Origin of the sequence: Bradyrhizobium ganzhouense (assembly GCF_049949285.1) — a bacterium.
GTDB classification, from domain to species: domain Bacteria; phylum Pseudomonadota; class Alphaproteobacteria; order Rhizobiales; family Xanthobacteraceae; genus Bradyrhizobium; species Bradyrhizobium ganzhouense.
The window spans coordinates 8362245-8477587 of the sequence record NZ_CP181318.1; the positions used below are offsets into that span (position 1 = coordinate 8362245).

Here is a 115343-nt window from a genome sequence, read left to right on the forward strand (position 1 = left end):
GAGGATCTGGCCGCCGGGAATGTCCTTGAAGGTCGAGGACACCCGCCGCTGCACCCGCATGGCGCCGGTGTCGACCGGCTCGCTGACGCCGAAGCGCGGCAAGGTGGCGCGGAAGGCGCGAACCAGGAAGATCGCCTCGATCAGATCGCCGCGGGCCTGCTTGATCGCGAGCGCAGCAAGCTCGCGGTCATAGAGCGAACCTTCGCTCATGACGCGGTCGACGGCGAGCCCGAGCTGTTCCGAGATCTGGTCAAGCGAGACTTCCGCAACGCTCTGGTCGCCGCGCCGCGCATTGGCGAGCAGGCGATGGGCGTTCTCGATGGCGCGTTCGCCGCCTTTGACTGCGACATACATGCGTCAGCCTCCCTTGCTCATGACACGCGTGGTGCGCGGAATCGCCACCACGGCATCATCAGCGACCAGAACCACGTCGATGCCACGCGGAAACAGCGTCTCGTTGAAACGCAGGCGTTCAAACAGGTCGAACGGTTTGATCGACGCCTGGAGCGTTGCGACACCGTCGATGCCGGGGCCGCGCAGCTCGAAGCTGCGGCCGGCGTCCAGGCTGTCGACCTGAATGATCACCGTGGTCGAACGATCCGGATATTCGTTGGTGCCGAGCGCAAACCGCTCGAGCGAGGGCAGCGCCCCGCCGTCGCTGATCAGCGCGAAGGCCGCGATCGACGAATCCTGGATCACCGGCGCGCCGGTATGGAACTTGAGCCATTTCAGGACGTCGGAGCTTTCCGACATCCGCGCATCGAGCCAGAGCGGCGTGTCGTGGTCGAACAGCGTCAGCGCGATCGCGGCGGTGCCGCGCATCATCGGGCCGGCCGCTCCCGCCATCGGCACGATGCGCTGGACCGCGCCCGGCCGCGCCATCGCGTCCATCACCGAACGAAAGGTCGATTGCGCCGACAACACCTTGTCGACGAAACCGGGCGGCAGTTCCGCAATCGTGGTCATGGCATCAACCCTCACCGCGCACCATGGTGTAGAAATCAACCTTCGTCGCAGCGGCCTCTTCCGCCGCCTGCTTGCGCCGAATCATAAGCTGCTCGCGCAACGGCGCGATAACGTCGCGCTCCACCAGTCCGCCAAAATCGCGCGACTGCACCAGCGCGTCGCACAGCGCGATCAGCCGCGCCTTCTCGCCGTCGCGCCCGAGCGTGTAGCCGAAGCCGACCTCGCCGCTCGCAAGCCGTACCGCGGCGCGCGACACCGTGGCCTCGCCGAGATTGAACGGCGCGCCGTCGCCGCCGACCCGGCCACGCAGCATCACCAGACCGCTTTCTGGCTCGCGCAGATCCTGATGGCCGGGCAAGGAGATCGCGCGGAGGCGGGCGGCGATCTCGCCCGCCTCCGCGTGCGCCAGCACGGCCATGGCGGCCTGGCGCTGGGCTTGCTGGGTGTTGTGCTGGGTCACCGACTCCACCGAACTTTTGACAGAACTTGCCGAATTGAAGTTGTCTATGATAATAGACAACTTGATACGGAAGCGCCATGACTGTTTCGTGACAAACGTGTGATTTTCGGGCTAGGCTGGTCGGCGACATGAGCATGCAGGACACCGCCTCCTCAGGCGTCGCGCTGTGGCGCCTCGTTGCCGATGGCATCGAGCGCGGCATCGCCGACGGCCGCTTTGCCGCAGGCGACAAGTTGCCGGGCGAGATGGAGATCGCCGAAACCTATCGCGTCAATCGCCACACCGTGCGGCGCGCGCTGGCGGCGCTTGCCGAGCGCGGCATCGTGCGCGCCGAGCGCGGCAGCGGAACCTATGTCGAAGCGCAGAAGCTTGCCTATCCGCTGCGCTCGCGGACGCGGTTCTCCGAGATCGTCGGCGCAGACGGCCGCGAGCCGCATGGCCGAATGATCGAGGCGTCAGACGATGTCGCGACCCGCGAGCTCGCGCGGGAACTCGGATTGAAGACCGGCGCACCGCTGGTGCGGATCGAGGCGATTCGGCTGGCCGACCGCACGCCGATCTGCGTCTCCACCACCTGGTTGTCGGCGGACCTGTTTCCGGGCGCGGGCATGGTGTTTGCCGCGACGCGCTCGATGACGAAGATGCTCGAGCACTACGGGATCGGCGATTATCGGCGCGGCGCCACCCGGATTACCGCCGGCATTGTCGACGCCACCGACGCCGCGCGGCTCGATCTGCCGCTGGGGCGGCCGATCCTGGTGGTCGACGCGACGGACCTGGATCTCGAGGGCAAGCCGCTGGTGACGAAGCACTCTCGGTTCGCGGCGGAGCGGGTGGAGTTTTTGGTCGAGCCGTAGGGGCGCGCTCTCCACGAATCCGGAGCCGCAGGGTGGCAAAGGCGCGACAGCGCCGTGCCCACCCTACGGCACCTTTGATCAGGCCGCCGCCCTTCGCCCAATAATCGCAAACCGCAGCTTGCCCGAGATGAAATCGATCGCGGCGACCGCGACCAGGATCATCAGGATCAGGAACGACACCTTCTGCCATTCCAGCACGCGGATCTGCTCCGCCAGCTGAAGCCCGATGCCGCCGGCGCCGACGATGCCGATGATGGTGGCCGATCGCGTGTTCGATTCGATGAAATACAGCACCTGCCCCGCGATCACAGGCAGCACCTGCGGCATCAGGCCGAAACGGATCTCGTGCAGCGCGCTGCCGCCGGAAGCACGGATGCCCTCGACCTGCTTCTGGTCGGCGCCTTCGATCGCCTCCGAGAACAGCTTGCCGAACGCGCCGAAATCCGACACGGCGATGGCGAGCACGCCGGCAAACGGGCCGAGGCCGACCACGTTGATCCACACCAGCGCCCAGATCAGCGTGTCGACGCCGCGGATCGAATCGAGGAACCGACGGATGGGAAAGCGGACGATGTTCGGCACCACATTGCGCGCCGCAAGCAGGCTGACCGGCAGCGCGAACAGTGCGGCCAGCGTGGTGCCGAGCAGCGCGATCGACAGCGTCTCGCCCAGCGCCTTGAGATAAAGCGGTAGCGACGAACCGGGATCGGGCGGGATCATCATCATGCTGATCCAGCCGAGCTGGCTCAGCCCCGCGACGAAGCGCGACGGCGAGAAGTCGAGATCGACCAGACCGAACACGAAGATCGCAAATGCGGCGACGAGCATCAATGGCGTCGCCAGGCGCGCCGACGCCGGCCGGTTGAACACATCGGGATAACGCGCGCGGATCTGCGCGGTGTCGACGTCTTGCGGCCTGCTCATGACCGCGCCTCCTTGCCGAACAGGCGGCCGCGCACCCAGCCAGTCGTGATGTCGATCAGGAAGACGGTGATGATGATGGTCACGAGGATCGCGCTGACGTCGGAATAGTAGAACTTGCGGATGGCGACGATCAGCTCCTGCCCGATGCCGCCGGCGCCGACGAAGCCCATCACCGAGGCTTCGCGCACATTGATCTCGAAGCGCAGCAGCGCGTAGCTGGCATAGCCGGCCGAGACCTGCGGCAGGATCGCAAAGCGCATGCAGGAGATCCAGCTCGCGCCGGTGGAGCGGATGCCCTCGACCGGCTTCATGTCGGCATTCTCGACGATCTCCGAGAACAGTTTGCCGAGCGCGCCGGTGGAGTGGATCGCGATCGCAAGCACGCCCGCCATCGGCCCGAGGCCGAACGCAATGACGAAGATCAGAGCAAAGACGATGCCGGGCACCGTGCGGGCGAATTCCAGCAGGCGCCGCACCGTGAAGCGCAGCCAGGGAGCAGGCGAGGTGTTTTCAGCCGCGAAGAAATTGAGCAGGAACGCAAGGACGGCCCCGGTCAGCGTGCCGACATAGCTGATCAGCAGCGTCTCGCCGAGCAGCTTGAGCCATTTGTGCCAGCCCCAGAACCATTCGCCAAAATCGGTCCACACCCGCTGGCCGTTGTCGAGGGTGAGGATGCGGTTGAAATAGCTGACGAAGTTGCCGAAATAGGTGAAGAAGGTGCGTAAGTTCACCTCGGCGCCGATCGAGGCCACGATCAGCGCGGCCGCGAATAGAGTCAGCCCTGCCAGCACGCGCAGACGCTTGCGCGCAACCGCCTTGCGATAGGCGGCGTTCAGGACGGCGAGCTGCTGCTCGGGAAGGATCGAAACCGCAATCGTCATCGAAGGCAGAGATCCATCAAAACTGATCCATCAAGAAAAGAGCCGGGTCCGTCGACCCGGCTCCAGTACGTCGTCCCGACGAGATCAGGACGCCTTCTTACGCAGATTGTCGACGAACTTAATCAGCTCGATGGTCTTGTTGTAATCGTCATTGCCGATCGCCTCCCAGGGCTTGTTCTTGCCGTCGGAGAGCTTCTTGAACGCCTCGGGGTCCTTCTGCGCCGCGTCAAGGAAGGCCTTCTTGATGGCGGCCTTCATGTCGTCAGGCAGATCGCTGAGATAGGCGTAGGGCGAGTTGATGATGAGGTCGGACTTCACGATGATGCGGAAGTCTTCCTTCTTCATCACGGTGCCGTCGGTCGACTTCACCATGCCCTTGTTGAGCATGCGGGTCAGGTTGGAATCGTCGTCGGCGTTCCACCAGTTGGCGGCAACGTCGACGGTGCCCTGGGCCAGCGCCAGCACGGCATTCTCGTGGCTGCCGGTGAAGACGACCTTGGAGAAGTAGGCGTCGGGATCGATGCCCATCGCGTTCAGCTTGAAGCGGGGCATGTTGTTGCCGGAGGTCGAGTTCGGATCGACCAGCCCGAGATTCTTGCCCTTGAGGTCTTCGATCTTCTGGTACGGCGACTTCGCCAGCACGTAGAACACCGAGTAATAGCCCTTCGATCCGTCGGCATTGACGTCGATCACGAAGGCGTCGGTCTTGACGCCGGTCAAGCGGGCGCGGGCGAACGAGGCCGGGCCGTAGTAGCCGATATGGATGTTGCCGGCGCGCTGACCTTCGATGACCGCGGCGTAGTCGTTGGCGACGCGGAGCGTCACCTTGATGCCAAGCTCCTTCGACAGGTAGTTGACGAAAGGACCGTAGCGCTCGGTGACGCCCGAGCCGTTCTCGGCCGGGATCACGGCGAAGGTGATCTCCGGATATTTCGTCTTCCAGTCTTCGGCGGAAGCGGATCCGGCAAAGGTGAGCGCGGCGGCGCCGGCGAGAACTAATCTGCGAGTGATCATGATACCCTCTTCATCGGTTGGGTTCGGTTGACGCAAAAACTGGCCAAAGACTGGCAATGACAGATGCGGCGCGGATCAAGCCGCCGCGGCCGTACCGAGTGCCGGAACACCCTCGGGTGCCGGAGCAGGCGTACCGCCCATGACGTCGGCGGCTTCGAGATCGTAGAGCTCACGCGCGACGAGGTCGGTCAGTGCGGACGGCGCGCCGTCGAACACCACGCGGCCCTGCGCCATGCCGATCAGGCGATCACAATAGCTGCGCGCCAGATCGAGCGAATGCAGATTGCAGAGCACGGTGATGCCAAAATGCTTGTTGATGCGCAGAAGCGCATCCATGACGATTTTAGTGTTGCGCGGATCGAGCGAGGCGATCGGCTCGTCGGCGAGGATGATGTCGGGCTGCTGCACCAGCGCCCGGGCGATCGCGACGCGCTGCTGCTGGCCGCCGGAGAGCTGGTCGGCGCGCTGGGCGGCGAGCGAAGCGATGTCGAACTGTTCCAGCGCCGACATCGCCAGCGCCTTGTCCTGCTCGGGCCAGGTCTGCGACAGCGAGCGCCAGGCCGGCATCTTTGCAAGGCGTCCCATCAGCACGTTGGTCAGCACGTCGAGCCGGCCGACCAGGTTGAACTGCTGGAAGATCATCGCCGATCGCGCCCGCCACTGCCGCAGCTCCTTGCCGCGCAGCGCGGTGACGTCGAGGCCGTCGAACAGGATGCGGCCCTGCGTCGGCGTCGCAAGACGATTGATCATGCGCAGCATGGTCGACTTGCCGGCACCGGAGCGCCCGATCACACCGACGAAGCCGCCGGGGGAGATTTGAAACGAAGCGTCGTCCACCGCGGCTTTTGCGCCGAAGCGGCACGTCAGACCTTCAACCACCAGCATGCAGGGCTCCAGAGTAGCTGGGACCCACCGCTAACGCCGGCGTTTGACACTTGTGTGACACACGCGGTGCAGTGCGGCGATGCAACACACCTCGTCCCCTGTCGTCGCAGCGTCATGATATCGTCATCTGACCGCTCGAAGAGGTACGCCCGCCCTCGAACGATCGGATCAAACATGGCTGCCAAGGTGCTTTCGGTCGAACCGACCATCGATCCCTCGGCGAAGCTGCACGAAGTGGCGCTCGGCGCCTATACCGAGGTCGGCGCGCGTACGATTCTCCATGACGTGAGGATGGGTGATTACTCCTACGTCGTGAACGACGCGCAGATCACCTACACGACCATCGGAAAGTTCTGCTCGATCGCGGCGATGACGCGGATCAATCCCGGCAACCATCCGATGCACCGCGCGACGCAGGCGCATTTCACCTATCGCTCCAGCGCCTACTTCCCCGGCGAGAGTGACGACACCGATTTCTTCGACTGGCGGCGCCAACATCACGTCCATATCGGCCATGACGTCTGGATCGGCCATGGCGCGGTCGTGCTGCCGGGCCGCAATATCGGCACCGGCGCGGTGATTGCGGCCGGCGCCATCGTCACCAAGGACGTGCCGGCCTACACCATCGTCGCCGGCAATCCGGCGCGCATCGTGCGGCGCCGGTTCTCGGAAGAGGTTGCCGGACGGCTTGCCAGGCTGGCATGGTGGGACTGGGATCACGACAAATTGCGTGAAGCACTGCCCAATTTCCGCAAGCTCGCGATTGAAGATTTCCTGACGACATACGAAGCAGGGGCAAATTCCTTCTCCAGCAAACGAAGCGCGGTCGCGTGACAGACATTTTCATCGAGGGTGGCCGGGCCCTGATCGGCTCCGAGTTCGCCGAAACCTCCCTTGCAGTATCGGGAACCGACATCGCGCAGATCGACGCATCTCGCGGCCGCGCGCGGCTGGCGATCGATGCGCGCAACCTGCTGGTGCTGCCCGGCATCGTCGATCTGCACGGCGATGCCTTCGAGCGGCAGATGATGCCGCGCGCCGGCGTCGATTTCCCGATCGACGTCGCGCTGGCCGACACCGATCGCCAGGTCATCAGCAACGGCATCACCACGGTGTTCCACGCCACGACCTGGTCGTGGGAGCCAGGCCTGCGCAGCGGCGACAATGCAAGGCGTCTGCTCGAGGCGATCGAGCGGCAGCGTCCGCAATTCGCCGCCGACACCCGCTTCCACCTGCGACACGAGACCTACAATCTTGATGCCGAGGCGGAGATCGGCCAGTGGCTCGCCGAGGGCCGCGTCGACCTGATCGCCTTCAACGACCACATGGACGGGGTCGTTGCCGACATCTCCAATCCGCGGAAGCGTAACCGCATGGTGGAACGCACCGGCCTGTCGAGCGAGGAGTTCGACAGGCTCGTCGCACACATCGTGTCGCGCGCCGCCGACGTTCCGGCTTCGATCACCCGGCTTGCTGCAGCGGCTCGCGCGGCCGCGGTGCGGATGCTCTCGCATGACGATGCGACCCCGGCGATGCGCCGGGACTTTCGCAGCCTTGGCGTGACGCTCGCCGAATTTCCGGTCAACGAGGAGACGGCGCGCGAAGCCGCAGATCATGGCGACGCCATCGTCTACGGCGCGCCGAACGTCCTGCGCGGCGGCAGCCACACCGGCTGGACCAAGGCCTCCGACATGATCGCGAAGGGGCTCTGCTCGGTGCTGGCATCCGACTATTACTATCCGGCGCCGCTGCTCGCGGCCTTCCGCCTTGCCGCAGACGGCGTGCTGCCGCTTAACGAGGCCTGGAAGCTGATCTCTTCGGCACCGGCGCAAGCCACAGGCCTGACCGATCGCGGCATGCTCGCCGCTAGCCGTCGCGCCGACATCCTGCTGGTCGACGACAGCGCGCCGCAGCGTCCGCGACTGGTCGCGGTGATCGCTGCCGGCAAGCTCGTGCATCTCACCGATGCGACGCGGCTGCTCGTCGCTGCGGCGACACCGCGCAAGACTGTCGTCGCGGCATAAATTGGTTATGCTCAGGCGATGACAGGCTTTCCCCGCTACGCGATCTATTTTGCCGCCGGCGCCGACAACGCGCTGTCGCGCTTCGGCGCGGAGTTGCTCGGCTATGATGCCTATGCGGGCGACGAGGTTTCGTTTCCGCAAGGCGCTCTGCATATCGCGCCGGACTGGCGCGACATCACCGCCGATCCCCGCAAATACGGCTTTCACGGCACGCTGAAGGCGCCGATGGCGCTGGTATCAGGCAAGACCGAGGCCCAGCTCGTGACGGCTTGCGCGACATTCGCCGCGAAGGCGCGGCCGATGCCGGTGATCCGGCCGGTGGTCGATACCATCAGCGGCTTCATTGCCGTCATTCCGGCTGAGCCGGTCGACGCGCTCGGGCAGTTGGCGGCCGACTGCGTCCGCGATTTCGATTCCTTCCGTCCAGCTCTGACCGCGGAAGAGCGCGCGCGGCGAAGGCCCGAAAAGCTCGGCGAGCGGCAGCGCGAGTATCTCGACCGCTGGGGCTATCCTTACGTGATGCAAGAATTCCGCTTCCACATGACGCTAACGGGGCGGCTGGATACGGAGCGACGTGGGCCGATTCTGGAGATGCTGCGCGAGCGGTTTGCGACGCTGAAGCTCAATGCGTTGGCGATCGATCGTATCGCGCTGTTTAAGCAGGATGATGCCAAGGCGAGATTCCGCATCATCGGCGAGTGGACGCTAGCGAGATAGCTTCGACAAACTCCGTCATTGCGAGCGGAGCGAAGCAATCCAGAGTCTTTCCGCGGAGGCAGTCTGGATTGCTTCGCTTCGCTCGCAATGACGACGGTTGAGTGTGTGACCCTACTTCCCCCAGCGCAACGCCAGCGCGTCACGCTCCTTGGCCAATTCTAGTAATCCCGCGCGCGTCGCCGGATGCAGGGGCTGGAGCGGATGCCGCACCGCATCCGACTTGATCACACCGCCGGCCTGCATCATCGCCTTGCAGGCGATCAGGCCGCATTGGCGGTTCTCGTAGTTGATCAGCGGCAGCCAGCGTTCATAGGCAGCCTTCGCCTCCTCGCGCTTGCCGGCAAAATAGGGATCGATGATCTGGCGAATACCGTCAGGATAGCCGCCGCCCGTCATCGCACCGGTGGCGCCGGCATCGAGATCGGCCATCAGGGTGATCGCCTCTTCACCATCCCAGGGGCCTTCGATGTCCTTGCCGCCGGCCTCGATCAGGCTGCGGAGCTTTGAGGCCGCGCCTGCGACCTCGATCTTGAAATAGCGAATGTTGGCGAAGTCGCGCGCCAGCCGCGCCAGCAGCTCGACCGACAGCGGCGTGCCCGCCACCGGCGCATCCTGGATCATGATCGGGATGTTGATCCCGCCCGACAGCACCTTGAAGAACTCGACGATGCCCTTCTCGGGCACGCGGAAGGTCGCACCGTGATAGGGCGGCATCACCATCACCATGGCGGCGCCGGCGGCCTCGGCCTGCTGGCTCCGCGCCGCACACACGGCCGAGCTGAAATGCGTGGTGGTGACGATCACGGGCACGCGGCCCGCGACATGCTCCAGCACCGCATGCATGACGGTCTCGCGCTCGGCGTCGGTCAGCACGAACTGCTCGGAGAAATTGGCAAGGATGCAGATGCCGTGCGAGCCGGCATCGATCATGAAATCGATGCAGCGGCGCTGGCCCTCGAGATCGAGCTCGCCGCGCTCGTCGAAGATGGTAGGTGCGACCGGGAACACGCCGCGATAGGGGCGTTGGGCGTTGTGGGGGGTGACCGGCATCGAAATTATCTCCCTGTATTCCCGTCGTTAGTTTTGATGCGCGCGCGCAGCTGTTGGAGCATGGTACCGCTACCATTTACAGCGCTCACGCACACACGGCAATGCCGATCCACTTGTCGTTGGAATTAGGAATGAAAGCTTAAGCGGTCTTCACCGCGCCAAGGAAGCCCTCGACCGCGACGCGGAGACGGTCGGCATCGGCCGACATCTTGGTCACGGACTGGGACAGCACCGTGCCGGCGTTGCCGGTCTCCTGGTTGAGCTTGGCGACGCTGCCGATGGTATCGGTGACCTCGCGGGTGCCCTGGGCGGCATGCTGGAAGTTGCGCGAGATTTCGGTGGTGGCCGCACGCTGCTGTTCGACGGCGGCGGCAATCGCGGTCATCTTCTCGTCGATGCCGCTGATGGCACCGCCGATCGAGCGGATGGCGGCGACCGCCTGCCCGGTCGCCCCCTGAATTTCCTCGACCTGACGCGAGATTTCCTCGGTCGCGGTCGCGGTTTGCGCCGCGAGGCTCTTGACCTCGCCGGCGACCACCGCAAAGCCGCGGCCGGCTTCGCCGGCGCGGGCCGCCTCGATGGTGGCGTTCAGGGCGAGCAGATTGGTCTGGCCGGCGATGGCATGGATCATCTTCACGACTTCGCTGATGCGGCCCGCGGTCTGGTCGAGGATCTCGACGGTGGTGTTGGTCTGCTCCACCTGCGACACCGCTTCGCGCGCATCGCGCGCGCTGGACTGCACCTGCGCGGAGATTTCGCCGACAGAAGCCGAGAGCTCCTCGGTCGCTGCCGCAATGCTTTCGAGATTATTGGTGGCCTGCTCGGCGGCGGAGGAGACCGCAGCCGTCTGGTTGCTCGATTCCGACACCAGCGTGCGCACATCGGTTGCGGTGGCATCGAGCTCCTTGGCCGACGCAGCCACGCTGTGGATCACCGCCTGCACGGTGTCGTCGAAACTGCGGCACGCGTCGTCGACGGTACCGGAGCGGGCGAGCTGCAGCGCCTGCTGCGATTCGCGTTCCTGGCCCAGACGTTCCGCGGTCGCTGCGCTCTCGCGCAGGCTTTCGAGCGCGGCTGCCATGGTGCCGAACTCGTCGGGATAACGCGATTGCGGGACGTGCGTCGCGTAATCGCGGGCACTGATCCGGGCGATGGCGTCGAGAATGGCGCGCACCGGACGCATCAGGCGATTGCGCACGACGTAAACGCCGGTGAGCGTCACGGCGAGCGCGATCAGAAACGCAAGCGACTGGATCACAAGGTTGGTCAGCGCCTTGGTCTGAACGGTCTCGGCACGCGCGATCGACTGATCCAACGCCTTGGTCGCGACCCCGACAATGAGCGGGAACGGCGACTGGCACAGCGTGTTCCATTCCGAAGCGGGCATCGCCGGCTTGCCGCTGCCGTCAAAGTTCTTGGTGAGATCGCCGATCTGCTTGAGAACGCTGCCGGTCTTGGCCTGCGCCTCCTTGGCCGCGGTGACCAGCTCCGCCGTCACATCGGGCGCGGCCAGTAACTCGGCCATGCCGGACCAACCGGAGGCGATGGTACCGTCCCATTGCGCCAGTGACCGCTTCTGGGTGTCGTCGAGCGGCTTGCTGCTGTTGACGTTCGAGCGCAGCACCGAGCAATGAATTCCGTAGCGGTCGCGCACCTGCCAGGCGAGGCGGCGGACCTGGATCATGCGGGCAATGAAGGGATCGTTCATCCAGGCGCGGTTCGACACCGCGGTGGACGCGAGGTTCGCCGTGTCGATGACCTTGGTGACGGCGTCGTACCACGAATTGGTGCGCTCGATCTTGCGCTCGGCGCGCGGGCGCTTGGCCTCGTCGTAGAACAGCTGGAATTGCGGTGCGGCCTCACCCCAGCGCTGCTTCAGCGTGCTGGCGAGCTCGTCGCGGCGGGCGAAATCGACAGTAGCAAGTGCTGCGCCGATGCCGTCGTAGCCGCCCTGCTCCGCCTTCTCGGCTTCACCGAGCTTGCTGCGTGGATCGTCGTCGCCGAGCAGCGCGCTCTGGGCGTCGCCGCGATTGTTGCGCAGGGACAATACGCCTTGGAAGATCGCCTTGTCTGCGGCGGCAAGTCGCGCGGTCTCGAGACTGTCGCTGTAGCGGCCGAAGGCCCCGACCATCTGGATCGCCGTGCTGGCGAGCGCTCCGGCCGCCAGCAAGGCCATCAAAACCAGAAGAAGCGAACTTACCGATTTCCTAAACATTGCCATGAGTGAGGAGGCCTACTCTTCCAAGAGAGGCCACCTTGCGCCGCGACATGCCAATGTTCCGTTAAGGTTTTAGTCAATGCCGGGAGTTCCCGATCTGCCAAACCTTTAATAAGCAGGCCGGCGTCACGAAACCTTCGTGAAGTCAGGCGGACGGCGCTCGGCAAAGGCGGTAAATGCCTCGCGCGCCTCCGCCGTGCGCAGGCGCTGCGCGAACTGCTCGCCCTCCGCCAGCATCTGCGCGACCAGCGTCTCGCCGTTGCGCATCAGCTTCTTGGTCGCGGTGAGCGCGCCGGCTGGCTGTCTGGCAAGACGCTGGGCGAGCGCAAGCGCCTCGGCGTCGAGCTTGTCGAGCGGCACCACGCGATTGGCCAGCCCCCATTCCAGCGCGGCCTTGGCCGGCACGGTCTCGCCGAGCGCAAACATCTCATAGGCGCGGGCATAACCGATGCGCGCCGGCATCAGCAGGCTCGACGCGGCCTCCGGCACCAGCGCTAGGCTGACGAAGGGCGTCGACAATTGGGTGTTTTCGGCGAGCACCACGAGATCGCAATGCAGGAGCATCGTGGTGCCGACGCCGACGGCGCGGCCCTGAACTGCTGCGACCAGCGGACGGGTGCAGCGCGCCAGCGACTGGATGAAGCGGCCGACATTGCGGCTGCCTTCGGACTTGCCTGACGCGACGGCCGCAAACTCGCCGACATCATTGCCGGCGGTGAACATGTCGCCCTCGCCGCGGATCAGCAGCACGCGCGCGGACGGATCGAACTCGGCGGACTCGATGGTGTCGGCGAGCTTGCCGTACATCGCGTCCGTCAGCGCGTTCTTCTTGTCGGGGCGCGCCAGCGTGATCGTGAGAATTCCGTTGTTGGTCTCAACTCGCACATGCTCGGTCATGGGTCTCTCCTCTTATTCCTCTGGATCTCTTGCCAGGTCTCTTGTCGGGTCTCTTGGAAACTTGTCCTGAATGCTCGCCAGCCAGCGCGCGACGACGTCGATCTCCGCGCCGGTAAATCCTTCCGTCAGCGCCGCATTGACCGTGGCCGCGTCGGTCTTCGCCTGCGCCAGCACGGTGCGGCCCTTCGGCGTCAGCCACACGCGCCAGGCGCGGCCATCCTCGCGATCGGCCCGCCGCTCGACCAACCTCGCCGCAGCACTGCGATCGACCAGACCGGAAATGCCGGCCGGCCCCAGATCGAGCGCCGCGCCCGCCTCGCCCATCAGGACGCCATCCTGCTTGCCGAGGATGAACAGCAACCCCGCCTGCGCGGGCGTCACTTCGCTCGAAGGCTGCGCCGCCATCCAGCGCTGCAAGCGCCGTTGCGCGACGTTCAGCAGATAGATCAGCCGGTGATGCCTCGCCTCTGGCGATTTACTTCGCATACGAAATACATAGATGCACCCCGGCTGATTGTCAAAGCCTGCGGTTGCTAACCGCTCGACGGCCGGCGACAGCCGTCGAGCAGAATTGCGGCGCAGACCTCTGCCCGCCTCTCGATCTCCTCCCGCGAGGGCAGTGTCAGGCTTGCGTAGAGCGCCGCACGCTGCGGCGCTGACACCATCATGCCAATCATCATTCCGGCGGCTTCATCGGCGTTATCGATTGCAATGCGCTTTTTCTTGACCTGATCGCGGAGCCAGCCCGCGAGCGCCGCCGCGCTACGGGCGATGCCATCCCTGTAAAAATTTGCCGCAAGGTCGGGGAACGTGGCCGATTGCTGCAGCACCATGCGCTGCAACGCCACGACCTCGGGATCGAGCGCGAGGTCGGCGCAGGCGACCAGCACGGCAGCCAGACTCGTTTCGATGTCGGCCTGATTGTTAGCCTGCAGATTGACGTCGGAGAGCAACCGCTCGAGCCGGTCTGCGCACATCGCCTCGAACAGCGCCGCCTTGCCCGGAAACAACCGATAGAGCGTCTTGGTGGAAATGCCGGCGCCGCGCGCCAGCTCCTCGGTGCTGGTTGCGGCATAGCCGTCGACGGCGAAGGCGTGCCGTGCCGCCTCGATGACGATTCGCTTCGTCTCCTCGTCACTGCGTACCGGCGGCCGTCCGCGCGGACGGCATTCTGATGACGGTTTTGCCCGAGCCATGTTTTTAGATGATGCCTGTCATTCCATTGACTATCCCAAAGCTAGTCCTATTTTGGAAATCGTCAAGTTTCCTAATTCAGGGAGGCGGCTATGACCGTCCACACCAACCCAACCAAGTCCGAAGCCGCGGTGGTTCCAACCACCGCGCCCGAGGGCATCTTGCCCGCCGCGCCAGCCCCCGCTCCGCGCCTAAAGCTGAACCTTCGCAAGCTGTTGCTGGCGGGAGTGGCAGCCGCAGCCCTCGCCGGTGCCGGCTGGTATGGCTACGATTACTGGACCGTCGGCCGCTTCCTCGTCTCCACCGATGACGCCTATGTGAAGGCCGACAACACCACCATCGCGCCGAAGGTCACTGGCTATCTCGACCGGGTCGTGGTCGGCGATAACGAGCATGTGAAGGCAGGCCAGGTTCTGGCCCGGATCGACGACCGCGACTTCCGCGTCGCGCTCGACCAGGCCAAAGCCGATGTCGCCGCCGCGAACGCGACGATCACAAGCAAGCAGGCGCAGCTCGATGTTCAGGATGCGGTGATCGCCGCAGCCAAGGCGACCATCGATGTCGACACTGCCGCAAAGACCTTCGCGCAGCAGGAGAACAAGCGTTACACCGATCTCGCCGCGACGGGCTATGGCAGCGTGCAGAACGCGCAGCAGGCGCAATCGCGCAACGCCGGAGCCGAGGCCGCGATCCAGCGCGACACCGCCAATCTTGCCTCCGCCCTCAAGCAGGTCGAGTTGCTCAAGGCTGAGATCGTGCAAGCCAACGCAGCGGCCGCCCGTGCCGCTGCGCTTCAGCATCAGGCCGAGCTCAATCTCGGCTACACCACGATCGTCGCGCCGATCGACGGCGTCATCGGCAATCGCACGCTCCGCGTCGGCCAGTTCGTGCAGGCCGGCACGCAGCTGATGTCGATCGTGCCCGCCGAAGGCGCCTATGTGGTGGCCAATTTCAAGGAGACCCAGCTCACCCACGTCCGTGCGGGACAAGAGGTCGAGATCGAGGTCGATACGTTCCCGGGCCAGGTGGTGCATGGCCACGTCGATTCCATCGCACCGGCCAGCGGCCAGGAGTTCGCCCTGCTGCCGCCTGATAACGCCACCGGCAATTTCACCAAGATCGTGCAGCGCATCCCCGTGAAGATCGCGCTGGATGCCGAGACCGCGCCTGCGATCGAGCTGCGGCCCGGAATGTCCGTAATCCCGACGATCGCAACCCGTTCAGCGCCGACCGCGCAAGCGGCAACGACGCCTAAAGCGAAGCTTGTTTCCGGAGGGTCGTGCCATGTCAAACAGCCTCTCAATCTCGACGCCCGCAACATCGGCCGCGACGCCTGAGCGCGTCGCAGCCGATCCCAATCGGGCCAGCGCCACGGTCTGGATCGCCGTCTTCGCGGCGATGATCGGCGCCTTCATGGCGATCCTGAACATCCAGATCACCAACGCCTCGCTGCTCAACATCGAGGGCGGCATCGGCACCGGTGTCGACAACGGATCCTGGATCTCGACGTCATATCTGATCGGCGAGATCATCGTGATTCCGCTGACCGACTATCTGTCGCGGGTGTTCTCGTTCCGGAACATCATGCTGAGCTTCGCGACGCTGTTTGCAGCGTTCTCGGTTGCCTGCGCCTTCACCCACGATCTGCCGTCGATGATTGCCATGCGCGGCTTCCAGGGCTTCTTCGGCGGCGTGCTGATCCCGATGGCCTTCACGCTGGTCTTCACCAAGCTGCCGAAGGGCCAGCAGCCGATCGGGCTGGCGATGTTCTCGCTCGCGGTGACCTTTGCGCCCGCGATCGGGCCGACCATCGGCGGCTATCTCACCGAGAACTACGGCTGGCAGACCATCTTCTTCGTCAACGTGCTGCCCACTGCGGTCATGGTGACCACGCTGTTCTTCACGCTGGAGCGCCAGCCGCTGAATCTGGGATTGTTGCGCGAAGGCGACTGGTTCGGCATCGCGACCATGGCAGTCGGCCTGGCATCGCTGCAGGCCGTGCTGGAAGAAGGCAACAAGGACGACTGGTTCGGCTCGCCCTTCATCGTGCGGCTTGCGATCATCTCTGCGATCAGCCTGTCGCTGTTCATCTATAATGAGCTGGTAGTCGACAAGCCGCTGCTGCGTCTGCGCCTGCTGACGCAGTGGAATTTCGGCATCGGCACTTTCGCCTCGATCTTCCTTGGTTTCGCGCTGTTTGGCTCGGTGTATCTTCTGCCCGCCTATCTTGGCCAGGTGCAGGGCTACAATGCCGAGCAGATCGGCAACGTGCTGGCCTGGACCGGCCTGCCGCAGCTGCTGCTGATTCCGCTGGTGCCGAAACTGATGCAGCGGTTCGATATTCGCTATATCGCCGCCGTCGGCCTGCTGCTGTTCGCCGCGAGCTCGTTCATGAACATCCAGATGTCGCTCGACTATTCAGGCGATCAGTTGCTGGTGCCCAACATCGTGCGCGCCGTCGGCCAGGCGCTGACGCTGGCGCCGATCTCCGCGCTCAGCCTCGGCAGCGTCGCGCCGCAGGACGCGCCCGCCGCCTCCGGCATCTCCAACATGATGCGCAACCTCGGCGGCGCCATCGGCACCGCGGTGCTGGCGACCATCGTCACCAAACGCGAGCAGTTCCACTCGAACATCATCGGCCACTCCGTCACGCTCGGCCGCGAGGAAGTCCGCACCCGCATCGCACAGACGACAGATTACTTCATCGCCCATGGCGTGCCCGACCCCAACGCCGCGCGCGAGCAGGCCATCATCGCACTCGGCAAGACGGTGAAACGCCAGGCGCTGGTGATGGGCTTCTCCGACACGTTTGCGGTGATCGGCGTGGTGCTGGTCCTCGCCGCGATCGCGGTGCTGCTGACGCGCCGGGTGAAGGCAGCCGGCGGGGGCGGCGCGCATTGAGTATTCGCAGAGGTCGTCATGCCCGGGCCTCGTCCCGGGCATCCACGTTCTTGGTACTCTGGGGAAATGCGTGGATGGCCGGGACAAGCCCGGCCATGACGCTGGAATGTCACGGCGCGCAGGTGAAGCTCGACGCCTCCGTCACCGCACCGCTCTTGTAATGCGGCCAGCCCGGCCAGCGACACAGCGGCATCGCGCGGAGCGTCGCGAATGACGGCGCCTCGACCTTCTGCTCGGTGACTTCGAGATCGCCGGGCGCCGTGCCCTTCTCGACCCAGTCAACCAGCGCGGTCAGCATATCGACATTGGCGGGCGCACCGGAGCCGACATGATCGACGCCGGGCGCGGTGTAGAGCCGCGCGAATTCCGCGGTCTCGGCGTTGCCGAGCTTGCGCTCCACGCTCTCGAAATAGCGGATGCCGGCATAGGGGCTCTGCGCGTAGTCCGCCATGTGCTCGAGCATGATCAGCCGGCCGCCGCGGGCGCGGAAGCGGCTGAGATCGGGATCGGTCGAATCCATCAGGCTCGAGACCTCGAGCAGCCGCGCCTTGTGGTCCTCCACCTTGTAGGTGGTGACGTCGAGCTTCGGATCCCGCGCGAACACGAATTGAATGCCGCCGGCACCATAGATCCAGGCGATACCGTTATTGGGCGCGGGCGGCTGCGCCGGCGGCGCGGCGCCGAGCCACCACGCCATCCAGCCGCCAGTCGGCCCGATCGCCGGCGTGTCCTCACCCGACACGCCCCAGCCTGGATAGTCGTCGAGACCATTGGCGAGCGTGAACGGGAATTTGTAGGTGGCATGCAGCGTGTCGACCGCCTTGATCTGCGCGTCGGTGAGGCATTGATCGCCGCTCTTGCCATCAGTGCAACGCAAGCTCTCGACCTTGAACGCCGCCTTGCAACCCACGGGGTCCTGCACCAGCGCATCGTCGGATCCGTCCGCCTTGTCGCAGGCCGCTCGCACGGCATCGCCTACGAGCTTGACCTGCGCCGGATTGATCCAGCCCTCGCCCATGGTGACGAGGCCGGAGCGGGTGCCCGCATGCTGCAAGCCGACCCAGTTGATGACGGGCACGCGCGCAAAGATCCCGTCGAAATCGTCGGGATAGCGCTGCGCCATGGTCAGGGCTTCGCGGCCGCCTTCGGACGAACCCATGAAGTACATCTTGTCCGGCTTCTTGCCGTACGCGCGCTGCATCAGCGCGACCGCGGCGTCGCGCACCTTCTTGTAGGCGCGGTGGGCAAAATTCTCGAATGCTTCGTCGTTCAGCGCGAACAGCTGCGGCGGCTCGCCCGGCTTGGACTCATGGCCGGAATCGGTGCCGTAGGTGACGAAGCCGCGCGCAAGTGGCGACGGCTTGTCGAAGGGATAGGCCGGCGGCAGGCCGAGGCCGGTGATCAGCACGCCGTTGAAACCGCCGCCGCCATATTGCACCGAGCGCCCGTTCCATTCGACCGGCAGATTGACCTGGAATTTGACCGGCGGCGCCTTGGGGTCCACGGGCTCGATATGACCGAGCACCTTGCAGAAGACAGGATTGGCCGGCGTGATGCGTCCCGACGGCGTCGGTCCGCGTTCGGCGACGGCGAGCTGAGACGCTGTCTGCAACGTCGCGGTGTCGATCTTGACGGCATCGGTGCCGCCGGCGAGGCCCTTGCAGACGGTATCCGCATCCTCGGCCAGTGTCGCCGCCAACGCGCCGGTCGCGCCCAGCGCTGCCGCCGTCCCCACCAGCCATGCGCACAGTCTTGCCCTTGTAAACCTCATTGTTTCCACCCGGCTTTCTCGGTTTTTGCGTTCTGCGGTTGGCCGCATTGAATGCAACCTTCGTCGCTGCGTCAATCGCTTCAGAACGATCCAAAGGCGCTACCGAGCGCAATCACGGCCACCAGCGCGAGCAGCGACGTCACGATGCCCACCATCACGATATCAAGATAGCTGTCGCGATGGGTCAGGCCGCAGATCGCGAGCAGGCTGACCACCGCGCCATTATGCGGCAGGATATCCAGCGTCCCCGAACCGATCACCGCCACGCGGTGCATCAACGCAAGGTCGATGCCGGTGCGCGCGGCGAGCTCGACATAGGTCTGGCCGAGCGCATCGAGCGCGATCGTCAGGCCGCCCGATGCCGAGCCGGTCAGCGCCGCGAGGATGTTGGTCGCGACCGCCAACGACACCAGCGGCCCACCTTCGATCGCGAGCACCCATTCGCGCACCAGCGCGAAAGCCGGCAGCGAAGCGACGACCGCACCGAATCCGACGAGGCTGGCGACGCTGAACGCCGGCAGCACCGACGCATTGGCCCCGGCATCCATGGTCTGCCGCAATGCCGGCAGGCGCGTCCAGTTCAGCGCGATGGTTGTGACGATCGCGGCAGTCAAGGCGACCACGACCGACCACACACCCGCGACGGCAGCAAGCGACGTGCTGCCGAAGCGCTCCTCAGCCAGATAGGCGACATCGAGCCGCGGCAGCACCACGAGGGACATCACGAGATTGACGGCCACGACGACGATCAACGGCAGGACGGCGCTCAGGACCGGTGACGGTTGATCGGTGCGACGGCCATGCTGCAATTCCGCCGGATCGAACTCGCGTGCCGTCGTCGCGCGTTCGCGCACGAGCTCGTCGGATGCCGCGCGCTCGGTCGCATCCTCGACGTCGTCACCATAGCCCTCCCCGGCGCGCCGGGCCTTGGCCTCGGCGCGATGCAGCCACCACAATCCCGTACCGAGCATGACGAGCGATGCGATGATCCCGAGGCCCGGAGCGGCAAAGGGCGTCGTGCCAAAGAACGGCATCGGGATCGCATTCTGGATCGACGGCGTACCCGGCAGGGCCGACATGGTGAAGGTCGATGTGCCCAGCACGATCGCGGCCGGAATCAGCCGGCGCGGAATTGCAGCGGCTCGAAACAGCGAACGGGCCATCGGCACGATGACGAAGAACGCGACGAACAGGCTGACGCCGCCATAGGTGACCAGCGCACCGGCCAGCACCACCGCGAGGATCACACGCCGCTCGCCGAGACGCTGCGCCATGAAGGCAGCCACCGACGTGACCGCCCCACTGTCGTCCATCAGCTTGCCGAAGACGGCGCCGAGCAGGAAGATCGGGAAGAACTGCGCCAGAAATCCCGCGGCATTCACCATGAAAACCTGAGTCAGATTCGCCAGCAGCGGCTCGCCGCCAAACAGCGCGGCAACGAGCGCGGCGAGCGGCGCGAGCAGCAGCACGCTCCAGCCGCGAAAGGCAAACAGGACGAGCAGGCCGAGCCCGACGAAGAGGCCAAGAAGCCCCATGCCTCAGCACTCCGCCAGGAGGACATCGAGATCGGCGGTCGATTGCCGGCCGATATCGGAGCCGTGTTGGGCGAGGAACGCCTCCGCGGCAATGCGCCCTTCGGCGCGCAGCATCGAGATGAACTCCCATTCCGCATTGAGCTTTGACGAGGCGCCGAACTTCGCCAGCATGTCGCTCTTGATCCGATGCGTCCGCATTTTCGCCCAGCGCGCGCCCTCGCCGCTGCCGGGATCAGCCGCCTGCCGCAGCAGCGCGATCATCCGTAGCTCCTTCATCAGCGGCGAGTTGAAGGAGATTTCGTTGAGACGGTTGAGGATCTCCGCGGCGGTCCGCGGCTCCTCCAATCGCTCGGTCGGATTGATCTGGACGAGGATGGTGTCGTGCGCGTCGCTCTCGCGGACCAGCGGCGTGATGGTCGGGTTGCCGGCATAGCCGCCGTCCCAATACGGCTCGCCGTCGATCTCGATCGCACGGAACATGGTCGGCAGACAGGCCGACGCCAGCAGCACGTCGGCTGTGATCTCGGCGTTGCGAAAGATCCGTCCACGGCCGGTGCGCACGCGCGTCGCGGTGATGAAGAGCTGGATCGGCGAGCGCGCGAGCCGCTCGAAATCGATGCTCTCGGCCAGCACCGCGCGCAGCGGATTGTAGCCGGTCGGATTGAGATCGTAGGGCGACAGCACCCGCGACATCAGGTCGGTCAGGATGTAGAAGGGCGACGTATCGAGCGTCCAGCGCCCCATCAGCCGATCGAGCGGCGAGCGCTGCAGCGGGCTGAAGGCCGCCGCCTTCGAGACACGGCGCCAATATCGTTCCAGCGCATCACGCGCGCCTTCGGCGCCGCCGGCCGTCCAGCCATCCGCGAGCACCGCCGCATTCATCGCGCCCGCGGAGGTTCCGGAGATCGCGGCGATCGTGAGCCACTTTTCCTCCAGCAGACGGTCAAGCACACCCCAGGAGAAGGCGCCATGCGAACCGCCGCCCTGAAGCGCGAGATCAATCAGTACGGCGTCCCGTTCCATGCGGATACTCACACAACTGAAGCTCAAATTCGACGCGATTTACCGTACGCCGAAGACGACAGCAGTCTAGAGAGCTTAGGCCGCGCAATGCAACCGGAACGTGACGGCCGCCTAGTGCTCGAATATCAGCCTTGCGCCGACCGTGCCTTCGAGCGCACGGATCTGCGCCAGCAGCGCGCCTGAATCCTCGCCGCCGAGATCGGCGTCCAGCACGACGTAGCCGAGGTCGCCCGCGGTCTCCAGATATTGTGCGGCTATGTTGATGTCGCGCTGGAGGAAGACCTCGTTCAGCCGGCGCAGCATGCCCGGCACGTTGCGATGGACGTGGCTGAAGCGCACGCCGGAGGGACGCAAATGCAGCTGCACCTCCGGGAAATTCACCGCGCCCATGGTCGATCCCGTGATGAAATAATCGACCAGCTTGCGCGCGACCTCGCCGCCGATGCGCTCCTGCGCCTCCTCGGTCGAGCCACCGACATGCGGCGTGAGGATGACGTTGCCGAGGCCCTGCATCGGGCTCTTGAAGCGCTCCGAATTCGAGGACGGCTCGACCGGGAATACGTCGATGGCGGCGCCCGCAATGTGTCCGTCACGCAGCGCGCCCGCGAGCGCATCGAGATCGACCACGGTGCCGCGGCTGTTGTTGATCAGGAACGAGCCCGGCTTCATTGCCCGCAGCTCCCTCTCGCCGATCATGCCTGATGTCTCGGGCGTCTCCGGCACGTGCAGGCTGACGACGTCGCTCTGCGCCAGCAGCTCTTCCAGCTTCTCGACCGGCTCGGTGTTGCCATGGCGGAGCTTGTCGGTCCGGTCATAGTAGATCACCCGCATGCCCATCGCTTCCGCGAGCGTCGAGAGCTGCGAGCCGATATTGCCGTAGCCGATGATGCCGAGCGTGCGGCCGCGCACCTCGCGGCTGCCGGTCGCGGATTTGTCCCAGCCGCCCTCATGGGCCGACACCGAGCGCGGAAAGATCTGCCGCAGCAGCATCACGATCTCGCCGATCACAAGCTCGGCGACGCTGCGCGTGTTGGAGAACGGCGCGTTGAACACCGGGATGCCGCGCTTGCGGGCTGCCATGAGATCGACCTGGTTGGTGCCGACGCTGAAGCAGCCGACCGCGAGCAGGCCATCGGCGGCCTCCAGCACCTCGTCGGTGATCTGGGTGCGGGAGCGGATGCCGAGCAGCGACACGCCCTTGAGCGCCTGTCGCAGCGCCTCACCGTCCAGCGCCTTGGTCAAGCGCTCGACATTGGTGAAGCCCGCGCTCTTGAACAGATCCACGGCACTGTCGTTGACACCTTCAAGCAGCAGCGCCTTCGCGCTCCGCTCAGGGCTTTGGCCTGGGGATGGCATAGAATCTCCATGAATGGCGGCTTTGCCTGAGCACATAGACCGCGGACGACGCACAGCACAATAGGGTTTGGATATGGGGAGAAGATGGCGTGGCGGTAGATGCCGTGGCCCCACCGGCCCCGATGCATCCGGACCGTCGCCCTTCGAGGCTCGCCGAAGCGGCCACCTCAAGGTGACGGAGACAGATCGATTGCACGGCAAGTAGCAGCGCCGCTTGGCTTCAGATCACATAAAACCCGTGCGTGCCGTCGCGGCGGAGTTGGTCGACCAGGCCGTATTCCCAGTCGAGATAGGCCTGCATCGCGCGCTCGGCGATGTCAGTGCCCTCATAGGGGCGGCGGTAGCGATGCGCGGGATCGGGCTTCGGCAGCACGAGCGGCGGGCTGACCTCGAGCGTGCCGGCATAGCCGCCTTCCAGCACATAGACCTCCCAGCCCATCTGCGCGAGCCACGAGGCCGTCATGTCGGCGCGCACGCCCTTGTCGTCGCTCAGGAGGATGCGCGCGCCGCGCACCGGCGCGGCCATGTCGGTCTCCTGCACGAGCTGGCCGCCGGGATAGTGGCGGAAGCCCGGGAGATGACCGGCCGCATATTCCTCAGCGTCGCGCACGTCGAAGCGATAGAGCGTGCGGCCGGTCTCAGCGACCAGCGCTGCCATCTCGTTCACGCCGACATGGCGGACGCCGGCGCGATAGGCGACGTCGCGGGCATTCGCCGGACCGCCCTCGAACGACCCGATCGCACCGCGCCGGTCAGCGCCGTGGTTGAGCGTTTGCCGCGCCAATGTCCAGCCGATCGTACCATTGCGCAGCGCCCGCACCTTGTTGGGCACGCCGGCGTTGATCAGCGATTGGGTGCCGATGATCGAGCGGGTGCGGCCGGCGCAATTGACGATGATGGTGGTGTCGGGATCGGGCGCGGCCTGCCCGGCCCGCAGCACCAGTTCCGCGCCGGGCACGCTGACCGAGCCTGGAATGTTCATGGTGGCATATTCGTCGAAGCGGCGGACGTCGAGGATGGCGATATTGGCCTTGTCCGCGATCAGTTTTGCCACTTCGTCGGCGCTGAACGAAGGTGTGTGGCGGCGCGCCTCGACCAGCTCGCCGAACGCCTTTGAATAGGAATTGACGTCTTCGAACACCTCATAGCCCGCCGCGCGCCAGGCCTTCAGCCCGCCATCGAGCGCACGGACATTGCGGTAGCCAAGCGCCGCGAGGCGTTCCGCGCCTGCCGCGACCAGCCCCTCGCCGTCGTCGAAGAGCACGACCGGCACATCCTTGCGCGGCAGCCGCACCGCGGCCTCGATCGCGATCCGGTCCACGGCCATATTGGCCGCGAACAGCGGATGGCCGGTGGCGAAGGCGGCCTCGTGCCTGAGATCGAGCAGCGCGATCTCCTCGCGCAACAGCAGCGCGCGGCGGATATCGGCGGGGGTGACGGTCGAAAGCTTCATGGCGTGAACCTACAGCAGAGGACAGGCCATGGGCTTTTGAACGATTGCGGCGGGCTTGGCTAGCCTTCGCGTCCGTTCACTCGCCGGGAACGAGCTGCCCGAGCGGTGGCTGCGCCGGACGCCGCAGCTTGCGGCGCGACAGGTACAAGAGCACGCCGGTGATCGCAAACAGCGGCATCAAGGCCGCGGCGATCATGAACGCAAGCTTGCCCGGCCAGCCCAGGACCGCGCCGCGGTGAATGTCGAGCACGCCCGCGATAGCCTTCTCGCCAAGCGTCTTGTCGGCATAGCGCTCCGCGGAGACGACCTGACCGGTAACTGCATCGATGCGAAACTCATCGCGCATGGACTCGAGCGTGGAGTCCTTCGGCCACGACCGGATCCGCATCACCGTACCCGGGCCGGCAGGAAGCGTCAGCTGAGCCCTGGCGAAACCGCCGCTCTCCTCATGCTGGAGGGTGGTCCATGCGCGATCGAACCCGAGCGGCTGAGCCGGCTCGGGACGGCCGGTTGGACGCGATTGCTTCGGCTGCATCTTCGCCGCCGCCACATGCGGGCGCGACAGCAGCCAGACCACGCCGTCCTTGTACCAATCGAACGAGTACCAGAGCCCGGTCAGGGTCATTACGAGATAGACCGGCAGAACCCAGGTGCCGATGACGGCGTGCAACGAACGATGCAGGCCGCGGCCACTCAGCCCGAGATTAGGCTTCAGCCACATCTTCACGCTGCTTGTCCGGCGCGGCCAGCGCAGTACGAGGCCCGAGATCAGCATCACGATCAGGCCCAGCGCGGCAACGCCGGTGATCTGGCGCCCCCAGCCTTTGGAGTCGCCGGGAATAAGCAACCAGCGATGCAGGCTGCGCACCGTTGCGAAGAACTCCTCGCCGCGCGGAACACCGAGCACGTGGCCGTCATAGGGATCGACATAGAGCGAGGACGGCCGCGCGCCCTGCTCGTCACGAGCAAAGCGGACATGTACGGCCGCCGACGGATCGCTCGACAGCATGATGGCCGCAACCTTGCCGGCATCCGGCACCGCCTTCAGCCGCGCCACCAGCTCATCCGGCAGCAGCGCCGGCGTCGTCCGTGGCAGGACCTGCATGATACCGGCATTCAGATGGTCGACGATCTCGTCCTCAAAGCTCATGATCACGCCAGTCAGCGCGATCAGGGAGAGCAGCAGCGCGAGCACGAGGCCGGCAATGGAATGGACCTGGAGCAGCGACACCTTGATCTTGTGCCCGAGCCTACTCATCGAAGCCCGCCTTCCTGATGAGCGCGATGGCGGCTTGCTGGGCCCGGCCGATCTCGTCGATCGGCAGCGCATCGGCGGTGAAAGCGCCCATTTCGGCAACGATCGCCGCGCGCTCTGCCGTGGCCAGCGCGGGGTATTCGAGCTCGGCGGCTGCAAACATCCGCTGTGCCGGCGGCGTGACCAGAAACTCCAGGAATTTCTGCGCGCCGGCGAAGTGCGGCGCATGTTTCGCGATGGCCGCACTGGTAAGGTTCACATGCGTACCGCCGCCCTTGAAGACGGTCGGAACCGCCTTGACCGCCATCGCCCAGGCGCGCCAGTCGGCCCCTTCCCGTCCGTCACGCAATTGCGCCAATGCCACGGTGTTGCCGATACCGATCTCGCACGTCCCTTGTGCGATTTCGCGGATCACATCGTTGTCCTTGCCATCAGGCTTGTGGGCGAGATTGGCCTTCAGACCGGCGAGCCAGGCCTCGGTCGCCGCTTCGCCATGATGAACGAGATAGGCGGCGACAAGCGCGACATTGTTCTGATGCAGCGGTGAACGCATGCAGAGCTTTCCGCGCCATTGCGAACCCGCGAGGTCTTCATAGTCGATCGCCGTGATTGCACTGTCGTTGCGCGCCATCACGACGCGCGGGCGGATCGCAAGGGCGATCCACTGCGAATTGCCTCCGCGAAGATTGGCCGGAACGGCCTGTTCGAGACGCGGCGACGTGAAAGCCTGTGTCCGGCCGCCCGTGGCAAGCTGGGTGGTCTTATCCAGTCCGATCGTCAGCAGGACGTCGGCGGGCGATGCCTCGCCTTCCGACGCCAGGCGCTTGACGAGACTGTCCTCGACGAAGACGATTTTCACCCTGATGCCGCTCGCTTCCGTGAAGGCCGCGGCGACGGGCGCAACCAGGGCAGCCTCCCTGGTCGAATACAGCGTGATCTCCTCGGCGCGACTCGCACCGGTGGCCGCAAGGCAGGCAGACGCCAGGGCGATCAGGACCGCGATGGCTTTGCGCCGCGCGTCCATCGCTAGAACTTCACCGTGGCCGACAGCGAAATGCGTCGGCCATCACCCATCGCAACGGCCAGGGCGTTCCCGGTGGTGGAGGTGTAGTAGACCTTGTCGAACAGGTTCTTGACGTTGAACTGATAGGTCACAGGCACTTTGTCGATTTTGGTGTCGTAGGTCGCAAAGATGTCCGCGACGGTATAGGCCGGCATGAAGAACGTGTTGGCGGAATCGCCCGGCCGGTCGCCGACATAATGCGCGCCGCCGCCGAGCCGCAGACGACCGGGCAGCCGGTCGCCGAAATCGTAGACAAGATAGAGCGACGCCGTGTTCATCGCAGCGTTCAGCAGCTTGGCGTTGCCGACGGTGGGGTCGTTGATCAGCCGGGCGTCGGTATAGCCATAGCTTCCGATCATGCTCCATTCGTCGGTCAGCCTGCCGGTGACGTCCAATTCGACACCGCGCGACCGGGCTGCGCCGGAGGCGCGCGCCGCCGACTTGCCGCCGCCGATATCATCCAGCACCAGCACGTTCTTCTTCTGGATGTCGTAGACCGCCAGGGTGCCCGACAGCCGCTTGTTGACGTCGAACTTCAGGCCAGTCTCCCACTGCGTTCCCTCTTCAGGCGCAATGGTCGAGTCGACGACGAAACCCGAGGTGAATGCCGCGATGACCGATGTCGGCTTTAGCGACTGCGTATAGCTGACGTAATAGGAGAGCTCGTCGCTCAGCTTGACGATGACGCCGCCGAGCGGGAGCACCTTGTCGCCCGCCAGATTGGTGTTGGTCACGAACAGAGGCCGGCCTTTGCCGGCGAGCTGCTCGTATTGCATCCAGCGCACGCCGCCGACCACGGACAGCCAGTTCGTCAGATGGAACGTGTCCTGGGCGAAGAACCCGCGGGTGCCGAGCTTGTCGGTCTGCTCGCTGTCGGTTGCCGAGACGGTCGTGCCCGGTATGACCAGTCCGTAGACCGGATTGTAGAAATTGAAGCTCGGGGTCGCCTGGCGAATCAGGTCGCGACGATCGATGGTGCGATACAGCGCCTCGCCGCCGAACAGGATCTCGTTGCGGAAACCGCCGACCCAGACGTCACCCTGCATATAGGAGGTGCCGTAGCTGGCGTTGCTCAGCGAGTTCTGGGTGCCGTCGTTGCTGCGGGTCTCCACGCCGGTGGTGGCGTTGACGCCGGTGATGCGAAGCTGGTTGGCGCTGTAGGTCTCGGTGTTGTAGCTGTACGCTGCCGTGACCTTCCAATTGTCGCTGAGCTTCTGCTCGATCGAGCCCTGCACCAGATCCGACCTGCCCCACATGTTGTTGAAGGGCTCGTCGAGCCGGCGCGTCGCAGGGATCGCCAACGGCGCACCGTTGACGAAGGCGGTGCCGCGGTCGAACGGATAGATGAATTCCCGATGCTCATAGGTGAGCTGAACCGTCGTGGTCTCGCCGTACCAGGCGAGCGACGGGTTGACGAGCATTTCCCGGTGCCGGCCGAAATTGCGCCAATAGTCCTCGCCGACACCATAGCCGATGAAGCGATAGGCCAGACCGCCGTCGCCGATCGGACCGGTGACGTCGAGCGTGCCGTCGGCGCCGTTGCGGTTGTTCGCGTAGGTCGAGCCGAGCAGCGTGACCGAGCCATGCTGATAGAGCTCCGGGCGCTTGCTGATCGTGTTGACGATGCCGCCGGGATCCATGATGCCGTAGAGCAGCGAGGCCGGCCCCTTCAGCACTTCCACGCTGTCGACTGCGGCGTTCAGGCTGCGGCCCTGCACCAGCGGCATGCCGTTGCGCATGATCGAACCGTCGCGATTGTCGCCGAAACCGCGGCGGATCACGGCGTCCTGGGTGCCGGCGAGCGTGTTGGTTTGGGTGATGCCGCTGATGTTGACCAGCGCATCGTCGATGTTGCGCGGCAGCTGGTCCTTCAGAACCTGCGCGGGCACGACGTTGACGGATTGTGAGGTGTCGAGCGGCGACGCGCCCGAGCGCAGCGTGCTCGCGCTCGGCATCGCGCGATAGCCGAGTTTTGCGGCTTGTTGTGCGGCGGCTTCGTTCGCCGCGCGTTCGGACGGCGTCGGCGCTGCGGGCGGACCGGCGGTCGGGCTGCGGCGTGCGACTGCCTGTGTCCGCCGTTGCGACTGCTCCGAAGCGCGCGCCGGCTTTGGCCGCTGCGTCGGCGCATCCACATTCACCGGCGGCAGCGCCGTTTGCGCCTGCGCATTGGTGGTGTCGAAGGGATATCCGGCGAGCAGCGCGGCCGCTCCGATGAGAAGGCTAGCGCGGCTCTTGCCGGCGCGATTTCGATGACCACTGACGCGGGGGCCATCCACAGGAGCATGCACTTTCGATTCACTTCCAAGTCACAGCATTGAAGTTGGCGCATCTATCAGCCGCGGCGAATGAAGAGAACATGGCGACGACTTGAATCGCTCTAGTGTTGAATCGTTCTAAGAGCGGCAGCGATCACATGGCGATGCGATGACGCAGCTTGCGATGCTTTCATGAGCAGGAATCGCCGCGCTGGATTTGGAAGACACGCGAAATGGGTACGTCTGCACATTGTCCATGCCGACCACGCGTCATCGATGACGCGATATCCTCAGCATGACCGCAGCAGCGCGACGCCTTGTCGCACAATCATCCCGCTACGCGCGCTGTCACGCACAACCTCTCCATGCGGGCATCGGGGCCATCGGACTCCGTTCTCACGTCTTTTTGTTCAGATGCCCTGCTCAGCTAATCTTTACAGATAAACTGTATATCTATACTTGATTTATCATGATCAATTCCTCGGACCAACGACCGTCCGCGCGCGCCGGCGCGCTTGCAGAAGACCTCCGTTCGCTGGTCGGAAAGCTGAAGCGGCGGCTTCGGGAGCAGACCGGCCCGGAGGAGCTGACGCCGTCCCAGGTGTCCGTCCTGCTGCGCCTGGAAAAAGACGGCCCTGCCACGGTGTCGGGCCTGGCGCGATCGGAAAAGATGCGACCGCAGTCGATGAGCACCGCGGTCGCCGCTCTGCTGGACGCGGGCCTGGTCAGCGGCGCCCCCGATCCGGAAGACGGCCGTCAAACCATTCTGTCGCTGACCAAGGCGTGCCGCGACCGGATCCGGGTCGGTCGTGCAGCCCGGCAGGATTGGCTCTCGCGTACCATTTCGACACGGCTTTCATTGCGGGAGCAGGACGAGCTCGCCGCCGCCGTCACTCTGCTCAAACGGCTCGTCGACGATTGACGCGGCCCCGCCACACTGCCGGAAGGACATGATCATGGCTCTCACGCTGCTCGACCCGATCACCGCGCTCATCATCGTCGACCTGCAACGCGGCATCGTCGACCTCCCCTCCGTTCACCCCATCGGCGACGTCGTGGCGCGCGCCAGCGCGCTTGCCGCGGCGTTCCGGCGGCATCGCCTGCCGGTCGTGCTGGTCAATGTCGCCGGCGGCGCGCCGGGCCGCACCGAGCGGCCGCGCCCTGGCGGTCCGTTCCCCGACGGATGGACCGATCTCATTCCCGAGCTGGATCGACAGCCCGGCGATATCGCCGTGACCAAGCGGACATGGGGCGCATTTGCCAGCACCGATCTCGAGAGCCAGTTGCGGCAGCGCGGTGTTACGCAAGTCGTCATCGCCGGCGTTGCCACCGGCACCGGCGTCGAGTCCACCGCGCGCCAGGCTTACGAGGCGGGCTTCAACGTCACCCTTGCCACCGACGCCATGACCGATCCGCGCGCCGAGGCTCACGACTACAGCATCGCAAGCGTCTTTCCGCGGCTCGGCGAGAGCGGCTCGACACAGGCGATCATCGACCTATTGGCAACACGGAGCGCGCAGGCATGAACTGGCTTCATTTGGTTTCCTATTTCTTCGGCGGCGCTTTTCTGGCGAACGCCATTCCACATCTCGTCAGTGGCTTGCGCGGAGAGCCGTTCCAGAGCCCATTCGCAAAACCGCGAGGAGAAGGGCTGTCCTCGTCAACGGTCAACGTGCTCTGGGGCTTCTTCAACGTGATCGTCGGATATCTGCTTGTCTGCCGTGTAGGCGAGTTCGCCCCATTGGACCCACGCGATATCGCCGCGCTCGGGCTTGGCGCCCTGCTGCTGAGCCTGTTTTGCGCGCGACACTTCGGCCGATTCCACGGTGGCAACCGGCCAACAGGTTCGTGAGCGTGGCGGGCGCGGGCACGTTTCGCTCACTGCGGAACTACAATTACCGCGTCTGGGCAGCGGGCGCGCTGGTGTCCAATACCGGAACCTGGATGCAGCGCGCCGCGCAGGACTGGCTCGTGCTCACCGAGCTCACACGACACAATGCGTCGGCCGTGGGTGTGGTGATGGCGCTCCAGTTCGGGCCACAGCTTTTGCTGATGCCGTGGACGGGTTTTGCGGCCGATCATTTCAACCAGCGACGGCTTCTGGTCGCGACCCAGGCGACAATGGGCGTGCTGGCGCTCGTTCTCGGCCTTCTCACGGTCACCGGGAAGGTAGCGCTCTGGCATGTTTACGTGTTTGCCTTCCTGTTCGGCTGCGCCGCGGCCTTCGACGCCCCGGTGCGCCAGACATTCGTGGCCGAGCTCGTCGGCGACGGCGAACTCTCCAATGCGATCGCGCTGAACTCGACGTCCTTCAATGCCGCGCGGATGGTCGGGCCCGCGGTCGCAGGAATCGTCATCGCTTCGATCGGCACCGGATGGGCCTTCCTGCTCAACGCCGCATCCTTCATGGCGGTGCTCGGCTCGCTCGCCTTGCTGCGCACCTCGGAGCTTCGGCCTAATGCGCGCGCCCATCGGACCAAGGGCGGCATGACCGAGGGCTTTCGCTACGTCTGGTCGCGCGGCGACCTCAGGGCGATCATGATCATGCTGTTCCTGATCGGCACGTTCGGGCTGAATTTTCCGATCTTCATCTCGACCATGGCAGTCAGCGTCTTCCACACCGATGCACGCGGCTTCGGCCTTCTGTCATCGACGATGGCGGTCGGCACGATCTCGGGCGCGCTGCTGGCTGCTGGGCGCGCCCAGCCGCGGTTCGTCTCGCTGCTGCTGGGGTCCGTGACGTTTGGCGCAGGATGCACGCTGGCCGCGCTTGCACCCAGCTACTGGCTGTTTGCAGGCAGCCTTGTCCTGATCGGCGTCGCGGCGCTAACGGTCACGAATACCTCGAACGCCATGATGCAGCTCTCCACCGAACCGCGGATGCGGGGACGCGTGATGGCGCTGCGCCTCGGCGTCGCGCTGGGCGGCACACCGATCGGCGCACCGATCGTCGGATGGGTGGCGGACAATCTGGGTCCGCGCTGGGCGCTCGGCGTGGGCGCGGCGGCCGGTTTTGCCGCAGCGCTGGTCGCGGTCCGTGCCATGTCGGCGCGCACCGCGGACGACCACAGCGATGAAGCGCGCGCTTAGGCGATCGCTGGGCTGGTCAGTTCGTCCAGCTTCGCCTTCAGCGCGGTGCCATCCGACAACGCACGCAGCGGCGGACGCACGCGCAACCAGCCTGCGTCGCCGGTCTGTGCGGCAAGAATGGCCTTCAGCGTCGTCAGGAAGGATGGCGACTTCACCACGATATCAACCGCGGCCTGCATGCGCGCTTCGACATCCTTGCCGTCGATCATCGCCTTGACCAGCTCAGGCGCGATGTTGGCCATGCCGCAGATGGTGCCGGCGCCGCCGCCGGCGATCGCACGCGCGATGTCGGTTTCGTTGCCGACGGTGATGGCGAGTTCCGGCGCAGCAGCACGGAAGGCCTGGAATTGCTTGAAGTCGCCGCTGGAGTCCTTCAGGCCGGCGACCACCTTGCCGTAACGCTTGCGCAAATTCGCCGCTGAAGTCGTCGGGATCGCGACGCCCGAGACCTGCGGAATATGATAGAGATAGGCGCGCAGGCGATCGTCGGCGACACCGTCGAAGATCGCAGCGAACGCATCCTCGATGCCTTCAGGGGTGACGCTGCGGTCGAAGTAAGGCGGCAGATACAGCACGTGGCGCAGACCGAGGCCGAGCACGGCGCGCGTCAGCGCGATGCTGTCGCTAATGGCGGGGAAGCCGCCGCCGACGCCGATGCGCTCCGCCGGCACGCCGGCTTTGAGCACGGCTTCGATGGTTGCGACGCGTTCGGCGACATTGAACGAGGTGCCCTCGCCGGTGGTGCCGAACAGCACGACGCCGTCGACGCCCTTGCCGAAGAGTTTTTTGGCATGCGCGGCAAGCTTGGCGGAGTCTACCCTGCCGTCCGTCGCCAGCGGCGTCGCCGACGCTACCCAGAACCCGCGAATTGCCTCCGTCATAGCACCACCCATTGTTGCAGCTCCCGAGCAAGCCCCTGATCTCCAATGATCTTTAGGGGTTCATCGAGCCTTGTTTTTGCTTTACTTTTCATCTTGTACCTTACATACAAGACGGACGCAAATCCTTTCCGCCGTCAGGGCGCGCATGAGGCGCAGCCAAATCTAGGAGGTCTCGCATGAACATGGTGACCCCCGTCGGACATCCCGAGCCATTGCTCGCCGCCTTGCGCGACAAGCTCGGTGCCGCAGCGGTGCTGACCGGCAGCGACGTGCCCGCGCGCAATCGCAACGACTGGAGCGCGAGCCTGCCGCAGACACCGCTCGCGGTGATCCGGCCGCTCGATGCGCAGGGCGTTGCCGATGCGATCATGACCTGCCGGCAGGCACGCCTGCCTTTCGTGCCGCAGGGCGGCTTGACCGGGCTCTGCCGCGGCGCCGCGCCCGAAGCCGGCTGGGTCGCGATCTCGCTGGAGCGCATGACCGGCATCGAGGAGATCGATCGCGCCGCGATGACGATGACGGTGAAATCGGGCACGCCTCTGGAGACGATCCAGAAGGCCGCCGATGAGGCTGGATTCTTCTTTCCGCTCGATCTCGGCTCGCGCGGCTCCTGCGCGATCGGCGGCAATCTCTCGACCAATGCCGGCGGCAACCGCGTGATCCGCTACGGCATGACGCGCGAGCTGGTGCTCGGTCTCGAAGTCGTGCTGCCCGACGGTACCATCATCACCAGCCTCAACAAGCTGATGAAGAACAATGCCGGCTACGATTTGAAGCATCTCTTCATCGGCTCGGAAGGTACGCTTGGGATCATCACCCGCGTGGTGCTGAAACTGTTTCCGAAACCGCGCTCGACCATGGCCGCGCTCTGCGCATTGAAGGACTATGCCGCGGTGATCGCGCTGCTCGATGCCGCACGCAGCGGGCTCGGCCCGCTGCTGTCGGCGTTCGAGGTGATGTGGCCGGACTATTGGGACGTGATCACCACACGCGCCGGCGTCAAGCCGCCGGTCGCCGCCGGCCAGGGTCTCTATGTGCTGGTCGAGGCGCAGGGCACCGACGAGAGCGTCGATGCGCCGCGATTCCAGGCCTGGCTCGAAGAGCTGATGGAGCGCGGGCTGCTCGCGGATGCCGCCGTGGCGCAATCGCTGGCGCAGACGCAGGCGTTCTGGCGCGTGCGCGACATCTGCGCCGAATTCGGCCAGGTGCTGGGTCCGCACATCTCCTACGATATCGGACTTGCGGTGGCGCGGATGGACGAGTTCGCAACGCGCTGCAAGGCGGCCCTCGCTTCCGGCATCGAGGGCTGCGAGAGCGTCTATTACGGCCATATCGGCGACGGCAATCTGCACCTCGTCTCCTGGGTCACGGGCCTTCCCGTCGAGCAGCAGCCCAAGGAGCAGATGGACACGATCATCTATGGTCTCGTGCGCGACATGGGCGGCAGCGTCTCCGCCGAGCACGGCATCGGCACGCTGAAGAAGAAATGGCTGGGACACGCCCGCAGCGAGCCCGAGATTGCCTTGATGCGGACGTTGAAGGCCGCGCTCGATCCCGACCATCTGCTCAACCCCGGCAAGGTGATCTGAGAGCAACCATGCGCACGCTGAAGCTCGATGCGCCGAAATCGCTGTCGCAGCGGGTGATGCTGCGGCTGCGGCAGGCGATCATCGACGGCGAATTTGCGCTCGGTGCCGCCATCTCCGAAGAGATGGTGGCAAATTCCTTCGGCGTCAGCCGCACGCCGGTGCGCGAGGCGATGGGCCAGTTGCAGGCGCAAGGGCTCGTGGTGATCCGACCTCAAGTCGGCAGTTTCGTGTTCACGCCAAGCGCGGAGGACATCACCGCGCTCTGCACGTTCCGGATCGCGCTAGAACCCAAGGCCGCCGAGCTCGCCTTTCGCCACGACCGCGATGGCGCGATCGCGACCATGAACGATGCGATCGCGGCGATGGAGCCGGCCGTCGAGGCCAGGGACAACATCGCCTATGGCCGCGCCGATGCCGTCTTTCACGAGGGGCTGTTCGCGCATTGCGGCAACCGCTACCTCGCCGAATCCTACCAGCTCGTCTCGGGCCGCGTCGCCGCGCTCCGCACCAATCTGACCTCGCCGATCGACGTGCGCACCCGCTCTTCTTTTGAAGAGCATCGCAAGCTGCTCGATCTGTTCGCGCGCGGCGAGCACGCGGCGTTCGAGGCGGCGATGACGACGCACATCACCAATTCGGGCGTGGTCTACGCAAAAGCGCTGAAGGTTGATTGAGCCCTACCGTCCGTCCTTCGATCCCGGCCTGTCCAGAAAGTCCAGCGCGGTGTTGATCTGTTCGAGCTGGTGCTCGATCTTGTCGCGGTCCTCGACCGACTGCGCCTTCTCGAGCTGTTCCACAAGCTGCTGCTTCCGCGACAGCAAATTCTCAATGACTGTACTCACAGCTCCCCCATCGCCCGAGGCGAATATCGAGGTCATCCGGATCCTGGACACGAGCGCGCGCGAGCGGGGCTCGCCGCAAACCCTCCCATCAGAATGTGCGCGAAGGCAGATGGTTCCTGCGTGTGAACCATCAGCGTCGCGATGGAACTACCGGCGCAGGCTTGCCCAGACGCCGCCGAGGATCATCAGGCCGCCAAAGAGATGGATCAGCTTCGGCGGCTCGCCGAGGATCGCAAAGGACAGAAGCGCACTGGCGACCGGTCCGAGATAAAGGACAAGCGAGGTCCGCACCGATCCGAATTTGCCGCCGAGCCAGGCAAAGCCGGCATACGCGAGCAGGCCCGGAACGATGCCGGCGAAAAGATAGGCCGCGAGCGCCTTCGCACTGAAGACCTGGGCGGGCATGGCCCGCATCTCCCAGACCGCAAGCGGCAGCGAGAACAGCGCGCCGGCGGCCGAGAACAGGCTGATGCGCGCGAGCAAGGACGCGCGCGGCGCAGCGCGCGATTGCAGCAAGGTGTAGCCCGACCAGCCGAGCATCGCGAGCACGACAAGGCCGTCGCCCGATGCCGTCTCCAGCGCAAACAACGTTGCCGGATGGCCGCCGGAGATGATGAGCAGCGCACCTGACAGCGCGAGTGCCGTGCCGAGCCATTGCAGCGGGCCGACATGCTCGATACCGAGCACCGCGGAAATCATCAGCACCGTGATCGGCGACAGCGCCATGATCAGCGCAATGTGGATCGCTGTCGTCGAGACGCCCGCGACATAGACCGGGCCGCCGCACAGGAACATACCCATGAAGCCGGCGGCAAGGACCGGCCAGATATTTTGGCGAAGCGGCACGCGCCCGGCGCGGATCTCCGCGAGCGCGATCGGCGCGAGCCCGATGGCCACGATGCTCCAGCGGAAGAAGGCCAGCGCGAAGGGAGGGACAGAGCCCGCCAGTCCGCGCGCAAGAATCTGATTGGAGGCCTGCGCAGTCGCGACCAGGATGAAGCCGACCAGCGCAATGGTGCCGAGCCAGGCCTCCGTGGATGGCGCCGCGCCGGCTTCATCGTCGCCGTCAGAAATTCCCTTGCCCATGGAGCAATCGCATATCCGATGTCGGCCGCGGTGAGAACCCGGAAGACGGATCGCTGGTGTGCATAGGCGGCACGCGCACCGTGCCGGGCGGCGAGGCGATGCTCGCCAGCGATACCGGCACGACGGGTGGGCGGGTGATCGAGACCCAGAACACCGCAAGCAATGCGCACAGCATGCAGAGCCTCATCCGCACCGTCCTGCGATCGGAGATCGGCAGGAACAGGAAAAACAGCATCGCCAGGATCAAAAGCGCGTTGACCAGGAACATGGTTTCTCTCCCTCGAAACGGAGGTGAGGATAGCGCGGCGTCGGCGGTCCGTATGTGGACCCCGTCACAGTCCGGCCGGGGGCCCCGAGCCGCGCCCGGAACCTTCATCTTTCACGCGTCCGTCGGTTGTATTCGCGAGCCCGGAGCCCTATGCCTGTGCGCCATGGACACCCAGATCATGACCGCCGAAAAGCCCCTGATGGCGCAGGCGCTCCCGCGCAAGCCGGCGCCGTTCCTCCCGATGAGCCGCGCCGAGATGGAGGCGCTCGGCTGGGATGCCTGCGACATCGTGCTGGTGACGGGCGATGCCTATGTCGACCATCCGAGCTTTGGCATGGCCATCATCGGCCGGCTGCTCGAGGCGCAAGGTTTCCGCGTCGGCATCATCGCGCAGCCGGACTGGCATTCGGCGGAGCCGTTTAGGGCATTGGGCAAGCCAAAAGTGTTCTTCGGCGTCACCGGCGGCAACATGGATTCCATGGTGAACCGCTACACCGCGGACCGCCGCCTGCGCAGCGACGATGCCTATACGGCCGGCGGCGAAGGCGGCAAGCGGCCGGACCGCTGCACCATCGTCTACGCCCAGCGCTGCCGCGAGGCGTTCAAGGACGTGCCTATCGTGCTCGGCGGCATCGAGGCCTCGCTGCGCCGGATCGCGCATTACGATTACTGGTCCGACAAGGTGCGCCGCTCGGTGCTGGCCGACGCCAAGGCCGACCTGCTGCTCTACGGCAATGCCGAGCGCGCCGTCGTCGAAGTCGCACAACGCCTCGCCGCCGGCGAAGCACCGCGCGAGCTCGACGACATCAGGGGCGTCGCGCTGTTCCGCCGCGTGCCGGAGGACTATGCCGAGCTGCACGCCGACGATCTCGATTCCGCCGACGAGGGCGCGACGCGCCAGAAGGGCGCGACCGTGATCCGGCTCCCGGCGCTGGAGCAGGTCGAGCAGGACAAGGAAGCCTATGCGCGCGCCTCACGCGTGCTGCATCGTGAGAGCAATCCCGGCAACGCGCGTCCGCTGGTGCAGCGCCACGGCGATCGCGACCTCTGGCTCAACCCGCCGCCGATCCCGCTGACCAGCGAGGAGATGGACGCGGTCTATGATCTGCCTTATGCGCGCGCGCCGCATCCGTCCTATGGCGACGCAAAAATCCCCGCCTGGGACATGATCAAGTTCTCGGTCACGATCATGCGCGGCTGCTTTGGCGGCTGCACCTTCTGCTCGATCACCGAGCACGAAGGCCGCATCATCCAGAACCGCTCCGAGGGTTCTATTTTGCGCGAGATCGAGAAGATCCGCGACAAGACGCCGGGCTTCACCGGCGTGATCTCCGACATCGGCGGCCCCACCGCCAACATGTACCGGATGGCGTGCAAGGATCCGAAGGTTGAGGCCGCGTGCCGCCGGCCGTCCTGCGTCTTCCCCGAGATCTGTCCGAACCTCAACACCTCGCATGACGATCTGATCCGGCTCTATCGCAAGGTGCGCGAGACCAAGGGCATCAAGAAGGTGATGGTCGCCTCGGGCGTGCGCTACGACCTCGCGGTCGAGAGCCCCGAATACATCAAGGAGCTCGTCACCCATCACGTCGGCGGTTACCTCAAGATCGCGCCCGAACACACCGAGCGCGGCCCGCTCGACAAGATGATGAAGCCGGGCATCGGCGCCTACAACAAGTTCAAGCGGATGTTCGATGAAGCGGCCGAGCAGGCCGGCAAGAAATATTACCTGATCCCTTACTTCATCGCGGCGCATCCGGGCACGACCGACGAGGACATGATGAACCTCGCGCTGTGGCTCAAAAAGAACCGCTATCGCGCAGACCAAGTGCAGACCTTCCTGCCCTCGCCGATGGCGACCGCAACGGCGATGTACCACACCGGCGTCAACCCGCTGCGCGGCGTGCGCCGCGGCGGCAGCGACAAGGTCGAAGCGATCAAGGGCCTGCGCCAGCGCCGCCTGCACAAGGCCTTCCTGCGCTACCACGACCCCGACAATTGGCCGGTGCTGCGCGAAGCGTTGATCGAGATGGGCCGCCGCGACCTGATCGGCTCGCAGCCCCACCAGCTCGTGCCTGCGCACCAGCCGCCCGGCACCGGCAAGGCCGCCGGCACCAAGCGCCCCCTTCGCCCCGGCGGCAAGACGCAGAAGTTCACGACCAAGGGCCTGCGGGTGATGAAGTAGCGGGCGATCGCTCGCCTGCTAGAGATCGAGCACCACCGCCCCTGATACGGCATCGGTGACGCCGCGTCCGTTGCCCTGGTCCTCGAGCACGGACCTGAAGCTGTCGAGGGTCTTGATCATCGCGGGTCGTGCCGCGACCATCGCATCCTGGCTGGACCATGTGCCGATGAAGCAGAAGGTCTGCTCGCCGGTCTTGATGATGACGCCATGTTCGAGGCCCGGCCATTTCGCCTTGCCGTTCCGGTGCGCGTCGAGGAAGGCGGCTTCCTCACCTTGCTTCACCCTGAACCTCACCACGTTATAAACTTGCATGATGCGCCTCCCGAAAATGGATTGATGAAAAGGCGAGCGCCGGACCAGGTCGGGTTCGGCGCTAATATTTTTGCACCCCTCAAACGAAAAGTCGAAAACAACCCCATGCACAGTAGCCGGGGGCAGCGAAATCAAGGGCTTAAAGCGCAATGAGATCGGGATGAATCGTCATCGCGCCTGAGCTCGTTGTTCGAGCGCGACATTTCCGAAAAACCGTAAAAAACTTGACCCGTCGGGCAAAACAGGCGCACGATGGCATTATCGGGGGCACGTAGGCGAGCCCCTGCTCCGTCTCTGTTTCGACGTTCCCGAGCTCCGCGTCCTCTCGCGCAGAGGCCGCGGTTGACTTCTCCGCCTTCATGTAACATACGAAGTTACATGAAACGCGATAGCCGATTGTCCGGCGTTCTCCACGTCCTCCTCCACATGGCACAGCAGCCTGGTTCCTTCACGTCCGAAACCCTGGCGAAGGCCATGGACACCAATCCGGTGGTGATCCGCCGCATCATGGCTGGCTTACGGGATCTCAGTTACGTCCGCTCCGAGAAAGGGCATGGCGGCGGCTGGACGCTCGCCTGCGACCTTACCAGGGTGACGCTGCGCGACGTCTACACCGCGCTCGGCAGTCCCTCGCTTCTGGCCATGGGCAACCGGACGGAGGCGCCCGGTTGTCTCGTCGAGCAGGCCGTCAATGCCGCTCTCGACCAAGCCTTCGGCGATGCAGAGGCGCTGCTGCTGTCACGTTTCGGCGAGGTGACGCTGGCGATGCTGAGCGACGATCTGCGCAAGCGCCTCGGGTCTCGAAAACATCAAGGCATGAGCGCGCACCATGCGTGATGAACTTCATTCAGCAGGATGACACCGTGACCGACATTCAAAACGCGTTCTCCGATCCGCAAATGGTGGCGAAATACACCGAGGGACCGCCGCGCTTCGTTCCCGGCTACAATTCCATGCTGTCGATGGCAGCGATCCTTCTGGCCGAGCGCGCGCGTGACGATGCGCGAATACTTGCCCTCGGCGCCGGCGGCGGCCTTGAGTTGAAAGCCTTTGCGCAGGCAGAGCCGCGCTGGACCTTCGATGGCGTGGACCCGTCGGCGGCCATGCTCGATCTCGCAAAGCAAACATTGGGACCGCTCGCTTCGCGCGCGCATCTCCACCAAGGCTACATCGACGATGCACCGGAGGGGCCGTTCGACGGGGCCACGTGCCTGCTGACCCTGCACTTCGTCGATATCGAGGAGCGGCGTCGCATCGCCGCGGAAATCCACCGCCGGCTCAAGCCGGGCGCGCCGTTCGTGACGGCCCATTTCAGCATTCCCGGTGGCGCCGATGCGCGGCCGCTCTGGCTCTCGCGCTATTCCGCGTTCCTGGCTGCATCCGGCGTCGAGCCCGACAAGGCGGCGGCCGCCCGGAACGCGATCGACGGTCAATTGAGCATTCTGGCGCCCGAACAGGATGAAGTGATTTTGCGTCAGGCCGGCTTCTCGGACGCAACCCTGTTCTACACCGGCTTCACGTTCCGCGGCTGGGTCGCCTACGCCTGACACGTCACGGCTTCATCGACATATCGCCATGAGGCAAGCCAGGCAGGGCTTGCCTCCCCGCCTACTCCGCAAGCCGCGCGAGTGGGTTCGGGTCCACCTTCTGTTCACCCAGCGCCTGGCCCTGGGCCATGCGTTGGCGGATCATTGCGACGACCGGCCCGACCTGCTCGAACGCGCGATCATGGGCATCATCGCCGGCGACCGCGAGTTTCGTCAGGTCGTAGACGTCGATCCGGTCGCGCGCGAGCTCGGTTCGGTAAGGCTCCTGGGTCGGGTCGATATCGCCGAGGCGAGCGACGTCGCCCCATATCGTCTTCGATAGCGAGAGCGCGCCGTCGTCGCGCGAGACGAACAGCGAGATGGGAGGCCGCGCGCCGCCCATCCGGTTCAGTTGCGAGCGGAAGACATCGACGTCCACGTCGGGAGCCACCAGCATCACATTCTTCAGCTTGCTGCGCCTCGCCGCGACAACCGGGCCACGGATTGCGCGCGTCCGCAGCGCTTCCAGCGCGATCCAATTGCCCATCGAATGAGCCAGAAGATAGACTTCGCCGACAGCAGGGGAAGCGTCGAGCGTGGTCAAGAGATTGTCGAGCGCGTCGCGCGAAAAATTCGCGCTCTCCCGGTCGTACGTATAGGCGCGCAGCCTCAGCTCGCCGCGCGATGGCCAGGTGAAAAGCACAGGCACGACCGGCACCTTGGAATCGTGCACGATCTGCGCGAAGCGATAGACCGCATCATCGAAGCGGTTGTTGAAGCCGTGGACGAAGACAAGCACCTTGTTGCGACCGGACTGCTTCATGGCCGCGGTGACAGACGCAGCGAAGCGCGTCTTGTCGAGATAGTCCGCCGACACGGTCGTGAAATCCCGCTGGGGGTCGCCGGGCAGGCTCGCTGGCCACTGCACGTCTCCGACCTTGCGCGAAGCATCGGGCGGGATTGAGACGGTCACCTCGGCAAAGGACAGCTCGTCCGATCGCTCACCGCTGAACATCTCGCCGGGATCGACGTCCGATCGCTTGCGATTGGTTACGACATAGATCGGGACATTGGTGTTTCCAGCGGCAACCTGCGCCGTTGGAATCAAAACGCCCTGCGACGGACGCCCAGCGCAACCGCCGAGCACCATTGCGATCGACAAGGCCAGCAAAACTGCTGGAGCAATGATGCGACTTGTACCGACCACCAACTACACTCACCACTCGACGCAATAGCGCGACAATTCACCATCCGACGCCACTCAGACGGCGCCGGATATCAACCAGCCTACACCGGCCGGGCGTGCGCGGATGTCGCAGTCGGGCAACACTCGACGGGCGAGAATGGTGGAACCTGGCCTTGCAGATCAAAGTAGAGCGAAATGGTTAAGAGGGAAGATAGAGATGCCAAGATCTCGCGTGGCACAAAATGCATATGCTGGCGCGGCCTTGCCAGCTTCTCTTTCAGTCGACCGCGCAGAGCGGCGACGCTTCAGTCAAGCGGTTAGCCCGCGAAGCAAAATCCTCGAACGCGGCCACGGCATCGCTCATGGTGTGACAACCGCGACTGTCCAGCGACGCATCAACGCGAAGATCGAACAGCTCCATCCAGAACAGGGGGCTGTCAGGCAAGCCTGCTCCCAGTGCCTCGAACATGCTGATCTCGCAATCGCCGATCCGCTCCAGGGCAACCGTCCGGGAGCCGTGGGCGATATCAGGAATTCCAAGCAACTTGCCGTAGCCTCGTAATATCTTCACGTTTATGGGCGGCGCAGCGTCGTCACTGCTGGACATCAGGACCTTCGGAGCTTCAGGGAAAAAATGGGCTGCCCCGAGAACGCAAGACCAGTCTGAGGACAGGCGACCGATTTAAGTCACACACGCCCCGGTTTCTTGTTATCGTGAGCCAATAACTTGATTTTTCATGCCGTGCTCGGCGAGCCGCGGGGAGTCAGGCCGCAGCGGCAACGACCAAAGGGTTCGGTGTGCCGGCTGCTCGTTCGCCCCATGTGCAGGCCATGCCCAGTGCAACTGGCGGGATCGCCCGTTTGGTATGGGCGCGCCTGCAGGAAGCCGGCATCAAGGCCGATGGCTTGTTGTCGAAGGCCGGATTGACGCTCAAGCAGATCGAAGACCGCAAAGCGCGCCTGAGCGCCGAAAGCCAGATCAAGTTTCTGGAGCTTGGTGCCGAGGCGCTGCAGGACGATAGCCTCGGCTTCCACCTGGCACGGGACTTCGACCTTCGTGAGATTGGCCTGCTCTACTACGTGGCGGCCTCCTCCGGGACAATCGCCGAAGCCATCTCAAAGGCCGAGCGCTATTGCCGTCTCGCCAATGAGGGGATTTCGCTACGGTTCATCCCGAAGGACATGACGATTACGCTGAAATATGTCGGTGTGGAACGGCGATCGGATCGGCAACAGATCGAATTCTGGCTGACCTCGATCATTCGCATGAACCGCGCCCTGACCAATCGCCGTCTGGTCCCAAGCCGGCTTAGAGCGGTGCATCGCCGCCGAGCGACGCCCGCAGAGATCAGGTCGTTCCTGGGTTGCGAGATCGAGTTCGGGTCCGATGTCGATGAGATCGCTTTCCCGCAATCCGTGGGGCCGATGCCGATCGAAAGCGCGGACCACCATTTGAACGATCTGCTGGTGACCTATTGCGAAGAGGCGCTGGCGCACCGGAAGTCCGGCGGGGTCCCGCTCAGGTCGAGCGTCGAGAATGCAATCGTTCCATTGCTCCCGCATCGCGAGGCACGGGTCGACGAAGTTGCCCGCCATCTGGGCATGAGCCATCGCACCCTGGCGCGGCGTCTCGCCTCGGAAGGATTGACCTTCACCGGCATCCTCGACGAGCTGAAGATCGACCTCGCCAAGAGCTATATGCAGAAGGACGAACTGTCGATTTCGCAGACCGCCTGGCTCCTCGGCTATGGAGAAGTCAGCGCATTCACCCACGCCTTCAGGCGCTGGACTGGAATGACACCAAGGCAATGGCGCGTCGCAAGCGATCCCAAACGCGCCGGCGACGCCAGGAACCGGCCGCCTCGATCAAAGCGCGCACGGACGAGCCCCTCCGAGCAGTAGCCCACGGGCCAGCGTCCTCGCGCATGACCAAATTTCCCTCAACATGGCCCATCGCAAACGGACCGGATCATCCCTAGATTGGCCCCATGAAGAAGATCGGATTTTTGTCCTTCGGACATTGGACGCCCTCGCCGCAGTCGCAGACCCGCTCGGCCGGGGACACGCTGCTGCAATCGATCGAGCTGGCCGTCGCGGCCGAGCAGCTCGGCCTGGACGGCGCTTATTTCCGCGTGCACCATTTCGCGCGGCAGCTGGCTTCGCCCTTCCCGCTGCTCGCGGCCGTCGGCGCCAGGACCAGCACGATCGAGATCGGCACGGCCGTGATCGACATGCGCTACGAGAATCCGCTCTACATGGTGGAGGACGCGGGCTCCGCCGATCTCATCGCCGGTGGACGGCTGCAGCTCGGCATCAGCCGCGGCTCGCCCGAGCAGGTGATCGACGGCTGGCGCTATTTTGGTTATCGCCCGGCCGAGGGCCAGAGCGATGCCGATATGGGCCGCCGTCACACCGAAGTCTTCCTGGACATTTTGCGCGGCCAGGGTTTTGCAGAGCCCAATCCGCAGCCGATGTTTCCGAACCCGCCGGGGCTGCTGCGCCTCGAGCCGCATTCCGAGGGCTTGCGCGAACGCATCTGGTGGGGCGCCGGTTCGAACGCGACCGCGGTGTGGGCCGCAAAGCTCGGCATGAATCTGCAGAGCTCGACGCTGAAGAACGACGAGACCGGCGAATCTTTTCATGTGCAACAGGCCGCCCAGATCCGCGCCTATCGCGCGGCGTGGAAGGAAGCCGGCCACGGCCGCGAGCCGCGCGTGTCAGTCAGCCGCAGCATCTTTGCACTGATGGACGATCGCGACCGCGCCTATTTCGGCAGAGAGCGTGGCGGCGAGGACCAGATCGGCTTCATCGACCCGCAAACCCGCGCGATCTTCGGCCGCTCCTATGCCGCCGAGCCGGATGTGCTGATCGAGCAACTCAAGCAGGACGAAGCGATCGCCGAGGCCGACACGCTGCTGCTGACGATCCCGAACCAGCTCGGCGTGGACTATTGCGCGCATGCGATCGAGGCGATCTTGAAGCATGTGGCGCCGGCGCTGGGGTGGCGGTGAGGCCGACGGCCTGCTTCGCTGTGCAAGTCAGGCCGTCGCTTGCTTACCCCTGAACTTCTCGATCCAGGCTATCAAACGCGGATGCCTGGCATATCGGCCTTCCAGGCTTACCAGCTCCTGCTGAAAGACCGGCAGCGAGAGCAGCCTTTCGATATCGGGCTCCCTGATCTTCCAGATCGCCGGCGGAAAGTAGCCATGAACCTTGAGCTCGTAGAGCTCGAAGATCGAATGGATGATCTCGTGCACGGCCCGGCGCTCTTCGGGTGTCAGCTCAATGTCGCCGGCAGCCGCTCGCTCGAGGAATGCCGCGACCGGAAGGCGGCGCCGCAGGTCGGAGACCCGGTCGGAATATCGCAGGAAGATGTCCGCGCCCAGACGCCGATTGTTGGTGTGGAGCGCCGCATAGATCGCGGCCATGCCAACGATGATCGATCCGAGCGTCACGAATCTGAGAATATGGTCGAGCACGCGTCTGCCTCCTTGCGCAGGGCACCGGAGTGACAGAGATAAACCAGACCGCGGGCTGATAAAATGGGGCGGCCGGGGCGCTTACGCCCACCTTACGCTAGCGTCGATCATCACCCTCGATCCGGGTCGAGCCGTAAGGGCAATACGTACAATGATCCGCTCGACCGCGGCGCGAGGAGCGCCTCGCGTTAGAGGCCGTCTGCGCGCGCTACGACCGGCCAGCTTAGAGAGGCGGAGGCCCGTAGGCCGCCGCCCAGTCGCTTCACATCATCGCCTTAATTATCGCAGCGATGCCGAAGAGGCAGGCTGCGATATTCACGCGAATGATGATCGTGATTGTCCGTTTGGATTTCATCGATCATTCCGGCACCCCGCGGCCAGTTGTGAGCAAGGGCATCCTGAACTGATTCCACGCGGCAACAATATCCGGAGAATCACGGTCCTTGGGACGCCCTAATGATGTTGAAAGTCCTCGTCCTTTTGCGGAGTGGCTCGGCGGAATCGGGATTACCGTGATCCAGCGTTCGCACATATCGATACGCGCCAATGTGGGATCACCGCTGCGCTCGGATCACTCAACGATTGGTAGTTTAGTCGATCGGATGCTATCGTCCTCTTGAGGCCGCCATGTTGAAGCATCTTTTGGGAATAATCTTTCTTATGACGCAAGCTGTCCCATCGGCTTCTTGTGCTGAAGAGCCAAAAAGCGAAATTTACGAGATCAATACTCAGTTGATGGAAACGACCTTTCAGGTGCTCGGCCCGAGCGCAAAGGTGAAGGGGGAAACCGTTGGCGGCACCGTGTTTTTCATGGGAAAGCCGACGGGAGATGGCAAAGCGTCCTTTGTGCTGATTACCGCGGCTCACGTGCTGGATGACATCGATGGCGATCTAGCAACACTGATGTTTAGGTGGAAGAACGCGGCCGGAGCGTACGAGCGGCAACCTTACCAGTTCTCCATTCGAGAGCAGGGCAAACCGCTTTATGTCACGCATCCTACGGTCGACGTCGCTGCTCTCTACATGAGGATGCCGACTGTTTTTGCTAACATTCGAATGCTAGATATCGCTCTTATCGGCACAGACGAATGGCTAAAGCAGTTCGAAATTCATCCAGGTGATGAGTTGCTTTGCTTAGGTTACCCTTTGTTTATCGAGGGGCCCAATGGTTATCCAATATTGCGCAGCGGCAAGATCGCCTCGTACCCGCTGGTCCCCTCCAAAGAGCAGAAGAACTGGCTGTTCGACTTCCGGGTGTTTCCTGGAAACAGCGGAGGCCCGGTCTACTTTGTGGATAGAAACCGTACCTACGGCGGGCAGACCAAGATAGGCGAAACGATCCAGTTTCTCGCTGGCCTAGTGACCGCGCAGATCAACTCGAACATCTTCAAAGACAAAGATCTAGGTCTCGGCGTCGTCATCCCAGCAGCCTTTATTCGAGAAACATTGGATCTGCTGCCCGCCAAGTCTCCTTATCCGTAGGCCTCTACCGAATGGGTTTGTAAGCTAGGCGCTTTTTTGCGACGAGGCTCAATCATCCCGGCTTCCCGTGACTCAGCACATGCATCATACCGATTCGGCCATCATCATTGTACTCTTCACCGACCTGACGTGTGGGATTTTCCCACGACAGATATTCCACCGCGGCGGTGCTTAGACCGCGCTATGCACGCGCCACCGCTCCCGCCCCGAGCTCACCCCGTCTTCGTCCCCGTGACCACCGCCAGCGCCTCGACGAGGCGGTCGAGATCGGCCTCGTCGCTAAAGAGGGCCGGGGTCACACGGATGCATTGCCCCTTGGCGACGCCGGCCCGGCGCACCGTCATGACCTTGTGATTGTCCCGGAGCTTCACCACGGTCGCCTCGTTGTCGGCCTTGCTGGTCTTGCCGGCGAGACGGAAGGACGTGATCGCGCCATATGAGCCGGCCTCATCCGGCGTCAGGATCTCGATGTCCTTGAAACCGCGGGCGCGGCTCACCCAATAGTCGCGCAAATAGCGCAGGCGCGCCTGCTTTGCCGGGGCGCCGATCTGCTGATGCAGGGCGATGGCGGTGGGTACCGTCAGGACCGTGGCGAAATTGACCGTGCCGGTATGAACCCGCGAGCGAATATCGGTTTCCGCAAAATCCTCGTCGCCCATGTCGCGGTCGATGTCGGCGAGACGGTCCTTCTTGATGTAGAGGAAGCCGACCCCGAGCGGCGCGCCGATCCATTTGTGCAGGTTGAAACCGACGAAATCGGATTCGAGATCATTGACGTGAAAGTCGATCTGTCCCCAGGAGTGCGCGGCGTCGACAATGGTGTCGATGCCCTTGGCCTTCGCCATGCGTGCGATCTCGGCGACCGGCATGACGAAGCCGGTGCGGTGGCTGACATGGGTCAGCAGGAGAAGTCTGGTCTTCGGGTTCGCCTCGATGGCGCGGGCGTAGGCATCTAACACCGCCTGGCGGGTGGCGGGCTCCGGTATGTCGAACTTGACCACGTCGACGCCGCGCCGGGCCTTGAGCGCATTCATCGCATATTGCATCGAATCATAGTCGAGGTCGGCATAGAGCACGCTGTCGCCGGGCTTCAGCTTATTGTAGCCACTGATGAGGAGCTGCAGCGCTTCGGTCGCGCCGCGGGTGAGCGCGATCTCGTCGGGCGCAGCACCGACCGCCTCAGCCACCTTGGCGCGCACCGCCTCGAAATCCGCGCCAGCGCGCTGCCGCGCGTAAAACGTGTTCTGATAATTGATCATGTCGGACTGGCGGATGAACTCGCGCCGCACGGGTTCGGGCATGATGCCCCAATAGCCGTTCTCGAAATTGACGACGTCGGGCGTCACGGCATAAAGACCCTTCACGGCGGCCCAATAGGCCTTGTCGGTGGCGATTGCCCCCGCCGCTCCGATCGGCGGCGGTGGCAAGACTTCGGCTGCCATGGCCGGTGCCGCCAGCGACGTAATAGCCGCGGCCGCGAGGCCCTTCAGGATCGACCGGCGGTCGGACGAAATGGTCTCAGTCGGATGCATGTCAGCCTCTTCGATGCGCGGCGAAAAGAGCCGCAATCAACAGAGCGGGAATGACAAGACAATGACAATCGACGATGTGGTCTTGCACCAAAACTGAACCGCTACGTCCAGCGCTGACGCGCGGGATCACTGGCTCACCCCAGGGCTATTGCAGATGCAGTTGGAGATTGCCGGAAGAGCTGAGCCTTCATGGTTCGAGACGCCCGCTTTGCGGGCTCCTCACCATGAGGGTCTGATATCTCGCCGCAAAACGTGACCTCATCCAGAGGGCCCGCCGGAGGCGAGCGTCTCGAAGGATGGCCGCCGGCGAGCTTCACGCCACGATTCTCTCGTATGAGATGGCCAAGCCTCTCACCCCGCCTTCACACTCGCATCGATCAGCAGCTTCGCCGCCGCGAGTGCCGACTGCGCCGGGCCGTCTTCGGACTGCTGGCCGGTGACATAGATGCCCTCGATCAGGAGCAGCAGCGCGTCGCCGAGCACGTTCGGCTGACGCGCGCCCATGTGGGCTGCAAGCTCGCGCAGGCGCTTGCGAAAGACCTTCTTGTGCGCTTCGGCGACCTGACGGGCGGGATTGTCGCGCGAGGGATATTCCACCGCGGCGTTGCTCAGCCCGCAGCCGCGATAGCCCTTGGCCACGGCGCGCGAGGCGAGCTGGCCGATATAGGCGAGCACGTGATCGCGCGCGTTGCTGTAGGCCTTGCCGCCGGGGCGTTCGAAATTTTCCCAGAAGCTCAGATCGTAGTCGCGCAGATAGGCGGCGGCGAGATCGTCCTTGGAGGCAAAGCTGCGATAGAGGCTCGGCTTGGTGACACCCGCCCGGTCCACCACCTCGTCGACGCCGACCGCGCGGATGCCCTCGCGGTAGAACAGCTCGCTTGCGGAGGCGCGAATCCGGTCGGCGGCCCGGAGCGGCGCACTTACGGCTTTCTCGGCTTTTTTCGGCATCTGGCTTCGTCCGATCTCAGGCACGGGCCCTTGACAATGTTACTGACCGGTACGTATTAGTACCGCATCGCAATACGTACCGGTAAGTAACATGCCCCCAGCTTCCGTTCAATCCTCCCCCGTCTCCCGGCGGCCGTTCGGCCCAAACTACGCTTTTGTGGTCGTTGCCGTGATCTTCCTGGCGCTACTCGCCTCCGCCGGCCTGCGCGCGACGCCGGGCGTGCTGATGCTGCCGCTGCAGAAGGCCTTTGGCTGGGACGTCAGCGTGATCTCGTCGTCGGCCGCGGTCGGCATCTTCCTCTACGGCCTCGCAGGTCCATTCGCCGCGGCCGTGATGCAGCGCTTCGGCATCCGCCGCACGGTGCTGGGCGCGCTCGCGCTGATGTCGGCCTCGACGGCTCTGAGCTATTTCATGACTGCACCATGGCAATTGTTCATGAGCTGGGGGCTGCTCTCCGGCATCGGCTCCGGCGCGGTCGCCAACGTGCTCGGCGCCACCATCGTCAATCGCTGGTTCACCACAAATCGCGGCCTGGTCATGGGATTGCTGACGGCGAGCACCGCCACCGGCACGCTCATCTTCATGCCGGGCCTCGCATCGCTGGTCGAATGGGGCGGCTGGAAGCCGGTGGTGCTGACGGTCGCCGCATGCTGCGCGGCGCTGATCCCGCTGGTGTATTTTCTGGTGCCGGAGCGGCCCGCGTCGATCGGCCTGCGCTCCTATGGCAGCCCGCATGAGGATCAGCCCGCAAGCCCGGCGCAGGGCAATCCGTTCACAGCTGCGATCGGCAACCTCGTGCGCGCCGCGAAGACACAGACCTTCTGGTTCCTGTTCGCGACCTTCTTCATCTGCGGCTTCACCACCAACGGCCTCGTCGGCACCCATCTGATCGCGTTCTGCGGCGACCACGGCATCTTCGAAGTGCAGGCCGCCAGCCTGCTGGCGCTGATGGGCTTCTTCGACCTGTTCGGCACCACGCTGTCGGGCTGGCTCACCGATCGCTTCGATCCGCGCAAGCTCCTGTTCTTCTATTACGGCCTGCGCGGGCTGTCGCTGATCTACCTGCCCTACTCGGATTTCTCGTTGGTCAGCCTGTCGGTGTTCGCCGTGTTCTACGGCCTCGACTGGATCGCAACCGTGCCGCCGACCGTGCGCATCGCCAACGAAGCGTTCGGCGACAAGAATGCGCCGCTGGTCTTCGGCTGGGTGGTTGCCGGCCATCAGTTGGGGGCCGCCTGCGCCGCCTTCTTCGCCGGCTTCATGCGCTCGTCGCAGGGCGATTACCTGCAAGCCTTCATGATCGCTGGCGCGACCGGCATCGTCGCGGCCGTGCTGTCGCTGATGATTGGACGGCGGCCGAAGGAACCGGTGCTCGCCGCGGCGTGAGCGCGCGCAAATCCTCGCAAGGCATCGCCGCGGCCTCCCGTCATTCGACCGGAGGTCGCGGTTGACTTCAGTCACTACCCTGACAATGATGCCGCGGGGACATCGGAATGATCAGGGGCTGGAATGCGTGGTGGGGTTCTGGGGATTTTTGTCGTCGCTGCTTTACTTTCGGGGTGTGCATCGGGTCCGACGGGCAACGTAGCCTTGATGGACAACGTCAAGCCAGGCGGCTCACGGCTCATCATCTATCGTTCGTCGTCCCTGGGATTTGCGGTCATGCCTAACTATGCCGTCGACGGGCGCGTGATTGGCGGCAGTCAGGCAGCCGGGTTCTTGGCGTGCGATCTGCCTCCGGGCCGTCACGAGGTCGCCGTCAACAATATGCCGCTGAGCACCAATCTGTTCGGGCAGGGAAGCGAGAAGGTGAGCCTCGATCTGCGCGCCGGCAGTACCACCTACCTCGCCGCCTCGCCGCAGATGGGAATCATAACGCCCGGTGCGATCACGCTGATCCAGGTCACGGAAAGCCAGGGCCGCTCCGACGTCGCCGGCCTGCATCAGAGCGCAGGATCATGCGGCGGGGCGTGATTCAGGCGCCACCTCCGGCTTGCGCCGCGCCGTTGACAACAAAGCTCGCGCTCGGCTGCGCTGGAGGACGATTTGAATATTGATTCCGTTGAGGAAATTTGAAATATTGAGATGACGAAGCGAGCGGTTCAAAGGCTCGCGCAGGGGCTGACTGTTCGCGTTGCGTCCAGCTCCATCCCAATCAACCGAAACGATTTGTGGCGGTCCCGGCGGATGAGCGATTCCCTCCTTTCAACGGTCGGTGACCATTTCTTCCTTGGCCTGCGGCCGACCAGCGTCCTCGATGACCGCGACCGCGCGCTGCTGCGGGATCTCCGGCCCGCCGGAATCATCCTCTACAAGAGCAATTTCCGCCACGATTTGCCTTACCGTGACTGGCTGTCGATCCACCGCGACCTGATCGCCGCGATCCGCGATGCCTCGCAGCGCGACAAGCAGTTCATCGCCATCGATCACGAAGGCGGACGCGTGTGCCGCACGCCGGCGCCGATCACGCGCTTTTCCTATGCGGCGCGATGGGCCGGGACCGCGGAGCAGGTCGGCGACGCCATGGGCGTCGAGCTCGCATCGCTCGGCTGCAATCTGAATTTTGCGCCGGTGCTCGACATTCACAGCAATCCCGCCAATCCCGTGATCGGGGAGCGTGCCTTCGGCCGCTCGGCTGACGACGTCATCAAGTCGATGCTGCCGTTTACCAGGGCGATGGAGCGCCAGGGCGTGCGAGCTTGCGGCAAGCATTTCCCCGGGCATGGCGACACGCAGGTGGACTCGCATCACGAATTGCCGGTGCTGGATCTCGACCTCGATCAGATCAAGGCGCGCGAGCTAAAGCCCTTTGCCGCCGCGATCGACGGCGGCATCGAGATGATGATGACGTCGCATATCCTGTACCGGAAGCTCGATGCCAATGATCCCGTGACGCTGTCGCGCGCGATCACGCACGGGCTGTTGCGCGAGGCGATGAATTTCCGCGGCGTGATCGTGTCAGACGACGTCGGGATGCGCGCGATGGCGGGTCGGCTCGACGCGCCGGATTCCGGCGCACGCTTCATGGCGGCCGGCAACGACATGCTGATGATCTGCTCGCATCTGACCGACACCGAACGCGCCCGCGGCCTTGCCCAGTCGATCATCAATGGCGTCGATGCTGGCAAGCTCGATCCGTCGGTGCTGAAGGCATCAAGCCAGCGCGTCCGCGCGATGCTTGACAGCACCGCGCAAAACGCGGTGTCGGAGCTCTCAGGCGAGGTGCTCGCACGCCATCGTGCCGCCGGCACCCAGTTCGACGCGGCGACCGTCGAAGTCGTCTAGGCCGACCAGGGTTCGGCTCCGGCAAAATCCATCGCAATCCAGGCGTTCATCAACGCAGGCGCCGTTGATCTCGATGTGCTACGCGTGTTAGTGTTACTACTGGTAGCATATCGGCCGGCTCCGGGTGATGGGTTTGAACGTGAGACGCTCAGTAAAACTCTTCATCGCCGCGCTGGTCGTGTTGCCCGCGGGCTCTGCGGCCTATTATTTCAGGCATGACATCAAGCTTCCTTTCGCGCTGCCCTTCATGCAGGCGGTGGAAGCTGAGCAAGCCGCCACGCCTGCGGCACGGCCGCCGGTCGCCGTCAAAGTCGCCGCCGCGAAGGCGGAGGACGTCCCGATCTATTTGACCGGCATCGGCACGATCCAGGCCTACAACACCGTCAACGTGCAGAGCCGGGTCGACGGCGAGATCGTCCAGATCCTTTTCCAGGAAGGACAGGACGTCAAACAGGGCGACATCCTCGCGGTGATCGACCCGCGCCCGTTCCAAGCCCAGCTCGATCAGCAGATCGCGGTGAGGCAGAAGGATCAGGCATTGCTGGACGGTGCGCAGATCGACATGGAGCGCTACGACGCGCTGATCCAGAAGGCCGCCGCGATCTCGCGGCAGGTCGTGGACCAGCAGCATGCGCTGGTCGAGCAGTACAAGGCGCAGGTCAGGAACGACGAGGCCCAGATCGAATATGCGCGCACGCAGCTCGGCTTCACCAACGTCCGTGCGCCGATCAGCGGACGGCTCGGCATCCGCCAGGTCGACCAGGGCAACTACGTCCGCGCGGTGTCGCCCACGACCATCGTGACAGTCACGCAATTGCAGCCGATCTCGGTGATCTACACGCTTGCCGCCGTCGCCGTCGGCCAGACCCGGCTCAGCCTCGGTCAGGCCGAGGCGCCGGTGGTCGCGCTCACGGCCGACAGCACGACCGAGCTAGACAAGGGCATGATCACGCTGGTCGACAACCAGGTCGACCAGGCCAGCGGCACGATCAAGCTGAAGGCGACCTTTCCCAACAAGGCGCTGAAACTCTGGCCGGGTAATTTTGCCAATGGCCGGATCACCGTGGACACGCGCAAGAACGCAATCACCGCGCCCGCGATCGCCGTGCGGCACGGGCCGCGCGGCGATTTCGTCTGGGTCGCAAAGGCTGACGATACCGCAGCTTTCCGCCCCGTCACGGTCGGGCAGATTTTTGACGGACGCGCGCTGATCGATCGCGGCCTCGCCAAAGGCGAGCGCGTCGTCACCGACGGCTATTATCGACTCGAGAACGGCGCGCGCATCACGATCGAGGGCGCGACGCCGACCGCGAAGGCGCAGCCGACCACTCAGCCGCGCTCCGAGCCGCGCGTTGACTGAGGTCCACCATGTCCGCGCCCTTCATCCTCCGGCCGATCGCAACGACGCTGATGATCGTCGCGGTCGTGCTGCTCGGCATGCTCGGCTATCGTGAGCTGCCGATCGCGCCGCTGCCGAATGTCGACTTCCCCACCATCCAGGTGGTGACGCGCTATCCCGGCGCCTCCGCCACCGTCGTCGCAACCTCGATCACCGCGCCGCTGGAGCATTATTTCGGCACGATCTCGGGGCTGACCGACATGAGCTCGACCAGCTCGTACGGCTACAGCCAGATCACGCTGCAATTCGATCTGTCACGCAAGATCGACGCCTCCGCGCAGGACGTGCAGGCGCGGATCAATGCGGCCGCCGGCTGGATTCCGGTCGAGCAGCTGCCGAGCCCGCCGACCTATCGCATGGTCAATCCGGCCGACACGCCGGTGCTGATCCTCGCGCTGACCTCCAAGACGATGGCGCTGCACGAGGCCAATGATCACGCCGCGACTATTCTGGTGCCAAAACTGTCGCAGATCCCGGGCGTGGGCGCCGTCAGCATCGAAGGCGGGCAGACCCGAGCCGTGCGCCTGCAGATGAACCCGACCCGGCTTGCCGGGCTCGGCATGTCGCTCGACGACGTTCGCCGCGGCATCGCCGCCACCACCGCAGACAATCCGAAGGGGTCGCTCGACGGTCCCAGGCAGGCGTTCCACGTCGACACCAACGACCAGCTCTTCACAGCGGAGGCCTATCAGGATGCGGTGATCGCCTATCGCAACGGCGCGCCGGTGCTGCTGCGTGATGTCGGCACCGCCATCGACGGCGTCGAGGATTCCGAGCAGGCGGCCTGGTTCCAGGGCGAGCGCGCCGTGCTGCTGGACATCCAGCGCCAGCCCGGCGCCAACACCATCGAGGTCGTGAACGCCATCAAGAGCATCCTGCCGAAGCTGCAGGATTCGCTTCCCGCGGCGCTGAAGATCTCTGTCGTCAGCGACCGTACCACGACGATCCGGGCCGCGATCCACGACGTGCAGTTCACGCTGGTGCTGACGGTCGCGCTGGTCGTGCTGGTGATCTTCATCTTCCTGCGCAAGCTGTGGGCGACCGTGATTCCGAGCGTCACGTTGCCGGTGTCGCTGGTCGCAACCTTCGGCGCCATGGCACTGTGCGGCTTCAGCCTCGACAACCTCTCACTGATGGCGCTGACGATTGCTTCAGGTTTCGTCGTCGACGACGCCATCGTGATGATCGAGAACATCGCGCGCTATGTCGAGGACGGCGAGGATCCGCTTCAAGCGGCCTTGAAGGGCGCGCGGCAAATCGGCTTCACCATCGTCTCGCTGACGATTTCGCTCATCGCCGTGTTCATCCCGCTGCTGCTGATGGGCGGCGTGGTCGGCCGGCTGTTCCGGGAATTTGCGATCACGCTGTCCTTTGCCGTCGTCATATCAGGTCTGGTTTCGCTGACACTGACCCCGATGATGTGCGCGCAGCTGCTGCGACACGAGGACCCGAACGCTCAGCACGGCTTTCTGTACCGCATCAGCGAGCGCGGCTTCGATGCGTCCGCCAGCTTTTACCTGTGGGGGCTCGACTGGGTGCTGAGGCACCGCAATCTCACGCTGGTCTTCACCGTGCTCACCCTGGTCGCCACCGGCATGCTGTACGTCGCGATCCCCAAGGGATTCCTGCCCTTGCAGGACACTGGCCTGTTGATCGGCACCACTGATGCGGCCCAGGACATCTCATTCGCGGCGATGGCCGAGCGGCAGCAGCAGCTTGCCGCGGTGATCGGGCGCGACCCTGATGTCGTCACCGTCGGCAGCTTCGTCGGTATCGGATCCGTCAACACCACGCTGAACAGCGGCCGCCTCTATATCGACATCGGCAGCCCCGATGCGCGAAAGTCGTCCGCGGCGGCCGTGATGGCGCGACTGCAGCATGCGGTCGAGGGCGTTCACGGCATCACGCTGCATCTGCAGCCGGCGCAGGATCTGCAGATCGAATCGCGGGTCGCGCGCACGCAATACCAGTACGCACTGCAGGATCTCGACGAGGACGAGCTTCGGCTCTGGAGCCGGCGGCTGGTCGAGGCACTGCGCAAGCGCTCCGAGCTCGCCGACGTCGCCGACGACCGCCAGGACGAAGGCCTGCAGATGTCCGTCACCATCGACCGCCAGCTCGCGGCGAGCTACGGCGTCAGTCTGAACACGATCGACCAGACGCTCTATGACGCGTTCGGGCAACGCCAGATCGCAACCGTCTTCGGTCCGCTCACCCAGTATCACGTGATCCTCGAGGTCGATCCTGCGTTACGCAATGATCCCGACATCCTCGGCAAGATCTACCTGACCGCCGCCGCGGCCCAGGCCAGCACGATCGACCAGCAGACCAGCGGCTTCAGCGGCGCCTTCAGCAAGGCCTCCGCGCCGGTGCCGCTGTCGGCCTTCGCACGGATCGAGCGGCAGCACGCCCCGCTCTTGATTGCGCACCAAGGCCTGTTTCCCGCCACGACGATCTCGTTCAACCTGGCCGACGGCGTTTCGCTGAGCCAGGCGACGGAGGCGCTGCGCCAGACCGAGCGCGAGATCGGACTGCCGGATGCAGTCACGACCAAGCTGATCGGCACCGCCGCCGAGTTCGCCAATTCGCTCTCCGACGAGAAATGGCTGCTACTGGCCGCGATCGTGACGGTCTACCTGATCCTCGGCATGCTCTATGAGAGCTACATCCACCCGATCACGATCCTGTCGACCTTGCCGTCGGCGGGCATCGGCGCGCTGCTGGCGCTGATGCTGTACCGGCTGGATCTCAATCTGATCTCGCTGATCGGCATCATCCTCCTGATCGGCATCGTCAAGAAGAACGCCATCATGATGGTGGACTTCGCGCTCGCCGCCGAACGCGAGGACGGCGCATCCTCGTTCGACGCGATCAGGCAGGCCTGCAACCTGCGCTTCCGGCCGATCATGATGACGACGATGGCGGCGCTGTTCGGCGCGCTGCCGCTTGCGATCGGCTCAGGCACCGGCTCCGAGCTGCGCCAGCCGCTCGGCATCGCCATTGTCGGCGGACTGATCGTCTCGCAAATCCTCACGCTCTATACGACCCCCGTCGTCTACCTGGCATTCGCCTCGCTGCGCACCCGGTTCGGATGGCAGTCCACCGATGCTCCGGCAGCGCTGCCGCAGGCGGAGCGGCCCGCGCCGTGAGCATCACCGCACAATTCGTGCTGCGGCCGGTGGCGACGACGCTGCTGATGATCGGCGTGTTCCTGCTCGGCTGTGTCGCCTATTTCCGATTGCCGATCGCTTCGGTTCCGGCGGTGGAGCGCCCCACGATCGGGATCTATGCGCCATTCCCGGGCGCAAGCCCGGCAACGGTTGCGAACGCGCTGTCGCAGCCTCTCGAGACGACGCTCGCGCTGATCCCGGGCGTAACCGAAATCACCTCGTTCAGCGCCATGGGCGGCACCAGCATCACGGTGCAGTTCGAGCTTTCGGTCGATCTCGACGCCGCCGCCGGCGCGGTCCAGGCCGCAATCAACTCGGCGGGCCCGAACCTGCCGAAGGGTCCGTGGCCGCCGACCTATTGGAAGGCGAACCCCGCGGGCGCCGCGGTCGTGGCACTCGCGTTGACAAGCGACGTGTTCACGCCAGGCGAGGTCTACAGTCTTGCCGACGGCGTGATCTCGCCAAAGCTGTCGCAACTGCCGGGCGTCGCGCGGATCATCGTCAGCGGCGCCGAGCGAAGCGCGGTGCGCATCCAGGTGTCGCCGGCCCGGCTCGCCGCCATGAACCTGTCGCTGGAAGCGGCGCGCGTCGCCGTCCTCAACGCGTCGCAGAACCTGCCGAAGGGCGCGGTCTCGGTCGACGGCCAGCGGCTGACGATCGAGGCCAACGACCAGTTGCTGCAGGCCTCCGACTATCGGGACGTCGTGCTGGCCTGGCGCAACGGCGCCCCGGTCCGCCTTGGCGACGTCGCATCCGTGACCGACAGCGTCATCAACAACCGCCTCGCCGGCTGGTACGGCACCGAGCGCGGCATCGTCCTGTTCGTCTACAAGCAGTCGGATGCCAACATCGTCGAAACTGTCGATGCCATCAAAGCCGAGCTGCCGGAGATTCAGCGCTGGCTGCCGCCCGGCATCAAGCTGCATACGATCTACGACCGCACCACACTGATCCGGGCCGCCGTGAACGACGTCAAGCTCACGCTCGTGGTCGCCTCAGTGCTTGTCGTGCTGGTCATCGCCCTGTTCCTCCGGCGGTTCTGGGCGACCGTGATCCCGAGTGTCACGATTCCCGTCTCACTGGCCGCGACCCTGTTCGTGATGAGCCTGTGCGGGTTTAGCCTCGACAATCTGTCGCTGATGGCGCTGACCATCTCCGCCGGCTTCGTCGTCGACGACGCCATCGTCATGATCGAGAACATCATCCGCCGCATGTCCGAGGGCGAGCCGGCGCTGCAGGCTGCCATCAACGGCGCCCGGCAGATGGCATTCACGGTCGTCGCCATCACCGTCGCCCTGATCGCGGCGCTGATCCCGATCCTGTTCATGCCCGATGTGGTCGGGCGTTATTTCCGCGAGTTCGGCGTGACGCTAGTGGTCGCGATCGTGTCATCAGCGGTGATCTCGCTGACGCTGACGCCGATGATGTGCGGACATCTGCTGGATCGCGGCCGGCAGCGGCTGCACAATCCCGATGCGGACCCGGGACACCGCACTTTCTATGCCCGCAGCCTCGACTGGACGCTGCGTCACCGTTTTCTCACCGTCCTCACGATCGCCGCGCTGACCGGGGCCAGCGTCTGGCTCTATCTGCAGCTGCCGAAAGGCTTCATGCCGACCCAGGACACCGGCGTGATGTTCGTCCGGACTGTGGCTCCTTCGAACATCTCGTTCCTGTCCATGGAGGACCGGCAGCGCGCCGTCGGCGCAGCGATCCTCGAGGACCCCGCGATCTCGGGTCTGACGTCCTACATCGGCGAAGGCAATGGCAACGCGCTCAGCGTCGGGCAGATGCTGGTCGCGCTCAAGCCGCCTGACATCCGCAAGCTGTCGATCCAGCAGGTCATCGCGCGATTGCGCGAACGCATGAACCGCATCGACGGCGTCCGTGTGTTCTTCGTGCCGCTTCAGGATCTCAATCTCGGCGTTCAGTCCGGCGGCTCGCGTTATCAATATACGATGTGGGGCATTGACGAGGAGCAGGTGCTGCGCGCTGCGGAGAACATGATCCGGCGCGTCCGCGGCATTCCTGATATCATCGATGTGATCGCGAGCTGGGAGACCGGCGGCTTGCAAGCCGGCCTGACCATCGACCGCCTGCGCGCCGCGATGCTCGGCGTCACGCCGGTTGCGGTCGACAACACGCTCAACGACGCCTTCGGCCAGCGCCAGGTCAATCTGCTGTTCCTTCCGACCAATTATGCGCGGGTGATCTTCGAGGTCGAGCCAGAGGCTGCGAGCGGCCCCGACTCCATGAGCCAGATCTACGTGCCGAGCGCCAACGGCAAAGCGGTGCCGCTGACGGCATTGACCCGGCCGCAGCGCGCGCATGCGGCGATGTGGGTCCGCCACAGCGCGCAGTTTCCGGCGGCGACGATCTCGTTCGACATCAAGCCCGGCACGTCGATCGGCGACGCCATCGCGTCGATCCGCAAGGAAGAGGCCGCGGCAAAGCTGCCTGACGACATCAAGGCGGAATTCCGCGGCGAGGCCAAGGAGGCCGACAAGTCGATCGTCAAGCAGGCGGCGCTGTTCGCGGCCGCCCTGATCGCGATCTACATCGCGCTCGGCATGCTCTACGAGAGCTACGTCCATCCGCTGACCATTCTCTCGACCCTGCCGCCGACCGCCTTCGGCGCGCTGGTCGCGCTCTGGGCAACAGGGACGCAGTTTACGTTGGTAACCACCATCGCCTGCATCCTGCTGGTCGGCATGGTGATGAAGAACGCCATCATGATGGTCGACTATGCCCTCGATGCGGAGCGGCATCGCGGCCTCAACGCCCACGACGCCATCCTGCTCGCGGCACGCCTGCGGGCGCGGCCGATCACCATGACGATGCTGGCCGCATTCCTCAGCGCCGTCCCGATCGCCTTCGGCACCGGCCCGGGTTTCGAGATCCGCCAGCCGCTCGGCATCACCATCATGGGCGGCCTGGTCGTCGCCCAGCTCTTCACACTCTACTCGACGCCCGCGATGTACCTGATCCTGGACAAGCTGCGGCGCCGGAAGAAGACGCCCGCACGTCAGGCACCTGCGGCCGGCAGTGCGCCGGCTCTGCCCGATCTCAGCGGCTAAGGCCTGATGGGATAAGACTCGCCTGGCGCCCCGACGTAGGTGTGTTCCCTCCCCCCTTGCGGGGGAGGGCTAGGGAGAGGGGTAGCCCAGGAAAAGGTGCTGGTGGTTGACGATGTATCGCGTGTGGGGCGTCTCTCGAAAGATTCCCCGTGTGGCACCCCTCTCCCTGCCCCTCCCCCCGCAAGGGGGGAGGGAACGGAGAGAGCACCGCTGTCGGCCGAAATTGATTCGAGCTCAACCCATCACGCTCTAGGACAGCCGGGGACTTCGAACCTCGCCGCAACCTTCGCGCAAGCTCCCCCTGCTGAAGTCGAATCAACCGCGACGCCAGAGAGGCGGGGTTGCGCCCGTCGGAAGCCGTTGCCGCCATCGAGGTGGACGTTCGCCATGAACGGGACTTGAGCAGCGATGAGCACAGCAGCCGCCTTCTGTGAAGCGGGCCTTGCGCATTTCAGGGACGGACGGCATCTCGACGCGCGCGCCTGCTACCAGCAGGCCCTCGGAATAGATGCGGAGCACACCGACGCCCAGCATCTGATGGGGCTGCTGTCTCTTCGGGACAGGCAATACAACGATGCCCTGCAATGGATCGTCCGCGCGATCCAGCGCGCACCGAAGCCCGAATATCTGGCGAGCTTCGCAACGGTGCTGCAGCAATATGGGCGTTGCGAGGAAGCCCTCAACGTGCTCGACCAGGCGATACAGCTTCGACCTGACGACGCCGAGCTATGGCGGCAGCGTGGCGACGTCCTCATTCAGCTTGCGCGCCTGGATCAGGCCTTGCCGAGCTTTCAACACGCGGTCAGGCTCAATCCACATGATCACGACGCGCTTTATAAGAGCGGGATTGTCCTCCACAAGCTCGGGCGGAACGAGGAGGCTATTGCCTGCCTCAATCTCAGCGACAGCCTGCTCCCGAACCGTGCCCCGACGCTGCGGACGCGCGCATGGGTTCTCTATTGCCTGAAACGGTTCGAGGACTCCGCGACCGACGGCAGGCGCGCGCACCAGCTCGACCCCCAAAATGCCGAGATCTGCAACAATCTCGGTCTTTCGCTGCGGCGGCTCGGCCGGAACGAAGAGGCGCTGGCATGGTTCGACAAGGCCATCGAGATCGAGCCGCGCTTCGTCGATGCCTTCGACAACAAGCTGGTCGCGCTTTTTCACCTTCATCGCTTCGACGAGGTCTTCGCGCTGTCCGATCGCATGAAATCGCTCGGGCTGAATAGCACTGTGACAGAGTGGAATGTATCTCTGGCCCATCTCCTGACAGGCAATCTCGAAGCCGGCTGGCTCGGACACCAGACCCGCCTGAAACTGCCTTCGGCAAGACATCCTCAGTTTCAGCGACCGATGTGGCTCGGGGAAGAAAGCATCGCGGGAAAGACGATCCTGGTGGCGGCCGACGAGGGATTGGGCGACACCATTCACTTCGTCCGCTACGTCCCCATGCTGGCGGAGCGCGGTGCACGCGTTATTCTCGCCGTGCAGGACCCGCTGCATCGGTTGATGTCAGCGCTGAGCGGTGCATCCCTTTGCGTTCCGAGGTCGGCCATGGGCACGCTGCCGGCTTTCGATTTGCACTGCCCGATATCCAGCCTGCCGCTCGCCTTCAACACCCGCCTCGATACGATCCCGTCTGGATCGTATCTGCCCTCCCCTCCGGACAGCCTTGTTCAGGCCTGGGAGGATCGTCTTGGTCCTCGAAGTCTTGGCCCTCGAACCAAGCTCCGGGTCGGCCTGGTCTGGTCCGGCGATCCATACCACGTGAACGATGAGACCCGCTCGATTCCGCTGCGAACGCTGTCGCGTATCCTCGACGTCGATGCCAGCTTCATCAGCCTGCAGAAGGCCCCGCGCCCGAACGATGCGGCGGTCCTGCGGGAGAGAAGCGATATTGTCGACCTGACCGCCGATCTCACCGACTTCGCCGAGACCGCCGCGTTGATCGCTTGTCTTGATCTGGTGATCAGTGTCGATACCAGCGTCGCCCATCTCGCCGCCGCCCTTGGCCGTCCGACCTGGATCCTGCTGCCTTGGACGCCCGACTACCGCTGGCTGCTCGATCGCGCCGACAGCCCCTGGTATCCGAGCGTGCAGCTGTTCCGGCAGACCGAAACGCGTGACTATGAGAGTGTGCTTGATCGCGTGCGGGACGAATTGCGAGCGCGGGCCGCCGCGTTCGGATCAGGCTCGCGTTGAGATCGTCATGCGCGGCTAGGGTGACGACTGCCGCTGACAAAGGTATTATCTTCCTCGCCACGAACGGACTTCAACCCGGCGGCAGATGCGACCGCCGTCCGTTAAGCTTCCGTCTGCACCGCCATATAGGCTTCGTTAACGCAGCAGCCCTAGCTTTTAAGGACTTGGGCAAAATCGCGACATGCTGCCGGATCGTCGATGAGAGAAGACCATGCTGCCTCGACTTTGCCGGACGAGGTTCGCGTACGACTCTATGATCAGGCTCTGAATGTCGCTCGCATCGGCGCCTGGGAATGCGAACTCGCGACGGAGCGCCTGAGCTGGACCCAGGGCGTCTACGACATCTTCGGCTACCCCGTGAACAACCCGCTGCGGCGCGCAAGCATCGTTGATCTCTACATCGACGAATCCCGGCGCCACATGGAGCTCGCGCGTGCCGAGGTGATCGGGAGCGGTTGCCCGATCACGCTCGATACCGAGATCAGGACCTGGCGCGGTGAAAAACGCTGGATGCGGCTCTCGATCAACGCGGTGCGAGAGGGCGGAAGGCCGGTGCGGATCTTCGGCTCCAAGCAGGACGTCACCTCCGACCGACAGGCTCTGGAGAGCCTGCGGCAGCAGGCCGAAACCGATCCGCTCACCGGGCTCGCCAATCGTGCGGTGTTTCAGGCCCGTTATCGCGAGGTCGTCAACGACAGCCTGAATCACGGTTTTGCGTCGGCGCTCGTTTTGATCGACCTCGACGGCTTCAAGAAGCTCAACGATACATTCGGCCATCTGGCCGGAGACGCATGCCTGTGCGAGGTCGCGCAACGTCTGCGGCGGGCCTTCCACAATGCCGGCCTGGTCGGCCGGCTCGGCGGCGACGAATTCGCGATCATCCTGCGCGCTCCGAAAGATCCTGCGCGGATCGCGCGCGTGCTGCAACAGACCGTGATGATGTTGAGCCGCCCGCTGTTCTGGAACGGTCTTCGCCTCCAGGTCGGCGCTTCGATCGGAGCCGCTCTGGTTGGCCACCCGCATCGTCGGCCGATCGTCGAATTGTTCGCCGAAGCCGACATCGCGCTCTATGACGCGAAGGCCGCCGGCCGCAACCGGGTCCGTCTGATCGGCGACGAAAAGCATCACCTGGTGGCCTAAGGCAGATTGCACGGACCGCTGGCGGAGCATCGTTGCGGCTCGTTGAGTTTCCGTTTGATCAACGCCTTTCGCGGATCAGGTCAATGAGAGCGCGCAAGCCGGCGGGTACGTGCCGACGCCCGGGGTAATAGAGAGACAGGCCTGGGAAGGGCGGCGTCCATTCATCCAGCACGCGAACCAGCGAGCCGGCCGCGAGGTCGGCGGCGACATTCCACTCGGTGAGATAGGCAAGCCCAAACCCGGCCCGGGCCGCCGCCAGCATCAAATTGGGCTCGTCGAGGATCAGCGGACCTTCACCATCGATCGCCACCGCTTCGCCGTGGCGCTCGAACTCCCAACGATAGATGCCTCCGCTCGGCAGTCGACTGCGGATGCAGCGATGCCGGGAGATATCGGCTGGAGTGCGCGGCTTGGGACGGTGTTCGAAATAGGCGGGCGATCCCACGACGGCGAAACGCTGGTCGGGCCCCAACGGCACGGAGATCATGTCCTGCGGCACCAGTTCAGCCAGCCGCACGCCGGCGTCGAACCCATCGACAACAATGTCGACCAGTCGTCCTTCGGTAACGATGTCGACCGTCATGTCGGGATATCGGCGCAGATACTCGAACACGATCGATTCCATCTGTCGCGCCGCACCTGCGGATGCGTTGATGCGCAGCGTGCCGGCTGGCGTCGCGCGATGACTTCCCGCCCGCGCCATCGCTTCCCTGATTTGGCCCAGCGCTGGAGCAACCCCGGAAACGAACTGCTCCCCGGTCTCGGTCAGCGAGACACTTCGCGTCGTTCGGTGGAACAGGCGCACGCCGAGCTTCGCCTCCAGCGCGGCCATGGCATGGCTCAATGCCGAGCGCGACATGCCGAGCTCGGTTGCAGCCGCGCGAAAACTGCGGTGGCGCGCCACCGCCAGCACCGCATCAAGTTCGACCAATCCCGATGACCGCATTATCCCGATTCCTGCACCAGCTCATGCAGGATTATACACCTTATCGCGCCAACGACAGGGCCCTATCTCCCGGCTCATCCACTGCTCTCTGGGAGAAGGTGATATGCGCCTCATCGACAAGATCTACATCAACGCCAGCTTTGTCGCGCCGCACGGGACCGAGCTGTTTGACCTGCACAACCCTGCAACGGCGCAGGTCATCGGCCGGGTGCGCCTCGCTGACGCGGAGGACGCACGCACCGCCATCGCTGCCGCCAAGCGCGCCTTCCCCGCCTTCGCACGCACGAGCAAGGCCGAACGCATCGCCATGCTGCGGCGGATGCACGCCGCCATCAAGGCGCGTCGGGAGCAACTGCTGGAAGCCATCGTCGAAGAGTATGGCGCACCCGTCTCGCGTGCGGGGTTCATGGCCGACCATCCGGCGGACACCCTGCTCGATATGGCCCGGGTTCTGGAGGATTATCGCTTTACCCGGCGCGTCGGCACGGCCGAGGTGAGGATGGAGCCCTTGGGTGTCGCTGGCCTCATCACGCCCTGGAATAGCGACGCCGGCTTCATTTGCGGCAAGCTCGCTTCCGCTGTCGCGGCCGGCTGTACGGCAGTCATCAAGCCGAGCGAGATGAGCGCGATCCAGACGCAGGTGGTCACCGAAGCGCTGCATGAGGCGGGATTGCCACCCGGCGTATTCAACATCATCACCGGTCGGGGCGACGTGGTCGGCACCGAGATCACAAGCCATCCCGACGTCGCGAAGATCTCCTTCACCGGCTCGACAGCGGTCGGCAAGGCGATCCTGCGCGCCGGAGCGGAGACGATGAAAAGGATCACGCTCGAACTTGGCGGAAAGTCTCCTACCGTCATTCTTGACGATGCCAATCTGGCGAAGGCGCTTCCGCTGGCCCTCGGTGCGGGCTTCATGAACAGCGGACAGGCTTGTATCGCCGGCACACGCGTCCTCGTGCCACGAAGCCGGCTCAGCGAGGTGGAAGAGCTCGCGAAGGCGGCGGTCGGGCAGATCAGAACGGGTGATCCGCGCGATCCGGAAACGACAGTCGGCCCGATGGTCAGCCAGAAGCAGTGGGATCGCGTTCAACGATATATTCGCATGGGTATCGACGAGGGCACGCTGCTTGCTGGCGGCGAAGGCAGGCCGGACGGCCTCGACGGTTGGTTCGTACGGCCGACGCTGTTTACCAACGTCCGCAACGACATGACCATTGCGCGCGAGGAGATCTTCGGGCCGGTGCTGTCAATCATTCCCTATGCGGACGAGGAAGAGGCGATCGCCATCGCCAACGACACGGTCTACGGCCTGCAAGCGTACGTCCTGTCGAGCGACATGGACCGTGCGAGACGGGTGGCCGACCGGATTGTTGCGGGTCGCGTGCTGATCAACACTCTGGCCCACGAGCCGATGGCACCCTTTGGCGGTTTCAAGCAATCCGGCATCGGCCGCGAATACGGTGATTTCGGGCTCGAAGCGTTTCTTGAGCCGAAATCCCTACTCGGCCTGCACACCGCCTCCGCCTGAAGCATGATTCAGAAAAGTGCGCAGCGGTCTTCCGAAAAGATCATGCTCAACCAACAACTTGAAGCGCGATGACGATTCGTCCAAATCGCATCGCGCTTTGGTCGCAACGTTCCGCATGGTAGGTTTCGGCCACCGCAAACTTATGTCGAGGGCATTGCGTCATGATCAGCAAGGCCGATGCCATTGTTATCGGTTCCGGCGGCTTGGGCGCGGCAACCGCATTCTACTTGAGCAGACACAAAGGACTCACCGTCGCCCTCGTGGATAAGCATGATGTCGGGTCGCAAACCTCGCCCCGCGCTGCAGGCATGGTGAGTTGCGTTCGCAAGAGCGACTTGATGATCAGACTCATCAAAGACGCATGTCGCAAGATTGAAACGTTCACGGAAGAAACCGGGCAACCTCTGGATTGGGTGCATTCGGGCAGCCTGAAGATCGCGCGTCGGCCGCAAGACGCGGAGGTTATCAAGGGCGACTTTGAGCGCGGGCGCCGTATGGGCCTTGATGTCGAGCTGATCTCTCCGGAGCAGGCGAGTCGCCTCAATCCATTCTTGAAACCGACTGGCATCGTGGCGGCGATGAGGATCGGTGACGACAGGTATTTCGACCCGGCGCAGGTTGCTGTCGGCTTCGCGAGAGCTGCGGCGACTCAGGGCGCAACCGTGCTGCCGAAGACGGACGTGCTCACCGTGAACATCAGCGCCGGTAAAGTAACCGGCGTAACCACCGCGAACGGCACAATCGAGAGCAAGGTCGTTGTCGATGCGGCTGGTGCATGGACGCGACAGGTAGCGGACGCAAGTGGGATCCGCTTGCCGTTGATACCGACCCGGCAGCAACTCATCGTCACGGAGCCCTTGGATGGCACGCGTGCCGACCTACCGATGGTCCGGATCATGGATGCCGCCGTGTACGCGCGTCCCTGTCAAGGCGGTTTTCTTTGGGGTGTCTACGAGGAAACGCCGCGATTTTTCGACATGAAATCGCTCGGGGCGCGTTTCGACATCAAGGACATGCCACTGGACATCGAGGTTCTTCGTTCGGCTGCGGCCGAGGTCAAGGATCAACTCCCGATCCTGCAAACGGCTCAGGTGCGAGAGTTTCGTGGCGGCATACCGACGATGACGGCGGACGGCCACCACATTCTCGGTCCTGCCCCGGGGGCCGAAGGTTTCTACTTCGCGAGCGGCTGCAACGTTGCGGGCCTTTCAATCTCGCCGACAGTCGGAGAGGCTCTTGCAGCTTGGATTGTCGATGGCAGGCCGCCAGTCGATCTCTCACCCATGTCCGCCATGCGCTTCACGGACCAGCCGTGGACTGAAGCTCAATTGCAGAGCGAAGCCGCCTGGCAATATCGGCACTTTTACGGCGCGGTTTGACCGCTCGACTTTGCCCACACAGCGCATTGGCGAGCAGGATCGGGAAGAATGGGGTCGAAGGTGGTTCCCACGTGCTTCAGCGAAAATGGTGCGCTACCACGCGTCAAATGATCGATCGATAAATAATATTTGACTCTCGGATCGAGTTGCGACAGATTATTTATCACTAGATAAATAGCGGTGACGGACGGTGATTGTCTCCGCCGTAATGAAGCGGGGGCGAGGGTGAATTCACGCAGACACTTCCTGAAATCTGCGACCGCGGCGGCCGGCATGGTCTTTTGCGGCTGCGGCCTGACAAGGGCGGCCCATGCGGAGCCTGGCCGCGCCGCACGCCTTCCGGTCATGCTCAACGGAAAACGCGTCAAGACAATCGACGTCCATTCGCATTGTCTGTTCCACAAGGCGACCGCTCTGATCGGCGAGGAGGCCGCCGGCCTCACACCGCCGCTCAACAATGCTCAGGAGGTGTATCTCAATATCGAGCAACGCCTCAAGGCGATGGATGCCCAGGCGATTGACATGGAAGTCTTGTCGATCAACCCGTTTTGGTACGGCAAGGATCGGGATCTGGCTGAGAAAATCGTCACTATCCAAAACGAGCAACTGGCGGAGCTCGTCGCATCGCACCGGGACCGCTTCGCCGCCTTCGCGTCACTCACGCTACAGGACCCGGCGCTTGCCGTCCGCCAGTTGGAAACCGCGGTCAAGAAACAGGGGCTCAAAGGGGCTGCCATCGGCGATCAGGTGGACGGCGACGAGTTTTCCAATCCCAAATTCGATCCAGTCTGGGCCAAGGCGGAAGAACTCGGTGCTGTCCTCTTCATCCATCCGCAGGGCGTGCCGGAGTTGGACAAGCGTTGGAAGGGCAATGGATGGCTGGCCAACACTGTGGCCTATCCGTTGGGCACGACGATCGCGCTACAGCACCTGATTTTCGACGGGACGCTCGACAAGTTTGCGGGTCTGAAGGTCCTTGCGGCGCACGGCGGTGGCTATTTGCCGTCCTACGCGGCCCGGAACGATCACGCCTGCACAGTCGCCCCGACCTTTTGCAATCCGAACATCAAGTTGAAGAAAAAGCCGACGGAATACCTGAACCAGCTTTATTTCGACGCGCTGGTCTTCACCCCGGAAGCGCTGCGCCATCTCGTGGCACAGGTAGGCGTCAATCAGATCATGCTCGGCAGCGACTATCCCTATGTATGGGAGCTGGCGCCGGTTGACCATGTCTCCGCGACGCACACCCTTAGTGACCGCGAGAAATACGCGATCCTCGGCGGCAATGCCGCGAAGCTATTCGGCTTCAGCTGAGGCGCCATTCAGAATAAAACCACGAACTCTTATATTGTTGAATTCGTAATATGATTTCAGCCCTCGCGAGACACCTGATCCACGGACCGTGAACGACGAAAGCGGGTAATACTCTCACGCGAGGCCGACGGCCACGTGCCGCACCCGCGCCGTCGCAGGCTGCACCTCCGGGATGGCCTGATGGCAAACTTCGAGCACATCCGGAGATCCGAAGCTTCGAATACGGACTGCGCGATTGCCGGCCATCAGACGTCCCTCGGTGATTAGATCGGATAGTGTCGAGACTGCGTCTGGATGGTGATCCACCGCAGCTCGGTGAATTCCTCGATCCCTGCGCGCCCTCCGAACCGACCCCAGCCGCTGTCTTTGACGCCACCGAACGGCACCTGTGGCTCGTCGTGCACGGTGGCGCTATTGATGTGGCACATGCCCGTTTCGAGTTGCTGGGCGACGCGGAACGCCCGCCCCGCATCGCGACCGAACACAGCGGCCGATAGGCCGTAGCTCGTGTCGTTAGCCACCGAAATCGCTTCTGCTTCGCCATTCACCTCGACGACCGCAACGAGAGGGCCGAAGATTTCCTCCTGATAGATCCTCATCTTCGGAGTTACGCCGCTCACTACAGTTGGCTTGAAGACAGCGCCGTCGGACTGACCGCCGGCGACGACGGTCGCGCCGTTAGCGACTGCGTCTGCCACCAATTCGCTCATCCTGCGGACCGCGTCCTTGCTGATAAGGGCGCCGATTTGCGTATCCGGTGTCTTTGGATCTCCGGCGCGAAGCTTGCGCGCCCGATCTGCAAGCTTTTCCACGAAAGCTTTGGACACCGCGCGGTCAACCACGATTCTATCGGTCGACATGCAGATCTGACCTTGATTCATGAACGACCCGAAACTGGCCGCGTTCGCTGCTTCTTCTAGATCTGCGTCGTCCAGCACTACGAAGGGGGCCTTGCCGCCCAACTCGAGGAGAACTGGCTTGAGATGTCGTCCGGCTGCCTCGGCGATCGCTCGCCCGACATGGCTCGATCCCGTAAAATTGAGGCGCCTTGTGGCCGGGTGGGCAATGAGCGCCTCGGTCACGGCGGCGGCGTTCTCTCGACCGGTGGAGACGATATTGAGGACCCCGGGTGGCAAGCCGGCCTGTTCGAAAATCTCACCGAGAAGATATTGAGCCTGAGGAGCGGTTTCAGATGCCTTCAGGACGACCGTGTTTCCGCACACCAACGGCACCGCGATCGACCTGACCGCAAGAATGACCGGCGCGTTCCAGGGCGCGATAGCAAGAATGACGCCAGCGGGTTGACGTACCGCAACGGATACACAGCCAGGCACGTCGGACGGGATGGTTTCTCCCGTCGTGGCGTAGGCGACGGCCGCCGCTTCGGAGATCATATTGGCGGCCAGCATGCAATTGAAATCGCCCCATGGTTTGGGGGAGCCGATCTCGGTAGCGACCATTCCGGAGAGCTCTTTCGCGCGGGCGGCTAACAACTCCGATGCCTTCGCTAGAACTGCCCGGCGGCGCGACGGAGGGAGAGCGGACCAGGCGGGAAAGGCAGCGGCGGCCGCGTCAACGGCGGCTCGCGCATCCGCAACGCTCGCGTCCGGGACGTCGCACAAATGCGCTTCCGTAAACGGATCCAGCTTCTTGAACGATCGATTTCCTTCGGCTGGCCGCCGTTCTCCGCCGATAAAAAGTTCAAGCTTCTTCATGTTCTCTTCCTCCTTAAATCGAATGGTCTGACCGTGTTCGGTCGCTATTGCGTCACGTCGGCACCGCTCAACTTGCCTCTTCCGGATTGTCAAAGAAGCCAACCGATCGCAGCCGGTTGACGGCTATTTCAAGCTGACCTTGAGGCGAAGGAAGCCAAATGCCCGGCCACCCTGTTCTTGCGTGCAAGCCTCGCACCTGGAGAGCCGGCGATGTCCACCTCGACCAATAATCCGAGAGCCATCTCGGAGGTCCTTTCGTTAATCAGCGTGATCCGGCGCGATTTCACTGGGAGAACCGCACGACCGGCTTCACCGTCTTGCCGCTCTCGGAATCGCGAATGGCGTCGTTGATCCTCTCAAACGGGTAGAAGCTGATCAGCTTGTCGAAGGGAAAACGTCCCTGCTTGTAGAATTCGATCATTCGAGGGATGAACAGATCCGGATTGCTGTCGCCTTCGACGATCCCCTGGATCCTGCGCCCCGCAGTCATGATGTCGGTGACGTTCACGGCGACCTCGGATCCGGCAGGTGAAGCACCGACGAAACCACAGGTCCCCCGCGGGGCAAGGGCATCGATAGCCTGACGCAACACGGAAATGACCCCCGTGGATTCGAACGTGAAGTCGGTGCCGGCGCCGCCCGTTATCCTCCGGATCTCCTCCACCGCGTCCGCGCTGCCGCCATTAACGATGTGGGTCGCGCCGAGTTCGGTGGCGAGTTGCAAGCGCGCGTCGATGAGATCCACCGCGATGATCGTGGCGGCTCCGACCAGACGCGCGGCCATGATAGCGCTGAGCCCAACCGAGCCGGCGCCGAACACGGCCAATGTCTGCCCCATACCGATCTTGAGGGAATTTATGACACCGCCGGCGCCGGTCTGGATGCCGCACGCAAGGGGCCCGAGCAATTCGAGCGGCACGTCATCCGGCACCTTGACCACATTGCGTTCGTGACAAAGCGCGTGGCTGGCGAACGAAGACTGACCGAAGAAGTTACCATGGATAGGCTGGCCGTCCTTCGACAAAGGGCTGGAGCCGTCTGGCCGGCTACCAGCAAAATTGTAACCGAAGAATTCGTAGCAATATGTCGGCGCATGATCGGTACAGCTCGAACAGCGACCGCACGAGTTGAACGTCATGACGACACGATCGCCGGGCTTGACCTTGGTGACGGCATTTCCAATCGCCGCGACGATACCAGCGCCCTCGTGACCGAGAACGATGGGCTGCGGCACCGGGTACGCCTGGTCGCGCATAGCGATGTCGGTGTGGCAAATGCCCGTGGCCTCCAACTTTACGAGTATCTCATCCATGCGCGGAGCTTCTAGTTCGATCGTCTCGAGCGACAAAGGCGCAGACTTCGCACGCGTAACGGCAGCCTCGATCTTCATGAGATTTCTTCCTTATATTGCGTCGGAACTATTTCCGAGCCGCCATCGGAGGGGCGGACCCAGTAACCGGTCGGCAACAACCGCATTCCGGTCCTGTGACTGATCGTTCCGAAAAGCCCGCGTGGCATCGCCAGCGACATCACCAGCGCCGCGGCCCCCAAACCGATTAGATACCAGACACCCGCAGCGCCGAACAAAGCTTCGACAACGAAGAAAATCACTGCGCCCAGGATAGCTCCCTCGAAGGTGCCGAGCCCGCCCACCAGCACCATGAAGATCATGTAGGACGTCCATTGGACGCTGAAGTAGGTCTTTGGCTGAAACGAGATCGCGGTTGCAAGCCACAGTGCCCCTGCGATTGCAGCGCCTGCTGCTGCGAACACGAAGATCATCCTTTTCGTGCCAGCAACACGTACGCCTACCGACTCAGCCGCGTCTTCATTATCGCGGATCGCCTGTAACGCCGAACCAATCGGAGAACGCAGCAACACAAATAGTACGATCAGCACTGCCGCGACCGCACCGAGCGCGAACCAAAAGGTCAGAGCCGTCCTTGTCGCCGCATCATAGGCGTTGAGCGCGATCAGTGATGTGCCAGTTTCTCCTTGAACGAGCGGATCGAGGTTGACCAGCAAGTGGAAGATCTCGGCGAGCACCCACATCCCGATGGCGAATTCACCCGCACGCAACCGCAGCATCGGCCACGCCAAGGGCACGGAGATCAGACTTACGATAACTGGAGCGGCCAGCAGCGAAACATATGGATTCAAGCCATAGTCCGATAGGCGGATGGTTACATATGCCCCCAGTCCGAAAAAGGCCTGCTGCCCGATGGAGACGAGTCCGCCATAACCCGCCAGCGCGTTCCACGTCGCCGCGAGGATGACGTAGATGAACAGGGTTGTAATCTTGTCGAGCGTCGCACCGCTCGCCACGAATGGAAGCATCGCGAGTCCGACAAGAAGAATTGCAGCGGCTGTCGTTGCGGTAGCCGAGATTGCAGTCCAGCGTTCGACCCTGGCTGAGACCGTCATCACGTGGTCGCCTTCGCTGCGGTTAGCGCTCGCCAAAGATCGATGGGGCTACCGATGATGCTGCGGGCAATGAGGACGAAGAGGAACACTGCGTGGCCAGCGATGAGAAACCCTTGCGGATTGAGATGGGCTCCGACCGTCTGCGCTACGCCAAGGGCGATACCTCCAAGCAGCGTTCCCCATAGCGATCCGGTGCCACCGATCACAGCGGCTTCGAAAGCGAAGATCAGTTGCGGAGCTCCCGCATACGGGTTGAACGTTGCGCGCATGCCCAGGGCCGCACCGGCAATGCCAGCGGTCATTAAAGCGATAGCGGTCGCATAAGCGTTGACCTTTCGAGCATCCACGCCGATCAGTCCAACCGTATCGCGATCAATCGCGGTAGCTCGGATGGCCCGCCCGATCTGGGTCTTTGACAGCAACAGTTGCAGCCCGCCAAGAAGCAGAACCGCGACCAGCAAAGTGCATGCCCCGAGTTTGCCGATGAAAACGCCCTCCAACGGCTCCCAGGAAGCGTAAGCCAGATCGTCAATGAGAGGGGCGAGAGAGCGCGTATCGGCCCCGAATTGCTCAAACAGGACGTTGTCCAGAACAATAGACAGGCCAAATGTCGCAAGTACGGGAATGAGAAAGCCCGAGCGCGTGGCGCGGTCGAGCACGAGACGCTGTAAGAGGATCCCGAGGAGACCCATCACAGGCAGGATCAGGGCTGTGCCACCGAGTGGTCCGATCCCCGCGTATTCCCCAAGAGCCCATAGGCCGAAAGCTGCAAGTACAACGAAGCTTCCATGGGCGAGATTGATAACGCCCATGACGCTAAACATGAACGAGAGGCCACATGCGATGAGAGCATAATAGCCGCCGAGGAGTACGCCTTGCAGCAACTGTACGATCCAGGTCACGGGTGGCCTCCGGCGACGCGCGAGGAGTTCAGCCCGAAATAGGCATCGGTTATCCGGCTCCGTTCGAGAGACCCGGCGTTTCCTTCAAGCACCACGCTTCCCTCCAACATGCAGACAAGACGGTTTGCGACCGAAACCGCTCGATCCAAATTCTGCTCGACAAGGATGATCGTCGTTCCGGCCTCGATGAGTTTTTCGATCGTCGCGTAAACGAGATCGACTGCGGCGGGTGACAGCCCAAGCGAAATCTCGTCGAGTAGCAGAAGCGTTGGATTCGCCATCAATGCACGGGCGATCGCAACGGCTTGCTGTTGTCCTCCTGACAGATTCTTCGCAAGAGAATGTCGTATCGGCTTCAACTGAGGAAGCGCCTCCATCACGCTGTCGGGCGTCCAACCGCCCGGTCTGCCTACGGCGCGGCCCAACAAGAGATTGTCCATGACGGAAAGATCGCCGAAGAGCCGTCGTCCCTCGGGGACCAACGAAATGCCCGACCGCACCCTGAGATGAGAGGGCAGCATCGTGACGTCGACCTGCGAGAACGATATCTTGCCGGACAGTGGAAGGTGCGCGCCGGCGAGTGCTCGCAATAGCGTGGTTTTGCCTGCGCCGTTGGCACCTATGAGTGCCACTGTTTCGCCTTTCGCGATATCAAACGATACCCCGCGCACGGCCCTGAGCAGGCCGTGACGCACTTCGAGATCACGTACCGAGAGCAAATTCATCCCGGCGCACTCCCGAGATAGGCGCGAACGACTTCGGGGTGCTTCATCACCGCGTCCGGAGCGCCGTCGGCAATGACGCGGCCGTTGTCCATGCAGACAAGGCGCTCGGTAACCTGTACCAGGACGTGTACGATGTGCTCGATCCAGACCAGCGCAATCCCGCGCGCTCGCAGCTTTTTGACGGTCATAACCAGCTCGCTAGCCTCGGCATCCGTTAGCCCGCCGCCGATCTCATCGAGCAACAGTATCGAGGGATTGGTCGCTACCGCGCGCGCGAGCTCGAGCCGCTTGCGATCGAGAAGTCCGAGCGTCTCTGCCGGACGATTGGTCAGGCGCGACATTCCACACAATTCGAGCGTATCGATAGAATGGTCGTAGGCATCGTGACCGCGAAGACCGGCACCATGGTTTGCGGCAACCAGTACGTTCTCGAAAACTGTCATGCCGCTGAACGATTTCGGCACCTGGTGGGTCCGTGCGATGCCCATGCGACATCGTTCGGCCGACGACATTTTGGTAACGTCGGTTCCTTTGTAGATCACGGAGCCGGCGGTCGGCTCGAGCGCCCCCATCAGGACACTGAGCAGCGTCGTCTTTCCCGCGCCATTGGGGCCAACGATGCCGACCGCTTCGTTTGCGGAAACCTCGAAGTCAATGCCATTCAGTACCGCAAGCGCACCGAAGAGCTTGCGGACGTTTCGAGCTGAAATCGTCGTTTCGCGCGGACCCACGCCCGTCACAGCAGCCAAGGCCCCGATCCTAGCTGCTGTAGGGAAGCAGTTTGGCGCCGACCGGGACATTCGGATCGGTCGCATTCTCCGTGACCACGTAGTCGAGCTTGAACTTGCTACCGGCGGCCGCCTTGATCCATTGCGTACCGATGATCGGCCCCGGCGACACGTTGGGTACAGGACCTGACGTGAAATCGACCTTGCCCCCGATCGTTGTGGTGCTCAGGCGAGATAACGCTTGGACGACCGTATCCTTCTTCTTCGGATCGGACGCACGCTTGAGGGTTTCGAATCCGGCATCGAGCAACGACAGTGTGGCGCCAAGCTGCTGGGTCCACTGCTTGCCCGAGGCCTTTTCATAGCCGTCAGCCAGCTCCGAACCCGACACTGCCGTCAACGAAGACTTGTATGGGAACGACTTATGCCAGTAGCAGGCACTGCCCACATTTACCCCAAGGTTTCCAAGCGCCTCAACGTCGCTGGGAAAGAGACCGGTTTTAGCCACCTGGCAGATCTTCACTATTTTCGTGTAGCCTTGCTGAGCCGCTTGGCGCCAGAACGCTGCGAAGTCGGGTGGGATCGGAAACGAGTTGAAGATTTCGCACTGCTCCTTCTTGAAGAGCGAGATCTGCGCCGAATAGTCCGTCGTACCATCCTCATACGGGCCGGGATCGATGATGGTGAAGCCTTGCTTGGCAAGTAACGGCGCTAGATTGGCGCGGATGGCATTGCCGTCCGCGTCATTGGGATACAGCACCCCAACTTTCTTGTTGGTCTTCACCGCACCGTTCCACTGCGAGATGTAGGTGCGGTGGAATTCGTCCACGCCGAAGCCGAAATGATAGGTCCACTTGAATGGTGAAGGCTGACCGGGCTTGGCGCCGCGACCAAAATACCAAGCCTCCCATGGCATCACCGTCGAAAGACAAGGAACGCTTGCGGCCTCGCAGGCATCGGCGACAGGGTTGATCGTTTCCGGCGTCGAGACCGCGAGCATGAGGTCGACTTGATCGCTGGAGATCAAGTTCTTTGCTAGTTGGCTCGCACGCGAAGGATCTGACTGCGTATCGCGATCGAGGAGCTCGACCTTGTAGGTCTTGTCGCCGACCTTGAAGCCACCAGCCAGGGACTTCCGAACATGCTCGAGCACGTAGCCGTCGGTCTGGCCGAAGCCAGCCAAGGCTCCGGTTCGAGGACTAATGAAACCGACCTTGAGGACCGCCTCTGCGTCGGCCGCGAAGGCTCCATATGGCGCAGCAATCGCAACGCCTGCGGCACCGGCACTGCGCAAAACCTCGCGCCGCGTCATCTTGCTCGCGGCGAAGTCGCGCTTTTCCTTCACGTTATTCATAGTCCCCTCCTTTGAATTGGCTGGGCTCAGCTGAGCCGCCTGTGGTTTTTATTCTTGGAGAGGACAGCAACGGCCGTGCCAAGGTCAGCGAAGGACAGACTTCGCGAATGAAAACAACGCGTTACCGCAAACGCTAACGGTCAAGCGGCTCTGCCGAATTGACTATTTGATCAAATGGGATGTAGGAATTAATCATTCGATTGATCAAATGAGCAAGAATGGCTCCGCCCGATAGAATTTCCCTGGCCGAAATTCGCGAGAAGGCCAAACTGTTCGGCACGAGCGCCGATCTCGACGAGGGCTCCTCGCCGACGGTCCGGGAATTGTCCGAATGCCTCTCCTTCTCGCCGGGGGATGGTCGCATTTGGCTCGATGAGCAGCGCATGATGCTGGTGCATTGCGCGTCGATGGGCACGCTTCGGCATGAGATGATCGAAACCATCGGCACCGAGCGGACGCGCGCGATGCTGACCCGCGTTGGATTTGCCTCCGGCGTGCGCGATGCCGAACTGATTCAAAAGCGATGGCCGAACAGTCATCCGTCCATCGTATTCGCGGCCGGGCCACGGCTGCATTCGCTCGAAGGCGTGGTCAAGGTCGTCCCGGTGCGCTTTGACTTTGATATCGGTGCAGGTTCCTTCTACGGCGAATTCCTCTGGCACGATTCCAGCGAAGACGAGGAGCACATCCGCCGCTATGGCATCGGAAGCGAGCCTGTGTGCTGGATGCAACTCGGCTACGCCAGCGGATATGCGACCGCTTTCATGGGGAAGATGATCATCTATCGCGAGGTCGAATGCCGCGCGATGGGCGCGCCGCATTGCCGCAACGTGGGCAAACCGGCGGGCGAATGGGACAATAGCGAGGAAGACCTCAGGTACTTCAACGCCGATCTCTTCGCGCAGTCCCGCCTTGTAGGCAACACTGCAGCCGTAGCGCCCGCCAGACGCAATACTCACAAGTCCACTGAAGATCCCGTGCAATTGGTCGGCGCTTCCGGGTCATTCAACGTCGTTCGACATCTCGTCGATCGCGTTGCGTCTACAGACGCGACGGTCCTGTTCATCGGAGAGTCGGGCGTAGGAAAGGAAATTTTCGCACGCACCCTTCATCGCGTCAGCAAGCGATCGACACGCCCCTTCATTGCATTGAACTGCGCTGCCATCCCGGAGAATTTGATCGAGTCAGAATTGTTCGGCGTTGAGAAAGGCGCATTCACTGGTGCCACGGCGTCCAGACCTGGCCGTTTCGAGCGGGCCAATAGCGGCACGCTCTTTCTCGACGAGGTCGGTTCGCTAAGCATGGTTGCGCAAGGCAAGCTGTTGCGGGCCGTTCAGGAACGCGAAGTGGAGAGGGTCGGGGGCACCAAAACCATTCCTGTCAACGTCCGGATCGTTGCGGCCAGCAACAGGGACCTGCGGGAGGAAGTGAAAGCCGGGCGTTTTCGAGAGGATCTGTTCTTCCGGCTGAATGTCTTTCCGATCAACATTCCGCCGTTGCGCGAGCGGCGCGATGACATTCCGCTTCTTATGGAGGCTTTTGCAAACCGCTACTGCGAACTGCATGGCAAGCAGGTAACGGGATTTACACAGCGCGCCGTCGAGGCGTTGTTGCGCTACGATTTTCCGGGGAATATACGCGAACTCCAAAATATCCTGGAGCGGGCAGTCATCCTGACGCCTGACGGCTTCCCGGTAGATGTGTCTCACCTCTCCCTTGGGGAGACCAAGCCGCAGTTCGAAGGGCTGTCGCTAGGCGCTGCGGGCCGGCTGACGCTGGAGACGGCAATCGGTTCGGCTCGGGCTCCTGCCGAGAAACTCGCTGGGCCGGGCATCTCTTCAACGGGAACTTTCTCCTTTGCGGATCACGAGGCGCAGATCTATCTGGCCGCACTCGAAGCGACTCGAGGGAACGTTTCGGCCGCCGCAAAGTCGATAGGGCTGTCCAGGGCACAATTGGCGTACCGGCTAAAGAGGCAATCCGAAGCTCGACGACCGCGATAGCTGCTCTCCACAGCTCGTTCCGCTCAGAATCCTGCACTCCACTACGGTATTCACTGGCTTGCGAAGGACAATATGTGTTACTATTTTAGTTACATAGGCTCGATATGAACACGCGTTTTTCCGTTGCAACCCATGTTCTGGCTTTCCTGCAGACGCAGAAGGGACGACCGGTCTCGTCCGAGATGTTGGCCTCCAGCGTCAACACCAACGCCTCGTTGATCCGGCGGCTGCTGTTGCAGTTGGCAAAAGCTGGGCTAACAAAATCCCAGATGGGTACCGGCGGAGGGGCTTTGTTGGCCCGAGACGGTCGCTCGATTAGCCTCCTCGATGTGTTCAGGGCGGTCGAGGACCAGGAGCTTCTCGCGGTCCACAACACTTCCGCTCCGCAATGCCCAGTTGGTCGCCACATCGAGGGCGTTCTCAGGCGTCGCGTGAAAGTGGCCGAAAACGCGATGGCGGCCGAGCTCGCATCAGTGAGCATCGCCGAAATAGCCGACGAAGTCGGAGCAAAGCGAAGATAGCTGAACTACCTTTTCAACCGAACGCGGAGAATTCGCGTCAGCCCGCTTTACAACGATGTGTAACCAATGTAGATACATATATGTGTAACTAACATGGATACATATTATGCCCCGCTCTACCATTCTTTTTGCTTCCCTCTCCGCCGCGGCCGTTCTCGCCGGGATCGGCATGGCTTCGGCCGACGAAACAACCGTCTCGCGGCAGAAGCGCGAAGTCTTCGAACTTCTGAAATCAATCGAGACCGGAGCCTCCGGGCCCGCGGCGGTCATCAACCCGGCCCATTACACCCAGCACAATCTCTCCGTTGCCGACGGCAGTGCTGGCTTCGGCGCTTTGCTGGCCACTCTTCCGAAAGGCTCGGCCAAAGTGAATTCCGTGAGAGTTTTCGGTGACGGCGATTACGTGTTCGCTCACACCGACTACAACTTTTTCGGACCCAAGATCGGCTTCGACATCTTCCGTTTTGAGAACGGAAAGATCGTTGAACACTGGGACAACTTGCAGGAGACGGCCGGACCGAATCCCAGCAAGCACACGATGATCGACGGCGAAACCAAGGTCACCGACCTCGAAAAGACGGCGCAGAACAAGACTCTGGTCAAAAGCTTCGTCGAGGACATCCTTGTCAACGGGAAGATGGACAAACTAACGGGCTATATCGACGGCAACAACTATACCCAGCACAATCCGCAGATCGCCGACGGTCTTTCAGGGCTGGGAACGGCGCTTGAGGCGATGGCCAAGGCAGGCATCACGATGAAGTACGATCGGGTGCACAAAGTCCTCGGAGAAGGAAACTTCGTCCTGACGGTAAGCGAGGGTGCCTTTGGAGGCAAGCACACATCGTTCTACGATCTATTCCGGGTTAGCGACGGAAAGATCGTCGAGCACTGGGACACGATCGAGACCATTCCTTCGAAGAACCAATGGAAGAACGCCAACGGCAAATTCTGATCGTAGTGCTGGCCGCTGATCGCAGATTTTGAGTTGCGCCGCCGTTCGTCAGTTCGACTTTGATGCAGCGCAACCTCAATTGGAGGCCTAGGTAAGAACTATGACGGGTCCGGGCAACCGTCCAAAATCCCGCGTTAGCGTGCAAGCCAGGCCATGTTGCGAAAGTCTAGTTTGCGAGGGTTCCTCTAACTCGGGCAGTTCCAGAGACGCGCGCCCAGCCTACTCTGAAACTGCACCTATGCACGAGTCGGCAGCCACACGGCCGACTCGTGCACTTTTATAACCAGCTTCCAGCAATACTCGTGCGCCTCCCGTTGCGGTCGATCGGACCCTTTTGCAGCGAGCGCATGGTATCACGACTGGAGAGCGGTCGAATTTCGAACGATCAGGTCCGGCCGAAGCACGACGTGGCGTATCTCCGAAGAGCCGCTCTTGATAGTATCAACCAGCATCTTCGCAGCAATGTGTCCCATCTTCCGGTGCTCGATACGCACCGTCGTCAGCGGCGGCGAGATAACATCCATCAGCGGCATGTCGTTGTGTCCGACCACCGAAACGTCCTGGGGACAGCGCAAGCCATTTTCCTTCAGCGCGTCTAGCACGCCGAGTGCCAAGAGGTCGTTGGCGGCGACGATCGCCGTGATGCCGCCGTCATTGTCGAGCACCGCCGCCGCGCTCCGGGCGCCAGCCTCGCGTGTGTAGGCCACCGCCTCTCGCACGAGACCCACCAGACCATGATGCGACATCGCGCGCTCGAAGCCGTCCCGCCGCAGCATTCCCGTCGAGGTCGACAGCGGACCGGCTACGTGCGCGATCTGCCGGTGACCGAGACCCACCAGATGATCGACCGCAAGACGCATTCCCAGATTGTCGTCGGACACCACCGACGACACACGATCGCGCGCCTCGGATCGGTTGACGAGTATCACCGGAAGACCGCGACGGATGCAGAAGCCGACTAGTTCGTCATCCTGCGAAACTGTCGCCAGGATGAGGCCGTCGACCCGCTGGCTAAGGAGCCTCTCCACGAAGGATATCTGCTGCGAGGACGCATTGCCGGCATCCGCAACGATCGGCGCGTATCCTTCCGCCGAGAGGGTTTCGGTAATGCCGCCCAGGATCGGCGCGAACACCGGATTAGCAATGTCAGGCAGCAGGACGCCGATCATATCTGAGCGGCCTAGCCGCAGGTTCGCGGCCAAGCGGTTAGGCTGGTAACCGAGAGCCTCCGCCTGCAAAGCAATCCGCTTCGCCACGTCATCGGCGACGAGGTGCCGCTTCTTGGGATCGAGGGCGCGCGACACCGTGGACGGGTGCACCCCGGTCGCATCGGCGATTTGCTTGATGGTAGCGGCAGGTCGATTCACTGAGCGATTTTCAACATTTAGCCAATCCTTGAAAATGACGATATCGCACCTCTTGACAATTTGCAATCGATTGCAATATGAACTGCAATCGATTGCAAGAAATAAGATCGGGAGCTAGGCCATGGAGACAGGAATCATCGAGACGCTCGAGGACGTGACGCCCAACGTGCTCAAGGCGATGTCTGGTGCCGACAACGCCCGACTCCGCACGGTGATGGAGGCGTTCGTCCGGCACATGCACGCATTCGCCCGCGAGGTGAAGCTGACCGAGGCGGAATACGATCTCGGCGTCGATTTCCTCAACCGGATCGGACAGGCCACCCACGACAGCCACAACGAAGGCATCCTGTTTGCCGACGCGATCGGCTTTTCGACGCTCGTCTGCCTTCTCAACAACGGAAATGCCGGCGCCACCGAGACCGCCGCGGCGCTGCTCGGCCCGTTCTGGCGCGCCAACTCGCCGCGGACCGTGAACGGCGGATCGATCGTCCGCTCTACGACGCCCGGCCCCGAACTGTTCGTGAGCTGCGAGGTCGTGGATGTCGCAGGCAAGCCCGTCGCGGGCGCAGACATCGACGTCTGGCAATCCTCCCCGGTCGGCCTCTACGAGAACCAGGACGATACCCAGGCGGACATGAATCTGCGCGGCAAGTTCACGACCGATGAAGCAGGCCGCTTCTCGTTCCGCTCGGTGAAGCCCGCCGGCTATCCGGTGCCGACCGACGGTCCCGTCGGCGACCTCCTGCGCGCCCAGAATAGGCATCCCTATCGTCCGGCGCACATCCACTTCCTCGGCTTCAAGCCGGGCTACAAGACCCTCATCACGCAGGTCTTCGTCGATGACGACGACCATCTCGAAAGCGACGTCGTGTTCGGCGTGACGCGCGCGCTGGTCGGCGACTATCGCCGCCATGACTCGGGCGAGCGTCCCGCACCTCGCGTCGAAGCGCCCTGGTACACGCTGAACTACCGCTTCGTCATGGAAGCCGGCGAAGCGATCCTTCCCAAACCACCGATCAAGTGAGAGAAACCATGAACCAGTCCATGGACGGCAAGGTCGTCCTCGTCGTCGGCGGCGGCGGCAGCATCGGCGCCGTGTCCGCCCAGAAATTTGCCGAGCTTGGCGCCCGCATCGTGATCAGTCATCGCGATGTTCCGGAGGAAGCCGCAGCGGCCGCGAAGGTGGTGCAAACCCTGCCCGGAGAAGGCCACGCGGCGCTGATCGCCGACGTGTCGCGAACCGATACCTTGAAGCTACTGCGTGCCGAGATCGAGCGCCGTTTCGGCCGGCTCGACGTTCTCGTCAATGCCGCCGGCTTTACCAAGCCGGTGCCCCACGCCGATTTGGACGCGCTGGACGACGAGTTGATCGACCGGATGTTTGCGGTCAACTGGCGCGGACAGTTCGCAACCATCCGCACTTTCGCCCCGCTGCTCAAGGCCTCGGGAGACGGGTTGATCGTCTCGATCTCGTCCATCGCCGGCACCAACGGGATCGGCTCGTCGATCGCCTATTGCGCGGCCAAGGCCGGCATCGACGTCATGACCAAGTCGCTGGCCCGCGTGCTCGCACCAGAGGTGCGCGTGCTCGCCGTAGCTCCCGGCGTGGTCGACACCAGCTTCGTTCCGGGGCGCGGCGCCGACTTCAACGCGAAGACCGCGGCGACCACCCCGCTGAAGCGGATCGCCACGGCCGATGACATCGCCGCGGCGATCGTCGCCTGCGCCACGCAACTTGGTTTCGCCACCGGTACCACCTTCGTGGTGGACGGCGGCCGCTCGCTCTGAGGGACGATCCATGCGAACTCCACGCGACAAGGTCATCATCACCTGCGCGGTGACCGGCAATCTCACGACGCCCGAACAGACCCCGCATCTGCCGATCACACCGCAACAGATCGCCGATGCCTGCCTCGGCGCCGCAGACGCGGGCGCGGCCATCGTCCACATCCACGTGCGCGATCCCCTGACCGGGCGACCGTCGATGCTGCTCGACCACTATGTCGACGTCGTGCAGCGCATCCGCGCAGTCAATCCCGAGCTCATCCTCAATATCACGACCGGTCCGGGCGGCCGCTTCGTGCCGTCGCAGGACGATCCGAAGGTGGCGGCCGAGGGAACGACCTTGATGGTGCCGGAGAAGCGGGTCGAACACATCGTCGCATTGGGACCCGACATCTGCACTTTGGATCTCAACACCATGAATTCCGGCCGGGAGGTCGTGATCAATACGCCCGGCAACGTCCGTCGCATGGCGAAAGTGATCAGCGAGGCTGGCGTCAAGCCGGAGATCGAGCTGTTCGATTCCGGCGACATCGCGCTGATGAATGATCTCATCGCCGACGGCACGCTGAGTGGGCCGGTGCTGTGCTCCTTCGTCATGGGTGTGCGCTACGGCTTCCAGCCTTCCCCTGAAACCGTCCTCTACGCACGCAATCTGTTGCCTGAAGGTACCGAGTTCACCGCCATCGGCATCGGCAAGGCCGCGTTCACGACGGTGGCACAGTCCTATCTCGCCGGCGGTCATGTTCGGGTCGGCCTCGAGGACTCCGTCTATCTCTCGCGCGGCCGGCTTGCCGTTTCCAATGCCGAGATGGCGACCAAAGCGCGCCGCATCGTCGAGGACCTCGGCGGCACGATCGCGACCGTCGAGGAGGCACGCCGCATCGTGGGCCTGCCGCATTCAGCCAAAAGCGCAGCATAGGAACGGCCCGTGGACATCATGACCAAAGCGAAGGCGAACCTCGTCGTCGAAGCCACCAGCGTGCGGCTCAACGCCAAGGCCGCCGACACCTCATCGATCGAGCCCGTCGTCGAACAGCAATCACTGTCCCGGCGAGCGAACGAGGCCATCGTCGCCATCGACGCCGCGGGCGTCAATCCATCCGATGTGAAGGCCGCTACCGGCTTGATGCCCTACGCGGTGTTTCCGCGGACGCCGGGCCGCGACTTCGCCGGACGAGTGATCGACGGCCCGAGCGAATGGGTCGGCAAATCCGTGTTCGGCACGTCCGGCGATCTCGGCATCCGCCGCGACGGCACGCATGCATCGCATCTGGTCGTGGAAACGGCGGCGCTGGTCGAAAAGCCCGCCGGCATCTCGATGGATGAAGCTGCCGGACTGGGCGTACCGTTCGTGACGGCCATCGAAGGCTTCCGCCGATCCGGCCGACCGAAGCCCGGCGAGCATGTTCTCGTGATGGGCGTCAATGGCAAGGTCGGGCAGGCGGCGGTGCAGCTTGCGACCTGGCGAGGCGCCAAGGTGATCGGCGTGGTGCGCAAGGACGAAGCCTATGAAGGCCACACCAATGCTCCGGTCGAGATCGTCAACTCCGCCACGACCGACGTTGCAAAGCGGGTCCGCGAGCTGACCGACGGCAAGGGCGCCGATATCGTCTTCAATACGGTCGGCGACCCCTATTTCGACGATGCCCACCATTCCCTTGCAAAAGACGGGCGGCAGATCCTGATCGCGGCCATCCACAAGGTCGTGCAATTCAACATCCTGGAATTCTACCGGGGGCGGCACACCTATGTCGGGATCGACACCCTTGCCTTCTCCTCGATCGAGAGCGCCGACGTCTTGCGCAGTGTGCAGTCCGGCTTCGCCGACGGCTCCCTTCGACCCTTCCCGATCACGGGCAACGCCATCTATTCCCTGGCCGACGCGAAAGCGGCCTACACCGCGGTAATCGGATCGTCACGCGACCGCATCGTGCTTCGTCCGGGGACTTGATCATGCACGTCGTTCGCTTCGCCGACGCGCCGGAATACACCGCGCCGGGCCATCAGGATATGGCGATGGTCCGCCTGCAAGGCAGAGAGGCTGGTCCCTCCTCCGACCTCTGGATCGGCGTGTCGGTGATCGCCCCTGGCGGCGGGACGACACTGTCCTCATCGCCGCAGGAGAAGATGTATGTGGTGCTCGACGGCACCCTCCATGTCTCAAACAGCGAGACCGAAATAACGCTGGGCAAGTGGGATTCCTGCCGCATTGCCGGCGGCGAGGACCGCCGGCTGGCCAACAGGACGGAGGCACCGGTGACGGTGCTCCTGGTGATGCCGCTCACGGCCGACGAGCGCCAGCGGGGTCTGTAATCAATATTCAACATAACGACTGGGAGAAACCGATGAGCACGAGCTCGACCGGACGATCAAGGAAGCCGTTCTACACCATTCTGTACGTGCAGGTCCTGGCTGCGATCGCGCTCGCGATCGTTCTGGGGCACTACTGGCCCGGCATCGCGGTCGACATGAAGCCGTTCGGCGACGGCTTCATCAAGCTGATCAAGATGGTGATCGCGCTCGCGATATTCTGTACAGTCGTAACCGGCATCGCCGGCATGTCGGACATGAAGAAAGTGAGCCGCGTCGGCGGCAAGGCACTTCTCTATTTCGAGATCCTCTCGACACTGGCCCTGCTGATCGGATTCGTTGCCGCCCATGTGGCGGCCCCGGGCACCGGCTTCAACGTCGATCCGGCGACACTGGACGTGAAGGCGGTCGCGCAATACGCCGGCAAGGCGAAAGAGCAAACCATCGCCGAATTTCTACTCAACATCATCCCGAATACCGTCATCGACGCATTCGCGCGCGGCGACATTCTTCCGGTGGTCCTGGTCTCGATCCTGTTCGGATGCGTCCTGTCTCGACTCGGCGAGCGCGCCAAGCCTATTCGCGACACGATCGATGCCGGATCGCTGCTGATTTTCGGCGCGATCAACGTGATCATGCGTTTCGCGCCGATCGGCGCATTCGGGGCCATGGCGTTCACGGTCGGCCGTTACGGCATCGCCTCACTCGGACCGTTGGTCAAGCTCGTCGGGCTGTTTTACCTGTCCTCGGCGCTGTTTGTGTTCGGGGTTCTCGGACCGATCGCATGGTGGTCGGGTTTCAGCATCTGGAAGTTCCTGGTCTACATCAAGGAGGAGATCCTGATCGTGTTGGGAACGTCTTCCTCCGATCCGGTGCTACCGAGCCTCATGGAGAAGCTGGAGAAACTCGGCTGCTCCAAGCCCGTCGTCGGCTTGGTCGTTCCGACCGGTTATGTCTTCAATACGGACGGCTCGTCGATCTACATGACGCTTGCAGCACTCTTCGTCGCGCAGGCGACCAACACCGACCTCTCGATCTCGCAGCAGATCGCGATCTTCGCCGTCGCCATGCTCACGTCGAAGGGGGCAAGCGGAGTGACCGGGGCTTCCTTCATCGCGCTCGTCGGCACGTTGTCCGTCGTTCCGACCATTCCGGTGGCAGGCATGGCGCTCATTCTCGGTATCGACCGTTTCATGAGCGAAGCCAGAGCCCTGGTGAACGTCATCGGCAACGGCGTGGCGACACTCGTGATCGCGCGGACCGAAGGCGAGCTCGATTTGGCTCGCCTTAACGCCGTGCTCGACGGTAGGGTGGAGGAGAGCGAGATGGCGGGCACCTCGGCCGATCATATCGGCAACAAGCCAGTCCCCGTGCGCCATCAGGCGTAGATGCCTCGCCGGAGTCCGGAAGGAGACCTGCATTGGTTTCGGTTGTCTATCAATCGTTGCCGATGCAGGTTGTCTTCGGCGAGGGAACGTCGGAACGACTGGAGAACAACGTCCTTCACCCGACCGGTCGATGTCTAACCGCGAGGGGAAACCTTTCTCACCTTATCTAAATGACTTCGCATAGGTTGAGGGGGTCTTGCCAACATAGCTCAGAAATGCGCTGGAAAAGGCAGAACTGCTTGAAAAGCCGACCTCGAAAGCAATTTCGGTGACTGACTTGCGCTTCTTTCGCAACATGTCCATGGCTCGGTTCATGCGCAATTCGCAAATGAAATCCCTCCAGGTTTGGCCGAGTTCGGCCTGCATGTGCCGCCGCAGCGTGCGTTCCGACATGCCGGCATGCCGAGCCACCGTAGACAGCGCAACGCCCGGCCCCCGGGACCGCGCAAACTCGATCGCCCGCTGCATGGCAGTGGTGTGCGCGTAGGGTGTCCAGAGGATGCGCTCTTGCCGGAACCATTCGGGCAGCATGTCACCGATGGTGACAAAGTAGCTTTTTGCACGGCGATGCCCGGCCTGCGCTACCCCCCATTTCATTCCGTGCTCGATCACGGCATCGGCAAACATATTCACCGGTCCAACCCAGCAGCCTTCATGGTGCCAGGAAACTTCGGCGTGACAGAATTTTAGCACGCGTCCCGATGCCGGCCTCCGTGCTCGCACGGCGAACTGCCGCCCCTGGGGAATATAAACCATGTGGCTCTCCGGGATGACCCACTGACCGGCATGGCCGAAAAGCTCGATCTCTCCCGTCGTGCAAACCACGAGCTGCCCGCCGGCCTCCTCCCGGGTGTAATAGTCGAACCGAGTTCTCTCGAAGCTTAGTGCATGACTATTGCCGCCGGGCTGCACCGCAAAAAGTGCTCGGCCCCTGCTGTCCTGACCGTCGAATGCTTGCAGGTCTGTGCGCATCCATCGCTCTCTGTTCGTCTGCAGCCGCTTCAGGCCGGCAGAACGATATTGTCCGATATTCGACAAACAATGACCGATCATCGAATGTCGGACTTGTCCGATAATTGGTAGAACTTACACAAATCAAGATTACCGGACAAGCCGCCGGCCCGGGAGAATTCGCCTATGAGAGTGGAGGCCAGTGTGGCTCCTGCCACGCCGATTCTCAGCATCGAGAATTTGTCGAAGCGGTTCGGCGGCACGCAGGCCGTTGCAGATGTGAGCTTGAGCGTCTGCGCGGGAGAAATCGTCGCGCTGCTCGGTGAAAACGGCGCGGGCAAATCAACACTCATCAAGATGCTCGCCGGGGTTCACGCTCCCGATCAGGGGCGCTTCGCCTACTGCGGTGAAGACTTCGATCCGCGCCGTGCCCATGATGGCATCGCCTTCATCCATCAGGATCTCGGCCTGATTGGCTGGATGACGGTCGCAGAAAACATTTGCCTGATGCAGAACCGCTATCCACGCCGCTTCGGCATGATCGACTGGCGAGCCGCCAGGCGCAATGCTTTGGAAGCACTGGCGCTGGTATCGGACACCATCGATCCGGACGCGCGCGTGCAGGACCTGACTCGAACGGAAAAATCGCTCGTGGCCATCACCCGGGCATTGGCGCGGCGGGCACGCTTGCTGGTTCTCGACGAGCCAACCGCAAGCTTACCGCAATCCGATGTAGAGATGTTGCACGCAGTGCTCCGTCGCCTTCGCGATAACGGGGTGGCGATGATCTACGTCTCGCACCGGCTGGACGAGGTCTTTGCCATTGCCGACCGTGTCGTCGTGCTGCGCGACGGCTTTCTCGTGGGCAATGAACTCATCGACGACCTCTCGGGTGACCGGTTGATCCGCATGATCATCGGACGTGAGGTGGAGGAGATGTTCGTTCACGCCGAACCGGCAACCGATGCGCCCGTGGTACTGCGGCTGGAATCTCTCGAAACCGCAAATGTTGGTCCTGTTGATCTGGAACTTCGCCGTGGAGAGGTCATAGGCCTAGTAGGCCTGCGCGGCGCTGGGCAGGACGAGGTCGGTCGAGCCCTGTTCGGTACAGCGCCTATCACCAGTGGGCGAGTGATCCTGGCCAACGGCGAAAGGCTCGAAACAGCCCATCCATTCGATTCCATCAGGCAGGGGATCGGCTTGGTTGCCGGCGACCGCAACAAAGAGTCGGTGGCCGCGGGTCTATCGGTCAAGGAGAACCTGTTTCTCAATCCAGCACTGACCGGCCGTGGCCTCTTGAGCTTTCGAACGGATGCCGACGAGGCGGAAGAAGCACAACTGATCGGCCGGCGGTTTGACATCCGCCCCAACGACCCGTCTGCGCCCATCGAGACACTGTCCGGAGGTAACCAGCAAAAGGTCGTCATGGCGCGCTGGATGGAGGTGCGCGGATCGGTGCTGATCCTCGAGGACCCGACTGCTGGCGTCGACGTGGGTTCGAAGGCCGAGCTCTATGCACTGCTGGCGAAGGCTCTGCAGGATGGTCTCGCCATTCTCCTGATCTCTACCGATTTCGAGGAGGTCGCTGCCCTCAGCCATCGCGCGTGCGTGTTCCATGATGGCCAAATCGTTTCGCATCTACCGGGTCATGCACTGTCCGTCGAGGCGCTCCTCAATGCAGCGTCCCTTGAAAGCAACAGCCGGGAGAAAATGTGATGCAATCACTTGAATCGAACGCCATTGAACCCACCGCTGCGGAACTGCGCGGGCTTCCGCCCCTTGGCAAACTGGTGAAGCTGCTGCCGGTCTACGGCTTGCCGGTGCTCACGCTGTTGCTGATTGTCCTCTTCTCAGTTTTGTTGCCGGAGACCTTTCCCACTTGGGTGAACCTGCGCGCCATCCTCGGGGAAAAATCGGTGATCGCCCTGTTGTCGCTTGCCGCGATGATCCCCATGATGACCGGCCGGATCGATCTCACGGTCGGCTACGGCATCGTCATCTGGCACATCCTGGCGATCAGCCTCCAAACTACCTATGGTTTCAGCTGGCCGGCAGCAGTGGCTATCGTGGTGATCGGTGGCTGTCTTCTCGGCATCCTGAACGGGCTGCTGGTCGAGGTTGCGAAGATCGACAGCTTCATCGCGACGCTCGGTACTGGCACGATCATCTACGCGGTAGCGCTTTGGTACACCGGCGGACGCCAGGTTATCGGGTTGCTCCCCTCGGCATTTACCTCGATCTACACGGCCAATCTATTCGGCCTTCCGGTTGCTGCCTTCTACGTGCTGGCACTCGCGCTCGTGCTGTGGATCATCGCCGAACACCTGCCGATCGGACGCAATCTTTATGCAATCGGCGCAAACCAGCGCGCGGCGGAGCTGAACGGCATCCGCACTTGGCGCTTCGTTATGGGTGCCTTCATTGGCTCCGGCGTTATTGGCGCCTTCGCTGGGATCGTTCTGGCTGCAAAGCTCCGGATCGGCCAAGCCTCGGTGGGGCTGGAATTTCTGCTCCCCGCTCTTGTCGGTGCCTTCCTCGGTTCCACAACGATCAAGCCCGGACGCGTGAACGTGTGGGGCACCGTCATAGGCGTCATCATCCTTGCCGTCGGCATCTCGGGCATACAGCAGGTAGGCGGTGCCTTCTATGTAGAGCCGCTGTTCAACGGCGCGACCCTCTTGATCGCCATCGGCATCGCTGGATTTGCCCAGCGCCGCCGGGGATCGGTGCGCACTTCCCGTCGTCCCGGGAGCATAGCCGCCGCCAAGGCCAAACCTGACTAGCCGCAGCTCATCTACAACGCAATTCGAAGACCGTCTTTTGAGGAGGAGGAAGGAAATGAAGTCCCTGTTGCAAGGTACTGCTCTGGCTACCGTTGCTCTCGTCAGCACATTCGCAGGCGCGGCGACCGTCTTGGCCGACCCAATCAGCGACGCCAAGAACTATGTGGCAGAAATTACCAAGCCTAATCCGCCGTGGACTGGCCCAACAGCAGGCCCAACGGCCCGCAAGAACAAGTCCATTGTTTACGTTGCAGCCGATCTTCGCAATGGCGGTGTGCTCGGCGTATCGAAGGGAGTGGAGGAAGCCTCGAAGGCAATCGGCTGGAAGGTGCGGGTGATCGATGGCCAAGGTAGCGTATCGGGACGCTCGGCTGCGCTTCAGCAGGCAATCGCGCTGAAGCCCGACGGGATCGTTCTCGGTTCGGTCGACGCCAAGGAACAGGCCGAGCTCATCCGTCAGGCAGACGAAGCTGGGACTAAGATCGTGGGCTGGCATTCCACCGCCAGCACCGGGCCGGCACCAGGCCAGAAGATATTCACCAATATTACCACCAATCCCTTGGAGATCTCAAAAGCGGCCGCCTCATTCGTCGTAGCCGATAGTGACGGTAAGGCAGGCGTGGTCATCTTCACGGACTCGGTCTACGAGATCGCCATCGCCAAATCCGACGCGATGGCCGCGGTGATCAAGGGCTGCGGCGGCTGCAAGATCCTATCGGTGGAAGATACTCCTCTCGCCGAAGCCTCGACACGTATGCCACCGCTCACAAACTCGCTCATCCAACGGTTCGGCGACAAGTGGACTTACTCGCTCACCATCAACGACTTGCCGATCGATTTTATGACCGCGGCGCTCCAATCGGCAGGTAAGGCCGCCGACGGCTTTCCGCGTAACGTCTCGGCAGGCGACGGCTCGCAAGCTGCGTTCCAGCGCATACAGCAGAGCTATTATCAGTCGGGAACGGTCGCCGAGCCGTTGAGCCTACACGGCTGGCAAGCCGTCGACGAGCTGAACCGAGCTTTCGCCGGTGAGAAAGACTCCGGCTACGTCGTTCCGGTTCACCTATTCCTCCCGCAAAACGTGAAGAAGGATGGCGGGGATCGCTTCGCCTTCGATCCGGATAATGGCTATCGCGATGCCTATCGCAAAATCTGGGGCGTGAACTGACATCTCTTTCACGGCGGGAGGTCGCAATCCTGCGACGTCCCGCAATCAGATCTTCGAATCGACCCGTCCCCTATGCAGGTCCGGCATCGGAAGCGAGGGGCGGAACACTTCAGGAGGACATCATGACCAAAACGTTCTGGCCCGACGACATTCGCCTGGTCATCTCGATTTCAATGCAGTTTGAGGCTGGCGGTGAAGCCCCTTACGGTCCAGGCGGCCCGTTCTCGGGATTTATCGATATGGACCCCGCGTATCCCGACTTTCCGACGAAGAGCTGGTATCGCTACGGCTATGTCGAGGGTCTTCAGCGGATGATGGACCTTTGGGACAAGCACCGGATCAAGGTCACATCACACATGGTAGGAACAGCGGTCGATCGTAGTCCTGCCGTCGCAAAGGAAATCGTCGAGCGTGGTCACGAGGCGGCCGCCCACGGCCGCGACTGGATTCTTCAAGTCGACCTTCAGGAGGAGGACGAACGAAAATTCATTCACGACAATGTAGAGTCGATCCGCCGTGCGACCGGCATCGCTCCCAGCGGCTACAACGGCGCAGCGATGCGCGGCACGATCAATACCCTGAAAATTCTTCAGGATGAGGGCTTCAAATACCACATCGACGACGTCAGCCGAGACGAGCCTTTCCTGATCCCGGTGCGGGGTAAGGATTTCGCTGTGGTGCCCTATTCGCTGACCCTGAACGATATCGTCCAGTTCGAGGGCTACAAGTTCACCAACACCGAATATGAGCGCCAATTGAAGGACGAGTTCGATGTCCTCTACGAGGAAGCCGGGCGTCGCCGGCGCATGATGTCGATCTCCACCCACGACCGTGTCCAAGGACGCCCCTTCCGCGTCCGCTCGCTCGATCGCTTCCTTGACTATGCGTTGAAGCATCGGGGCGTCGTTTGCCTACGCAAAGACCAGATAGCCGACTTCGCACTCAGCGAACCGACGATCATCCGCGACCAGAACCCGCATGACGAATGGGCGGAGTGGGAGCGCATGCATGGCAAGCAGGTGATCCGGCCGATTGCGTGACCCGACCGCAATCAGGCGAGCCGGACACCCGAGCCCGTGCAAGCGGAATGGAATTCCATGATCGATATCACCCTTATCGGCGGCGGGATCGTCGGCATCGCGACGGCTCTAGAATTGCAGCGGCGCTGGCCTGGCCTGTCGATCCGCGTGTTGGAGAAGGAAAAGAGCCTTGGCCAGCATCAGACAGGGCGCAATAGCGGCGTGATCCATGCAGGCATCTACTATGCTCCCGGCAGCCTGAAGGCGCGCTTCTGCCGGGAGGGACTGGAAGCGACGGTCCGCTTCTGTGTCGAACACGGCCTGCCCTACGAGCAATGCGGCAAGCTACTGGTCGCCACCGATGCCCGGGAGGTCGAACGGCTGAATGCGTTGGCCGATCGCGCGCTCAGGAACGGCCTCGACGTGCGGCAAGTGACGACCGCCGAACTGCGAGAGATCGAGCCCAATGTCACCGGTCTTTTGGCGCTTCTCAGCCCCGCGACAGGCATTGCCAACTACCGCCGTATGGTCAACTGCATGGCCAGCATTTTCTCCAGCCATGGAGGTGAGATTTGCACCGGCGCCGAAGTCATCGACATACGCGAAGACCGCGATGCAGTGACGCTCGTGCTGGCGTCGGGCGAGACCGTGAAGACACGCCAGGTAATTGCCTGCGCCGGATTGCAGGCCGATCGGCTGGCACGGATGAGCGGGCTGAACGAGGACTTCGCCATAGTTCCGTTCAGGGGCGAATACTTCCGGCTGGCGACGAGGTGCGATCGAGTCGTGCGGCACTTGATCTATCCCGTGCCGGACCCCGCCCTGCCCTTCCTCGGCATTCATCTGACACGAATGATCGACGGCTACGTCACTGTCGGCCCCAATGCGGTGCTGTCACTGTCCCGCGAGGGATACGGCAAATTTGCCGCCAGCAGCCGCGACATGACAGATATGGCCCTGTTTCCTGGTTTCTGGCGCACGATCGCCGCCAACCTGAAGACCGGCTTGTCGGAAATGGGAAATTCGGTACTTCGCACGCGATATCTGCGCGCCTGCCAGCGCTATTGCCCCTCACTCGAATTGTCGGATCTCGAGCCACATCCGCCCGGCATCCGCGCTCAGGCCGTGATGCGAAACGGAACACTCGTGCATGATTTCCTTATCCGCCAGTCGGCGCGAACCATCCACATCTGCAACGCCCCTTCGCCAGCGGCGACCTCTGCCATCCCGATCGCTCGCCACATCTGTCAGCTCGCATCTGAAGCCTTTTCGTTAAAAGCTCCCGCGCGATCCATCTGACCTGCCCGCATCTGCCGAACCTTGTACCGCGGCTTTTGAGTCGGAAGCGGACTTTGAGGGTGACAGACGGCATCATGGAGAGCCGTGCCTCTGCCGGACTTGCGTCGAACACCCCGATAGCGACCGTCAGATCATGTCGTTTGTGGCAGCCGAACTCCTGGAGGGCGTTGTCGCGATCGACATCGGTGACAGGATCACCTGCCGCCCTCGCCGGCGGCTGCTCAATGCTGCATGTGCAGGTTCATGATCTCGGCGGTCGGCATCATGCCGTCATTCAGATCCGCCATGATCACGAGCGACCCGACGACGACCAGGGTCACGATCAGAACGCCGAACGCTAGCGCCATTACGTTGTTGGTGTTGTCCGGCCCGGTGGTGACGTGCAGAAAGAATACCAGATGGACGCCCATCTGTGCGATCGCAAGCACGGTCAGGCCGAGGGAAATACCACCAGCCCAGAGCAGCGTCGTGTTCGCGACCCAGAACGACATCGCGGTGAGCACCGCCGCAAGAGCCAATCCGATCGTGTAAACGAGCACGCCGGAGGTTGTTCCCTGTTCGATGTCGGGAAGCGCCGAGGCGTCGCCGGGCGCGCGATCATATCGCGTGTCGGTCATGGAGCAACTCCCATAAGATAGATAACCGTGAACAGCCAGACCCAGACGATGTCGAGGGCGTGCCAGAACAATGAGAAGCAGAGCAGTCGTCGCTCGACGGTCGGATGAAAGCCCTTGACCGCGACCTGAGCCATCATCACCACGAGCCATATCAGGCCGACGGTGACGTGCAGCCCGTGACAGCCAACGACCGTAAAGAAGGCTGAAAGGAAGGCGCTGCGCTGCGGTGCGGCTCCGATCGCGATCATGCCGGCAAACTCCCGCACTTCCAGCGCGAGGAAGCAGGCCCCGAGCACGAGGGTCGCGAGCGCAGCCAGATAGGTACGGCCATAATTGCGGGAACCGATGGCCATGGACATCAACCCGCAAGTGTAGCTCGAGGCAAGAAGACAGCCGGTCTCGAGAGCAACGCTGCGCTGGCTGAATAGCTGCGCGCCTCCGAGGCCGCCAGCGGTCGCGCGCGCAAGCACCGCGTAAGCGGCGAAGAGCGCGGCAAACATTATGATGTCGCTCAGGAGGAAGACCCAGAACCCGTAACCGACCACGATCCGACTTGCGGCCGGCCCGGCCTCGCTTGTGCTCATGCGCGGCTCGCGGCCAATATCATCGGAAACAGCAGCAATACTCACGCGGAAACCTCCGCCTGGTGCGCCTGCTCGAAGCGCGCAATCTGATCGGACGAAATCTTGACCTCCTCTTCGGTACGAAAAGCGAAGGCAAGCACAGTCAGGAACGCGCCTATCGCCCCCACGCATGCCATCCACCAGATGTGCCAGATCAGCGCAAAGCCGCCGACCACCGCAACGAATGCGATGACGAAGCCAGCGGCGCTGTTCTCCGGCAGCGCGATCGGCTCGAACCGGCGCGGTTTCGGCTCTGCCTGCTGCGCGCGCTGCCGCTTCTTCCTGCTCCAGAAGGCGTCGATATCCGTTACCTGCGGCAGCACGGCAAAGTTCCATGCCGGCGGCGGTGAGGCCGTCGCCCATTCCAGCGTGCGGCCGTTCCAGGGATCCCCGGTCACCTTGAGCTGTTCGCGGTTCCTGATCGACACTACGAGCTGTATGACTTGGCAGACAATGCCCGCGAGGATGATGGCGACACCGATCGCCGCGGCGACCAGCCAGGGTTGCCAGCTCGTATCGTCGTAGTGCTGTAAGCGGCGGGTCATACCCATCAGGCCGAGCACGTAGAGCGGCATGAAGGCGACGTAGAAGCCGACCAGCCAGCACCAAAACGATGCTTTGCCCCAGCGTTCATCAAGCCGGAAGCCGAACGCCTTGGGGAACCAGTAGTTGTAGCCCGCCATCAGGCCGAACACGACGCCGCCGATGATGACATTGTGGAAGTGCGCGATCAGGAACAGGCTGTTGTGGAGCTGGAAGTCGGCTGGTGGCACAGCCATCAACACGCCGGTCATGCCGCCGATAACGAAGGTCACCATGAAGCCGATCGACCACAGGATCGGTACGTTGAAGCGAACGCGGCCGCCATACATTGTGAACAGCCAGTTGAAGACCTTCACGCCCGTCGGCACGGCAATGATCATGGTCATCACGCCGAAGAAGCCGTTGACGTTGGCGCTGGCTCCCATGGTGAAGAAGTGGTGCAGCCAGACGATGAAGGACAGCACACAGATCGCCATGGTCGCGGCGACCATCGAGCGGTAGCCGAACAGCGGCTTGCCTGAGAATGTCGAGACGACTTCGGAGAAGATCCCGAACGCCGGCAGCACCAGGATGTAGACCTCGGGGTGTCCCCAGACCCAGAACAGGTTAACGTACATCATTGCGTTGCCGCCGGCGTCGGTGGTGAAGAAATGAAAGCCGAGGTAGCGATCGAGCAGCAGCATCGTGAAAGTCGCGGTGAGGACGGGGAATGCGGCGACGATCAGGAGGTTTGCGGCGAGCGACGTCCAGCAGAAGACCGGCATACGCATGTAGCTCATCCCCGGCGCCCGCGTCTTCAGGATCGTCGCGACGAAATTTATGCCCGTCATCAACGTGCCGACGCCGGAGATCTGGAGCGCCCAGAGATAGTAGTCGACGCCGACGCCGGGCGAGAATTGCAGCTCGCTCAGCGGCGGATAGGCGACCCAACCGGTCTTCGCGAATTCGCCAACCGCAAGCGAGACGTTGGTCAGGAGGATGCCCGCCGCGGTCAGCCCCAGCGCAATCGAGTTCATGGTCGGGAACGCCATGTCGCGGACGCCGAGCTGGAGCGGCACCACGAAGTTCATCATCCCGATCACGAACGGCATCGCCATGAAGAAGATCATGATGGTGCCGTGAGCCGAGAAGATCTGGTCGAAATGCTCCGGCGGCAGGTAGCCTTGCGCGCCGCCTGCGGCGACCGCCTGCTGCGCTCGCATCATGATGGCGTCGGAGAAGCCGCGCAGCAGCATGATCAGCGCCAGAATGATGTACATGATTCCAATGCGCTTGTGGTCCACGGAGGTAAGCCACTCGCGCCACAGATAAGGCACATATCCCTTGACGGTGATCCACGACAGGACCGATACGAGGATCACAGCAATGCCACCGACCGCGCCGATGACGATGGGCTGATCGAACGGAATTGCGCTCCAGCTCAGCTTGCCGAGGAGATTCATTTTTCTGCCCTCATTGACGTCGAATTCCAGCGGCACATGGCATCGTCGGACTGCATTTCGGAGACCGCAATTTTGCTGAACAGGCCAGGAGCGACTGCGCGATAGGTGAATGGCGCCACTGCAGAACTCGGCTTCGTCAGGTCCGCATATGTGTTGGTGTCGAGCTCCGGGCCGACGTTGCGCGCGACATCGATCCACTGCGTGAATCCGTCTTCCGGCACGGCATCGGCCTCGAAACGCATGTCGGAGAAGCCGTCGCCGCTGAACTGGGCGGAAAACCCGCGGTATGTTCCAGGATGATCGGCTTGCAGGTGAAGTCGGGTGATCATGCCCGACATCGTGTAGATCTGGCTGCCGAGCTGCGGCACGAAGAAGCTGTTCATCACGCCCGATGAGGTCAGCTCCAGGCTGATCGGCCTGCCGACAGGCATCATCAAACGGTTGACGCTCGCGATCCCCTGGTCGGGGTAGATGAACAGCCACTTCCAGTCGAGCGAGACGACCTGGACACGGACGGACTTTGCGGCGGATGCGATCGGCTTGCTCGGGCTGACATCATGCGAGCTGACCCATGCGACCCCGCCGACCAGGAAAACCGTCATGGCCGGGATCGACCAGACCAGCATCTCGAGCCGACCGGAATAGGCGAAGTCCGGCCTGTAGCGTGCCCGCGTATTCGATGCGCGAAACCAGAACGCAACGGCCAGCGTCGCCACGATCACCGGGATCACGATGGCGAGCATGATGCCGAGCGAGTTGAACAGAATCTGCCGTTCAGCAACTGCAATCGGCCCTTTCGGATCGAGCACACCTTGCGAACAACCTCCGAGGCCCACCGCTCCGATCAGGACGGCGGCCAGCACGCCCGATCGCATGGCGAACGGCCGCGCTCTCCACATGGGGGACGCCAAGGGTCCGGCACCGATCTTCCCGAAGTCCTGCTTCGCATCATTCCGTACAGCGACCGATCCGCGCCTCACCAGCGTTCACCCCTTGGATTTCGGACCGGGAAGCCGAGACGCTTCAGGTCGAGACTTGCTTCGGACAGAGGAGTGGTCGAACCCGCGACGAGACGATCCATCCTGGTTCGTCTCCCGCACCGCGTGACTTGCCGCGTCGGCGGGGATGCCCTCATCGCCGCAGTTGAGGCAACGTCGCGCGAACAATCTTGCATAGCGTCGGCGCGTTTTGTGAGATCTTGCCGCCGCGCGCTCGCGGCGATCCGGTTACTTCACCGATACCAGGTCACTTCCTCGCGATGGATCGCGCGCTACTGATTCCACGCCGCAGGCATCGCGAACGACCCTCATACTTCTGTTTGCGTGATGCATCCCAATGTCTGATCGACGTATGCCTGCCGCAGGCTATCGTCCCGCCATTCTTTCGTAACACTATTGGGACAGCAGAGGCTTGCTGGTTGCCACCGAGCTTCGTCCGAAGCCCGGTCTCAGAAAAAAGGGCAGTTACAAATGAATGCGCGAACGGCCGTCTTGGACGTCGGGATCATCGGCAAAACGATCACGCATTGTGAGGAGCAACGACTGGCCGCATGGCAGGAGCGGCGCGCGATGGAGATCATGCGCACCAGATTGGGAACGGATCTGCGCGTCAGCACAATGGCGTCGGAATGCCAGCTCAGCCCTGGCCGATTCGTGCGCATGTTCCGGACCAGTGCCGGCATGTCACCGCACGAATATCTCGCCAATCTTCGAATTGACGAGTCGAAGCGCCTGATGACCAACACCGGACTGCCCCTGGCCGACATTGCGATGATCGCCGGCTTTCCCAATGAGGGCCAATTCTCCCGGATCTTCTCTCGACGCGTCGGCATTGGCCCGGACGAGTGGCGCGGACGTCAATCGAACGGGAGCCTCGTCGAGGCGGTCGGCTCGTTCAGCCGGGAAACGAAGGCGTGCCGAGGCGAGGCAGCCGAAAGCTGAAAGTGCTGCCTTCACCCAGCCCGGTCACGACATCCAGCTCTCCATCGTGAGCTTCGATGATCGACCTACAGATGGCCAATCCCATTCCCATGCCGGTCTCCTTCGTGCTGAAAAGCGGATCAAAGATGCGGTCCATGAGTCCGGCGTCGATACCGGGTCCGAAATCCCTCACGCTGACGCGCACGCCGTCGTGCTCATCTCTGGATTGGACGATCACCTCGCGGCGGTCGATCGGCACCGCAGCGGCGGCATCGAGCGCGTTCGTCACGATATTGAGAATGACCTGCTGGATCTGCACGCCATCCGCGGCGATCCTGCTCCCGTCCCCTTGCAGGTCCATCGCGATGCGAACGCCGTGAGACTCGATTTCGGTTGCGATCAGACGGAGCACGCTCCGGACGAGTTCGTCCAGGTCGATCGGGCTGCGGGCTGGCGCCGCCTGCTTGGCGAGCGACCGCAGCGCCTTGACGATGCTCGCCGCACGCATGCCTTCGTCACGTATGGTCTGGAGGCCGGACAGCGCCTCCTCCACGTCTGGGCGGGCTCTTCGCAGCCATTTCGTGCTCGCCTGGGCCTGCGCGACGATGCTGGTCAGCGGCTGGTTGATTTCGTGCGTGATCGACGCAGCCAGTTCGCCCATGACGGTCAGATGCGTCCTGCGTGCGAGGTCAGCGCGTGCCTGCCGCAGCTCCGTCTCCGTCTGCGCCCGTCGCGCATTCTCCTCGGCCAGCTCCCTGTACAGCCGTGCGGCGTCGAGCGAGACGGCGATCTGGGGCGCGAGCACATCGAGCATGGCGGTTCGCTCCGCGGTGAATACGCCTGGAGCGAGATTGTTCTCGAGATACAGAATGCCGATGAGAGCGCCGCTCTTGACCAGCGGCTGACAGACAAGGGACCGCACGGTCCGGTCGGACGGCCACCCGGGGCCACCGGAGTCGCGCTCCGACTGCGCATCGCTCTTCACCACGGCTTTCTGAGTCCGCAGGACCGTATTCAGAACCGTCACCGGAACGTCGTCCCCGGTGGGCGCGCCTTGGTCGAGGACCACCTGGATTTCATCGCGAACAACCTGACCCCGAGCCTCAACGACCGGACAAGCGTCGTGCAGCAGAAGCAGCACACCGTAGCGTGCTCCGGCATGGACCATCATGTCCGTGACCAGCGTCTTGATGACCCGGTCCGGCAGCAGCTCCTGAGACATGGTTTGCGCGGCCTTGACGACCAGGGCGAGATTCAGCTCGTTTTGCCCGACCTCGGCCGGCTCGGACACCGACGTGCTCCGCTCCACGCTGGGAAAATGACCGCTGACCTTGAGCTGGCGGGCCTTGGCCTCGGCACCCCAGCGGCGATAGCAAGTTTGCGCCTCCCGGGAATGGCCGTCGGCGATTCGCTGCAAGCCCAGGAAGCGGCAGAACCTGCCGGCCAACTCGTGGACGAGCGCTTCACCCTGAATGAAGCCCGCACCCTTCTCCTCCGCCGCGGCCTGTTCGTACAGCGACAGAGCCTTGATCGGCTCGTCTCCAAGCCGTGCCAGCTCGGCATCGAGCAGCAGGAGCTTGCCCCGAAACGCGCCGGGATTCAGCTCCGCCCACACCGCGAACTTGGCCCGGCAATGCACCAGTCGCTCGATGGCTCGTCCCTGCGCGAAGTTCTGCTGTGCGGCAGTCAGCGCATAGAAGAGATGACAATACGCGCTGTCGATATGCGCGGGCGCGGCCCACGACAGCCGCAGAGCCTCCGCCAGCAGGCCATCGGCCTCGTGCAGGTCGCCGACCAGAAAGGCGGTCATTCCTCCGTAATGCGCAATGAAGAAGCGGGCTGGAAAGGAATACCCCTGGCGTGGCTCTATTCGCGGCGTAGCCGCCGATCGAACGCCGCGAAGACCTTGAACGAAAGCCAACTGGGCCTGCAAGATAGCTTCGATGTCCCGGTAGTCGAGCTTGCGTACTCGCGCCAGGCCGTCTTCGAGCTCCGCCTCGATCGCGGTCAGGGGTTCGCCCAGGGCGATCAGGTCCGACGCGATGTGATTTGTGGCATAGCACATCATCGCGATATCGCCTGCCGCCGCACCCGCGGCCAATGCGAGGCGCGCCTTCTGAAGCGCAAAGCGCAGAGATTCGGTCCACGGGCTCACCTGGTCAAACGCGATCAAGACCGCCGTCCATTGCGAGTCGTAATCTCCGCGTTCGGCGAGCTTCGCCGCGGTGCTGACATAGGCGAAGCCGTCCCGATAGACTCCGTAGCGACCGGCGCTGAGTACGCCGAACCAGGCGAGGCCGTAGGCCGATCCCCGAGCAATGCCGTGGTCCAGCGTCAGCTCGACGATCTTCATCGTATGAAGGATGCTCAGGCTTCCCTCAACGAACATCGACGAGATCAAGGTCGATAGCAGGGCAACCGCCGACTTGATGGCGCGATCCTCGAGCAGCGGCAGCGCGGCAAACCGATCGAGGGGAAGATCGATCAGCCGCTGCTTCAACCTGCGATACGCAGCATCGACCTGTTCCTCATCCGCATTCCGATCCAGCTCGATCTCGAGCATTCGCAAGCCCGCGAGTGCCGCGTCGATGGCTCCGTGATAGTCCGATTTCAGAGTCAGCGTGGTGGCCTTGAGTCGGAAGAGATCGGCGCGATCGACCCGATCGTTTGCCGTCTCGAGCAGGGATTCGATGGCATGTGAGGCCTCTTCCACGAATCCGGTCGCGACCAGGCATTCACAGTTCAAAAGCTCGACCTCGTATGCGATGGCCGGCTGGGGTATCGCGGCGCCCGCCAGGATCGCGCGCGCCACGTTCAGATATTCCAACGAGCGATCGGCGGCGGCGGCACCCTTCGCACGCCGCGCCGCGGCTAGAAGAGCCCGTACGAAGGGCGGACTGTCCGCCGGCGCCACCGGGCCAAGCGCGGCCTGCTCGATCTGACCCGCGACTTCGAAAATTACGTCGGCATTGGCTTCGCCGTAGGCCTCGATCATATGCCTCGCGATCCTGGCATGTTCGCAAGCACGGTGGCCGGCGTGGGTCAGGCCGTATGCAGCCTCGAGGATGCGATCGTGGGTTATCTCGTACGCGACGTCGCGTCTGCTCAGGAAACCCGTGTCCATCAGCAGCCGCGCCGTCCCTTCGAGTTCAGGCGGGGCTTTCCCCAGAAGGCGCGTCAACACCTCCTCATCACATCGGCCGCCGGCGCAGGCGATCAGACGAAGCATCTCGCGCGCGGCCGGCGCCAGTGCATCGAGCCGGTGCAACATCAGATCGAGGACACCTTCGCCGTAGACGGCCTGGCACAAATCGTATGTCCAGCGATGCTGGAGGACGTCGTATCTTACGGCGCCATCATCGATAAGCTGCTCCAGAACCTGGATGACATAGAATGGATTTCCCGCGGTCTTGCCGTGAACGGCCTCGACCAACGGATGGAGTTCCTCACCGATCCCCTGCAAAGCACCAGCGACGAGCTCCTTCGTCTCCGCAGCACCGAGCGGTTCGATGGCAACACGCATCACAGGAAGAGAAGCACCATCGATTGACGCCAGCAAATCCCGAAGCTCACCGGAATTTTCTGGCGCATCGCTGCGATACGCCAGGATGACGAGCGTGCTCGCCGGAGCCTGATGCATGAGGCCAGCGACAAGGGACAGCGTCTGCCGATCGACCCATTGCAGGTCATCCAGGAAAAGGACCAGCGGGCGGCTTATGGCCGCGAAGGCGGAAAGGCTTCCGAGAATCGCGCGCTGCAAGCCCGCTTGTGTCAGAGGCTCCGCCTCCCCCGCGGGAAAGACTGCGTCGCCGGCGATATATTCCAATTCCGGCACGAGATCGACGAGCGAGCGAGCATCATGTCCGACGCTCGCCAACAGCTGCTGCCGGATCCGCGCCAGGACTTCGCTGCTGTCACCCAACACCTGCGTCACGAGCGACCGCAGGACCTGCGTGATTGCCGCGTACGGAACCGCCCTCTGGAGCAGGTCGCCCTTGCCGGAGGCAAGCCGGGTTTCCGATTGCGCGAGCAATCGGTGCAATCCCGCGGCGAGGGCTGTTTTGCCGGCGCCGGGGGCTCCCGACAGGACGACGATCTCGGAACCGCCATTCTTAGCCACGCGCGCATGCGCATCGAGCAGCAGCGCCAGCTCAGGCCCACGACCAAAAAGCTTGTTGGAGACGGCGCGCCGAGGCGAGGAGTCCGCGTTGCCCAACTGAAAGCGCTCGATCGACCTCGCCGCCGACCACGCAAGCTGGCAGCGCACGAGGTCCGCATGGAGGCCCGTTGCGCTCTGATATCGATCCGACGGATCCTTAGCCAGCAGCTTGAGGAGGATGGCGTCGAGGATATCAGGGATGGCCGGGTTGGTGACGCTCGGGGGCACCGCTTGCACCGCGATCTGGGCATGAAGCCACTGAGGCGTCGAGAGGGCTTTCAGCGGGATGGTGCCGCTCGCAAGCTCATACAGGACGACGCCCAGGGAATAGAGATCGCTTCTGTAGTCACAATAGGCCTCGTTCCGGCGAACCTGTTCGGGCGCCGCGTAGAGATGGTCTCCGCTGACGCGCGGGGCTGTCAGCACCACTCCCTGTCCGGCCGCAAACTCGGCGGCGCCGAAGCAGGCGAGCCGCACCTTGCCGGTGGCCTCGAGAAAGAGAGCCGCCGGTCGAATGTCACGATGGACGATCTTCCGCGCGTGAAGACGTAGCAGAGCCAAGGAGGCTCCCACGGCGATTCTCAGAAATTCCTCGACCGCAGGACAATACCCCGGACGAACGAAGCTATCGATCGATTGGCCTTCCAGACCGGGGAAGACGAGAGCCTTACGGTCACCAAGGTCGATGAGCGCGCGAGGAATCCAAGCCGAATCCGGATCGAGCTGGCCCGCGAGCGAGAACTCTCGTTCCAGCCATCCGATCGCCGCGGCGCTCTTTCCCAGAGCGATCCGCCAGGATCGGCCGGATGTCCCGTCGAAGCCCTGGTAGACATCGATGTCACCGAGGATGCCGATCAGCTCGACTTCAAGGCGATCAAACCAAGAGGGATCGAACGAGGGATCCGCTTCGGATGGAGACATTGACCAATTCCGCAAGGCCGCTTCGCGATCGATGCGTCGGCGCATGCTCCGCGCTATCAACTCCGGCCATAGCTTTCGTGTGGATATTAAGTGCGGCCGATGCGGGCGCGTCTTGCACGCTCTCGCGCTCTTTTGTGCGCAATTGCCGCGTGCGCCGCACATTCACGGCCCATCAGCCAGGCCGAGCCGGGCGCGGACGACCTGCGGTGCTCCGGAATTCGCTGCGTACCGGCAGCGCCCGCCTATACCTCCGTTTACGGAGTTCATCTTCATGTTTGCACCGTCTTACCTCCTGTAGAATTCAGATTGAGCTGATTTTCGCATCAGAATCGAAGCACTGGACGATCGGCCGACCACAACTTGATCGAGCGGACGGACCACGGGCTTCGGACAAGAAGGATGGGCGATGATGAATGAGATGACCGCAACAATGGCGGGCCCGGCGGATATCGCCGAGAGCCTGCTGGTTCGCGAGCTACTGCACCGGGTGAACAACGACTTCACGGCACTCATTGGCGCGGCGTCGCGAGCCTCGGCTTCAGTCGACGATCCATGCGCCCAGGCGGCCATCGCGAGAATCGTCGAGGCGATCTATGCGCAGGCGGACGTGAATCGCGCGCTACAGATACCCGACGCAGAGATCGCGGTCGACCTCGGAGCCTATCTGGAGTCCCTGTGCAAGTCGATCAGCCGGTCGAAGCTGGCAACCAGAAACATAAATCTCGTTCTTGCCGTTCCGCAGGTTCGCGCCTCTTCCGTTCAATGCTGGAAGCTCGGCATGATCACGTCCGAGCTGATCACGAATTCGGTCCGGCATGCGTTCGACACCTGCGGCGGCGAGATAAGGGTAGAACTGTCGGATCTCGGCGACCTGTTGAAGTGCTGCATCTCCGACAACGGGCGGGGAACGGCAAGACCCGGCAGCCGCCGCAGCGGCCTCAGCATCATCACGGGCCTGGTATCGTCGATGCGGGGAACGCTCGAGCAACGATTCGGCGGCACGGGCAGCTCGACGACGGTTTGCTTTCCTGCGCTACAGATTGAATGTCCGTCGCCGGCAACACCATCTTGACCAAGCCATGCGATAAAATCGCGCGACCGACGCTGTAGTCGAGATGAGCCTCAGAAATAGGTGCGCGTTGTGCTCGCCAGACCAAAACGCAATTCGGTTCGCTGATGAACGGGAGATTCAACATGGGCTGCTCGCATAAGCATCAGATCAGGATTGTCACGCCGAGCGCGCTCGGATGTGAGGAATGTCTCCGGATCGGATCACGCTGGGTGCATCTGCGGCTTTGCCGGAGCTGCGGCCATGTCGGCTGTTGCGACCAGTCGCCCGGGCGTCATGCCCGTCGACACTTTGAAGCGACGGGCCACCCAATCATCGAAGGCTACGATCCTCCAGAGGGATGGGGCTGGTGCTATGTCGACGACACCGAGGTCGATTTGGGAAGCCAGACGCCGCACAGCGGGCCCATTCCCCGTTTCGTCTGAATTGGATTCAATCGGAAAATCAGGAGCGTACGATGAAGGCGCTGCGTATCAGGATCGTCGGCGGCTCTCTGGCAGGCCTCTTTGCCGGCGTTCTTCTCCAGCGTGACGGGCACGATGTCCGGCTCTACGAACGATCCTCCAGGGGTTTGGCCAACCGGGGCGCTGGCCTCGTGGTTCAGGCAGAAGTGTCGCAGATCCTCAAATTGATCGGCCGCGAGCACGTGGCGCGCCTCGGCGTTGTCGCACAGGAGAGGATATTTCTCGACAGGGCGGGCCGTGTGGCCGAGCGAATTTCGACCCAGCAGACGCAAGCATCATGGGACGCCATCTACAAGGCAGTCCTCAGTCAGTTTGGATCCGAACATTATGTGCTCGGAAAAGGCGTCGAGCATTTGCGCGATGCGGCCGGGGGAGCCTCGATCACCTTTCAGGATGGATCGACGGAGGACGCGGATCTCGTGATTGGCGCGGACGGGCTCGGATCGGTAGTGCGCAAGGAGATCAATCCGTCAGGGTCGACAAACAGCTTCGCGGGATATGCCGCCTGGCGCGGACTGATCGACGAAGCCGCGATCGCCGTAAAGGCCGAAATCCTCCTTGAGAGGTTCACGTTCCATCTGGCGCAGGGCATCCAGGTGCTCGGCTATCTCGTTCCAGGGGTCAACGGCGAACTGCTGCCCGGACAGCGTCGATACAACTGGGTGTGGTACCGCCGAATACCGGCGACCCGCCTTTCGGACGAGTTTACCGATCGGAGCGGACGGGTTCACCCGTTCTCGCTGCCACGGGGCGGCCTTTCTGACGACCGTCTCTCCCTGCTGCGGCAGGAGGCGCAAAATGTGCTGCCACCGCAGTTGGCGCTGGCCGTCGCCGCCGAGAACCAACCATCCATCCAGGGAATCTTCGACTATGAGGCGCCGCGGATGGCGGGCCAGTCGACCGCCCTGATTGGTGATGCGGCCTTCGTCGTGCGCCCGCACACGGCGATGGGTGTATCGAAGGCGGCCGGCGACGTCATGGCGCTGCGCCGACACCTCTCCGCGGAAGAGAACCTGCCGCGGGCGCTCCTCGCCTATGAGCAGGAACGCCGTCCGGTCGGCGCGGCGATTGCCGCCTATGGACGGCGTCTTGGCGAGACTGCTCTCTAAAGCCGGTCTGAGGCCGTCACGCCTTGCTGCTCAGCGCGGTCTTCAAGCAAGCCGAGATCGTGTCGGCGTCCGGAGGCTTCTCGAGATAGCCGAAGGCGCCGGCCTCCATGACACGCCGGCGCATGCTCTCGGTCGGAAACCCGGTCACGAAGATCATCGGGATCTGGCGACCCGCGGCGATGAGCTTTGCTTGCAGCTCGTCGCCCGCGATACCAGGCATCTGGATGTCGACGACCATGCAATCTGGCTCACGCTGGCCCATTTCCTGAAGAAACTGGAGGCCTGATCCAAACGTCTGCACGTTGTAGCCCATCGACCTGATCAGACTGGCCAACGACGCCCGGACGATCCTGTCGTCGTCCACGACCACGATCGATGGCGGATTTGTCATGGAGGCGCCCCCGCCCCCGCAACCCGGGATGTAAACTGGAGGGAATATCTCATTCGGCCATCGACCTTCGCAGTCCCGCACTGACCCGCCGCGTGTCAGCAACACCAAGCATTAGCTCAGCACCGAAGCTTGAGGGATCATACAGAGGTTTATCGACTTGAACCTATGTTCACCTAGGCGCGATCTTCGGTAGAATTCTACAACAACGACAATCTAACTTTTTGGGGCGCGCGATAATTGCGTCCAACTCGCCGCGAGATCGGACAAGAATGCGGAACCCACGCGATCTAGCCTGATCCGCAACAAGGCGGAATGGATATCGGGTCATACCGGCGTGACTATGTCCTTGTCGCGCCTGATGGGCTGCTATGACTGTGTGCGTTGGGGACTCTGCTGATGCTTCCTGGGGCGGATGTCGCGTCGTCGCGTCCGCGCTTCGCGCCGATGCGCGTCCGGCAGGCTCCTGCAAACGGTATCGCCTGGACGTTCGGCGGGCAGACTGGCGATGAGCGGCGATGGTGAGCGAGGTGGCCCGTCAGACGGTCTCCCGTCGAAGGCGATCGTCCTGATCGTCGATGACGATGCCATGGTCCGCCGGTCCCTCGACAGCCTCCTCAGATCCGTCGACCTCGAAACAATGCTGATAGGCTCTGCCGATCAACTGCTCAACGCGACTATCCCGAACAAGCCCGGATGCATCGTGCTGGACGTGCGGCTGCCGGGAACGAGCGGCCTCGACCTCCAGGATGAGCTGGTCAAGCGGGGGATCGAGCTTCCGATCATCTTCATGACCGGCTTCGGCGATATTCCGATGACCGTGAAGGCGATGAAGGCCGGAGCCGTCGACTTCCTGTCCAAGCCTTTTCGAGAACAGGATATGCTCGATGCGGTGGCTACCGCGCTGCGTCAGGATGCGCGGCGACTTTCGCTGGCGACGGCCAACGAACAGTTGAGGAAGCGCTATGAGACCCTCACGCCGCGGGAACGCGAGATCATGTCGAACGTCGTCGCGGGATTGATGAACAAGCAAATTGCCGGGAAGATGGGTCTGAGCGAGATCACGGTCAAGATTCATCGTGGTCATGTGATGCGCAAGATGGAAGTAAAGTCTCTCGCCGACCTCGTTCGTGTCGGCGAGCTCTTGGGCGTATCGCGCGGAAGCCAGCAACCATAGGCAGCCAAGGATCGCCGCCCGTCACAGCGCAAATGTGCAAGATTTAGAGGATTGGGGACAGGCCGTCGCGATGACGCGTCATCACGAGATCCACACCTGCACGCCCGCCGGAGACCACCTCGTGGGTGACCGTCGATAAGCTGATGCGATAGACAGGCGTCCCTTCCCGGTCCTCAGCTGGAGCGTGGTACGAAAGCTGCGAGGATCCAGCATATTGCTGCGACCGTGGCAGCCGCCAAGAATCCATCGATGTAAGCGAGCACAGACGCCTGTCTTGTAACCGCACCGGCCAGCAGCTTAATCGCCTGCGCAGCACTGCCTGAAGCATCCGAGAGGTGGGAATTCAAGACCCGGCTGTAGTCGAGCAGCCTTTCGACCGTGAAGGCGTCTTGAGCCTGCACATGCAACCCGAGCAAATTCGAATGGATCTGCTCTCGTATGCGTACAAACGTCTGCATGAATGCGACGCCGATTTCGCCGCCGAACAGCCGGCTCGTTTGCATGAAAGTGCCGATGGTGACGGCCTCCGCAGGAGTGATCGATCGTGCGATTAGAACGACCAGGCTGGTGAGCGCGAATGATTGACCCACCGCCTGGATTGCCTGCGGCACCAGAAAGTCGCCGGTCGCCCATTGATCGGTCAATCTCGTGGCAATGAGGCAGGCAATGCCGATCAGGGCGGCCCCTAATCCGAGCGTCCAGCGCGGTTCAATTCGCTGCAGCAACCACGCCAACGGCAGGACAAGCAGGAGCTGAGGCAGCGCGATCCAGATGAGGACCGAACCGACCTGAAGCCCGCGATAATTCTGAATGACCTGCAGATAGAGAGGGATGACGTAGCCGGTCGACAATATGATGAAGCGGAATCCGGCCAAGAGAACGAAGAACAGGAGCAGATAGCGACGAGAAAGAATTCGGATATCGATGGCAGGATGGGGCGTCTTAAACTCCCGAGCGACGAACGCGGCAACAGCGAGAAGTCCGCCCACGAGCAATCCAACCACCAAGCCACTGCCGGTCCAGTCAAGTCGATTACCCTGATCGACCCCGGCATATAGGAGGCCGAACCCAAGCCAAGCATACAAGAGTGCAGGCCAATCCAGGTTCCGCAACTTGGAGCAGTCGGCAGGGTCGTCCTTGGGCACGCCATAGCGAACGCATGCGAACATCACCGGTAGTGCGAGGCAATATTGCCAGTTGATCCAATGCCACGACCAGTGATCCGCGTAGAAGCCCTCGAGGGACGCGGCGACGTTCTGGGAGAACTCCGAATTCATTGCGAAGATCGCAAGTCCATAGATCTTCAGATGGCTGGGGACGTGACGGACGATGAAGATGATCGTCAGTGGAATGAAGGTGCCCGCGCCGAGGCTCGCGAGCACTTGCGCGACGAGATAGACCGGCAGGGTTGGCGAAAGCGGCGCCAGCAGGCTCGCAGTGAAGAAGGCAGCCGTGGCGGCCAGGAGCATCCGGCGTGGGCCAATCACGCTCGCCAGATAGGGGCAGGAAATACCCCCGATCATTTGACCGATTCCGATCGCGGTCGTGATCCAGGCGCCTTCATCGAAGCCGGCTCCAAGAGCGCCGCGAAGGTCGGCGAGCCCGAAAACAGCCACGCGGGTGCTGAGTGTGGACGCCATCGCGCCCAGCATCACGCCGACAAGACCGACATATGGCCTGAGTCTGTCGGTCTTGATGATCGCCGGTCTGTCGCTCAACGAGGCCGCGGCGGTCACGGCATCTGCCGATCTTTCGACGGGACCGCGGCGGCCTCAGCACCGGTGTCGATCGTCGCAACAACCGACATGCCGGGCCGGACCAGCGCACCAAGTGCTGGACTTGAGTCGAGCACGATCTTGACAGGAACGCGCTGCACCACCTTGGTGAAATTACCTGTCGCGTTGTCAGGCGGGAGCAAGGCAAAGATCGCGCCGGTGCCGGGCGACCAGTTTTCGACGCGCCCCGTCAGCACGAGCGTCGGAAAGGCATCCACCGTAACCTTTGCGGCGTTCCCCGCGCGTATCGCGGTCATCTGCGTCTCTTTCAGGTTTGCCGAGACCCACAAATTGGGCAGTGGAACGACGGTGATGACCTGACTGCCCACACCGACGAACTGACCGGGACGGACCTGTCGCGCAGCGACCATGCCATCCGCCGGCGATACGATCCGTGTATCGCGGAGGTTGTTGTGCGCAAGATCGGCCTGGGCCTGCGCGGCCCTCACTTGCGCGAGAAGCTGCTTTTCTTCGATATCGAGCTGCGCCAGCAAAACCTTCTGTTGCTCAAGTTGGGCGCGGTTCAACAGCACGGTTGCCGCCGCCTTGCGCGCGTCCGCGTCCGCTTGCTCGACGCGCTGTTCCGTTCCGGCGATCTGCGTCTGCAACAGATCATGCTGACGTCTGGCCTCGGCCGACGCCCGGGTAAGCTCGGCCTCGCCCGCCTGCACATTGGCATCGGCTTGCTGGATCAGGGTCGCCTGCACCGCACGGCGCGAACCGATCTGCGCTTCGGCTGAACGCGCCGCCGCGAGATTGGCTTCCGCAAGATCGAGCTGGGCCTGATAATCCGAAGGATCGATCTCAACGATGAGGTCGCCGCGACGTACATTCTGATAATCGTTGACCGCAACGCTCTTGATATATCCGGACACCTTGGCGGCAAGAGGCGTGACGTCACCAGCGATGTAAGCGTCATCCGTCCGCTGGTAACGGTAACCGCCGGTCCACCGCTCCCAATGCACGGCCACCAACCATACCGCCGCGACAATCGCGGCTGCAATCGAGGCATGAAGGATCGGCCCGCTCCGAATCCAGTCCAACATTCTCCGCGCGTTGGAGCCAGCTTCATCGTTCGTCGCGGCCCCCCCGTCGACAGATTCCGTTACCGCGCGCGAGACCGAGATCGCATTCTGTTCCAATCACACTCCTACCGCTTTTCGTATGCGAGCCGGCGAGAACGGAAGGTCGTGCAGCCGAACGCCGACCGCATCCTTGATGGCATTGGCAAGCGCAGCTCCCGTGGGTCCCTGAGCTGCCTCCGCCACGCCGTAAAAAACATCACCCGGACGATCGATCAGGTGGACTTCGACCGAGTCGGGGACGCTATCGAATCGGACGATAGGATAGGAGGACCAGTCGACCGAGGTCACGCGCGTGCGATCGAACGTCACTTGCTCAAACAGCGTCCAGCTCATCGATTGCAGGAGCCCGCCCTCGATCTGATTGCGAACGCCATCCGGATTGACGACCTGCCCGGTGTCCACGGCCGCCACGGCACGGCGGACCCGAACGACACCGGTTTGACGCTGCACTTCGATCTCGACCGCCACGGCGCACCAGGCCTCGAGATTCTTGTAGCGTGCAAAGCCAAATCCGAACCCCGTGCTGTCCGATCGCTTCACCCGTGCGGCCCAGCCGAAGCGCGACGCTGCCGTTTCGATCACCTCGCGCACACGGGGGTCCGTGGTGTGGCGAAGCCGGAACGCCACGGGATCCTGACCCGACCGGACCGCGAGATCGTCGAGGACGCTTTCGATCGAAACGACGTTGAGATAACCTCCCAGCGAACGCATCGAGGATCCGCGCAAGGGCATGTCAGGCAGGAAATGGCTGATCACCTTGCAGTTCGAAATCGCGTAAAGGGGAATTGCGTTCCTGTCGCCGCCCCCTTCGGGCTGCGCGAGGGCCACGGGCGGTGCCGGGGGAAAGGCATCCGCCTTCAGCCGAGCAGCGAGTAGCGTTCCCGGCGGGCCCGGCCGCATCATATGCGACTGGCTCCAAACTTCGTGGTGCCAATCCGCAATCGCGCCGTCGGCACCAACCGCCGCCCTCAGCTTGACCACCATGCCGGGTCCGAATGGATCCCAGGCGTGCTCTTGCTCGCGCATCAGTTGGACTCTGACCGGCCGTCCGGGCATCGCGAGCGCGAGCATCGCCGCATCGGCGGCCGCGTCATCGGCTCCGTTGTGGCCGTAACAGCCGGCCCCCTCCGCATGCACACAACGCACGTCCTCGACAGGCATCCGCAGCATGCCGGCGATCGCATCGCGGAGGAAGAACACGCCTTGCGTATGCGTCCAGACCGTCAGCTTTCCGTCCTGGAATTGCGCTATCGCACAAGATGGCCCGATCGAGCCGTGCGTCAGATAAGGTCTGCTGAAGACCCCCTCGACCACGGTCCCCGGCTTTCCCGGACTGCCGGCGTCGTGAATCGTTGTGTCGCGCGACGGCAACTTCATCAACGCTGCCGACAAGTCCGCGCTGTCCGGCAATGCCTGCTGTTCGGTCCAGTTCGTGGTGGCCGCGAGCGTCCGCATGCCCTGGATGGCCGTCCACTCATTGTCCGCAAGCACGCCGAGAAAGTTGCCATCGCGGACGACCTTGACGATTCCGGGCATGCCCTGGGCTTGAAGGAGATCGACGTCGCGCAGCGTCGCGCCATAGCTTGGGGGACGGACGACGCGACCGTGCAGCATGCCTTCGGGGCGCAAGTCCTGGACGTAGGCGCTTCGTCCCGTCACCTTGGCCGGAATATCGATCCGCGGCAGCGGCTGATTCATCACGGTAAAGTCCGCCGGCGGCGTCAAGGACGAATTCGGCTTCGCGTCAACCGCTAAGAGTTGATCACGAACCAGTTCACCGTATCCCAGGCGCGCCCCGCCCGGACCGAACACCTCGCCGCCGCGGACCTGTAGCGACGTGGCGGCCACGCCAAGCTGGCGCGCGGCCTCGTTGCGGAGGATTTCGCGCGCCTGGGCCGCGGCGTGCCGAATGGCCGTGCCGGAATCCTGCATCGAGTGGCTCGCGGCCGTGTAGCCTTCATTGGGCGTCCGCGCGGTGTCCGCAGTGACCAGCGACAGCCTGTCGAGCGGCATCTTGAGTTCCTCTGCCGCGACTTGCAGCAGCGCCGTCTTGAGACCCTGGCCGAGCTCGGCCTTTCCGGTCAGGATCGTCACGGCGCCCGAGGCGTCAACGCGAATCCACGCATCGATCCGTGGGGTATCGTCGAGACTGCCGGGAAGACCGTGCTTTGATGCGCCTCCGCCGGTACCGGTTTCGGTCTGCGCGTGTGCCGCCGAAAGTCGAAAGGCGACGATGAGGGCGCCGGCGCCGGCCAATACGCTGCGCCGCGAGACCGCATGTGTCATCTTTTCGCCCCCGCATCGGCCGTCTTCGGTGCCATCTCGTCTGCGGCACGCCGGATCGCGCGCAGGATGCGCATATGTGTTCCGCATCGGCAAAGATTCGGCTGGAGTTCTGCCCTGATGGTTTCATCGTCGGCGTGCGGATCGCGACTGAGGAGCGCCTGGGCACGCATCATCATGCCGGGAATGCAATAACCGCATTGCGCGGCCTGCTCCGCGATGAAGGCTCGTTGCATTGGACCGGGCGCGTCCGGGCTGCCAAGACCCTCAAGAGTCGTGATCTTCCGTCCTTCTAACACCATGACCGGCGTGACACAGGAGAAGACGGCCTTGCCGTCGACAATGACGGTGCAAGCTCCGCACTGACCGAGGCCACATCCATATTTTGCGGCGTTGAGCCCGAGCTCGTCCCTGAGGACGTAGAGCAGCGGAGTATCCGGACTTGCCTTGATAGATCGGCTCTCGCCGTTAACAGTCAGTATCGTCATGGCGTCCTACCAAAATCATCGGATCTTTGCTGTCCAGTCCGACTCACCGATTGGCCCTTGCTTCCGCCGTCGCCTTTGCGATCCCATCCCACGGCTTCTTTCCGCCAAGCTGGGTGCGGAGATAGTTGGCTAGACCGGCGATCTGCTCGTCACCAAGAACGTCGGCAAAGCCGGGCATGATGGGGCGCGTGGCAGCACCGCCGGCCGCCGGTATTCCCCGCAACACGAGATTGATCAGATTAGCGGGCGTCTCGTCCGCAACGGCGGTGGAGAAACCAAGTCGCGCCCCGCCCAGCGGCAGCGACCTGTCGCCTTCGTGGCACGACGCGCAAGCGGCGGTGTAGATCGCTCCGCCAGGGTCGGACGGCATCGACGGTGTCGCGGCGTGAGCTCCGGCCACCTGCGGCAGACGCCCAGGCCCTGAAGAGTTCGACGCCTTCACCTCGCCATGCGCTTTGCCGTTGCCGAGCGAGGCAAGATAATAGGCCATTGCGCTCACGTCCTCGGGGTCAACCATTGACAGATTGTCGACCACGTTCGCCATGGGCCCCTGAGCTGTCCCATGCTTGGCATGCGAGCCGCGCGAAAGATATTCCATCAGCGCCGCTTCGTCCCACGGCACCGGCGACGGCGAGCTCGGACCCAGCGCATAGGCGCGCCAGCCCTCGGCTTCACCCCCCTGGAAAGTGGCCGATGTCCGTTCCGCGCCCAACAGGTTGCGGGGCGAGTGGCAAGAGCCGCAATGCCCGAGCCCGTCGACCAAATACTTTCCTCTATTCCACTTCTCGTCCTTCGAAGCGTCCGGAACGAAACGCTCTCGCCGCAAGAACAGCAACTTCCAGCCGGCCAGCGTCATACGAACGTTGAGAGGGAACGGAAACTCATTGGGCGGCGTCGACGACTTGATCGGATCAAGCGACATGAAGAAGGCATAAAGCGCCTTCGCATCGTCGTCCGTGACGTGCGTAAAATGATCGTAGGGGAAGGCCGGGTAGAGATGGCGGCCCTCGCGATCCACGCCCGATCGAAGAGCGCGGACGAAGGCTTGCTCCGACCATCGGCCGATGCCCGTATCAGGGTCGGGCGTGATGTTGGTGGAGTAGATCGTCCCGAACGGCGTCGGCATCGCAAGACCGCCGGCGAATTGCGCTCCGCCAGGCGCGGAATGACAGGTGGTACAGTCTCCGAGCAGCGCGAGCGCGGCTCCGCGACGCACGAGCGCGGCGTCCTCGGTCTTCGCCGACGAGGGAACGATCGGAGCGATCGGAGATTCCCAGGCATATGAAAGCGCCAATGCGCCCCCGAATGCAACAACGGCTGCAAGCACGAGCACTA

General features: G+C 63.2%; 99 protein-coding genes (2 of these 99 cut by a window edge). 48 read left to right on the forward strand and 51 right to left on the reverse strand.

Annotated elements, in window-relative coordinates; all coding sequences use genetic code 11:
- The 3 genes in view from ACLFLU_RS38905 to phnG are tightly spaced (at most 4 nt apart) and all read right to left on the reverse strand, a layout consistent with a single transcriptional unit that may run on beyond the window.
- Positions 1–354, reverse strand: partial view of a carbon-phosphorus lyase complex subunit PhnI gene (locus ACLFLU_RS38905; protein ID WP_426409908.1) — the start only. Its footprint begins 762 nt before the window's first position; only the first 354 of its 1116 coding nucleotides appear in the window; the start codon lies at positions 352–354; its stop codon lies off the left edge, out of view.
- A gap of 3 nt (positions 355–357) precedes the next feature.
- Positions 358–966: a phosphonate C-P lyase system protein PhnH gene (phnH, locus tag ACLFLU_RS38910; protein ID WP_426409909.1), complete on the reverse strand. Its 609-nt coding sequence runs from the start codon at positions 964–966 to the stop codon at positions 358–360.
- Positions 967–970: 4 nt separating this feature from the next.
- On the reverse strand, positions 971–1435 hold the full coding sequence (phnG, locus tag ACLFLU_RS38915; protein ID WP_426409910.1) for a phosphonate C-P lyase system protein PhnG: 465 nt from the start codon (positions 1433–1435) through the stop codon (positions 971–973).
- Between the two features lie 119 nt (positions 1436–1554).
- On the opposite strand from phnG, the gene phnF reads away from it, so the two are divergent.
- On the forward strand, positions 1555–2283 hold the full coding sequence (phnF, locus tag ACLFLU_RS38920) for a phosphonate metabolism transcriptional regulator PhnF (RefSeq protein WP_426409911.1): 729 nt from the start codon (positions 1555–1557) through the stop codon (positions 2281–2283).
- Between the two features lie 78 nt (positions 2284–2361).
- On the opposite strand, the gene phnE (ACLFLU_RS38925) is transcribed toward phnF, so the two are convergent.
- The 4 genes from phnE (ACLFLU_RS38925) to phnC all read right to left on the reverse strand — a co-directional run bounded on the left by phnE (ACLFLU_RS38925) (position 2362) and on the right by phnC (position 5987).
- Positions 2362–3207, reverse strand: coding sequence for a phosphonate ABC transporter, permease protein PhnE (gene phnE / locus ACLFLU_RS38925; protein ID WP_426409912.1), 846 nt, complete (start codon positions 3205–3207; stop codon positions 2362–2364).
- Complete coding sequence (phnE, locus tag ACLFLU_RS38930) at positions 3204–4088, reverse strand: phosphonate ABC transporter, permease protein PhnE (RefSeq protein WP_426409913.1); 885 nt, start codon at positions 4086–4088, stop codon at positions 3204–3206. The genes phnE (ACLFLU_RS38925) and phnE (ACLFLU_RS38930) overlap by 4 nt, the downstream gene beginning before the upstream one ends.
- Before the next feature lie 84 nt (positions 4089–4172).
- Positions 4173–5102: a phosphonate ABC transporter substrate-binding protein gene (phnD, locus tag ACLFLU_RS38935; RefSeq protein ID WP_426409914.1), complete on the reverse strand. Its 930-nt coding sequence runs from the start codon at positions 5100–5102 to the stop codon at positions 4173–4175.
- A 75-nt stretch (positions 5103–5177) separates the two neighbouring features.
- On the reverse strand, positions 5178–5987 hold the full coding sequence (gene phnC / locus ACLFLU_RS38940; protein WP_426409915.1) for a phosphonate ABC transporter ATP-binding protein: 810 nt from the start codon (positions 5985–5987) through the stop codon (positions 5178–5180).
- 174 nt (positions 5988–6161) lie between these two features.
- On the opposite strand from phnC, the gene ACLFLU_RS38945 reads away from it, so the two are divergent.
- From ACLFLU_RS38945 to ACLFLU_RS38955, 3 genes are read left to right on the forward strand one after another with little or no spacing between them, the layout of a single operon-like run.
- On the forward strand, positions 6162–6821 hold the full coding sequence (locus ACLFLU_RS38945; protein ID WP_426409916.1) for a chloramphenicol acetyltransferase: 660 nt from the start codon (positions 6162–6164) through the stop codon (positions 6819–6821).
- Positions 6818–8011: an alpha-D-ribose 1-methylphosphonate 5-triphosphate diphosphatase gene (locus tag ACLFLU_RS38950; protein WP_426409917.1), complete on the forward strand. Its 1194-nt coding sequence runs from the start codon at positions 6818–6820 to the stop codon at positions 8009–8011. Before ACLFLU_RS38945 ends, ACLFLU_RS38950 begins: the two co-directional genes overlap by 4 nt.
- Before the next feature lie 18 nt (positions 8012–8029).
- A complete protein-coding gene (locus ACLFLU_RS38955; protein ID WP_426409918.1) occupies positions 8030–8728 on the forward strand; it encodes a DUF1045 domain-containing protein in 699 nt (232 codons plus the stop codon).
- 111 nt (positions 8729–8839) lie between these two features.
- Here ACLFLU_RS38955 and ACLFLU_RS38960 read toward each other — a convergent pair whose 3' ends face one another.
- The 5 genes from ACLFLU_RS38960 to ACLFLU_RS38980 form a co-directional block, all read right to left on the reverse strand.
- Positions 8840–9778 carry a dihydrodipicolinate synthase family protein gene (locus ACLFLU_RS38960; RefSeq protein ID WP_426409919.1) on the reverse strand — a complete coding sequence of 313 codons (939 nt, stop codon included), beginning with the start codon at positions 9776–9778 and terminating at the stop codon, positions 8840–8842.
- 139 nt (positions 9779–9917) lie between these two features.
- Positions 9918–11999, reverse strand: a complete 2082-nt coding sequence (locus ACLFLU_RS38965) for a methyl-accepting chemotaxis protein (protein ID WP_426409920.1) — start codon at positions 11997–11999, stop codon at positions 9918–9920.
- Between the two features lie 123 nt (positions 12000–12122).
- A complete protein-coding gene (locus tag ACLFLU_RS38970; protein WP_426409921.1) occupies positions 12123–12893 on the reverse strand; it encodes an enoyl-CoA hydratase in 771 nt (256 codons plus the stop codon).
- Between the two features lie 12 nt (positions 12894–12905).
- Complete coding sequence (locus ACLFLU_RS38975) at positions 12906–13379, reverse strand: MarR family winged helix-turn-helix transcriptional regulator (RefSeq protein ID WP_426409922.1); 474 nt, start codon at positions 13377–13379, stop codon at positions 12906–12908.
- A gap of 47 nt (positions 13380–13426) precedes the next feature.
- Positions 13427–14089: a TetR/AcrR family transcriptional regulator gene (locus ACLFLU_RS38980; RefSeq protein WP_426409923.1), complete on the reverse strand. Its 663-nt coding sequence runs from the start codon at positions 14087–14089 to the stop codon at positions 13427–13429.
- A 90-nt stretch (positions 14090–14179) separates the two neighbouring features.
- Here ACLFLU_RS38980 and ACLFLU_RS38985 point away from each other — a divergent pair, with 90 nt between their 5' ends.
- Together ACLFLU_RS38985 and ACLFLU_RS38990 are read left to right on the forward strand one after the other, a co-directional pair.
- The gene (locus ACLFLU_RS38985; protein ID WP_426409924.1) at positions 14180–15424 is read left to right on the forward strand and encodes an HlyD family secretion protein; all 1245 of its coding nucleotides are present in this window, start codon (positions 14180–14182) and stop codon (positions 15422–15424) included.
- Positions 15372–16988 (forward strand): MDR family MFS transporter, encoded by a 1617-nt coding sequence (locus tag ACLFLU_RS38990; RefSeq protein WP_426409925.1) that lies wholly within the window; start codon positions 15372–15374, stop codon positions 16986–16988. Before ACLFLU_RS38985 ends, ACLFLU_RS38990 begins: the two co-directional genes overlap by 53 nt.
- Positions 16989–17097: 109 nt before the next feature.
- Here the strand turns inward: ACLFLU_RS38990 and ACLFLU_RS38995 are convergent, their stop codons facing one another.
- From ACLFLU_RS38995 to ACLFLU_RS39030, 8 genes are all read right to left on the reverse strand, one after another.
- Positions 17098–18759 (reverse strand): tannase/feruloyl esterase family alpha/beta hydrolase, encoded by a 1662-nt coding sequence (locus tag ACLFLU_RS38995; RefSeq protein ID WP_426409926.1) that lies wholly within the window; start codon positions 18757–18759, stop codon positions 17098–17100.
- Between the two features lie 80 nt (positions 18760–18839).
- Complete coding sequence (locus ACLFLU_RS39000) at positions 18840–20294, reverse strand: GntP family permease (protein ID WP_426409927.1); 1455 nt, start codon at positions 20292–20294, stop codon at positions 18840–18842.
- Between the two features lie 3 nt (positions 20295–20297).
- On the reverse strand, positions 20298–21317 hold the full coding sequence (locus ACLFLU_RS39005) for a patatin-like phospholipase family protein (protein ID WP_426409928.1): 1020 nt from the start codon (positions 21315–21317) through the stop codon (positions 20298–20300).
- A 111-nt stretch (positions 21318–21428) separates the two neighbouring features.
- The gene (serA, locus tag ACLFLU_RS39010; RefSeq protein WP_426409929.1) at positions 21429–22673 is read right to left on the reverse strand and encodes a phosphoglycerate dehydrogenase; all 1245 of its coding nucleotides are present in this window, start codon (positions 22671–22673) and stop codon (positions 21429–21431) included.
- Between the two features lie 220 nt (positions 22674–22893).
- Positions 22894–24126: a rhodanese-like domain-containing protein gene (locus ACLFLU_RS39015; protein WP_426409930.1), complete on the reverse strand. Its 1233-nt coding sequence runs from the start codon at positions 24124–24126 to the stop codon at positions 22894–22896.
- Between the two features lie 76 nt (positions 24127–24202).
- Positions 24203–25384: a PepSY-associated TM helix domain-containing protein gene (locus ACLFLU_RS39020; RefSeq protein WP_426409931.1), complete on the reverse strand. Its 1182-nt coding sequence runs from the start codon at positions 25382–25384 to the stop codon at positions 24203–24205.
- Positions 25377–26405 carry an extracellular solute-binding protein gene (locus ACLFLU_RS39025; RefSeq protein WP_426409932.1) on the reverse strand — a complete coding sequence of 343 codons (1029 nt, stop codon included), beginning with the start codon at positions 26403–26405 and terminating at the stop codon, positions 25377–25379. The genes ACLFLU_RS39020 and ACLFLU_RS39025 overlap by 8 nt, the downstream gene beginning before the upstream one ends.
- A 2-nt stretch (positions 26406–26407) precedes the next feature.
- On the reverse strand, positions 26408–28732 hold the full coding sequence (locus ACLFLU_RS39030) for a TonB-dependent siderophore receptor (protein ID WP_426409933.1): 2325 nt from the start codon (positions 28730–28732) through the stop codon (positions 26408–26410).
- Positions 28733–29168: 436 nt separating this feature from the next.
- On the opposite strand from ACLFLU_RS39030, the gene ACLFLU_RS39035 reads away from it, so the two are divergent.
- The 4 genes from ACLFLU_RS39035 to ACLFLU_RS39050 are packed head-to-tail and all read left to right on the forward strand — an operon-like array spanning position 29169 to position 31789.
- Complete coding sequence (locus ACLFLU_RS39035) at positions 29169–29621, forward strand: MarR family winged helix-turn-helix transcriptional regulator (protein ID WP_426409934.1); 453 nt, start codon at positions 29169–29171, stop codon at positions 29619–29621.
- Positions 29622–29655: 34 nt separating this feature from the next.
- Positions 29656–30225: an isochorismatase family protein gene (locus ACLFLU_RS39040; RefSeq protein ID WP_426409935.1), complete on the forward strand. Its 570-nt coding sequence runs from the start codon at positions 29656–29658 to the stop codon at positions 30223–30225.
- Complete coding sequence (locus ACLFLU_RS39045) at positions 30222–30551, forward strand: hypothetical protein (protein ID WP_426409936.1); 330 nt, start codon at positions 30222–30224, stop codon at positions 30549–30551. The genes ACLFLU_RS39040 and ACLFLU_RS39045 overlap by 4 nt, the downstream gene beginning before the upstream one ends.
- Positions 30548–31789, forward strand: coding sequence for an MFS transporter (locus tag ACLFLU_RS39050; protein ID WP_426409937.1), 1242 nt, complete (start codon positions 30548–30550; stop codon positions 31787–31789). Before ACLFLU_RS39045 ends, ACLFLU_RS39050 begins: the two co-directional genes overlap by 4 nt.
- Here the strand turns inward: ACLFLU_RS39050 and ACLFLU_RS39055 are convergent.
- Complete coding sequence (locus ACLFLU_RS39055; protein WP_426409938.1) at positions 31786–32670, reverse strand: dihydrodipicolinate synthase family protein; 885 nt, start codon at positions 32668–32670, stop codon at positions 31786–31788. The genes ACLFLU_RS39050 and ACLFLU_RS39055 overlap by 4 nt on opposite strands.
- A 176-nt stretch (positions 32671–32846) precedes the next feature.
- Between ACLFLU_RS39055 and ACLFLU_RS39060 the strand changes: the two genes are divergently transcribed.
- A complete protein-coding gene (locus ACLFLU_RS39060; protein ID WP_426409939.1) occupies positions 32847–34259 on the forward strand; it encodes an FAD-binding oxidoreductase in 1413 nt (470 codons plus the stop codon).
- A gap of 8 nt (positions 34260–34267) precedes the next feature.
- Complete coding sequence (locus ACLFLU_RS39065) at positions 34268–34933, forward strand: GntR family transcriptional regulator (protein WP_426409940.1); 666 nt, start codon at positions 34268–34270, stop codon at positions 34931–34933.
- Positions 34934–34936: 3 nt separating this feature from the next.
- Here the strand turns inward: ACLFLU_RS39065 and ACLFLU_RS39070 are convergent, their stop codons facing one another.
- The 3 genes from ACLFLU_RS39070 to ACLFLU_RS39080 form a co-directional block, all read right to left on the reverse strand.
- On the reverse strand, positions 34937–35101 hold the full coding sequence (locus ACLFLU_RS39070) for a hypothetical protein (protein ID WP_426409941.1): 165 nt from the start codon (positions 35099–35101) through the stop codon (positions 34937–34939).
- A 147-nt stretch (positions 35102–35248) separates the two neighbouring features.
- Positions 35249–36187, reverse strand: coding sequence for a DMT family transporter (locus ACLFLU_RS39075; protein WP_426409942.1), 939 nt, complete (start codon positions 36185–36187; stop codon positions 35249–35251).
- Positions 36168–36455 (reverse strand): hypothetical protein, encoded by a 288-nt coding sequence (locus tag ACLFLU_RS39080; RefSeq protein WP_426409943.1) that lies wholly within the window; start codon positions 36453–36455, stop codon positions 36168–36170. Before ACLFLU_RS39080 ends, ACLFLU_RS39075 begins: the two co-directional genes overlap by 20 nt.
- A gap of 163 nt (positions 36456–36618) precedes the next feature.
- On the opposite strand from ACLFLU_RS39080, the gene ACLFLU_RS39085 reads away from it, so the two are divergent.
- Entirely contained in the window at positions 36619–38640 is a 2022-nt protein-coding gene (locus tag ACLFLU_RS39085; protein WP_426409944.1) for a YgiQ family radical SAM protein, read from the forward strand.
- An 18-nt stretch (positions 38641–38658) separates the two neighbouring features.
- Here ACLFLU_RS39085 and ACLFLU_RS39090 read toward each other — a convergent pair whose 3' ends face one another.
- Positions 38659–38952, reverse strand: a complete 294-nt coding sequence (locus ACLFLU_RS39090) for a DUF718 domain-containing protein (RefSeq protein WP_426409945.1) — start codon at positions 38950–38952, stop codon at positions 38659–38661.
- Positions 38953–39330: 378 nt separating this feature from the next.
- Here ACLFLU_RS39090 and ACLFLU_RS39095 point away from each other — a divergent pair, with 378 nt between their 5' ends.
- A complete protein-coding gene (locus ACLFLU_RS39095; protein WP_426409946.1) occupies positions 39331–39789 on the forward strand; it encodes an Rrf2 family transcriptional regulator in 459 nt (152 codons plus the stop codon).
- Positions 39789–40499, forward strand: a complete 711-nt coding sequence (locus tag ACLFLU_RS39100; protein ID WP_426409947.1) for a class I SAM-dependent methyltransferase — start codon at positions 39789–39791, stop codon at positions 40497–40499. Before ACLFLU_RS39095 ends, ACLFLU_RS39100 begins: the two co-directional genes overlap by 1 nt.
- A 61-nt stretch (positions 40500–40560) precedes the next feature.
- Here the strand turns inward: ACLFLU_RS39100 and ACLFLU_RS39105 are convergent, their stop codons facing one another.
- Together ACLFLU_RS39105 and ACLFLU_RS39110 are read right to left on the reverse strand one after the other, a co-directional pair.
- On the reverse strand, positions 40561–41685 hold the full coding sequence (locus tag ACLFLU_RS39105) for an alpha/beta hydrolase (protein ID WP_426409948.1): 1125 nt from the start codon (positions 41683–41685) through the stop codon (positions 40561–40563).
- Between the two features lie 256 nt (positions 41686–41941).
- Positions 41942–42271 (reverse strand): hypothetical protein, encoded by a 330-nt coding sequence (locus ACLFLU_RS39110; RefSeq protein WP_426409949.1) that lies wholly within the window; start codon positions 42269–42271, stop codon positions 41942–41944.
- A 224-nt stretch (positions 42272–42495) separates the two neighbouring features.
- Here ACLFLU_RS39110 and ACLFLU_RS39115 point away from each other — a divergent pair, with 224 nt between their 5' ends.
- Both ACLFLU_RS39115 and ACLFLU_RS39120 read left to right on the forward strand, forming a co-directional pair.
- Positions 42496–43566, forward strand: coding sequence for an AraC family transcriptional regulator ligand-binding domain-containing protein (locus ACLFLU_RS39115; protein WP_426409950.1), 1071 nt, complete (start codon positions 42496–42498; stop codon positions 43564–43566).
- An 86-nt stretch (positions 43567–43652) separates the two neighbouring features.
- Positions 43653–44675 carry an LLM class flavin-dependent oxidoreductase gene (locus ACLFLU_RS39120; RefSeq protein WP_426409951.1) on the forward strand — a complete coding sequence of 341 codons (1023 nt, stop codon included), beginning with the start codon at positions 43653–43655 and terminating at the stop codon, positions 44673–44675.
- Between the two features lie 27 nt (positions 44676–44702).
- Here ACLFLU_RS39120 and ACLFLU_RS39125 read toward each other — a convergent pair whose 3' ends face one another.
- Complete coding sequence (locus ACLFLU_RS39125; RefSeq protein WP_426409952.1) at positions 44703–45143, reverse strand: hypothetical protein; 441 nt, start codon at positions 45141–45143, stop codon at positions 44703–44705.
- 627 nt (positions 45144–45770) lie between these two features.
- On the opposite strand from ACLFLU_RS39125, the gene ACLFLU_RS39130 reads away from it, so the two are divergent.
- The gene (locus ACLFLU_RS39130; RefSeq protein WP_426409953.1) at positions 45771–46625 is read left to right on the forward strand and encodes a hypothetical protein; all 855 of its coding nucleotides are present in this window, start codon (positions 45771–45773) and stop codon (positions 46623–46625) included.
- Between the two features lie 212 nt (positions 46626–46837).
- On the opposite strand, the gene ACLFLU_RS39135 is transcribed toward ACLFLU_RS39130, so the two are convergent.
- Complete coding sequence (locus ACLFLU_RS39135) at positions 46838–48157, reverse strand: aminotransferase class V-fold PLP-dependent enzyme (protein WP_426409954.1); 1320 nt, start codon at positions 48155–48157, stop codon at positions 46838–46840.
- Positions 48158–48508: 351 nt separating this feature from the next.
- The gene (locus ACLFLU_RS39140) at positions 48509–49105 is read right to left on the reverse strand and encodes a TetR/AcrR family transcriptional regulator (protein WP_426409955.1); all 597 of its coding nucleotides are present in this window, start codon (positions 49103–49105) and stop codon (positions 48509–48511) included.
- 91 nt (positions 49106–49196) lie between these two features.
- On the opposite strand from ACLFLU_RS39140, the gene ACLFLU_RS39145 reads away from it, so the two are divergent.
- The 8 genes from ACLFLU_RS39145 (at position 49197) to ACLFLU_RS39180 (ending at position 63379) form a co-directional block, all read left to right on the forward strand.
- Positions 49197–50492, forward strand: coding sequence for an MFS transporter (locus ACLFLU_RS39145; RefSeq protein WP_426409956.1), 1296 nt, complete (start codon positions 49197–49199; stop codon positions 50490–50492).
- 207 nt (positions 50493–50699) lie between these two features.
- Positions 50700–51080 (forward strand): DUF2846 domain-containing protein, encoded by a 381-nt coding sequence (locus ACLFLU_RS39150; protein WP_426409957.1) that lies wholly within the window; start codon positions 50700–50702, stop codon positions 51078–51080.
- Between the two features lie 213 nt (positions 51081–51293).
- Positions 51294–52391, forward strand: coding sequence for a glycoside hydrolase family 3 N-terminal domain-containing protein (locus ACLFLU_RS39155; RefSeq protein ID WP_426409958.1), 1098 nt, complete (start codon positions 51294–51296; stop codon positions 52389–52391).
- Positions 52392–52530: 139 nt separating this feature from the next.
- A complete protein-coding gene (locus ACLFLU_RS39160; RefSeq protein WP_426409959.1) occupies positions 52531–53751 on the forward strand; it encodes an efflux RND transporter periplasmic adaptor subunit in 1221 nt (406 codons plus the stop codon).
- 8 nt (positions 53752–53759) lie between these two features.
- Positions 53760–56939: an efflux RND transporter permease subunit gene (locus ACLFLU_RS39165; RefSeq protein ID WP_426409960.1), complete on the forward strand. Its 3180-nt coding sequence runs from the start codon at positions 53760–53762 to the stop codon at positions 56937–56939.
- Positions 56936–60037 (forward strand): efflux RND transporter permease subunit, encoded by a 3102-nt coding sequence (locus ACLFLU_RS39170; RefSeq protein WP_426409961.1) that lies wholly within the window; start codon positions 56936–56938, stop codon positions 60035–60037. Before ACLFLU_RS39165 ends, ACLFLU_RS39170 begins: the two co-directional genes overlap by 4 nt.
- 408 nt (positions 60038–60445) lie before the next feature.
- Positions 60446–62239, forward strand: a complete 1794-nt coding sequence (locus tag ACLFLU_RS39175; RefSeq protein WP_426409962.1) for a tetratricopeptide repeat protein — start codon at positions 60446–60448, stop codon at positions 62237–62239.
- A 198-nt stretch (positions 62240–62437) separates the two neighbouring features.
- A complete protein-coding gene (locus ACLFLU_RS39180) occupies positions 62438–63379 on the forward strand; it encodes a diguanylate cyclase domain-containing protein (RefSeq protein WP_426409963.1) in 942 nt (313 codons plus the stop codon).
- A gap of 58 nt (positions 63380–63437) precedes the next feature.
- On the opposite strand, the gene ACLFLU_RS39185 is transcribed toward ACLFLU_RS39180, so the two are convergent.
- Positions 63438–64325, reverse strand: a complete 888-nt coding sequence (locus ACLFLU_RS39185) for a LysR family transcriptional regulator (RefSeq protein WP_426409964.1) — start codon at positions 64323–64325, stop codon at positions 63438–63440.
- A 103-nt stretch (positions 64326–64428) separates the two neighbouring features.
- On the opposite strand from ACLFLU_RS39185, the gene ACLFLU_RS39190 reads away from it, so the two are divergent.
- The 3 genes from ACLFLU_RS39190 (at position 64429) to ACLFLU_RS39200 (ending at position 68549) form a co-directional block, all read left to right on the forward strand.
- Positions 64429–65856 (forward strand): aldehyde dehydrogenase family protein, encoded by a 1428-nt coding sequence (locus ACLFLU_RS39190; protein ID WP_426414167.1) that lies wholly within the window; start codon positions 64429–64431, stop codon positions 65854–65856.
- Positions 65857–66017: 161 nt separating this feature from the next.
- Positions 66018–67235, forward strand: coding sequence for an NAD(P)/FAD-dependent oxidoreductase (locus ACLFLU_RS39195; RefSeq protein WP_426409965.1), 1218 nt, complete (start codon positions 66018–66020; stop codon positions 67233–67235).
- A 225-nt stretch (positions 67236–67460) separates the two neighbouring features.
- Entirely contained in the window at positions 67461–68549 is a 1089-nt protein-coding gene (locus tag ACLFLU_RS39200; RefSeq protein ID WP_426409966.1) for an amidohydrolase family protein, read from the forward strand.
- Between the two features lie 263 nt (positions 68550–68812).
- Here the strand turns inward: ACLFLU_RS39200 and ACLFLU_RS39205 are convergent, their stop codons facing one another.
- The 7 genes from ACLFLU_RS39205 to ACLFLU_RS39235 form a co-directional block, all read right to left on the reverse strand.
- Positions 68813–70264, reverse strand: coding sequence for an aldehyde dehydrogenase (locus tag ACLFLU_RS39205; RefSeq protein WP_426409967.1), 1452 nt, complete (start codon positions 70262–70264; stop codon positions 68813–68815).
- A 283-nt stretch (positions 70265–70547) separates the two neighbouring features.
- Complete coding sequence (locus ACLFLU_RS39210) at positions 70548–71654, reverse strand: NAD(P)-dependent alcohol dehydrogenase (protein ID WP_426409968.1); 1107 nt, start codon at positions 71652–71654, stop codon at positions 70548–70550.
- A complete protein-coding gene (locus ACLFLU_RS39215) occupies positions 71651–72688 on the reverse strand; it encodes a branched-chain amino acid ABC transporter permease (protein WP_426409969.1) in 1038 nt (345 codons plus the stop codon). The genes ACLFLU_RS39210 and ACLFLU_RS39215 overlap by 4 nt, the downstream gene beginning before the upstream one ends.
- A complete protein-coding gene (locus ACLFLU_RS39220; protein ID WP_426414168.1) occupies positions 72688–73581 on the reverse strand; it encodes a branched-chain amino acid ABC transporter permease in 894 nt (297 codons plus the stop codon). Before ACLFLU_RS39220 ends, ACLFLU_RS39215 begins: the two co-directional genes overlap by 1 nt.
- Positions 73582–73586: 5 nt before the next feature.
- Complete coding sequence (locus ACLFLU_RS39225) at positions 73587–74315, reverse strand: ABC transporter ATP-binding protein (RefSeq protein ID WP_426409970.1); 729 nt, start codon at positions 74313–74315, stop codon at positions 73587–73589.
- A complete protein-coding gene (locus tag ACLFLU_RS39230) occupies positions 74312–75115 on the reverse strand; it encodes an ABC transporter ATP-binding protein (protein ID WP_426409971.1) in 804 nt (267 codons plus the stop codon). Before ACLFLU_RS39230 ends, ACLFLU_RS39225 begins: the two co-directional genes overlap by 4 nt.
- Entirely contained in the window at positions 75075–76397 is a 1323-nt protein-coding gene (locus ACLFLU_RS39235) for an ABC transporter substrate-binding protein (RefSeq protein ID WP_426409972.1), read from the reverse strand. The genes ACLFLU_RS39230 and ACLFLU_RS39235 overlap by 41 nt, the downstream gene beginning before the upstream one ends.
- 218 nt (positions 76398–76615) lie before the next feature.
- On the opposite strand from ACLFLU_RS39235, the gene ACLFLU_RS39240 reads away from it, so the two are divergent.
- The 3 genes from ACLFLU_RS39240 to ACLFLU_RS39250 all read left to right on the forward strand — a co-directional run bounded on the left by ACLFLU_RS39240 (position 76616) and on the right by ACLFLU_RS39250 (position 79876).
- Positions 76616–78400 (forward strand): sigma 54-interacting transcriptional regulator, encoded by a 1785-nt coding sequence (locus ACLFLU_RS39240; RefSeq protein ID WP_426409973.1) that lies wholly within the window; start codon positions 76616–76618, stop codon positions 78398–78400.
- Positions 78401–78504: 104 nt separating this feature from the next.
- Positions 78505–78921 (forward strand): Rrf2 family transcriptional regulator, encoded by a 417-nt coding sequence (locus ACLFLU_RS39245; protein WP_426409974.1) that lies wholly within the window; start codon positions 78505–78507, stop codon positions 78919–78921.
- A gap of 106 nt (positions 78922–79027) precedes the next feature.
- Positions 79028–79876: a nuclear transport factor 2 family protein gene (locus ACLFLU_RS39250; RefSeq protein WP_426409975.1), complete on the forward strand. Its 849-nt coding sequence runs from the start codon at positions 79028–79030 to the stop codon at positions 79874–79876.
- A gap of 353 nt (positions 79877–80229) precedes the next feature.
- Here the strand turns inward: ACLFLU_RS39250 and ACLFLU_RS39255 are convergent, their stop codons facing one another.
- Positions 80230–81309 carry a LacI family DNA-binding transcriptional regulator gene (locus ACLFLU_RS39255; RefSeq protein ID WP_426409976.1) on the reverse strand — a complete coding sequence of 360 codons (1080 nt, stop codon included), beginning with the start codon at positions 81307–81309 and terminating at the stop codon, positions 80230–80232.
- A gap of 55 nt (positions 81310–81364) precedes the next feature.
- Here ACLFLU_RS39255 and ACLFLU_RS39260 point away from each other — a divergent pair, with 55 nt between their 5' ends.
- Genes ACLFLU_RS39260 through ACLFLU_RS39285 form a run of 6 tightly spaced genes read left to right on the forward strand, consistent with a single transcriptional unit; the run spans position 81365 to position 86726 of the window.
- The gene (locus tag ACLFLU_RS39260; protein WP_426409977.1) at positions 81365–82267 is read left to right on the forward strand and encodes a dioxygenase; all 903 of its coding nucleotides are present in this window, start codon (positions 81365–81367) and stop codon (positions 82265–82267) included.
- Positions 82268–82275: 8 nt separating this feature from the next.
- Positions 82276–83031, forward strand: coding sequence for an SDR family NAD(P)-dependent oxidoreductase (locus tag ACLFLU_RS39265; protein WP_426409978.1), 756 nt, complete (start codon positions 82276–82278; stop codon positions 83029–83031).
- A gap of 10 nt (positions 83032–83041) precedes the next feature.
- Positions 83042–83947, forward strand: coding sequence for a 3-keto-5-aminohexanoate cleavage protein (locus ACLFLU_RS39270; protein WP_426409979.1), 906 nt, complete (start codon positions 83042–83044; stop codon positions 83945–83947).
- Positions 83948–83965: 18 nt separating this feature from the next.
- On the forward strand, positions 83966–84979 hold the full coding sequence (locus tag ACLFLU_RS39275; RefSeq protein ID WP_426414169.1) for a quinone oxidoreductase family protein: 1014 nt from the start codon (positions 83966–83968) through the stop codon (positions 84977–84979).
- Between the two features lie 2 nt (positions 84980–84981).
- Positions 84982–85341: a cupin domain-containing protein gene (locus ACLFLU_RS39280; protein WP_426409980.1), complete on the forward strand. Its 360-nt coding sequence runs from the start codon at positions 84982–84984 to the stop codon at positions 85339–85341.
- Between the two features lie 32 nt (positions 85342–85373).
- The gene (locus ACLFLU_RS39285) at positions 85374–86726 is read left to right on the forward strand and encodes a dicarboxylate/amino acid:cation symporter (RefSeq protein WP_426409981.1); all 1353 of its coding nucleotides are present in this window, start codon (positions 85374–85376) and stop codon (positions 86724–86726) included.
- A gap of 162 nt (positions 86727–86888) precedes the next feature.
- Here the strand turns inward: ACLFLU_RS39285 and ACLFLU_RS39290 are convergent, their stop codons facing one another.
- Positions 86889–87698, reverse strand: coding sequence for a helix-turn-helix transcriptional regulator (locus tag ACLFLU_RS39290; protein ID WP_426409982.1), 810 nt, complete (start codon positions 87696–87698; stop codon positions 86889–86891).
- Between the two features lie 183 nt (positions 87699–87881).
- Between ACLFLU_RS39290 and ACLFLU_RS39295 the strand changes: the two genes are divergently transcribed.
- The 5 genes from ACLFLU_RS39295 (at position 87882) to lhgO (ending at position 93946) form a co-directional block, all read left to right on the forward strand.
- Complete coding sequence (locus ACLFLU_RS39295; protein WP_426409983.1) at positions 87882–89393, forward strand: sugar ABC transporter ATP-binding protein; 1512 nt, start codon at positions 87882–87884, stop codon at positions 89391–89393.
- A complete protein-coding gene (locus ACLFLU_RS39300) occupies positions 89393–90460 on the forward strand; it encodes an ABC transporter permease (protein ID WP_426409984.1) in 1068 nt (355 codons plus the stop codon). Before ACLFLU_RS39295 ends, ACLFLU_RS39300 begins: the two co-directional genes overlap by 1 nt.
- Before the next feature lie 55 nt (positions 90461–90515).
- Complete coding sequence (locus ACLFLU_RS39305; RefSeq protein WP_426409985.1) at positions 90516–91628, forward strand: substrate-binding domain-containing protein; 1113 nt, start codon at positions 90516–90518, stop codon at positions 91626–91628.
- Positions 91629–91750: 122 nt separating this feature from the next.
- Positions 91751–92668, forward strand: coding sequence for a polysaccharide deacetylase family protein (locus ACLFLU_RS39310; protein WP_426409986.1), 918 nt, complete (start codon positions 91751–91753; stop codon positions 92666–92668).
- 57 nt (positions 92669–92725) lie between these two features.
- Positions 92726–93946, forward strand: coding sequence for an L-2-hydroxyglutarate oxidase (gene lhgO, locus ACLFLU_RS39315; RefSeq protein ID WP_426409987.1), 1221 nt, complete (start codon positions 92726–92728; stop codon positions 93944–93946).
- Positions 93947–94167: 221 nt separating this feature from the next.
- Here the strand turns inward: lhgO and cyoD are convergent, their stop codons facing one another.
- Genes cyoD through cyoA form a run of 4 tightly spaced genes read right to left on the reverse strand, consistent with a single transcriptional unit; the run spans position 94168 to position 98070 of the window.
- Entirely contained in the window at positions 94168–94563 is a 396-nt protein-coding gene (gene cyoD / locus ACLFLU_RS39320; RefSeq protein ID WP_426409988.1) for a cytochrome o ubiquinol oxidase subunit IV, read from the reverse strand.
- On the reverse strand, positions 94560–95147 hold the full coding sequence (locus tag ACLFLU_RS39325; RefSeq protein ID WP_426409989.1) for a cytochrome (ubi)quinol oxidase subunit III: 588 nt from the start codon (positions 95145–95147) through the stop codon (positions 94560–94562). The genes cyoD and ACLFLU_RS39325 overlap by 4 nt, the downstream gene beginning before the upstream one ends.
- Positions 95148–95188: 41 nt before the next feature.
- The gene (gene cyoB / locus ACLFLU_RS39330) at positions 95189–97171 is read right to left on the reverse strand and encodes a cytochrome o ubiquinol oxidase subunit I (RefSeq protein ID WP_426409990.1); all 1983 of its coding nucleotides are present in this window, start codon (positions 97169–97171) and stop codon (positions 95189–95191) included.
- Positions 97168–98070 (reverse strand): ubiquinol oxidase subunit II, encoded by a 903-nt coding sequence (gene cyoA / locus ACLFLU_RS39335; protein ID WP_426409991.1) that lies wholly within the window; start codon positions 98068–98070, stop codon positions 97168–97170. The genes cyoB and cyoA overlap by 4 nt, the downstream gene beginning before the upstream one ends.
- 570 nt (positions 98071–98640) lie before the next feature.
- Between cyoA and ACLFLU_RS39340 the strand changes: the two genes are divergently transcribed.
- On the forward strand, positions 98641–99111 hold the full coding sequence (locus tag ACLFLU_RS39340; protein WP_426409992.1) for a helix-turn-helix domain-containing protein: 471 nt from the start codon (positions 98641–98643) through the stop codon (positions 99109–99111).
- Here the strand turns inward: ACLFLU_RS39340 and ACLFLU_RS39345 are convergent.
- Complete coding sequence (locus ACLFLU_RS39345; protein ID WP_426409993.1) at positions 99065–104170, reverse strand: trifunctional serine/threonine-protein kinase/ATP-binding protein/sensor histidine kinase; 5106 nt, start codon at positions 104168–104170, stop codon at positions 99065–99067. The genes ACLFLU_RS39340 and ACLFLU_RS39345 overlap by 47 nt on opposite strands.
- 409 nt (positions 104171–104579) lie before the next feature.
- On the opposite strand from ACLFLU_RS39345, the gene ACLFLU_RS39350 reads away from it, so the two are divergent.
- The 3 genes from ACLFLU_RS39350 (at position 104580) to ACLFLU_RS39360 (ending at position 106812) form a co-directional block, all read left to right on the forward strand.
- On the forward strand, positions 104580–105242 hold the full coding sequence (locus ACLFLU_RS39350; protein ID WP_426409994.1) for a sensor histidine kinase: 663 nt from the start codon (positions 104580–104582) through the stop codon (positions 105240–105242).
- 122 nt (positions 105243–105364) lie between these two features.
- Positions 105365–105664, forward strand: a complete 300-nt coding sequence (locus tag ACLFLU_RS39355) for a UBP-type zinc finger domain-containing protein (protein WP_426409995.1) — start codon at positions 105365–105367, stop codon at positions 105662–105664.
- Between the two features lie 32 nt (positions 105665–105696).
- Positions 105697–106812: an FAD-dependent monooxygenase gene (locus ACLFLU_RS39360; RefSeq protein WP_426409996.1), complete on the forward strand. Its 1116-nt coding sequence runs from the start codon at positions 105697–105699 to the stop codon at positions 106810–106812.
- A 16-nt stretch (positions 106813–106828) separates the two neighbouring features.
- Here the strand turns inward: ACLFLU_RS39360 and ACLFLU_RS39365 are convergent, their stop codons facing one another.
- Positions 106829–107203 (reverse strand): response regulator transcription factor, encoded by a 375-nt coding sequence (locus tag ACLFLU_RS39365; RefSeq protein ID WP_426409997.1) that lies wholly within the window; start codon positions 107201–107203, stop codon positions 106829–106831.
- A gap of 505 nt (positions 107204–107708) precedes the next feature.
- On the opposite strand from ACLFLU_RS39365, the gene ACLFLU_RS39370 reads away from it, so the two are divergent.
- Positions 107709–108377 (forward strand): response regulator transcription factor, encoded by a 669-nt coding sequence (locus tag ACLFLU_RS39370; protein ID WP_426409998.1) that lies wholly within the window; start codon positions 107709–107711, stop codon positions 108375–108377.
- 173 nt (positions 108378–108550) lie between these two features.
- On the opposite strand, the gene ACLFLU_RS39375 is transcribed toward ACLFLU_RS39370, so the two are convergent.
- The 5 genes in view from ACLFLU_RS39375 to ACLFLU_RS39395 are tightly spaced (at most 43 nt apart) and all read right to left on the reverse strand, a layout consistent with a single transcriptional unit that may run on beyond the window.
- The gene (locus ACLFLU_RS39375; RefSeq protein ID WP_426409999.1) at positions 108551–110113 is read right to left on the reverse strand and encodes an MFS transporter; all 1563 of its coding nucleotides are present in this window, start codon (positions 110111–110113) and stop codon (positions 108551–108553) included.
- Positions 110110–111294 carry an HlyD family secretion protein gene (locus ACLFLU_RS39380; RefSeq protein ID WP_426410000.1) on the reverse strand — a complete coding sequence of 395 codons (1185 nt, stop codon included), beginning with the start codon at positions 111292–111294 and terminating at the stop codon, positions 110110–110112. The genes ACLFLU_RS39375 and ACLFLU_RS39380 overlap by 4 nt, the downstream gene beginning before the upstream one ends.
- The gene (locus ACLFLU_RS39385; RefSeq protein ID WP_426410001.1) at positions 111295–113523 is read right to left on the reverse strand and encodes a molybdopterin cofactor-binding domain-containing protein; all 2229 of its coding nucleotides are present in this window, start codon (positions 113521–113523) and stop codon (positions 111295–111297) included.
- Positions 113520–114008, reverse strand: a complete 489-nt coding sequence (locus ACLFLU_RS39390; RefSeq protein ID WP_426410002.1) for a (2Fe-2S)-binding protein — start codon at positions 114006–114008, stop codon at positions 113520–113522. The genes ACLFLU_RS39385 and ACLFLU_RS39390 overlap by 4 nt, the downstream gene beginning before the upstream one ends.
- 43 nt (positions 114009–114051) lie before the next feature.
- On the reverse strand, positions 114052–115343 hold the 3' portion of the coding sequence (locus tag ACLFLU_RS39395) for a c-type cytochrome (protein WP_426410003.1). Its footprint extends 16 nt past the window's final position; 1292 of the gene's 1308 nt are visible here — the last part of the coding sequence; its start codon lies beyond the right edge, outside the window; its stop codon occupies positions 114052–114054.

Bases quoted from the DNA above. Each gene is read 5' to 3' on its own strand.
- phnH (WP_426409909.1), bottom strand. From the start codon at position 966: ATGACCACGATTGCGGAACTGCCGCCCGGTTTCGTCGACAAGGTGTTG.
- phnF (WP_426409911.1), top strand. From the start codon at position 1,555: ATGAGCATGCAGGACACCGCCTCCTCAGGCGTCGCGCTGTGGCGCCTC.
- phnE (WP_426409912.1), bottom strand. From the start codon at position 3,207: ATGAGCAGGCCGCAAGACGTCGACACCGCGCAGATCCGCGCGCGTTAT.
- phnE (WP_426409913.1), bottom strand. From the start codon at position 4,088: ATGACGATTGCGGTTTCGATCCTTCCCGAGCAGCAGCTCGCCGTCCTG.
- phnD (WP_426409914.1), bottom strand. From the start codon at position 5,102: ATGATCACTCGCAGATTAGTTCTCGCCGGCGCCGCCGCGCTCACCTTT.
- phnC (WP_426409915.1), bottom strand. From the start codon at position 5,987: ATGCTGGTGGTTGAAGGTCTGACGTGCCGCTTCGGCGCAAAAGCCGCG.
- ACLFLU_RS38945 (WP_426409916.1), top strand. From the start codon at position 6,162: ATGGCTGCCAAGGTGCTTTCGGTCGAACCGACCATCGATCCCTCGGCG.
- ACLFLU_RS38955 (WP_426409918.1), top strand. From the start codon at position 8,030: ATGACAGGCTTTCCCCGCTACGCGATCTATTTTGCCGCCGGCGCCGAC.
- ACLFLU_RS38960 (WP_426409919.1), bottom strand. From the start codon at position 9,778: ATGCCGGTCACCCCCCACAACGCCCAACGCCCCTATCGCGGCGTGTTC.
- ACLFLU_RS38965 (WP_426409920.1), bottom strand. From the start codon at position 11,999: ATGGCAATGTTTAGGAAATCGGTAAGTTCGCTTCTTCTGGTTTTGATG.
- ACLFLU_RS38970 (WP_426409921.1), bottom strand. From the start codon at position 12,893: ATGACCGAGCATGTGCGAGTTGAGACCAACAACGGAATTCTCACGATC.
- ACLFLU_RS38975 (WP_426409922.1), bottom strand. From the start codon at position 13,379: ATGCGAAGTAAATCGCCAGAGGCGAGGCATCACCGGCTGATCTATCTG.
- ACLFLU_RS38980 (WP_426409923.1), bottom strand. From the start codon at position 14,089: ATGGCTCGGGCAAAACCGTCATCAGAATGCCGTCCGCGCGGACGGCCG.
- ACLFLU_RS38985 (WP_426409924.1), top strand. From the start codon at position 14,180: ATGACCGTCCACACCAACCCAACCAAGTCCGAAGCCGCGGTGGTTCCA.
- ACLFLU_RS38990 (WP_426409925.1), top strand. From the start codon at position 15,372: ATGTCAAACAGCCTCTCAATCTCGACGCCCGCAACATCGGCCGCGACG.
- ACLFLU_RS38995 (WP_426409926.1), bottom strand. From the start codon at position 18,759: ATGAGGTTTACAAGGGCAAGACTGTGCGCATGGCTGGTGGGGACGGCG.
- ACLFLU_RS39000 (WP_426409927.1), bottom strand. From the start codon at position 20,294: ATGGGGCTTCTTGGCCTCTTCGTCGGGCTCGGCCTGCTCGTCCTGTTT.
- ACLFLU_RS39005 (WP_426409928.1), bottom strand. From the start codon at position 21,317: ATGGAACGGGACGCCGTACTGATTGATCTCGCGCTTCAGGGCGGCGGT.
- serA (WP_426409929.1), bottom strand. From the start codon at position 22,673: ATGCCATCCCCAGGCCAAAGCCCTGAGCGGAGCGCGAAGGCGCTGCTG.
- ACLFLU_RS39015 (WP_426409930.1), bottom strand. From the start codon at position 24,126: ATGAAGCTTTCGACCGTCACCCCCGCCGATATCCGCCGCGCGCTGCTG.
- ACLFLU_RS39020 (WP_426409931.1), bottom strand. From the start codon at position 25,384: ATGAGTAGGCTCGGGCACAAGATCAAGGTGTCGCTGCTCCAGGTCCAT.
- ACLFLU_RS39025 (WP_426409932.1), bottom strand. From the start codon at position 26,405: ATGGACGCGCGGCGCAAAGCCATCGCGGTCCTGATCGCCCTGGCGTCT.
- ACLFLU_RS39035 (WP_426409934.1), top strand. From the start codon at position 29,169: ATGATCAATTCCTCGGACCAACGACCGTCCGCGCGCGCCGGCGCGCTT.
- ACLFLU_RS39040 (WP_426409935.1), top strand. From the start codon at position 29,656: ATGGCTCTCACGCTGCTCGACCCGATCACCGCGCTCATCATCGTCGAC.
- ACLFLU_RS39045 (WP_426409936.1), top strand. From the start codon at position 30,222: ATGAACTGGCTTCATTTGGTTTCCTATTTCTTCGGCGGCGCTTTTCTG.
- ACLFLU_RS39055 (WP_426409938.1), bottom strand. From the start codon at position 32,670: ATGACGGAGGCAATTCGCGGGTTCTGGGTAGCGTCGGCGACGCCGCTG.
- ACLFLU_RS39060 (WP_426409939.1), top strand. From the start codon at position 32,847: ATGAACATGGTGACCCCCGTCGGACATCCCGAGCCATTGCTCGCCGCC.
- ACLFLU_RS39065 (WP_426409940.1), top strand. From the start codon at position 34,268: ATGCGCACGCTGAAGCTCGATGCGCCGAAATCGCTGTCGCAGCGGGTG.
- ACLFLU_RS39075 (WP_426409942.1), bottom strand. From the start codon at position 36,187: ATGGGCAAGGGAATTTCTGACGGCGACGATGAAGCCGGCGCGGCGCCA.
- ACLFLU_RS39080 (WP_426409943.1), bottom strand. From the start codon at position 36,455: ATGTTCCTGGTCAACGCGCTTTTGATCCTGGCGATGCTGTTTTTCCTG.
- ACLFLU_RS39085 (WP_426409944.1), top strand. From the start codon at position 36,619: ATGGACACCCAGATCATGACCGCCGAAAAGCCCCTGATGGCGCAGGCG.
- ACLFLU_RS39090 (WP_426409945.1), bottom strand. From the start codon at position 38,952: ATGCAAGTTTATAACGTGGTGAGGTTCAGGGTGAAGCAAGGTGAGGAA.
- ACLFLU_RS39095 (WP_426409946.1), top strand. From the start codon at position 39,331: ATGAAACGCGATAGCCGATTGTCCGGCGTTCTCCACGTCCTCCTCCAC.
- ACLFLU_RS39100 (WP_426409947.1), top strand. From the start codon at position 39,789: ATGAACTTCATTCAGCAGGATGACACCGTGACCGACATTCAAAACGCG.
- ACLFLU_RS39110 (WP_426409949.1), bottom strand. From the start codon at position 42,271: ATGTCCAGCAGTGACGACGCTGCGCCGCCCATAAACGTGAAGATATTA.
- ACLFLU_RS39115 (WP_426409950.1), top strand. From the start codon at position 42,496: ATGCCCAGTGCAACTGGCGGGATCGCCCGTTTGGTATGGGCGCGCCTG.
- ACLFLU_RS39120 (WP_426409951.1), top strand. From the start codon at position 43,653: ATGAAGAAGATCGGATTTTTGTCCTTCGGACATTGGACGCCCTCGCCG.
- ACLFLU_RS39130 (WP_426409953.1), top strand. From the start codon at position 45,771: ATGTTGAAGCATCTTTTGGGAATAATCTTTCTTATGACGCAAGCTGTC.
- ACLFLU_RS39135 (WP_426409954.1), bottom strand. From the start codon at position 48,157: ATGCATCCGACTGAGACCATTTCGTCCGACCGCCGGTCGATCCTGAAG.
- ACLFLU_RS39140 (WP_426409955.1), bottom strand. From the start codon at position 49,105: ATGCCGAAAAAAGCCGAGAAAGCCGTAAGTGCGCCGCTCCGGGCCGCC.
- ACLFLU_RS39145 (WP_426409956.1), top strand. From the start codon at position 49,197: ATGCCCCCAGCTTCCGTTCAATCCTCCCCCGTCTCCCGGCGGCCGTTC.
- ACLFLU_RS39150 (WP_426409957.1), top strand. From the start codon at position 50,700: ATGGACAACGTCAAGCCAGGCGGCTCACGGCTCATCATCTATCGTTCG.
- ACLFLU_RS39155 (WP_426409958.1), top strand. From the start codon at position 51,294: ATGAGCGATTCCCTCCTTTCAACGGTCGGTGACCATTTCTTCCTTGGC.
- ACLFLU_RS39165 (WP_426409960.1), top strand. From the start codon at position 53,760: ATGTCCGCGCCCTTCATCCTCCGGCCGATCGCAACGACGCTGATGATC.
- ACLFLU_RS39175 (WP_426409962.1), top strand. From the start codon at position 60,446: ATGAGCACAGCAGCCGCCTTCTGTGAAGCGGGCCTTGCGCATTTCAGG.
- ACLFLU_RS39180 (WP_426409963.1), top strand. From the start codon at position 62,438: ATGAGAGAAGACCATGCTGCCTCGACTTTGCCGGACGAGGTTCGCGTA.
- ACLFLU_RS39185 (WP_426409964.1), bottom strand. From the start codon at position 64,325: ATGCGGTCATCGGGATTGGTCGAACTTGATGCGGTGCTGGCGGTGGCG.
- ACLFLU_RS39190 (WP_426414167.1), top strand. From the start codon at position 64,429: ATGCGCCTCATCGACAAGATCTACATCAACGCCAGCTTTGTCGCGCCG.
- ACLFLU_RS39195 (WP_426409965.1), top strand. From the start codon at position 66,018: ATGATCAGCAAGGCCGATGCCATTGTTATCGGTTCCGGCGGCTTGGGC.
- ACLFLU_RS39205 (WP_426409967.1), bottom strand. From the start codon at position 70,264: ATGAAGAAGCTTGAACTTTTTATCGGCGGAGAACGGCGGCCAGCCGAA.
- ACLFLU_RS39210 (WP_426409968.1), bottom strand. From the start codon at position 71,654: ATGAAGATCGAGGCTGCCGTTACGCGTGCGAAGTCTGCGCCTTTGTCG.
- ACLFLU_RS39215 (WP_426409969.1), bottom strand. From the start codon at position 72,688: ATGACGGTCTCAGCCAGGGTCGAACGCTGGACTGCAATCTCGGCTACC.
- ACLFLU_RS39225 (WP_426409970.1), bottom strand. From the start codon at position 74,315: ATGAATTTGCTCTCGGTACGTGATCTCGAAGTGCGTCACGGCCTGCTC.
- ACLFLU_RS39230 (WP_426409971.1), bottom strand. From the start codon at position 75,115: ATGTCCCGGTCGGCGCCAAACTGCTTCCCTACAGCAGCTAGGATCGGG.
- ACLFLU_RS39235 (WP_426409972.1), bottom strand. From the start codon at position 76,397: ATGAATAACGTGAAGGAAAAGCGCGACTTCGCCGCGAGCAAGATGACG.
- ACLFLU_RS39240 (WP_426409973.1), top strand. From the start codon at position 76,616: ATGGCTCCGCCCGATAGAATTTCCCTGGCCGAAATTCGCGAGAAGGCC.
- ACLFLU_RS39245 (WP_426409974.1), top strand. From the start codon at position 78,505: ATGAACACGCGTTTTTCCGTTGCAACCCATGTTCTGGCTTTCCTGCAG.
- ACLFLU_RS39250 (WP_426409975.1), top strand. From the start codon at position 79,028: ATGCCCCGCTCTACCATTCTTTTTGCTTCCCTCTCCGCCGCGGCCGTT.
- ACLFLU_RS39260 (WP_426409977.1), top strand. From the start codon at position 81,365: ATGGAGACAGGAATCATCGAGACGCTCGAGGACGTGACGCCCAACGTG.
- ACLFLU_RS39265 (WP_426409978.1), top strand. From the start codon at position 82,276: ATGAACCAGTCCATGGACGGCAAGGTCGTCCTCGTCGTCGGCGGCGGC.
- ACLFLU_RS39270 (WP_426409979.1), top strand. From the start codon at position 83,042: ATGCGAACTCCACGCGACAAGGTCATCATCACCTGCGCGGTGACCGGC.
- ACLFLU_RS39275 (WP_426414169.1), top strand. From the start codon at position 83,966: ATGACCAAAGCGAAGGCGAACCTCGTCGTCGAAGCCACCAGCGTGCGG.
- ACLFLU_RS39280 (WP_426409980.1), top strand. From the start codon at position 84,982: ATGCACGTCGTTCGCTTCGCCGACGCGCCGGAATACACCGCGCCGGGC.
- ACLFLU_RS39285 (WP_426409981.1), top strand. From the start codon at position 85,374: ATGAGCACGAGCTCGACCGGACGATCAAGGAAGCCGTTCTACACCATT.
- ACLFLU_RS39290 (WP_426409982.1), bottom strand. From the start codon at position 87,698: ATGCGCACAGACCTGCAAGCATTCGACGGTCAGGACAGCAGGGGCCGA.
- ACLFLU_RS39300 (WP_426409984.1), top strand. From the start codon at position 89,393: ATGCAATCACTTGAATCGAACGCCATTGAACCCACCGCTGCGGAACTG.
- ACLFLU_RS39305 (WP_426409985.1), top strand. From the start codon at position 90,516: ATGAAGTCCCTGTTGCAAGGTACTGCTCTGGCTACCGTTGCTCTCGTC.
- ACLFLU_RS39310 (WP_426409986.1), top strand. From the start codon at position 91,751: ATGACCAAAACGTTCTGGCCCGACGACATTCGCCTGGTCATCTCGATT.
- lhgO (WP_426409987.1), top strand. From the start codon at position 92,726: ATGATCGATATCACCCTTATCGGCGGCGGGATCGTCGGCATCGCGACG.
- cyoD (WP_426409988.1), bottom strand. From the start codon at position 94,563: ATGACCGACACGCGATATGATCGCGCGCCCGGCGACGCCTCGGCGCTT.
- ACLFLU_RS39325 (WP_426409989.1), bottom strand. From the start codon at position 95,147: ATGAGCACAAGCGAGGCCGGGCCGGCCGCAAGTCGGATCGTGGTCGGT.
- cyoB (WP_426409990.1), bottom strand. From the start codon at position 97,171: ATGAATCTCCTCGGCAAGCTGAGCTGGAGCGCAATTCCGTTCGATCAG.
- cyoA (WP_426409991.1), bottom strand. From the start codon at position 98,070: ATGTGGAGAGCGCGGCCGTTCGCCATGCGATCGGGCGTGCTGGCCGCC.
- ACLFLU_RS39340 (WP_426409992.1), top strand. From the start codon at position 98,641: ATGAATGCGCGAACGGCCGTCTTGGACGTCGGGATCATCGGCAAAACG.
- ACLFLU_RS39345 (WP_426409993.1), bottom strand. From the start codon at position 104,170: ATGTCTCCATCCGAAGCGGATCCCTCGTTCGATCCCTCTTGGTTTGAT.
- ACLFLU_RS39350 (WP_426409994.1), top strand. From the start codon at position 104,580: ATGAATGAGATGACCGCAACAATGGCGGGCCCGGCGGATATCGCCGAG.
- ACLFLU_RS39355 (WP_426409995.1), top strand. From the start codon at position 105,365: ATGGGCTGCTCGCATAAGCATCAGATCAGGATTGTCACGCCGAGCGCG.
- ACLFLU_RS39360 (WP_426409996.1), top strand. From the start codon at position 105,697: ATGAAGGCGCTGCGTATCAGGATCGTCGGCGGCTCTCTGGCAGGCCTC.
- ACLFLU_RS39365 (WP_426409997.1), bottom strand. From the start codon at position 107,203: ATGACAAATCCGCCATCGATCGTGGTCGTGGACGACGACAGGATCGTC.
- ACLFLU_RS39370 (WP_426409998.1), top strand. From the start codon at position 107,709: ATGAGCGGCGATGGTGAGCGAGGTGGCCCGTCAGACGGTCTCCCGTCG.
- ACLFLU_RS39385 (WP_426410001.1), bottom strand. From the start codon at position 113,523: ATGACACATGCGGTCTCGCGGCGCAGCGTATTGGCCGGCGCCGGCGCC.
- ACLFLU_RS39390 (WP_426410002.1), bottom strand. From the start codon at position 114,008: ATGACGATACTGACTGTTAACGGCGAGAGCCGATCTATCAAGGCAAGT.